Source organism: Pseudomonas sp. W22_MBD1_FP4, assembly GCF_052113765.1.
GTDB lineage: Bacteria > Pseudomonadota > Gammaproteobacteria > Pseudomonadales > Pseudomonadaceae > Aquipseudomonas > Aquipseudomonas sivasensis.
The window spans coordinates 1-115,343 of record NZ_JBGQOI010000019.1; the positions used below are offsets into that span (position 1 = coordinate 1).

Below are 115,343 nucleotides of genomic sequence, written 5' to 3' on the forward strand. Positions count from 1 at the left end.
ACCCGGCAGGACGCCGGGTTAGCCGCGCTGGGCCATGGATGGCCCATCGCGGCGGCCCACGGATTCAAGCCGGAGTGCGGGCACACCGAGCCTAGGCGAGGTGCCGAGTGTTGGGGCGAGAGCCTTTTGCTTACTTTTGGGCTCTTCCAAAAGTGAGTCGCCGTAAGGGCGAAACCATAAGCGGCCCTTACCCAAATAACGGATATGTACTCACCCCACCACCCCCAAAAAAACCCAAAAAATGAAGCTTTCATGACAAAAGTTCGGTAGCCAACCCTTGCCCCCGTCTCTCCTGTGTAACGCGCTCAAGAACACCACGAAGGTGTTCTTAAAGCCGCCAGCAGGACGCCAGGAGTGGGGCAATGGGATCTATGGAACGTTATTCAAAAGTCGGCATGCAGGAGCTCGACCAGCGCCTGTCAAAGATCGTCGAAGCCGCGCGCAAGAAGCCGGTGTCGGTCTATCGCTATGGCGCACCCTGGGTATGGATCGTCTCCCAGGACGATTGGCAGGGCGCCGTGAAGGAAGTCTCCAGCTACATCCCCGCAGGCCATTCCCTGGTGCTACTGCGCCCGCAGATCGACGACGTCCTCGACCAGCACCGCGACTGGCTGGTGGCCGAGCCCTCGATGTTGATCGCACCGCAGACCGTGCTGCAGATCCTGCTGCTGCAACTGCTGTACTCGGTGCCCAGCGAACAGCAACTGCACGAACAGCTCAACTACAACCTGCTGTTCCGCTGGTTCGTCGGCCTGGACCTGAACCAGAAGGTCTGGAGCATTCACGTACTCACCCGCGATATCGCCACGCTGCTCAACAACCCTCGGGCGGTACAGCTCATCCAGAAAATCATCGGTGACGTGTTTTGTGGCGCCTTGCTGCACATGCCGGAGTTCTCGCTGAACTTCGCCTTGCTGCACACCTGGCTGGCACGCCACGGCAACACCTCGATCGCCAGCAATTGAGCCGGCCGAACGCCGTGCCAGTGGCGGCGGCGAACACTCATAGAACGTCAGGGGGCGGTGTGGAGCATCTGTTCAAATCAACGCTGGTGCTGTGCTGCTTGGCGCTGGGGGCCATGGCCCAACCCGCGCTGGCGGAGGACGCAGCGCCGGCACGCAAAGTGGACGTCAACGAGTACTTCGTGCGTGGCAATACCGTGCTTGATGCGGCCACCATCGAGGAGGCGGTGTACCCGTTCCTGGGCCCGCAAAAGACCCTCGACGATATCGAAGGCGCCCGGGACGCCTTGCAGAAGATCTACCAGGCGCGCGGTTACCAGTCGGTGTTCGTCGAGTTGCCGGAGCAGAAGGTCGATGACGGCATCGTCTATCTGCAAGTCAGCGAAACCAAGGTCGGCCGGGTACGTGTGGTCGGCGCCAAGCATTACTCGCCGGTGGAAATCCGCGAGCAAGTGCCGGGCCTGGAGGAGGGCGCGGTGCCGGATTTTTCCACGGTGCAAACCCAGTTGGCCGGGCTCAATCGCAGCGCCGGGCGCCAGGTTACGCCGCTGGTGCGCGAAGGCCAGCGCCCCGGCACCATGGATGTGGATTTGCAGGTGGAAGACCAGAACCCCTGGCACGCCAGTATCGGCCTGAACAACGATTACAGCGCCGACACCGAGAAGCTGCGTTCGGTCGCGACACTGGGTTACGACAACCTGTGGCAACTGGGCCACAGCATCTCCCTGACCTACTTCACCGCCCCCCAGGACACCGACAACGCCAAGGTCTGGTCGGGCTCCTACAGCGCGCCGCTGGATGAGCGCTGGACTTTGCAGTTCTCCGGTTACCAGTCCGACAGCAACATCGCCACCATCGGCGGCAGCAACGTACTCGGTAAGGGCCACTCCTATGGGGTGTCGGCGATTTACAACCTGCCGGCCGCCGGCAATTGGGCCAATTCCTTCTCGTTCGGTATCGACTTCAAAGACTTCGACGAGCAGATGAGATTCGGTTCCAGCAGCGATCAGGTGCCGCTCAAGTACGCGCCGTTCACCCTCGGCTACAACGGCTATCGCTACACCGAACAGTCCCAGTTGGGGTTGGGCCTGAACCTGGTGGTCGGCACCCGTGCGTTCTTTGGTTACGGCAGCGACGCCGAAGAGTTCGATTACAAACGCTACAAGGCCAGCGCCAGTTTTGCCGTGCTCAAGGGCGACCTGAATTACAGCTACACCTTCGCCAACGATTGGCAGTCGGCGTCCAAGGCCGGCTTCCAATTGGCCTCGGGGCCGCTGGTGTCCAACGAGCAGTATTCCGCTGGCGGCGCCACTTCGGTGCGCGGCTACCTGGCGGCGGAACGCACCGGCGACGAAGGCTTGCTGCTGTCCCAGGAGCTGCGCACGCCGTCCCTGGCCAAGTTCCTCGGCAGTTATGTGCAGGAGTGGCGCTTTTATGCGTTCGCCGAAGGCGCGCGCCTGCGTCTGCACGACCCGCTGCCCGAGCAAGAAGACGAATACAGCCTGGCCAGTGTCGGCCTGGGCACCCGCGCCAGTTTGAGCAAATGGTTGTCCGGCAGTCTGGATTGGGGCTACCCGCTGCTCGATGGACCGAACACCCAGAAACAGGATTCGCGACTGCACTTCAGTGTGCAGGCGACGTTCTGACTTTTTCTTCCGGAGACTTCACCCATGCAACGCCTATTTCTGAGCCTGATGATCTGCCTGGGCTTCGCGCTCCCGGCCACCGCCCACGCCTGGTGGCAGGACGATTGGCACTACCGCAAACAGATTTCGGTAGACACCACCGCCCAAGGCGCCGCGATCAATCAGGCCTTGGGCCGTACCGCTCTGCTGGTGCGCTTGCACACCGGCAATTTCACCTTTGACGGGGTCAAGGACGACGGCGCCGACCTGCGCTTTGTGAGTGCCGATGACAAGACCGTGCTCAATCACCAGATCGAGAGCTTTGATCCGTTGATGGGCATGGCACTGATTTGGGTCGACGTGCCCAAGGTCGAAGGCGGCCAGCGCCAGGACATCTGGATGTACTACGGCAACCAGAAGGCCCCGGCCACCGCTAACGGCCAGCTGACGTTTGACCCGAATTACACCGCGCTCTATCACTTTGACGGCGCCAATGCCACGCCGCCACGGGACACCACGGCCTATGCCAACACGGCGCTGAACGCCACCGGCGCGAGCATCGACGGCGTAATCGGCCGCGCCTTGCAGTTTGGCGGCCAGCCGCTGTTGCTGCCGGCCAGCCCGTCGCTGCAACACGCCGCCGGTGGGGCGTTCACCGTCAGCGCCTGGTTGCGTCTGGACCAGGCCAGTGGCGAACAAATCGTCCTGGCCCGTCGCGACGGTGCCCACAGCCTGTTGCTGGGCTTGAATCAAGGCATGCCGTTTGTGGAAATCGACGGCCAGCGCGCTGTCTCGACCCAGCCGTTGAACCCCGGCCAATGGCAGCACTTGGCGTTCACCGCCGAGGGTGAAAAAGTCGCGCTGTATGTGAATGGTCGCGAAACCGCCACGCTTGCCGTCGCATTGCCGGCCTTCAATTCCCAATTCGCCATCGGTGCCGACCTGCCGGAAGCGGGCAGTACGCACTTGCCGTTCGCTGGTGCGATGGATGAGCTGCGCTTGTCCAAAGTGGCGCGCCCGGCCGCGCTGTTGCTGGCTGATGCCAGTGCCCAGGGCGCCGAGTCGAAACTGGTGGCTTACGGGGTGGATGAAGAACAGTCGGGCATGGGCTTCGGCAGCCTGGGCTTTTTGCTCAACGCCGTGCCGGTGGATGCCTGGGTCATCATCCTGGTGCTGGTGGCGATGATGTTCCAATCGTGGGTGATCATGCTGCGCAAGAACCGTCAGGTCAGCCGTGTGAGCAGTGCCAACGAGGTGTTCCGCGAGCACTTCGCGCAGATCGGCACCCGTCTGGAAATGTACGCCGACGACGCGCAACTGGGTGAGCGGCTGACCCATTCCTCGCTGTGGCGCCTGTACCTGGTGGCGGTCAAGGAGATCCGCACGCGCCGTGCCCAGGGCGCCGACACCTCATCGGTGTCTGCGGCCACCATCGAAGCCATCCGCTGTTCCATGGACGGCGTGCGCACCCGTGAGAACCAGGCCCTCAGTTCCAAACTCTCGACCTTGTCCAACGCCATTGCCGGCGGCCCGTACATCGGCCTGCTCGGTACGGTGCTGGGGATCATGGTGGTGTTCCTCGGCACGGCCATGGCCGGTGACGTCAACATCAACGCCATCGCCCCCGGTATGGCGGCCGCCTTGCTGGCCACGGCCATGGGCCTGTTCGTCGCGATCCCCGCGCTGTTTGGCTACAACCGCCTGATCACGCGCAACAAGGAAGTCAGCGCCGACATGCGGGTGTTCGTCGACGAGTTCATCACCCGCCTGGCGGAGATGCACGGCGAGAGCCAGCACAGTGAAGCCGCGCACCGTCGCGAACATCACGCATCGGTTCCGGCCTGAGGAGAATCGCCATGGCTTCCGTAAATACCTCCCACGACGATGACGATGATGCCGCTGTCGACAGCATCAACATCACGCCGCTGGTGGACGTGCTGATGGTGGTGTTGGTGATGTTCATCCTCACCGCCACCGCCCAGGTGTCGGGTATCCAGATTCACCTGCCCAAGGCCAGCGCTTCGGTGTCGTTGTCGGAGGCAAAGACCAAGGCCATTTCCGTCAATGACGGCGGCCAGGTGTTCCTCGACGCTTACCCGGTGACCCTCGGCGAGCTGGAAGAGCGCCTGCGCATCGAGAAAGCACTGAACCCGGATTTCCCGGTGATCGTGCGCGGCGACGCCATGGTGCAGTACCAGAAAGTGATCGAAGTGCTCGACCTGCTGCGCCGATTGGAGCTGTCCCAGGTCGGGTTGGTCACCGGCAAACCGAGCCAGGGCTGAGTCATGACTGCACAGATCCCGATCACGCCGTTGCCGGTCAAGAAAACGCCGAAGCTGCGCCCGCTGAAGTGGGGCGCCGGCCTGCTGCTGGCGGCCGTGGCGGCCTGGTTTTTATGGCAGTGGGCCAATGACATGAGTGGCGTACGTCGCGAAGCGCCGAAGGTGCCGACGATTATTCCGTTGCCGCCACCGCCGCCGCCACCGCCTGAAAAGCCCAAGGAACCAGAGCCGCAAGTGGAAGAAAAAATCCCTGAGCCAGTCCCTACTCCAGAACCGGAAGAGGTCAAGCCGGCCGAGGAAGCGCCGCCTTCACCGGCCGATGACCTGGCCAACCCGATGCAGATCGATGGCGACGCCCAGTCAGGCAACGACGGTTTCAACATCGGCGCGGGCAAGGGCGGCGGCATGGCGGGTTCCGGTGGTGGTGGACTCGGTGCCGGCACTTATAAGCAGTACTTGGCCGGGGTGTTTCAACGCCTGCTGCGCGAAGACCCGGAGTTACGCAAGAAGGCTTACACGGTGCAAGCGGACTTGTGGCTTGACGCCGAAGGCGCGGTCACCCGTGCGCAGTTGGCCAAGTCCAGCGGCGATGCCGACACCGATGCCCAGGTCCTCGCCGCCTTGCGTGCGCCCCATGCCACGCAACGGGTGCCGGCCTCGGTGACGATGCCGGTACGCCTGTCCCTCAAGGGTCGGCGTCCAGATTGATCGAATGCTTTTTCAATGGTTTTTTACAGGAGTTGCGTACACATGATTTCCCCCGTGAATCGACTGACCCTGGCGGTTGGCATGGTCATCGCGACCCTGGTCGGCCAAGCGGCGGCTGCTCCGGTTGCCCCTTCGGAAAACGTCACCATCAACCTGATCCGCCTGCTGGTGCAGCAGGGCGTGCTGACCCAGGACACCGCCAACGGCCTGATCGCCCAGGCCGAAAAAGAAGCCTTGCAGGCGCGCCAGGCCAATGCGGCGCCGGTGGTTGCCAGCGGCCCGGCCGCAGCGCCTGGGGATGTGCGGGTGCAGTATGTGCCGCAAGCGGTGCGTGATCAGATCCGTGACCAGGTGAAGGCTGAAGTCATGGCCACCGCCAAGCAGGAAAACTGGGCCCAACCCAACACCTTTCCGGATTGGATCTCACGGGTGAGCTTTGATGGCGATATCCGTTTACGCGACGAATCTCGGTATTTTTCGGGCAAGAACGACGACACCATCACCGACTACGCCAAGCTCAACGATTCGGGCCCGTATGACGTCAATCCTGGCACCAATACGCGTTTCCCGCCGTTGCTCAATACCCGCGAGGACCGTGAGAACCTGTTCCGCCTGCGCGCCCGCCTGGGCATGAAAGCGGTGATTTCGCCGGAATGGACCGCCGGCATTCGCCTGGGTACCGGTTCGGACAATAACCCGGTGTCCACCACCCAGACCCTGGGCGGTGGTTTCGGCAAGAAAGACATCTGGCTCGACCAGGGTTACCTGAGCTGGAAAGCCTCCGACGCGGTGACGCTGACCGGCGGGCGTATCGGCAACCCGTTCTATTCCACTGACATGATGTATTCCAACGACCTCAATTTCGACGGCGTGGCGGCGATTTTCAATCACAGCCTCAACAGCGAGTGGGGCCTGTTCGGCACCCTTGGTGCGTTCCCGGTCGAGTACACCTCCGACACCGCCAGCAGCAACGGCGTCGACAAGCAGGACAGCGAGACCAAATGGCTGTTTGGCGGGCAGATCGGCGCGGACTGGAAGATCAGCCGCAGCAACAAACTCAAGCTGGCCGCCGCGTACTACCAATTCCAGGACATCGAAGGCGAACGTTCCAGCCCGTGCTCACCGTGGGCAGGCCAACCCGGTTGCGACACTGATGGCTCGCGGGTGGCGTTTATGCAAAAGGGCAACAGCGTGTTCAACCTGCGCAACATTACGCCTAACCCGGCCACACCCGGCCTCACGCCGGAGCCGCAATACGTCGGCCTGGCGTCCAAGTTCAATGTGCTGGACCTCAACGCGGTCTGGGACAGCGAGTTGCCCAGCGACTTGAAGCTGCGCAGCCAGGGCAACTTCATTCACAACCTGGCCTACGACAAGGGCGAAATGCTCAAGCGCAGCGAAGGCCAGATCGTCAACAACCTCAACAGCGACGGCCAGTTTGAAAGTGGCGGCAATGCCTTGATGGTCTCGTTCACCCTCGGCAGCGCGCTGGAGATGCGCAAGCGTGGCGATTGGAACGTGCTGGCCGGCTACAAATACATCCAACCCGACGCCTTGCCCGACGGCTTCAATGACTCCTCGTTCCACCTGGGCGGCACCAATGCCAAGGGCTATTTCATTGGCGCCAACTACGGCATCGAAAAGAACATCTACGCCAGCGCACGTTGGTTGAGCGCGTCCGAAGTCTACGGCCAGCCGTTTGAAGTGGATGTGATGCAACTGGAACTCAATACGCGCTTTTGATGCGCAGGGAGATGCCACATGAACACGCGAATCTGCGGGCTGTTGTTGCTGTTCGTCGCCAGCGGCGCTTGCGCCGAAGGCATGGAGGAACGTCTGCGTACTCAACTGCGCAGCACTACCCAGCAATTGCAGGCGTTGCAAAGCGAGCAGGCCCAGGCCAGTGCCGCGCGCATCGCCGCCGAAACCCAGGCCAAGCAGGCCCAGGCCCAGATCAAGCAGTTGACGGCTGAGCTGGAAAAGACCCGTGGCCTGGCCGAGCAACTGGCCGGCCAGCAACAAAGCCTGCACAGCCAGGCGCAAGCCCAGGTGAATGCGAGCAACGAGCAGATTGGCAAGTTCAAGAAGGCCTATGACGAGTTGCTGGTGCTGGCCAAGGGCAAGGAAACCGAGCGTGCGCGGTTGCAAGCGCAATTGAGCGAACGTGACACACAAGTGCAGCAATGTTCAGTCAAGAATCAACAAATGTACGGCGTGGCCCAGCAGTTGCTCGCGGCCTACGAAAAAATCGATGTGGCTGAGGTGATGAGTATTCGCCAGCCGTTCGCCAGCAGCACGCGGGTCAAGTTCGAGGAACTGGCCCAGGGTTTTGGCGACGATTTGTACAAGAGCCGTTTTGATGCGCCCCAGGCGGGCGTCACCCACTGATCGACAAGGAAGAACAGACCATGAGCGAATTGATCACCAGCGTTAGCGTCCAGAGCCTCACCGAGCTGTTGCAGGAAGCCGGCTACCGGGTCAACCAATCCGAACAGAACGGCATCGTGCAGTTGCTCAGCGCCAGCCAGGGCATCGGCTTTGCCGTGCGCTTCGGCAACCCGGCGGCCGAGCAGGGCAGCTATGTGGACTTCACCTACAGCTGCGCGCTGCGGGTCCAGGGCGAATTGCCCGAAGGCTTGGCCCAGGTGTGGAATGCCTCGCGCCGTTTTGCGCGGTTGTCGGTGCAGGGTGAATTCCTGTTGATGGAAATGGACGTGGTGGTGGCCGGCGTTGGCGCCACGCACCTGCGCAGTCAGTTGGAATTGTGGGACCGTCTGTTGCAGGAATTCATTGTCTACCTGCGTGAATACAGCCAGCACGCGGCGCAATTGCAGGCCGCTGCGGTTGGGGAAGAGGCGCCTGTCCTGTGAAAAAGCCGACACTGATGGTCGGCGCGGGCGCGTTGGCCCTGCTGGTGGTGGCAGTGGCGTTGAGCCTGCGACCGGGCAGCGACCCGGTGGCGGCGCAACAACCGGCGCCGGTGATCAGCCCTGCGTCAACCGGGCCGGCGGTTGCGCGCCTGGGCAACCAGCAGATCGATCTGCCGGAACTGAAAAACGTGCTCGCCAGCCTGCCGGCTGAATCCCGCGAACAATTGCGTGGCAACCGTGGCGCCCTGGAAACCTGGATCCGCTCGCGTCTGGCGCAAAAAGCCGTGCTGGAACAGGCCGACGCCCAAGGCTGGCGCCAGCGCCCGGAGGTGGAGCAACAGACCCGCGCCGCCACCGAGCAGATCGTGTTTCGTGACTACATGTTGTCGGTCAGTAAAGTCCCGGCCGATTACCCCAGCGCCGCTGAATTGCAACAGGCCTACGACAGCGGCAAGGCGCAATGGGTGACGCCGCCGTTGTACCGGGTGAGCCAGATTTTCCTCGCCGTGAATGACCCGCAAACCCTCGATACCGTGCGGCGCCAGGCCCAGGAGTTGAGCCGCAAGGCCCAGGCCGCGCCGGCCGATTTTGCGGCCTTGGCCACGCAGTTTTCCCAGGACCCGGACAGCGCCGCGCGCGGAGGTGATTCGGGGATGCAGCCGTTGCAGCAACTGGTGCCGCAAGTACGCGAGGCGGTGTCGCGACTCAAGGTCGGCGCGGTGTCGGACGTGGTGCAGAGCCCGGCGGGGTTCCATGTACTGAAGTTGATCGGCCAACAACCGGCGCGCACCGCCAGCCTCGATGAGCTGCGTGAACGCCTGACCCAGGCCCTGCGTGCCCAGCGTCAAGAGCAGATCGCCAAGGCTTACCTTGAAGGCATGCTCAACACCGCGACCTTGAGCATCGACGGCGCTGAGCTGAACAAAGTATTGGAGTAATACCCGTCCACCCGCATTGGATGCCCAGACCAACAAGACAGGGAGTCTCAAATGGCATTACTGGAACCGTCCGGCCCTCAGGGCACCGCCGTCTATCCCGCGGCGGCCGAGCCGCGCAGCCATTGGCTGGCCCTGGCCCATGAGATTGACCCGGAGGTGGCGCGCTACTTTCTGGTGAGCGCGCGCTGCGGCTGCTTTATGCAGGCGGCGCGCAGCCTGAACATCAAGGCGACGCTGCTGCGCAAGCGCCTGGCGCAACTGGAAGAGCACTTGCGCCACGTGTTGTTCAGTTACCAGGGCAATGGGCTGGTGCTCAGTCGGGACGGCCAGCAATTGCAGGCGCAACTGATCGCTCTGGCCCATGAACGACGCCTGCCGGTGGTGGAACAGCCGCTGATCCGCGTGGCGGTGGCCGAACCGATCCTGCATGACATCCTCGGCCGCGATTTGATCGCCTTACTGCGGCGCAACGCCAGCGTGCGCCTGGAGATCATCTCCATCGACAGCCAACTGTCCCTGCAAGCGGTGGACGTGGATGTGGTGGTGTGGCTGTCGGACAGCGACAGCCCGATGCCCGGCCCGGGCTTTGTCACCGAACCGCCAAGGGCCCTGGCGCGCCTGCAGTACTTGCCGCACATTGCCAAGCGCTACTCGCGGCTGACCACGCGCCCGGACAGCGTGGAAGACCTCGCTGACTACATGCTGGTGCAATGGCAACCCGATGCGCAGGTCGAGGCCTTGCAGCCATGGAACCACGTGGTGGAGCAGCGCCTGGCCGCCGTGGTGCAGGTGCATGCGTATTCGCTGATGCTGGAGATGATCCGCTGCGGCGCCTGCATCGGGTTGCTGCCGCACTACATGAGCAGCTTCGACCGAGGTCTGGTGGCCTTGCCGGGGTTGTTGGCCGAGAGCATGCAGCGTCAGGTGTGGCTGGCGGTGAATGCACAGGTGCAGGATGCGCAGGCAGTGCGGATGATTGTGGAGTTGATCGTCAGCACCTTCGAAGGCCGCCGCGAGTGGTTTGATTGACTGCACATGTTCAATGAGATGGCCCGTAGCAGAGGAATTGCGGGGCTGGTTTCACCGTTGCAGCACACCACGAAAGGTTGCGCTCAGGGCGCGCAACGTTTCCCTGGAGCGTGCGTCACTGATACGGCTGTAAAGCACCACTTCACTGACGGGCAACGCCGGCAACCCATATTGCTCGCTCACCTCCACCGCGCCAGCGGGTGCCACGCGGTGGGCGAGGGCGGCGACGCCGAGGCCGGCGCTGACTGCGGCACCCACGGCCATCACACCGCCGCCGACGAATACTTCGGTCCAGTCGATGCACGCCGCATCCAGTGCGCGTGTGGCCAAGTGGCGAACGCCGCAGGGCGCGGCCATGGTCGCCATGCGCAGTGGCGTGCCGGCGCTGTGCTGCCAGGTGGGCGCGGCGAACCAGCCGAAGCGTTCCACCACCAAGACTTCGCCGTCCTGGCGGTCGCCCTCGTTGCGCACGATGACCGCGTCCAGCTCGTTGCGATCGAAGGCCGCGACCAGGTCGCGGGAGGAGGCGATGCGCACTTCGAGGATCACCAAAGGGTCATAGGCGGCCAGGCGGCTGAGCCAGGCCGGCAAGTCCGGGCCGGCGACATGGTCGCTGATGCCGATCACCAGGCGACGCGGTGCGTGGGTGCCCATGTCGCCCAGCGCGCGTTCATGGGCGTTGAGCAGCGCACGCGCGGCCACGATGAACTGCTCGCCCTGGGGCGACAGCCGCACATGCCGTGGCGTGCGCTCAAGCAGACGATAGCCGAGGCGCTCTTCAAGGCGCTTGAGCTTAAGGCTGATCGCGGCCTGGGAAGTGTCGAGGGCCTCGGCGGCACGGGTGAAACTGCCGAAATCGGCCACCAGTACGAAGGCGTGCACGGTGTCGATGTCCAGAGGTTTGAGCGCGTCAGTCATATCAAATCCTTATCGCACCTATATTCGGTCATATCTTGTTGAAATCATCGCGGATGCGCAAGCTGATACCTCATCTTGCCTGGGAGCTTCCTGATGTTCGCCAAACAGTATTCACACCGCTTACCCGCCGATTACGACATGAACGTGATTCGCCGACGTGCCACGCAGTTGGGGCCGTTGTGGGATCACGCTGAAGGGTTGCTGTTCAAGGCGTTTATCGCCCAGGAGACTGGCGGCAATGTGTATTCCTCGGTGTACCTGTGGGCCGACCCGTTGCAGGCCGCTGACTTTTTGCTGGGGGAGCGTTTCCAGAAAGTGCTCGACAGCTTCGGTCGTCCGCATATCGAGAGTTGGCTGCCGCTGGATGTACAACGTGGCCCGGCGCAGAACGCGCTGAGTCTGTATCGGGAGGAACGGCCGCTGGCGCCTGGCGTGGACCGCGCGGGCATCTTGGCCGATGAGAAACGACGGAATCAGCAGTTGGCGGATAGCAACGACACGTTCGCGGTGTTCCTCGCGCTGGACGTACAAGCGTGGCGCTTGGTGCGGTTTACGCTGTCGGCCAAAACGTTGGATGCCGAGCACCCAGGCACGGGCTACCAGGTGCTCTATCTGGCACAAGGCGTTGCGCCCCAGTGATAACTGCGCCAGTCTTGGTGGCCTTAATCCTTGTCGTTGAAACAATCCGTGATCCAGGCCACCCGTTTGACACTCATCTGCCATGCCGCCACGCCTCTGCAAAAGCGCGGGCGTTTTCCGGACGACGAGGCGGTGGCGATGGATTGGCATGGCGCGGCGCTGTCCCTCGCCGGGCGTTATAAGAAACCCCGGCGTTTGTTGTGCGGGCCGGAAGTGCGTACACGGCAGACAGCCGGCTTGTTCGGCGATGACGCAGGAATCGAAGACGCCCTGCGTGACGCGGATTTCGGCCAGTGGAAAGGCCAGGCCATCAGCCAACTGAATGGCGATCAGTTAAACACCTGGCTCACTGACAGCACGTGCGCACCCCATGGCGGCGAGTCGGTGGATGACGTTTGCACACGTGTCGCGCAGTGGATGAAATCCCTCGAAACCCAACCCGGCCATGTGGTCGCCATTACGCACCCCTTTGTGATCCGCGCCGCACTGCTGTACGTCATGCAGTTCCCGCTGTCGATGTTCTACCTCATCGACGTCGAAGCGTTGTCGGCCACTGAACTTCGCTTCAACAAGGTCTGGCGCTTGCGCCTGGAAACTCACGCCCAGGCGCGTGAACATGGCAAAATCCACGCCCCGCAATGAGAGCAACCCATGAAACGCATCCTGATCATCGGCATTGGCGCCGGCAACCCTGACTACATCACGATGCAGGCCGTGAAGGCGCTCAACCGCACCGACGTGTTTTTCTTGATGGACAAGGGCCAGAGCAAAGACAAGTTGATCGACCTGCGCCGCGAGATCTGCGAAACCTACATCACCGAGCCTGGCTACCGCTTCGTCGAGGCCGATTGCCCCGAGCGTGTGCGCGGCGATATCGACTACACCACCGCTGTGCAGGACCTCAACCGTGACAAGCAGGCCACCTTCGAGCGCATGATCAATGAGGAAATGGCCGACGGCGAAGTCGGCGCATTCCTGGCCTGGGGCGACCCGGCGCTGTACGACAGCACCATTCGCATCTTGCAGGCGATCCTGGCCACTGGCCGGTGCACGTTCGAGTTTGAAGTGATCCCCGGCATCACCAGTGTGCAGGCCTTGGCGGCCCAGCATAAGGTGGCGCTCAACCGCATCGGAAAGTCCGTCGAAATCACCACGGGACGCCGGCTGGCGGCAGGGCAGGCCAGCGATGCCGACACCCTGGTGGTCATGCTCGACGCGGAAGATTCATACCGCACGGTGGCGGATCAAGGCCTCGATATTTACTGGGGCGCCTACCTGGGCACGCCTGATGAAATCCTCATCAGCGGCAAAGTCAGCGAAGTGGCTGAAGAGATTGAGCGGGTGCGCAAGGCGGCGCGCCTTGAGAATGGCTGGATCATGGACACCTATTTATTGCGTAAACCCTGAGGTCATTTCCCATGCTCAAACTGTTTGCCTTGGCGCTGACCCTGATGGCTGGCGTTGCTCACGCCGATTCCGAGTTGCACACCGATTTGCCGCTGGCGTACCTGGAGCAGACCCAGAGCGATGCGCGCAACGAGCCGCTGGTGATTTTCCTGCACGGGTTCGGCAGTAATGAGGAGGACCTGTTCGGGATCAAGGACGCGCAGCCGTCCACCTGGACCTACCTATCGGCCCGCGCGCCCATGCCGGTGGAGCCCAATGGCTTCCGCTGGTTTACCAAGACGCCGGGGGACGGCGATTACGATGGGGTGACGGCCGATTTGCAGAGCAGCGCTGCGCTGATCAGGGACTTTGTCGGCAAAGCCACCGTCAAGTATCACACCCAGCCTGACCGGGTGTTTTTGGTAGGTTTCAGCCAGGGCGCGATCATGACGTATGAGGTGGCTTTACGTGACCCGCAGTTGGTGCGCGGCATCGCGGCACTGAGTGGCAGCCTGCTGCCGGTGCTCAAGGCTGAGCTCAAGCCGGACGAACGTCTGGGCAAACTGGCGATCTTTATCGGTCATGGCACCCTGGACCAGGCGCTGCCGTATGCGTCGGCGACCCGAGCGAATGAGGTGTTGACGGGCTTGGGGTTGAAGCCGGAGTTTCATGGGTATCCGGGGATGAACCACACCATCAGTGAGGCGGAAGTGCAGGACTTGAAGGTTTGGCTGGAAAAAAGCCTGAGGTAAACGCGGTAAATAAATGTGGGAGCGGGCTTGTCGAATCGTCGCACCGCTGCGATAGCGGGGTGTCAGTCAATAGAGATATCGACGGGTCCACCGTTATCGCAGGCAAGCCAGCTCCCACATTGGTTTTGTGTTGCTTGGGAGATCGGGTTATTTACCGCCGGTAATCTGCTTCACCAACGCTGCATGCCCCTTGGCATCATCCGCCCGTGAAATCGCCTGGATCACCAGCAAGTGATTTCCCGAGCCGCCGAGGAAAGTGGATTGCAGCGTCTTGCCACCACCCTGGGTCGCGGTGCTGTCCACCTGGCGCAGGCCCAGGCCCTTGAAGTTCAGCTTTTTCTCGCTTTGCTTCTTGAAGTCAGGCAGCGCTGCGCTCTGGTCCTTGACGAAGCCGGCCACAGCGCCATCGAGGAACTGCGCGTCGTTATCCCCAATGGTTGCCCCGTCTTTACGTACGGTTTCGGCGACGATCACCACACTTTTCGTGGTTTGGTTGGCGTACATCGTGCCTTGGGTATCGGCGGTGCCATCATCCGCCTTGCCAGCCGGCAAGGTGTCGGCAGCGTAGGCCTTGGGCAGGTTGAAGGTGAACTTGCCGCCCAGGGTGGAGATGGTTTGCATGGTTGGCTTGGAGGCGGCGAAGACACTGCCGGCAGTAAGCGCGAGGACCAGCAGGGCGGCGGTCTTGGTGAAAGTGGCCATGAAGCGCTCCAGGGATGAACGAAATTGCGCCGTATTCTGTCAGAAAATTCGCAAGATCGTTCATCGCTAGCCTCACACCTTGTCGGACTCTTCCTCAAGTCTGTCCATCTCAAACAGTCGCGCCAGTTCGGTGCGGGCTTCCTGGGCGGTCTGCATCACTTTGGCTGCGTCGTCGTACACCGCGTGCTGGGCAGCGAGTACTTGCAGGTCGTGGTTCTTGAACCGGTTGATGCGCGCATCAGCTTGGGCTTGGGTCAACCCCAGGCCTACCAGGGTGCGGCGGCTCATTTCCAGGCTGGAGTAGAACGTCTCGCGAACGGGCGAGGCGTCCAGGTCCACCAGGCGGTGCACATGCTGGCGGTTACGTGCGCGGGCGATGATTTTCATGTGCGGGTAGAGGGTGCGCACCAGCTCGGCGGTCTTGATGTTGATCTCCGGGTCATCCATGGCGATCACAAAGAACTCGGCCTGGTCGACCTTGGCCGCGTGCAGGATCTCGGGGCGCTGCGGGTCGCCGTAGAACACCGGCATGCCGCCGAAACTGCGGGTCAGTTCGATGGTTTCCACCGAGGTGTCGAGGGCGATGAACGAGATGTTCTGGGCGCGCAGGATCCGCGCCACAATCTGGCCCATACGGCCCATGCCGGCGATGACCACACGCGGCGCATCGCTTTCGATGGCGCGGTACTCCTCGGGCACTTCCACCGGCTTGACCTTGGGCTTGAACAGCTTCGGGCACACCAGCAACAGCAGCGGCGTTACGGCCATGGACAGGGTGATGGTCAGCACCAGGATGTCGTAGAGATGGGGTTCGAACAGGCCTTGGTCGCGGCCGATCTTGAACACCACGAAGGCGAATTCACCGCCAGCGGCCAGTACCACGCCCAGGCGCAGGGCGCTTTCGCGATTGAGGTCGCCCACCATCCGGCCCACGGCGTACAGCAGCGGTAGCTTGAGACCGATCAACAGCAGGGTCAGGCCGATCACTACCAGGGGCGAGCTGAGCAACAGGCTGAGGTTGGCGCCCATGCCCACGCTGATAAAGAACAGTCCCAGCAACAGGCCCTTGAACGGTTCGATCTGGGATTCCAGTTCGTGGCGGTATTCCGAATCCGCTAGCAGCAGGCCGGCGAGGAAGGCGCCGAGGGCCATGGACACGCCCACCAGTTCCATCAGCCAGGCTGTGCCGATCACTACCAGCAGCGCGGTGGCAGTGGACACTTCGCGCAGGCCAGTCTTGGCGACGATGCGAAACACCGGCCGCAGCAGGTAGCGCCCGCCAATGATCACCACTGCGATGCTGCCGAGGATCTGCAGGACGTGTTGCACGCCCTGGGCTTCGGTGGTCGGGTGGTCGCTGCCGGCCAGCAGCGGCACCATGGCGATCAGCGGGATCGCCGCGATGTCCTGGAACAGCAGGATGGCAAACGCCAGCCGGCCGTGGGGCTGGTTGAGCTCCTTGCGCTCGGCCAGGCTTTGCAGGCCAAACGCGGTGGACGACAGCGCCAGGCCCAGGCCCAGCACGATGGCGCTGTTCCAGGCCTGGCCAAATACCCAGAGCGCCACTGCGGCCATGACCAGCCCGGTCAACAGCACCTGGGCCAGGCCGACACCAAACACCGCCTTGCGCATCACCCACAGTCGCTTGGGCGACAGTTCCAGGCCAATGATGAACAGCAGCAACACCACTCCCAGCTCCGAAAACTGCGCCACGCTTTGCGGGTTGCCTATCAGGCCGAGCACCGATGGACCAATGATCACACCAGCAAACAGATAGCCCAACACCGCGCCCAATTGCAGGCGCTTGGCCAGGGGCACGGTCAGCACGGCCGCGAGCAGGAACACCACGGCTGCTTGTAACAGGTTGCCTTCATGGGGCATTGCGAACTCCAGGATCTTCAAAACCAGTCATCAGGCGTGTATTAGAGCGCTTTTTACATTTTGAAAATTGTGTTTTTGCTGCGTATCAGGCCGATGTGTCGCGGTTTTTAACGGGCAATGCGCTTCTTGCTGAGGTTTCGCAAGGATAGCCCGGCAGGCGCGAGTGTCGATGGCCGGCGGCACAAGCCCACCGCCAACCCGACGATGATGATTGCAATCGAAATCAGGTTCGGCGTGGAAACGTGCTCACCGATGATCAACATCGAACTGCTGATCCCGAACACGGGAATCAGCAAAGACAGCGGCGCCACTGTGGACACGGGGTACAGTTTGAGCAGCGAGTTCCAGCCCCAGTAGGCAAAGTGCGTGGCCAGGTACACCTGGAACAGGATGGACAGTATCGCTGCCAGGTCGAGGCTGGCGTTCAAGCCTTCGAACGGGCTACTGCCGTGCATCCACCAGGCCATGAGGAACAGTGGAATCGGCGGAAACAGGCTGGCCCATACCATGAACGAGAAGATCTCCTTGACCCCGGACTTCTTGATGATGACGTTGCCCACGCTCCAGGCCAGCGCACTCAATACGATCAACATCACCCCAAGGACGGCGTGGTTGCCTTCCTGAGTGGAAATGATGCCCGCCAAGCCGCTGAGCGCCAGCAAGGCGCCGACGATCTGCGCCTTGCGGATGTTCTCCTTGAATAGTAAAAAACCCCAGCCCATGGTGAAGAACACGCTGAGTTGAATGATCAATGAAGCAATACCAGGGCTCACACCGATCTGGATCCCGTAGTTGATTACGCCCCACATGCCCAGCCCGAAGATAAAACCGTAGACGGCTACGTAGCTGAACTTGACGGCGGGGCGCTTGATGAAGAACACCAGGGGCAGGGCTGCCAAGGCAAAGCGGATGCCGGTAAGCACAAAGGGATCGACCGAGCGCAGGCCTAATTGGGTGATGGGGAAATTCACTCCCCACACCAGGGTGACAAGCACGGCTAGCGCCAAGTGTTTTTTCAGCATGGAATGTTCCCTAGGTCATGACGCTTCTTTAAGGGCGTTGATGTTAGGGGCAGTTCGATTGGCCCGCTTGCTATGTCAGGTCAACTTTTGACAAGATCGGGCCATGATTCCAGCCTTTGATTTTTCCAGCCCTGACGCCGTGGTGACGCTACGCGAATACCCCAATGGCACTGTTTTCGAGCGGCACACGCATGCGCGTGGGCAGTTCGCCTATGCCTCCACCGGTGCGTTGAAAATGTTCACCGACCTCGGCAATTGGGTGGTGCCGCCGCAGCGGGCGATTTGGGTGCCCGGTGGTGTGCCCCATGAAATGCAGATGCGCGGGGAGGTGGTGATGCTCAATACCTACCTGAACGCCGATGCTGTCCTGCGCGCGGGGTTGCAAGCGCGCTGTCAGGTGTTTGAAGTGTCGCCCTTGCTCAGGCATTTGCTGGAGGCGGCGCTGGCTATCGATCCCTCGATGCCACTCAATGTGAGGCATCGCTGCGTGCTGACGCTGCTGATTGATGAGATCGGCGCCATGCCTGAGGTGCCCCTCAGCGCGCCATTGCCTGGCGAACCACGGCTGGCGCGGGCCTGTCAGCGTTTCCTGGAGGCGCCCACGCAAAAAATCACCCTCGACGAGATGGCTGAGTGGTCGAACATGAGTCGACGCACGTTCACCCGCCATTTCCAGGAAAGCACGGGGATGACGTTTGTGTCCTGGCGCCAGCAGGTGTGCCTGCTGGAAGCCACTGCACGCCTAAGCCATGGCGCTTCCATCACCGAGGTGGCGCTCGGGTTGGGTTTCAGCAGCTCCAGTGCGTTCACGTCGGTGTTCCGGCGCAACCTGGGGGATTCTCCGGCGCGCTACCTGGCTAACTCAAAGGCTGGCGCGCAGTTCTGAGGCCTTTGCTGCTGCCACGTCGGTCAGGATTCACCTCCCTTGGGCCTTGCCTTTGTTACTATCGCCCACCCTTGTCACAAGGAGTCACCGCCCAATGCAACACCAGTGGGATGAAATGCACCGCACCCGCAAGCCCACATTCCTACTGTGTGGCGAGCCTCAGGGGGACGTGCTCAATCTCTATGTTCACGGTTATTCGGCGTTTTTCAACCGGCAACAGCTGGGCAATTTCAAGGCGCAGTTGGCGGGCATCGAAGGCTCCACCAACCTGATGCTGTTCTGGCCCGCGGGGCACTTCCTGGAAAACCTGTTTGCGCCTTTCAAGGACGTGATCGGCGCGATGCTCGGCGGCGGCAGTGTCGGCGCAGCGACCGTCGGTGTGGGCAAGGCGATTGCCTATTTCCTCGACCACTACAAAAGCGTCGAGGCGCGGGTGGACGAAGTGGCCAAGAGTTTGCTGCCGGAGCTGGCGGGTTACCTGCACGGTGAGTCGCTGAACGTGCGGCGTATCAACCTGATCGGCCATTCCCTGGGCGCGCGGATTCTGGTCAAGAGCCTCCTGGCCAGCCCTGAAACCGCGCGGGAACTGCCATTGGACAATCTACTGCTGATGGGCGGGGCGATCTGTACGTCGAGCCCGTGGGATGAGGTGTCGGCGCCACTCAAGGGCCGGCTGATCAACTGCCACTCCAGCAAGGATTGGGCGTTGGCCATTAAGCCGGACACCGAGCGCTGCATTGGTCGTTATGCAATTGAGGTGACGCCGGCACTCAAGGCCAAGATCACCAATGTGCACTTGGCTACCTTCGATCACGCCGCCTATTGGCCGCAATTGCAGACGGTGGTGCAGTACACCGACCTGTTGCACGAGCGACGCGGCATGATCCGCTCCGACCAGCGCAGCAGCGAGGTGCGCTTTGCCGAGGAGGATGTGGAACTGTTCCCAGCCTTGGTGCAGGCGCGGCCGGAGGAGTTGAAATTCCTCGCCGAACTGATGGCGCAAAAGCGCAGTGCATCGATTGATGCCAAGGTGCGCGAGCCGCTCAAACTAGCCATCGAGTTACAGCGCATGGGCGGCGATAGCTTTATGAATCTGGCTCGTGGGCATGGCGTAAGTTATCGCCAGATCGCCGAAGACGTGGCGCAGCGCCTGGGGATCAAGTTTGACGAGTCGCTTGAAACGGTTGCGCTGGCAGAGATCGAAACCCAGGTCGCGCAAAAGCTGATCGAGCAGTACAAGGACAAGCTCAGTAATACCGACCGGCAGGCCTTCGACGCGGAGCTCAAGGCGGCCGCGCAAAAAGAGCAGGGCCTGTTCAAGCGTTTCGACGTTGGGCGCTCGGCCACCACGGCTTTGAGCGGCACGGCGCTGGCGGGGCTGACCGGGTTTATCCTGCGTCGTGGGGCGGCCTCAGCGATTCCGGTGGTGGGGCAGGCACTGGCGGCCGCGATGCTGCTGGTGAGTGGTGTTCGGGCGTTTTCCGGTCCGGCGTATTCGATTACGACGCTGGCGGTGTTGGTGATCGGTGTGATTCGCCAGCGCATGGAGCGTGAGGCGCTGAACCAGGAGATGGACCTCGTGGTGCAGGTGGTGGAAGCGTTTGACCTGCCACGGGACACGGTGATGCGCACGGTCGCGTCCGACTGATAAGCTGCGCGCTGTCGAGTGTGTTTGCCTGGGATACCGCGTGAAATTCAGCCTGCCTAAAATTGCTACCGCCCCGTTCTGCCCGCCGGAAGTGGCGGGCTCTGTCGCCGTTGATCCCAAGGCGTCGTTCTTCAAACGTGCCCTCATGTTTGCCGGCCCTGGCCTGCTGATCTCCATTGGCTACATGGACCCGGGCAACTGGGCTACGGCCATCGAGGCCGGTTCGCGCTACGGCTACAGCCTGCTGTTTGTGGTGCTGCTGGCCAGCCTGGCGGGGATGGCGGTGCAGTGCCTGTGCTCGCGACTGGGCATCGCCACCGGCAAAGACCTGGCGCAACTATGCCGCGAGCGCTACAGCAAGCGCTCCGCCCGCACCCAATGGGCGTTGGCGGAAATCTCCATCATTGCCACCGACCTGGCCGAAGTGCTCGGCTGCGCCTTGGCGTTTCACCTCCTGCTGGGCGTTTCCCTGACGACCGGTATTGTGATCACGGCCTTTGACACGCTGCTGATCCTTGCCCTGCAAAACCGAGGCTTTCGCCGCTTGGAAGCGATCATGCTGGCGTTGGTGGCGACCATCGGGGTGTGTTTCTTTATCGAGCTGGTGTTGATCAAACCGTATTGGCCGGACGTCTTCAGCGGCTTCACGCCGTCACTGTCGGCCATCAGCGATGCCGCGCCGCTGTACCTAGCCATCGGCATTCTGGGCGCTACGGTGATGCCCCATAATCTCTACCTGCACAGCTCAATCGTGCAGACCCGCCTGATCGGTAAAGACCTGGCCAGCAAACAGGACGCGGTCAAGCTGGCGCGCATCGATACCATCGGCTCCCTGGCTCTGGCCCTGCTGGTTAATGCCGCCATCCTGGTACTCGCCGCCGCCGCATTCCACAAGACCGGCCACACCGACGTGGTGGAAATCCAGGATGCTTACCACCTGCTCGATCCGTTGGTGGGTGGCGCCTTTGCCAGCATCCTGTTCGGCGTCGCCTTGCTGGCGTCCGGGCAAAGCTCGACGTTTACCGGCACCATCGCCGGACAAGTGATCATGGAAGGCTACCTGAACCTGCGCATTCCCTGCTGGCAGCGGCGCCTGATTACCCGGGGGCTGGCGCTGATCCCGGCGTTTCTCGGGGTGTGGCTGATGGGTGACGATGCCATCGGCAAATTGCTGATCCTGAGCCAGGTGGTGCTGAGCCTGCAGCTGCCGTTTGCGCTGTATCCGCTGATTCGCATGACTGGCGACAAGCAACTGATGGGACCGTTTGTGAATAGCCTGCCCACCAGGGTGTTGGTGTGGTTTCTATTTGTGGTGATCAGTGGGGCGAATGCATGGTTGATTGGGCAATGGGTGTTTTGAGTCAGCGATCCCAATAAGGCACCGCCCCAAAACACTCCACAAAGTAATCAATCACGGTCCTCACCTTCAGCGACAAGCGCCGGCTCCCTGGCCACAACGCCGCAATTTGCTGCGGCTCCAGCGTGGTCGCCACTTCGTACTCCGTCAGCACCGCGTGCAACGTGCCGGCGCGCAAGCTTTCGCCGATCAACCAGGATGGAAACACCACCAGCCCCAGGCCTTGTTCGGCGGCGTGGGTGAGGGTGTCGGCGTGGTTGCCAGTGATCGGGCCTTTGACGCTGTAGGGCGTCCAGTCGCCCTGGTCGCGGCGGAAAAACCAGCGTTGTTGGCCGGTGATGCCCTTGTACGCCAGGCATTGGTGGTTGATCAGTTCATCGGGGTGCGAGGGCGTGCCGTGCTTCGCCAGGTAAGCAGGGCTGGCGGCGATGCGAAAGCGCTGGGGCGCGAAGATACGTGCCTGCATGCCGGAGTCGTTGAGCACGCCGATGCGAAATAGCAGGTCGGTGCCATCTTGCAGAGGGTCGACGTAGGTGTCGGTTTGCTGGATATCCAGTTGCAGCTTGGGGTAGCGGCGGCACAACTCGCCCAGCCAGGGTGAGAGGTGACGCTGGCCGAACACCATCGGCGCATTGATACGCACCAGGCCGCTGGGCTCGCTTTCCTGTTCCTGCAGGGCCTGGCCGGCGGCTTCCAGTTGTTCGAGCATCAGGCGCGCGTGCCGCCCTAGCAGGCGCCCAGCCTCGGTGGGGCTGACGGCGCGGGTGTGTCGATACAACAATTGTTGCCCCAGGGCCTGCTCCATTAACTGGATCTGCCGCGAGATCGAGGAGGGCGCCAGGCTTTCGCGGCGCGCCACTTCGGAGAAGCTGCCGTGGTCCAGCACTGCGACGAACAGGCGCAGCGCCTTGAAACTCAACTCGTTCAAACCCTGCATCATGGCTCCAGGCTGTGCGTTTTGCGCAAAGGTGTTGTTGGCATGCTCCCATTTATCGCACAGGACGGCCACTGGATAATGCGCGCCATTAATCCATTTGTTGATGCGCAGGTGATGTATGCAGGCCAGTTCTATCGAGGGTGTGGCGAACGCCACGCCGAAAAAAAACCTTCTGCGGTTGCTGTTGTTGCCGCTGGTGATCCTCGCCGGTATGGGCTTGTCGGTGGAGGCCGGTTTGCTCGGCCCATTGGGCGTGCAGGTGGGGCACCTGTGGGCGACGTTGAGCATCTTTGGTGTGGGCTCGGCGATTCTGTATTTGCTGCTGCTGTTCAGCGGTCCGCAAAAAGGCCCGGCGCTCACGGACTTGCCGCGCTGGCAGCTGATCGGCGGTTTTCTGGGGCCGATGTACGTGGTGGTACTGACCCTGGCCACGCCGCACATCGGTATTGCGATGACCATGATCGCGATTCTGTCAGGACAGGTGAGCAAGAGCGTTCTGATCGACCATTTCGGCTGGTTCGGCACGACGCGCAAGCGAGTCAATGGAGAGCGCTGGATCGCGCTGGCGTTGATTGTGGTGGCACTTGTTCTGATCGCACGAGGGTAAGACGATGAATCTGATTCTGTTGTTGGTACTGGTCATCGCGGCCGGTGCGGTATTGAGTGTGCAGGCGGCGATCAACGGTCGCCTGGGCCAGACAGTGGGTGTGTTGCGCAGCAGTTTGCTGACTTTTGCCGTAGGTGCGCTCACCACCGCGCTGTTGATTTTCTTCTTTGAACCGGCACAGGCGTTGAGCCTCTTGGACGTGCCTAAATGGCAGCTGACCGGCGCGCTGTTCGGCGTGGTGTACATGATGGTGATGGTCGGTGCGGTGCCGGTGGTCGGCACGGCGGTGGCCACGGTGGCGGTGATCACCGGGCAGTTGGGCATGGGCATGCTGATCGATAACTTCGGCTGGCTGGGCAACCCTGCCATCGAATTGTCGGGCGGTCGCATGCTGGCGATGGTGTGCCTGGCGCTGGCGCTGGTGTTCATGTATCGCAGCAATACGCGCACCGACTGATGGTTTGAACGATCTGCGTGAGCCGGCAGTCATTGCTTAAGGTGCCGGCGCTCGCCGTACCGAGACGACCATGATGAAGGAGTCTGACCATGCCAGATCAAACCTGTGCCTGCCCACACTGCAAATGTGTATTGGGTGTCGAAGCGGTGATGAAAGACGGTAAGGGCTATTGCTGCCAGGGCTGTGCCGAACACCATGCCCATGGTGAACCCTGTGCTGCGGCTACGGGCTGCGAGTGTGCCAAGTCGGCCGACGGTTGAATGCGGTGGGAGCGGTCAAAACCGTTCCCACATTTGATCTATTTGTTAGCTGCTATTGGGTTTCCAACTCCAGCCGGAGGCTATGGTCCGACAGGCGCTGCCGACCTCTGACCACCCCGCTGGTCCGCCGTCCCTCCAGGGCAAACACCACCGTTTTCGCTGCATGCAGATCATCCGGGAGCGGCTGAAACACCTTCAGTACGAGTCTGTCGGGTTTGCGCTGCACGCTCACTTGGCATTCCACATGCCTGGCCAGTGGGCCAAACAGGGTGTCCTGGGTGTAATCAATCCGAGCCTTGCCATTTACCTGGCCATATACATTCACGGGTATCTCTCCTTGATCAAGCCTGGGCGCGCGCGTCCGAGCGGCGCCATTGCACGTTGGTGATGCCGAATTTCTCGGCCTGAACCTGGCTGGTCTTCTTGACCTGCTCCCGGGCGAAACGGCCAATACGACCGACGCCGGCATCGCAGCTTGCCCAATGCCAAGCTTCGGCGGCATCGAGTTTTTCCAGGCGGATAATGAATGACTTGGCCTCGCCATGGAGGGTGTAATCGATCACAAACAGTTTTGCGTTATTCATCGGCCCATCAACCCTGGTGGTGTAAGCAAGTGATCGCCACGAGCGCCAAAAATTCACTCGGATTGTCGGGCGGTGGTCATTACCATGGTGGCTCATCCTAGACTGACGTACGTCCCATGGCCCTGGCCGCGCCACCTGACCTCAGTGATCACGCTGTCCCCGTGCAACCTCTGGCGCGTACTTACCCGCGTGGGTGGTATGTGGAACCCCACAGGCACGAGTGGGGCCAATTGCTTTACGCCATGAGCGGCGTGATGTGGGTCGAGACCCCACGCGAAGCCCTGGTGGTGCCGCCCCAGCGCGCGGTATGGCTGCCGCCGGGTGTCGAGCACGGGATTCGCGTAGTGTCGGATTTGCAGATGCGCAATATCTACCTGCGTCCTGCCTTGGCGGCGACGCTGGACAGCCAGGTGCAGGTGATTGAGGTCGGTGGGTTGCTGCGCGAGTTGATCGTCACGCTGGTGGAGGAGGGCGATAGCGGCGACGGTGCGTATTACGACGCGGTGGTCGGCCTGGCCCTGCTGGAGTTGCAGCGGGCGCGTCGCTCCCGGATCCGCATCGCCATGCCGGTTGAAGCCGACCGTCGACTGATCAGCGCGTGCCAGGCGGTCATGGCTGCGCCTTCCCTGGTGATCCCCTTCGAGCAGCATGCCGAGGTGGCCGGTGCCAGCGTGCGTACCCTGGCGCGGCTGTTCCAGAACCACCTGGGCATGGGGTTCGCCGAATGGCGCCGGCAAGTGCAACTCGCCACGGCGGTGGCGGAGTTGATCCAGGGCCAGTCGGTCAGCGGGATTGCGCGGTCCCTGGGTTATTCGCCGAGCAGCTTCAGCGACATGTTCCGCCGCGAACTCGGTGTGGCCCCTTCGCACTACACCGGCTGAGGTTTGGCCGAAATCCTGAAGCAGTTGGCCGATGCCAGCGGGAGGGGCTCCCTACACTGAGCCCACCAACCCACACGGCGCTGCCCCCATGAATTACTTGATTTCCCTCGCCATTGGCCTGTTTGTCGGCGTGATTTATGGTGCGCTGGATTTTCGCTCACCCGCGCCGCCGGCCATCGCGCTTGTCGGCCTGATGGGCATGTTGATCGGCGAAAAACTGTGGCCCATGGGGCGACAGTTGGTCAGTGCCTGGTTGTCCTGAAGTCTTTTTCTTTTCGATGGATGTACTGCCCATGAAAGCCCTGCAATTTTCCGCCACTGGCGATCTCAATGCCCTCAGCTTTATCGACGTTCCCACACCGGTGCCGGGCGCTGATGAAGTGTTGGTAAAAATCCAGGCTGCGGGCCTCAACCCCAGCGATGTAAAGAACGTGCTCGGTCGCTTCCCTTACACCACGCTGCCACGCATTCCTGGTCGCGATTTTGCTGGCGTGGTGGTTGAAGGCCCGCAGGCATTGGTGGGCCGGGAAGTCTGGGGCACCGGCCGCGATCTTGGTTTTTTTGCCGATGGCTCCCACGCTCAATACCTCACGGTGTCTGCCAAGGGCGTGGCCCATAAGCCTACGCATTTGAGCTTTGCCCAGGCGGCGAGCCTGGGTGTGCCGTACACCACCGCCTGGGATGCGCTGGAGCGCAGCGGTGTGGGCAAAGGCACGCGGTTGATGGTGATCGGCGCCAACGGTGCCGTGGGGAGTGCGGCGTTGGCCCTGGCGAAAATCCGTGGCGCCCGGGTGCTGGCGGCGGTGCGCAGGGTTGAGCAGGTCGAGGTTTTGCAAGCGCAAGGTTTCGAGGCGATTAGCCTCGCTAAACCGCAGGACTTGGGTTCGCAAGTGAATGCCGTGTTCGCAGGCGGCGCCGACGTAATCTTCGACACCACTGGTTTCTGGCTGCCTGCCGCCGTGGCGGGTCTGGCGGCTTTTGGCCGTATCGCGATCATTGCTGCGCCCGTGGACGGTCATGTGCAATTGCCGGCTCTGGCGCTGTACCGCAAGGGAGGTTCGGTGGTGGGGATCAATTCATTGCTCTACAGCTGCGAGCAGTGCGCGGTGATGCTGGAGCAGTTCGGGCGCTTTTTTGATGAGGGCCTGCTGCCGCTGCCGGTCGGCCTGCGCGAAGTGGCGCTGGCCGAAGGGACGCAGTGCTACGAAGACGTGAACCAGGGTAGTGCAGACAAAATCATCTTTCTGCCCTGATACGGTCCCGTAGGCGCCGGCTTACCGGCGATTGGCCCTAAGCACGCCATCGCCGGCACAGGGATCGTCACGCGTCGGGAACACCTTTTTCCCAGGCTGACCAGTTGTTGAGGATTGCCTGCACCAGCGGATTGCCCGTGCGGTACAGGTTTTCCAGCGCCGGCACGAACCCGCCCTGGTCCGCATAGTTGAGCAGGTTATCCACCTCGCTGTAGCCAGGGTAAGGCCGGTCGAAGTCGGAACCTGCTCGCACAACGGCCAGGCGCTGAATATCCACCAAACCCTCGCGACTGGCGCGCAGCAGGGCCTCATAGGTGGAGTTATCTTCCTGCTGGGTGGTGCAGTATTCGCCTTTGTTATCCGTGAGCAGTTTGGTCCAGACCTCGGCGCGTTCGCTCAGGCGCGTGCCGGAGAACCACGTGTTGCCCGCCAGGGTGTCGCAGCGGGTGACTTGCGGCGGCTGGTTGGCCGGGGCGGCGGGGTAGTGCTTGCGCCAGGCCGTCGACTCTTTGCTTTCCGTCAGCTCGACTTTCTGCGACAGGGCAAACGCCTTGGCTTGCAGCTTGGGGTTGAGCTCAAACACTTCGGTCTTGTAGTCCAGCGGCGGTTTTTCGTTGGGGCCTTTGGTGTTGATGCCGATGTAGCCGGTCGGCCAGTCCTTGGGCGCATCGCGCGAATCCAGTTCCCACTGCGTACCAAACTCCACCAGGTAATGCGCCCAGGCAGCGGTGCCGATGGTGCCGTGCTTGGGGCTGATGCCGGCGATCCCGGCAATCAGAAAGTAGCTCTGGCGCAGGTCGAACTTGGGCGACAACGCCAGGGCCAGGGTGGAGGCGGCAGCGTTGGTCTGGCCCATGCCGGTGACGAGCAGGCAAACGTCCTGGGTGTTGCAGCGGATCACCGGGTATTCGGCGGACAGGCCCGGCACGCGCACTTCTTGCTTGAGTTGCAGGCGGTCGATCCAGGTTTGTGCCTCGGGCGCGAACATGGTGATCAGCATCACTTTGGGTTTGATCGGTGCCGGGGTATCTGCCAGCACCAGGTGCGGCAACAGGGCCATGCCGATGGCCATCGATAGACGGGTAAACGTGTTCATCTCATGCTCCTTGATCAGAATTGGTAGCCGACACCGGCGTAGTAGCCCCAGCCATCGGAGCGGGCGCGGAAGTTGCCTTCGCCGAAATTCAACTCGCTGCCATCTTCCCAGTTGCCGCCGTTATGGAAGTAGCGCCCGACCAGGGTGAAGCGCAGGTGGGTGAACGAGTACAGCAGCACGTTGGTCGCCACCATGGAATTGGCGGTGCGCGCCGGGTTGTCCTTGTGCAGGTTGGAGCCGAAATCGTAGTTGGTGAAGCCGATGTAGGTCAGCGAAGCGCCGTTGTCGAACTTGCCGATGGGCACGATGTACTTCATCTGGGCGCGATAGCCGTCCCAGGAATACTCATTGCTGGCACCGTAGTTTTCCCACTGGTAGCGCCCATAGAAGTTAGCCGACAGGTTGACCCGCGAGTGGGTGTCGATGTCGGTGCCCAGGCCGCTGTACAGGGTGTTGGCGCGGTTTTCCTTGTTGCTGCCGTGGTCGTAGATCCAGTCGAACGCCACGTACCATTCCTTGAACGGCCCGATGGCCAGGCTGCGACCGGCCAGGTAGTCGATGGAGATGCGCGGCTCATGCTCCATGAACACCGGCGAGCCGTGGTCCCATGCGCCTTTGTCGTTGCTGTTGCCAATGCCGAGGATCTTCGGCACGTCGATGTAGCCATACAGCTCGAAGGGCCCTTTGCGGCCGAAGTACTCGTATTCCAGGTAAATGTCATCGGACGGCTTGGGGCCGAAGCTGATGTCTTTGCTGCCGATCAGCGTCAGGTCCTGGTTGAACCATTGCGACAGGTAAGGGCCTTTATTCGATTGTGTGGCTTCAGGGCTGAGGGTTTCGCCCTGTGCTGAGTCATTGGCAGGTGTTTCCTGCGCCAAAATGGGTGTGCTGAGTACTCCCGTAACGGCGGCCAGTAGCAAGGAAACACCAAAGCAGGCGCGAGGCCTTGAGGTGAGGTGCATTGAAAGTCCCTATTCGTACGCGGTTTGAACCCGATTGCTCAGGTAAGGGGGAACTTGGTGGTCAAGTTCGTACCGCAAACGTTTGCACAGGCTGTACCAACTTTGCCCAATGGCTTGAATGGCCTAGGAAAAAGACAAATTAGTCGACCTTTTGATCAGAAATGACTGGGTGTCATTTTTTCAATGGGATTGAACAGATGCATCGCGGTGTCGCGGCGATATTCGCTCGGCGTCTGGTTCATCTCGATGCGAAAGTGCCGGTTGAAATTGGACAGGTTGGCGTAGCCCACTTCAAAGCAGATATCCGCCACCGACCGTTCACTGTGCAGCAACAACCGGCACGCGCGCTGCACGCGAAATTTGCGCATCAGGTCGATAAAACCGTGGCCGGTGTTGCGTTTGAAGAACCGCGAGAATCCCGGTTCGCTCATCTCCAGTTGCTGTGCGATGACCGACAGGCGCACGTCGCCAGTGAGTTCGCGCATCAGGTAGTCGAAGGCCTTGTTGATGCGTTCAGCGCTGCGGGCATCCAGCGTGGGCGCGTAGCAGGGGCTGGCCAGTGCCTTGACTTGGATGGGCGGCGCGTTTTTCAAGGTGTCGAGCAATTGCAGGAACAGGATCAGCCGTTGCAGGCCATGGGCACTACCGATGGCTTCCAGCAGGTGCGCAGCCTTTGCGGCGCTGTCACCGGTGAACTCCAGGCCGCGCCGGGCCTGTTCGAACAGCGGCTGCAAATCCCCGAGTTCCGGCAAGGTATTGCGCAGGGCGAGCAGGGCGGCGCCATCGAATTGCAGCACCACATCGCGCCCGCTCAAGTGTTCGCCGGGGGCCAGTTCGCCTATCCAGTCGTGGGGCAGGTCCGGGCCGATCAATGCGACATGGCCGGCGCTGAATGCACCGATATAGTCGCCCGCAACCAGCTTGCCGGTGCCTTGGCGGATCAGGTGGATTTCAAATTCGGGATGGTGGTTCCAGCGCGCCAGATCATAGGGGTAATCGTGTTCGAACCAACGAAAGCAGTGGTCGGGTTCGGGCAAGATCACTTCGAGTTCGGCGGGGCGGTGCTCGAACAGTTCGGCGCGGCTGACGGGCATGGTGCTGCCTCTTGTGCGTTGGATTACACCAAAATACGCGGGTTTGCACGGGGCAGGCTACCCCCGCTTTCGCCCGGCACTGATACTTTTTTGATCCTGGATGTGCGGTTAAAAAAGTATCAGCCGCGCATTCGCCAGGCGTTTGTGAGGGCTTGGCCAAGCTGCTGTAATCGGTGCTCAACAACAAAAACAACAGGTGGAAACCGCCATGTTAACGCTTCCCAAAGCACTGTTACTGCTGTCCGGCCTGGCTATGGCTATACCCGGCCATGCGGCCGACACCGTGACCATCGCCACGGTCAACAACAGCGACATGATCCGCATGCAGCGCCTGTCCAAGGTGTTCGAAGAGCAGCACCCGGGTATCAAACTCAACTGGGTAGTGCTTGAAGAAAACGTTCTGCGCCAACGTCTCACCACCGATATCGCCACCCAGGGCGGGCAGTTCGATGTGCTGACCATCGGCACCTACGAAACCCCGTTGTGGGGCGCCAAACAATGGCTGGAACCGTTGACCGAGCTGCCGGCCGATTACGACGCCGACGATATCTTCCCCTCAGTGCGCCAGGGCCTGTCGGTCAATAACACTCTCTACGCCTTGCCGTTCTACGGCGAAAGCACCGTCACCTACTACCGCACTGACCTGTTCAAGAGCGCCGGCCTGAGCATGCCCGCGCATCCCACCTGGACCCAACTCGGCGAGTTCGCCGCCAAACTCACCGCCAAGGACAAGGGTCAGTACGGCATGTGCCTGCGGGGCAAGGCCGGCTGGGGGGAGAACATCGCGCTGTTGAGTACCATGGCCAACGCCTTTGGTGCGCGCTGGTTCGACGAACAATGGAAGCCCGAGCTGACCAGCCCCGAATGGACCGCCGCCGCCAACTTCTACGTCAATACCCTCAAGCAATACGGCCCGCCAGGCGTGTCGAGCAACGGGTTCAACGAGACCTTGGCGCTGTTCAACAGTGGTAAGTGCGCGATCTGGGTCGACGCCAGCGTCGCCGGTTCCTTCACCACCGATACCAGCCAGAGCAAGGTTGCCGACAGCGTCGGTTTCGCCGCCGCGCCTACTGAGGTGACCGACAAAGGTTCATCCTGGCTCTACGCCTGGTCCCTGGCGATCCCGGCCACTTCCAAGCACAAGGACGCCGCCAAGGCCTTTATCACCTGGGCCACTTCCAAGGACTACATCCAACTGGTCGCCGATAAAGAGGGCATCACCAACGTACCGCCGGGCACGCGCCAATCCACTTACAACGAGGCTTACCTCAAGGCCGCGCCGTTTGCCCAGGTGACGCTGGAGATGATGAAACACGCCGACCCCGCCCATCCTTCAGCCAAACCGGTGCCGTACGTGGGCATCCAATACGTGACCATCCCCGAGTTCCAGGCCATCGGCACCTCGGTCGGCAAGCTGTTTTCAGCGGCGCTTACCGGCGGCATGACGGTTGATCAGGCCTTGTTGCAGGCGCAGTCCACCACCGAGCGCGAAATGAAACGCGCCGGCTATCCCAAGTAACCTTGACGGACAACACCCATGAAACGACTGGAAGGTAAAAGCGCGCTGATCACTGGATCGGCGCGCGGGATTGGCCGCGCGTTTGCCCTGGCCTACATCAATGAAGGCGCGACGGTTGCCATTGCCGACATCAACCTGCAACGCGCCCAGCAAACTGCCGCCGAGCTGGGCCCTCAGGCCTACGCGGTCGCGATGGATGTCACTGACCAAGCCTCCATCGATGGCGCGATTGCCGCCGTGGTTGCCCATGTCGGGAAGCTGGATATCCTGGTCAACAACGCAGCGCTGTTCGACCTGGCGCCCATCGTCGACATCACCCGCGACAGCTTCGAGCGGCTGTTCGCGATCAATGTCGCCGGCACGCTGTTCACCTTGCAGGCCGCGGCCCGGCAAATGATCCGCCAGGGCCACGGCGGCAAAATCATCAACATGGCCAGCCAGGCCGGGCGGCGCGGTGAGGCATTGGTGGCGGTGTACTGCGCGACCAAGGCAGCGGTGATCAGCCTTACGCAATCGGCGGGGCTGAACCTGATCAAGCAAGGGATCAACGTCAACGCCATTGCACCCGGTGTGGTCGACGGTGAGCATTGGGATGGGGTGGATGCGCTGTTCGCCAAGCATGAAGGGCTGGCGCCTGGCGAGAAGAAACGGCGGGTGGGGGCAGAGGTGCCGTTTGGGCGGATGGGTACGGCTGAAGACCTCACCGGAATGGCAATCTTCCTGGCGTCGAAGGAGGCTGATTATGTGGTGGCCCAGACCTACAACGTCGACGGCGGCAATTGGATGAGCTAAAGCCATACCCCAATCAAAACTGGGGGAGGGGGCTTGCTCCCGATAGCGGAGGATCAGTCACTTTATTTGCGGACTGTCACACTGCTATCGGGAGCAAGCCCCCTCCCACATTTGAACCTCATCGCGCTTGAAAAGGGTGCTTAGTCGGCAAAACTGCGATCAAAGAAGTAAACCGCCCCAGGCTTCAAGTTTTCCACCGTCGCCTGGGGCCTGCCGCCCTCGCCATGCTTCTTGCGCCCCGTCTCGCGCAAATATCCCGCCTCCGTCAGCTTCAACAAGCGCTGGCGAATACTGGTCTTGAGCACCGGCCGCTCCAGCACCAGGGAAAAGATCGTGGTTGCCTCCGGCGCGCTGAACTCATTGCCCAGGAACATCAGCGGCAAGCTGCTGTACAGCGACTTGGAGAACAACCGCTCCTGCACGGCCGCGACGATGCTGTTGTGATCGAACGGCAACTTGATGCTGCCGTCCGCCACCGCCCTCAACCCAAACCAGCCTTGATGCTCCCCCAGCTGCACCTCATCCGCGACGATCGCCAAGTAGTACGTTGATGACGACCAGCAACGCGGGTCGCGAAACGCATCGCCCACCGTGCCGACTTGCTCGCTCCAGGCCAGCTCCAGACCGACCTTGTCGCTGGTTCGCAAGCGTTCCACCGCATCCTGGAGGCTCAGATCTTGCACGTCGCCATTCACCACCACGCCCGGCAACGCCCAATGCCCGGCGAAGGGCTCGGCGTCGCGCTTGTTCAGCAACAGTTTCAGTTCCCCGGTTGCGCGGCAGTAAAAAAGCACGCAGAGGTCGACGGTGTGGAGGTAGGCGCTAAGTGGCATATGAAATCCTTCTGAACGGCGAAGAGGGCTCAGTCTAACGGATCGAAAAGATATGTCATGTGCTTGAAGGCGAATAGATAAATAAATGTTTCTTGCAATGAAAGTACATGACGTGTACTTTTGTTTCCAGGCCACAGGAGAACAGCCATGACCCTTGCGAAAACTGCCCTTGCTTCTTTCGATGTCGATCCTCAGAAGAGCTTCACGCCGCTGTGCCCCAACGAATTGCCTGTGGCCGGTGGTGACCAGATCGGTGCCGAACTCAACTACATGGCCAGCCTCGCCGGCTATCGCGTCGGCAGCAAGGACGCCCACACCCCGCAAGCACCCTGGGTGGTCGCGCAGCCCAGCGAGATGCTGAAACCCACCGGCCTGACTCACGCCGACCTCACATGGGTCAGCCACTGCGTACCGGGCACTGAAGGTTTCACGTTGCTCGACGAACTGCCCACGCCCTATGACTACGACTACTTCATCTGGAAAGGCGTCGAGCCCGACCTGCACCCCTACGGTGCTTGCTACCACGACCTGCACGACAAGCTGTCCACCGGAGTCATCGAGTACCTCAAGGCTCAAGGTGTCACCCGTGTGATCGTTGGCGGCCTGGCCCTGGACTACTGCGTCAAAACCACCGCACTGCAATTGCTCAAGGCCGGCCTGGAAGTCGTGCTGCACCTGCCGGCGTGCCGCGGTATCAGCGAGGAGGGCGGGGTACAGGCTATCAATGAGTTGCTCAAGGCTGGTGCCGGCATCAGCCGCACCCGCGAAGAACTGGCCGCGATGGCCACGCGTTAAGGAGATTTACCATGGAAAGTGCCTACGACTACGACGCCCCGGTCATCCAGGGCCTGCTCGACACCGACTACTACACCTTCACCATGATGCAGGCGGTGTTGCACCAGTACCCCAACGTCGATGTGGAATACAACTTCATCGTCCGCTCCAAGGAAAAACTCGGCCACTTGATCCCGCAGTTGCGCGCTGAGTTGGACAAACTCGCCAGCCTGCAGGTGCGTGAAGGCGAGCTGCGCTTTCTGTTCAACCCACGCTTTCGCGAGTACCTCACCCCGGACTACGAGCGCTTCCTGGGCCTGTTCCGCTTCAACCTGCGTTATATCCACGTCAGCGAAGTCGATGGCCAATTGAACATCCGCGTGGTCGGCCCGATGCTGCACTGCATCATGTTCGAACAGCCGGTGCTCGCGTTGATCAGCGAACTGCGCAACCGCGACAAATACCCGGATGTGACCCTGGAAGACGTCACCCGCAAGCTGTACCAGAAGTTCGACTGGCTGGAGAAAAACCTCAGCCGCGACGAGTTGGCCGACCTGCGCGTCTCCGACTTCTCGACCCGTCGGCGTCTGTCCTTCAAGGCCCAGCGCGAAGTGGTGGACATCATGCGCCGCGACTTCCCCGGCCAGTTCGTTGGCACCAGCAACGCGCACCTGGCGTATGAATTCGACTTGCCGCTGATCGGCACCATGGCCCACCAATGGCTGATGGTGCACCAGCAATTGGGGCGCTTGCGCGAAAGCCAGAACGCCGCCCTGGAGAACTGGGTGCATGAATACCGTGGCCGTCTCGGCATCGCCTTGACCGACTGCATCAGCACCGACTTTTTCCTCAAGGACTTCGACCTGTACTTCGCCAAGCTCTACGACGGCCTGCGCCAGGACTCCGGTGACCCCATCGCCTGGGCCGACAAGGTGCTGGCTCGCTACAAACAACTGGGCATCGACCCGATGACCAAGGACCTGATGTTTTCCGACGGCCTGAACTTCGAAAAATGCCTGCCGATCCTGCGGCACATTCGTGGCAAGGCCAAGTTCGGTTTCGGCATGGGCACCAGCCTGGCTTGCGATGTGGACGGCGTCGAACCGCTGAGCATCGTTATGAAGCTGGTACGGGTGCACGGCGAACCGGTGGTGAAGTTCTCCGATGACCCGGTGAAGAACGTCTGCGAAGACCCCTCGTTTTTGCAGTACGCAGCGAAGGTATTCAATGTCGGCAACGTGGAGGTGTGACATGCAAGACCGTATCGCGCAGGAACTGAATATCAACCGGCAACTGGTGAAGGGCGGTGAGGCCAGGGAAATCCAACGGCGCATCGATTTCATCAAGACCACGTTGCGCCAGTCTGGCTGCAAAGCCCTGGTGCTGGGCATCAGCGGTGGCGTGGACTCCCTGACCGCCGGCCGCCTGTGCCAGTTGGCGGTTGAGCAACTGCGGGCTGAGGATTACGCCGCGCGCTTTATCGCCATGCGCCTGCCCTACAAGACCCAGGCCGATGAGCGCGACGCCCAGGCCTCGCTGGATTTCATCACTCCGGACCACATCGACACCCTGAACATCGCCGCCAGCGTCGACGGCCTGATGGCCAGCCTCACCGCCACCGACGCCAGCGCCGCACAAGTGGACTTCATCAAAGGCAACGTCAAGGCCCGCACCCGCATGATCGCGCAGTATGCCGTGGCCAACTTGCACAATGGCCTGGTGGTCGGCACCGACCATGGCGCCGAAGCTCTGATGGGGTTTTTCACCAAGTTCGGTGACGGCGCCTGCGACCTGGCGCCATTGTCCGGCCTGACCAAAACCCAGGTGCGCCTGTTGGCTAGTGCCCTTGGGGCACCGACGAACCTGGTGCACAAACACCCCACAGCCGACCTCGAAGAACTGGCGCCGGGCAAGCTGGATGAACAGGCTTATGGCTGCACGTACGAAGAGATCGATGCGTACCTGATGGGCGAGCCGGTGAGTGAGCGGGTGCGGGACATCGTTGAATCGGCCTATCTCAAGACCGCACACAAGCGTGCGCTGCCGGTTGCGCCATAGCCTTTGTCGTGAGCGGGGCGAGCTTGCTCACGACAAAAAAACAGTTGCCCATTCAGGTTGCCCACTGTTCGACGCCATGCCTCGATAAACCGCAGGAACATTGGATCCACATGCGGTATAAACCTCGGACGCTTTAGTTCTTCGAGGCCCCGTTTCTCATGCAAAGCCCTTCGCAACGCCCGCTGTGGCAGGTCTATCTGATCTTTCTGGCACCGATGGTGCTGTCCAACTTCCTGCAGAGTTTTTCCGGCACGCTCAACGGCATTTATGTCGGGCAGATGCTCGGCACTCAGGCCCTGGCGGCGGTGTCGGGGATGTTTCCCATCGTGTTTTTCTTTATCGCACTGGTGATCGGCCTGGGGGCGGGTGCGTCGGTGTTGATCGGGCAGGCCTGGGGTGCCCAGGAAACCGCGATGGTCAAGTCGATTACCGGCGCGACGCTGACCCTTGGCGCGCTGGTGGGCTTGATCGCGGCGGTGTTGGGCCGTCTGTTTGCGCGCCCGGCGTTGCAGGCATTGGGCACGCCGGTTGACGTGCTCGACGACGCAGTCGGCTATGCCCAGATGATGATGCTGATCATGCCGCTGTTACTGGTGTTCATCCTTTATACCCAGTTGCTGCGGGGCGTCAGCGATACGATTTCGCCCTTGCTCGCGTTGATGGTCTCTACCCTGGTCGGCCTGTTGCTGACCCCTGCACTGATTCGCGGCTGGATCGGCCTGCCGCCCTTGGGCATCCAGAGCGCGGTGTACGCGGGCCTGGTGGGAAATGCCTCGGCGATGCTGTTTCTGGTCCTGCGCCTGCGCCATAAAAACCACGTGATGGCGCCGGATCGCGAACTGCTCGCGGCCTTGCGCCTGGACCGCGTCATCCTCGGTAAAGTCCTGCGTATCGGCCTGCCCACCGGCTTGCAGATGGTGGTGCTGTCGCTCTCGGAGCTGGTCATCCTGGCGTTGGTCAATAGCCATGGTTCCCAGGCCACGGCGGCCTATGGGGCGGTGACGCAGATCGTCAACTACGTGCAGTTTCCGGCCCTGTCGATTGCCATCACTGCCTCGATCCTCGGCGCCCAGGCGATTGGCGCCGGGCGCTTGGAACGCATCGGGCCGATTCTGCGTACCGGGTTGCTGATCAACACCTGTCTCACCGGTGGCCTGATCGTGCTGGGCTACTTGTTATCCCACTGGTTGCTCGGGCTGTTCATCACCGATGACGCCGCACGCGTGAATGCCGAGCACCTGCTGCACATCATGTTGTGGAGCATCCTCGTGTTCGGCTTCCAGGCCGTGATCGGCGGGATCATGCGTGCCAGCGGCGTGGTGCTGATGCCGGTGGCGATCTCGATCTTCTGCGTGCTGTGCGTGGAGTTGCCGATGGCGTACCTGCTGAATGCGCACTTCGGCCTGGAAGGCGTTTGGATGGCGTTTCCGGTGACGTACCTGGCGATGCTGGGGTTGCAGACCGCGTATTACCGGTTGGTGTGGCGGCATAAACAGATCAAGCGGTTGGTGTGATAAAAGGATGCGCAATTTAAGGACAGAAGGCGTTTAAGTCATGGCAAACCCCTACGCCGAGTTATTCCAAGTCCCTGGCGCCCGGGCTTTTGTATTGGCCGGCATGCTGGCGCGTATGCCGGTGTCCATGACCGGTATCGGCATTATCACCATGCTTTCCCAGGTGCATGGCGGCTACGGCCTGGCAGGCTCGGTGGCGGCGGTATTCGCGTTGGCTACGGCGATTTGCGCGCCACAGGTATCACGGCTGGTGGACCGCTACAGCCAAGGCCGGGTGCTGCCGATTGCCGCGTTGATCGGTGGCGGGGCGCTGCTGATGCTGTTGCTGTGCACGCGGTTGCAGGCGCCGACCTGGACGCTTTTCCTGTCCGCCGCCTTGGCCGGTTGCATGCCGAACATGTCGGCGATGGTGCGGGCCCGTTGGACCGAGTTGTACCGAGGCCAGCCCAAGCTGCAAACCGCTTTTGCCCTGGAGTCGGTGCTGGATGAGGTGTGCTTTATCGTCGGCCCGCCGATTTCGGTGGGCTTGAGTGTGGTGCTATTCCCCGAAGCCGGGCCGCTGGTGGCCGCGTTGTTGCTGGCGGTGGGCGTCACCACGTTCGTCCTGCAACGAGCGACCGAACCCCCGGTGCATGAGCACCACGATCACCATGCCGGCTGGCTGATCGCGTCACCGTCGGTATTGATCCTGATGATCCTCTTGCTGGCCATGGGGGTGATCGTGGGTGTGGTGGATGTGGTCAGCGTGGCGTTTGCCCAACACCAGGGTCAGCCGGCGGCGGCGAGTATTGTGCTGTCGGTGTACGCCATCGGTTCATGCCTGGCGGGACTCGCCTTTGGCACTTTCAAGCTCAAGGCGCCGCTGCCGCGCCAGTTTCTGTTCTGCGGCGTGGCCACGGCGTTGACCACCTTGCCGTTGCTGCTGGTCACCAACATTCCAGGCCTGGCGGTGGCGATCTTTATCTCCGGCCTGTTCTTTGCCCCGACCCTGATCGTGTCTATGGCGCTGGTGGAGCGGATCGTCCCCGCCAGCCGCCTGACCGAAGGCATGACGTGGCTGATCACCGGCCTCAGCATCGGCGTGGCCATTGGTGCCGCCAGTTCCGGTTGGATGATCGACCACTTTGGCGCCGCCAGCGGGTTCTGGGTGGCGTTGGCGGCGGGCGCGGTGGTGTTGGGCTCAGCGGTGTTGGGGTATCGGCGGTTGGGTTGATCAACCCGTCGCTGGGCATGCCTCTGTGCTGTGATGTTGCAGGAATGCGTTCAGCGCCTTGATGAACAGGATCTTGCCGAACAGGCAGTTGTCTTCAAGGCTGGCCTCTATGGAGCCGTTGCAGGCTTTTCGTTTGAGTTGGTTGTTCACGTAATCAGTTCTCCTGAACGCAATGGTTCGATGATTCGGCGCCGAATGCAGTGCTTCAGTGCATTGCCGGGGCCGGGCCTGTGCAACGTGATCATTCTCGCTTTTGCACGGGTTTCCCGGGATTGACGTAACCCTTGATGACCCCTCGCTCCAACCCCTCTACCCGCCGCTAATTTTTCCCTCTCCGGTTCGTTTTATAGGGACGACGTGCCTTTGTGCTTCCTGCCTATTGCTCCGGACTCCAACAAATGAATGCTGAAGACTCCTTGAAACTTGCTCGCCGGTTTATCGGGTTGCCCCTGGAAAAACGCCAGCTGTTCCTGCAAGCACTGCAGAAAGAAGGGGTGGATTTCTCCCGGTTTCCGATTCCAGCCGGGGTGGAGGTGGAGGACCGTCAGGCACTGTCTTACGCACAGCAGCGCATGTGGTTCCTGTGGCAATTGGACCCGGCCAGCGGCGCTTACAACCTGCCGGGGGCGGTGAGACTCAAGGGAGCGCTGAGCTTAAGCGCGATGGAACAGGCATTCGCCAGCCTGGTGGCGCGTCACGAGACCCTGCGTACGGTGTTCCAGCGCCAGGCCGATGAGCGCCTGTTGCAAGTCGCCGTACAACCCTCATTGGCCATTGGACAACTCGACCTGACTGACCTGGCCCCGGCGGAACGCGAGCAGGCAGTGAATGACGCAGCCACCCGCCAGTCGCTGCTGCCATTCGACCTGGAGCACGGCCCGCTGCTGCGTGTGCAATTGCTCAAGCTTGGCGCCCAGGAGCATGTCCTGCTGCTGACCCTGCACCACATCGTCTCCGACGGTTGGTCGATGAACGTGCTGATCGACGAGTTCATCCGCTTTTACGACGCCCATGAGCGCAACGAGGCACCGCAATTGCCGGCGCTGCCGATCCAATACAGCGACTACGCCCTGTGGCAACGCCGCTGGTTGGAAGCGGGGGAGCAGGCCCGTCAATTGGAGTACTGGCAGGCGCGCCTGGGCGATGAGCACCCGGTGCTGGAACTGCCGACGGACCGTCCGCGTCCGGCCATGCCCAGCTATCAGGGCACCCGCCATAACTTCGCGATTGAGCCGGCAGTGGCGGCGCAACTGCGCGCCTGTGCGCAAAAGCACAACGTCACGCTGTTCATGCTGTTGCTCGGTGCCTTTAATGTGCTGCTGCACCGCTACACCGGCCAGGGCGATATCCGCGTCGGTGTGCCGATTGCCAACCGTAACCGCAGTGAAGTCGAAGGGCTGATCGGGTTTTTTGTCAACACCCAGGTGTTGCGTACCGAGCTGACCGGGCAAACCCGTGTTGCTGAGTTGCTGCAAGGCATCAAAGAGCACGCCCTCGGCGCCCAGGCCCATCAGGAACTGCCGTTCGAGCGTCTGGTGGAAGCCCTGAAAGTCGAGCGCAGCCTCAGCCATACGCCGCTGTTCCAAGTGATGTACAACCACCAGCCGGTGGTGGCCGATATTGCATCGGTCAGTACCGCCTCCGGCCTGGAGCTGGCGTTGGTGGAGTGGCAAGGCCGTACCACCCAGTTCGACCTGACCCTCGACACGTATGAAAAATCCGGCACCCTGCACGCCGCGCTGACGTACGCCAACGACCTGTTTGACGCGCCGTCCATCGCGCGTATGGCCAGGCACTGGATCAGCCTGTTGCAGGCCATGGTTGCCGATGGCGAGCAGCGCGTCGGCGAGTTGCCGATGCTGGCTACCCAGGAGAAGCAGGTGCTAGTTGAGGCCTGGAATCAAACCGCAGAGGCATATCCGACTGAGCGTGGCATTCATCAACTGATCGAAGACCAGGTCCAGGCCACACCCCACGCTCCGGCACTGGTGTTTGGTGCCCAAACGCTGACCTACGCCCAGCTCGATGCCCGTGCCAACCAGTTGGCTCACGCCTTACGCGAACAGGGCGTCGGTCCCGATGCATTGGTGGGGATCTGCGTCGAGCGCTCCGTGGAAATGGTCGTTGGCCTGCTGGCCATTCTCAAGGCCGGCGGCGCTTACGTCCCGCTTGACCCTGAATACCCCCAGGAACGCCTGGCCTACATGATCGAAGACAGCGGCATCCAACTGCTGCTCAGCCAGCACAGCCTGGTACCGTCGCTGCCCACCGAGGGCATCCAGGTGATCACCTTGGACCAGGCGCCTGGCTGGCTTGACGAATACAGCAGCGCATCGCCCGCCGTAGCCATCCACGGGCTGAACCTGGCCTATGTGATCTACACCTCCGGTTCCACCGGCAAGCCCAAGGGTGCCGGTAACAGCCACCGCGCGCTGGTCAACCGTTTGTGCTGGATGCAGCAAGCCTACGGCCTGGACGCCAGCGATGCGGTACTGCAAAAAACTCCGTTCAGCTTTGACGTGTCGGTGTGGGAATTCTTCTGGCCGCTGATGACCGGCGCGCGCCTGGTAGTCGCGGCCCCTGGCGAACACCGCGAGCCGGCGCGTCTGATCGAGACCATCGGCCAGCACTGCATCACCACCTTGCACTTCGTACCGTCCATGCTCCAGGCGTTCGTCCATGAGCCGGGCGTACAGGGCTGCACCAGCCTCAAGCGCATCGTGTGCAGCGGCGAAGCCTTGCCACTGGATGCGCAACTGCAAGTCTTCGCCAAGCTGCCCCAGGCAGGATTGTTCAACCTCTATGGCCCGACCGAAGCGGCCATCGACGTGACCCACTGGACCTGCGTCGACGAAGGCCGTGACGCCGTGCCCATTGGCCGCCCCATTGCCAACCTTGGCACCTACGTGCTCGACGCGCAGCTCAACCCAGTGCCCGCCGGCGTGTCCGGCGAGCTGTACCTGGGCGGCACCGGCCTGGCCCGCAGTTACCACCGTCGTCCGGCGCTGACCGCCGAGCGTTTCGTGCCCAGCCCTTTCGGTGACGGTGCGCGTCTGTACCGTACGGGCGACCGCGTGCGCCAGCGTGAGGATGGCGTGATCGACTACCTTGGTCGCCTCGACCATCAGGTCAAGCTGCGCGGCCTGCGCATCGAGTTGGGAGAAATCGAGACGCGCCTGATGCAACACCCAGGCGTGCGTGAGGCGGTGGTGCTGGTGCAGGGCGGCAAGCAATTGGTGGCCTACCTGGTGCTGGAAGGTGAAGCGCCGACCGACCTCAAGGCCTGGCTGCTCAGCAGCCTGCCGGAATACATGGTGCCCACCCACATGGTGCACCTGGCCAAGCTGCCGGTGACCGCCAACGGCAAGCTCGACCGTAAAGCGCTGCCGCTGCCGGATGCCGCGCCGCAACAAGCCTACATCGCCCCGCAAAACCCACTGCAACAAGCCCTGGCAGCGATTTGGAGCGACGTACTCGGCGTCGAGCAGGTCGGCCTGGAAGACAACTTTTTCGAGTTGGGTGGAGATTCGATCATCTCCATCCAAGTGGTCAGCCGTGCGCGCCAGGCGGGGATTCGCCTCAGCCCGCGCGACCTGTTCCAGTACCAGAGCGTGCGCAGTCTGGCCCTCGTCGCCACCTTTGAGCAGGCCAGCGTTATCGACCAAGGCCCGGTCAGCGGCGAGGTGCTGCTGACGCCGGTACAGCACAGCTTTTTCGCCCAGGCCATCCCGGCACGTCACCACTGGAACCAATCCTTGTTGCTGACCCTGCGCGAGGCCCTGGACCCGGTGCGCCTGGAAGCGGCGCTGACGCAGTTGATTAACCACCACGACGCCCTGCGCCTGCGTTTTGTGCAGCGTCCCGACGGCTGGCAGCAAACCCACGCTGCGCCCGTCGACGAGCCTGCGCTGTGGCACTCCCATGCCGCCGACGATACGCAATTGGCCGCGCTATGCGACGAAGCCCAGCGCAGCCTCGACCTGACGCAAGGCCCGCTGCTGCGCGCCGCCCTCGTCTCCATGGACGATGGCACCCAGCGCTTGCTGTTGGTGGTGCATCACCTGGTGGTGGATGGGGTTTCATGGCGCATCCTGCTGGAAGACCTGCAACAGGCTTACCGCCAGGCATCCTTGCCGGCCAAGACCAGTGCCTACCAAACCTGGGCGAACCAACTGCACACCCACGCGCAAACCCTCAGCGAACAACTGCCTTACTGGCAGGCGCAGTCCGTCGACGCCGAGCTGCCGTGCGACAACCCCCACGGCGGGCTGCAAAACCGCTTGGGCTGTAAGCTTGAAACCCGCCTCAACGCCGAGCAAACCCGCCAGTTGCTGCAAGACGCGCCAGCGGCTTATCGCACTCAGGTCAACGACCTGTTGCTGACGGCGTTGGCGCGGGTAGTCAGCCGGTGGAGCGGGCAGGCTGCGGCGCTGATCCAACTGGAAGGCCACGGTCGCGAAGATCTGTTCGACGCCGTCGACCTCACCCGCACTGTTGGCTGGTTTACCAGCCTGTTCCCTGTACGTGTGCAGGCGGACGGCGAGCTGTCGACCGCGATCAAGTCGGTCAAGGAGCAACTGCGTGCCGTGCCCGACAAGGGGCTGGGCTACGGCCTACTGCGCTACCTGGCGGCGCCTCAGGTGCGTGAAGCCCTTGCGGAGCTGGCCGCGCCGCGTATCACGTTCAACTACCTCGGCCAGTTCGATCGCCAGTTCGATGAGTCCGCATTGTTCGTGCCCGCCACACAAGGCAGCGGCCAGGCCCAAGACCCCGAAGCGCCATTGGCCAACTGGCTGACGGTGGAAGGGCAGGTGTATGGCGGCGAACTGGCGCTGCAATGGGGGTTCAGCCGCGAGATGTTCCAGGCGTCGACCATCCAGCGCCTGGCGGATGATTACACCGCCGAACTCAACACCTTGATCCAGCACTGCTGCGATACGCCCGTCGGGCAGGTGACGCCGTCGGACTTTGCGCTGGCAACCCTGACCCAACAGCAATTGGATGATTTGCCCGTGGACGGCCCGGCCATCGCCGATATCTACCCGCTGTCGCCCATGCAGCAAGGCATGCTGTTCCACACCCTGTACGAGCCTGAAGCCCAGGCCTATATCAACCAGCTGCGCCTGGACATTGAAGGCCTCGATCTGCTGAGCTTTGGTCGTGCCTGGCAGGCGGCGCTGGATCGGCATGACATTTTGCGCAGCAGCTTCCACTGGCTCGGCCTGGACAGCGCCCATCAAGTGATCCAGCGCCAGGGCGATTTGCAGCTGCACGTGATCGAAGACCCGCATGCTGACCTCGACGCCTTTGCCGACGCCGAGCGTCAGCGCGGTTTTGAGTTGAACGCGGCGCCCCTGTTTCGCCTGATGTTGGTGCGCGGTGCCGGTACGGGCTGGCACATGATTTTCACCAGCCATCACATCCTCATGGATGGCTGGAGCAATGCCCAGTTGCTCGGCGAAGTCATTGCCGACTACGCAGGCCACGTTTTGCCCGCACCGTTGGGGCAGTTCCGCGATTACTTGGGTTGGCTGCAGCAGCAAGCCTCGGGCGAAGTGTTCTGGCGCGAGGCCCTGGCACCGTTGCAAGCCCCAACCCTGCTGGCTGAAGCACTGCGCGTGCCGGTCGAAGGGGCGGGCATGGCCGATCATCACACCACTCTGGACAGCCAGTTCACCCGCGCGCTCGGCGATTGCGCGCGCCAGCACAAAGTCACCCTCAACACCCTGATGCAAGGCGCCTGGAGCCTCTTGCTGCAACGCTACACCGGCCAGGATTGCGTGGCTTTCGGTGCCACTGTTGCCGGGCGTTCGGCGCCGTTGCCAGGTATCGAGCAGCAACTGGGCCTGTTTATCAACACGTTGCCAATCATCAGCGCGGCCTCGCCGGCCCAGTCCGCCGCCACCTGGCTCGCGGAGCTGCAAGCGCTGAACCTCAGCCTGCGCGACCATGAACACGTACCGCTTTACGACATCCAGGGCTGGGCCGGTCAACAAGGTGCCGCACTGTTCGACACCTTGCTGGTGTTTGAAAACTTCCCGGTAGCCGAAGCGCTCAAGCAAGGCGCGCCAGCGGGCCTGACCTTCGGCAAGATGCACAACCATGAGCGCACCCACTACCCGTTGACCCTGGGCATCGAGCTGGGGACCGGCTTGCGCCTGGAGTTCAGCTACGACCGGGCGCGGTTCACCGAACAACACGTCGCGCAATTGAGCGCCAACTTGCAGCACCTGCTGGCGCAATGGGTGGCGGATATCCACGCGCCACTCGGCACCCTGCAACTGCTGGACAGCAGCACGCAAGCCTCGCTGCTCGCCATCAGCCAATCCCCTGGTACTGCGCCGCGGCCAATGCGTGTGCATGAGCGCATCGCCACCCAAGCCCAGGCCACCCCTGATGCGTTGGCGGTTCAGGCAGGCAGTGAACGCCTGAGTTACGCCCAGCTCAATCAGCGGGCTAACCGTCTGGCTCACCGCCTGCTGGAACACGGCGTGGGCCCGGGCCAACGGGTAGGTCTGGTTTCCCGGCGTGGCCCGCAGTTGATCGTCAGCCTGCTGGCCGTCCTCAAAAGTGGCGCGGCCTACGTACCGCTGGACCCCAACTACCCAGCCGAGCGCCTGAGCTACATGTTGGCAGACAGCCGTCTGAACCTGTTGCTCAGCGAGACCGGCTTGCTGGCTGATCTGCCATTGCCCCACGGGCTCAAACGTGTGGAGTTCAGCGCGCAGGGTGAAGAGCTGGCGAGCTACCCGTTGACCAATCCACCGAACCACGCCGCTGCCGCCGACCTCGCTTATGTGATCTACACCTCTGGCTCCACCGGCCAACCCAAGGGTGTGGCCATCGACCATGCTGCACTCGACCAGTTCTGCGACACAGCGGCCGATTACAGTGCGCTGACGCCTGCCGACCGCGTGCTGCAATTTGCGACGTTCAGCTTCGACGGGTTTGTCGAGCAATGCTACCCGCCGCTGTGCATCGGCGCGGCGCTGATCATGCGCGGCGATGAGCTGTGGGACGCCGGGTTGCTGGCGCAGCAAATCGTCGAGCAGGGCGTGACCCTGGCCGACTTGCCCGCGGCCTATTGGTACTTGCTGGCCAAGGAGTGCGCCGTCGATGGCCGCACCCTGGGCAACTTGCGCCAAGTGCATGTCGGCGGCGAAGCCATGGCCGTGGAGGGCGTACGTGCCTGGTACGAGGCTGGGTTGGGCAACGTTCGTCTGGTGAACACCTATGGCCCGACCGAAGCCACCGTGGTCTCCAGCGTGCATGACTGCCAGCTTGCAGATGCCAATGACGCCTTCGGCATGCCCATCGGGCGGGCGATCGACGGGCGCGCGCTGTACGTGCTGGACAGCGGGTTTGAATTGCTGCCGACCTGCGGCGTCGGCGAGCTGTGCATCGGTGCGGCGGCGGGCTTGGCCCAGGGCTACTTCGATCGCCCGGCGCTGACCGCCGAACGCTTCTTGCCGGACCCGTTCTCCGGCGTGCCGGGATCGCGGCTCTACCGCAGCGGCGACTTGGCTCGCTACAACGACAACGCGGCCCTGGAGTACGTGGGCCGCATTGACCATCAAGTGAAAATCCGTGGGTTCCGGATCGAGATGGGTGAAATCGAAGCCTGTCTGCAAGGCATGCCTCAGGTGCGCGAGGCGGCGGTGATTGCGCTGGACGGGCCGACCGGCGCGCAGTTGGTCGCCTATGTCGTGCCCCAGTCGGATGCCCTGGAGGCGCACGCCTTGACGGCGGCGTTGCGTCAGTCGTTGCCGGACTACATGGTGCCGAGTTTCCTGATGCTGATCGACGTGTTGCCCCTGAGCCCCAACGGCAAACTGGACCGTAAAGCCTTGCCAAAGCCGGATGTCAGCCAACGGCAAAAACACTATGTGGCACCCCGAACGGCCCTGGACATTCAGGTCGCCGAGGTTTGGCAAAACGTGCTGGGGCTGGAACAGGTCGGGCTGGACGATCACTTCTTTGAGTTGGGTGGGCATTCGCTACTGGCCACCCAAGTGGTCGCACGCTTGAAGACGCTGTTGGCCTGCGACCTGACCCTGCGTGACCTGTTTGGCGCGCCGCGACTGGCAGACTTTATCGCGGCGATCTCCACCCGCACCGGGCAGGACACGTCGCCGGCGCGCAGCCCGTTAGTGGCCCACGGCGAAAAAACCAGCGCGACACTGTCCCTGGTGCAACGCCGGCTATGGGTAGTGGAGCAGCTGTCGCAGGCCAGTGGCGCCTATGGCATGCCGCTGGCCGTGCGCTTGCGCGGCGAGTTGTCGGTGCCGCTGCTGGTCAGCAGCCTGGCACAGGTGGTTGCCCGCCACGAAACCCTGCGCACGGCCTACATCACCGACGAGGAGGGTGATCCGCTGGCCGTCATCGCCGCGCACGTGGAGGTCGACTTGCCGTTACTGGACCTGTCGTCCCTGGATCCCGCTGAACAGCAGCGCCGGGTCGCGGTCGCCGTTGAGGCGAACACCCGCCAATCCATCAGCCTGCTGCACGCGCCTTTGTTACGTGGACAGGTGCTCAAGCTGGGCCCCACCGAACATGTGTTGCTGTATTCGATGCACCACATCATCTCCGATGGCTGGTCGATGGCGGTGCTGGTCAATGAACTGGTGGGCTTCTATGGCCGGGCGAAGGCGGGTGTCGTTGAGCCGTTGCCGCCGCTGCCGATCCAGTATTCCGATTACGCCCTCTGGCAACAGCAACTGCAACGCACCGGCGTGCTGGCCGCGCAGGCGCGTTACTGGGAACAGGCACTGGCCGGTCACAGCGGCGTGTTGCAACTGCCCACCGACCAGCCGCGTCCCCAGGCGCCTACCCATGAAGGTCGCGACCTCGGTTTCACGCTGCCCGTGGCCTTGCATGAAGGGCTCAAGGCGGTGTCGGCGCGTGCCGGTGTGACGCTTTACAGCACGATGCTGGCCGCGTTCCAAATCCTGCTGCATCGCCTCAGCGGCAGCGATGACGTGCTGGTTGGTGCCGACGTTGCCGGGCGCCAGCAGCCTGAGCTGGAAGGTCTGATCGGTTTCTTCGTGAACATTCTGCCGCTGCGCTCGACCTTCGCGGCGCAGCAACCGTTCAGCGCTTTCCTGGCCACCACCCAAGGCACCGCGCTGGACGCTTTTGATCATCAGGACCTGCCCTTCGACATGATTGTGGAGGCCTCGCCGCGCCCGCGCCAACGGGGTTTCAACCCACTGGTGCAGGTGTTGTTCGTGATGAACAACCTGCCGGTGCAGGGTGGCCAGATGGACGGGATCGAGGTTGAGGTACTGCCCACTCGTGGCGGTTACTCCAAGTTCGATATGGCCCTGTTCATCGATGAGGATGCAGGCGGCCTGCACGGTACCTGGCAGTACGCCAGCGACCTGTTTGAACAACAACGCATAGAGTCATTCGTCAACGCCTGGACGGGAATTCTTGAACAGATTGTGTGTGATCCGAACATTCAATTAGGGGATATCACCATGCCTACCAACACCTTGGAACAAACCACGACGCCCGTACCGCCAGCCATCAAGGCCGACAAGCTGGGCAAGTTCCTGAAAAAATCCCAGAGCCGCACCGACAGGCCTGCCGGTGCGTTGATGCGTGAATCGCTGCTGGTACCCGGACAGGATTTTCCATTGCTGATGGAACCCACTGATCCGGGCCTGGACCTGGTGGCCTGGATCAAGGACAACCGCGCCCTGGTGGAAGAAAAACTGGCCCGCCATGCGGGGATTCTGTTCCGTGGATTTGCCCTGCGCGATATTCATGACTTCGAAGCGTTCGCTGAAGCTGTACAGCCGGGCCTCTATGGCCAATATGGCGACTTGCCGAAAAAAGAGGGCGGTAAGAACACCTACCGGTCCACGCCGTACCCCGAAAAGAAAATGATCCTGTTCCATAACGAAAGCTCCCATCAGGACCGCTGGCCGCGCAAGCAGCTGTTCTTCTGCGAACAGCCATCCCCAATCGGCGGCGCCACACCGGTGGTGGACTGCCGGCAGATGTACCTCAAGTTGCCGGCGGCGATCCGCGAGCGCTTCGAGGACAAGGGGTTGCTGTACGTGCGCACCTTTGCCGACAAGCTCGACGTTTCCTGGCAGCACTTCTTCAAGACCGACGTGCGCGCCGACGTCGAGGCGCGTTGCCGGGCTGCGGGCATCGCGTGGACCTGGCTGGACAACGATGAACTGCAAATCCGCACCCCGTGCCCGGCGATCATCCGGCACCCGGTGACGGGGGAAAAAACCTTCTTCAACCAGGTTCAGTTGCACCACATCTTCTGCCTGGACCCGGATGTGCGCGAAGACTTGCTGGCTCTGTTCGGTGAGCAGCGTATGCCTCGGCACGTGTACTACGGCGATGGCTCGCCGATTGAAGACGAAGTCATGGCCTTGGTGGGCGAGCTGTACGAAGCCTGCGCGGTGCGGTTCGATTGGCACAAGGGCGATGTCATCCTGCTGGACAACATGCTGGCTGCCCACGCACGTGATCCCTTCGAAGGACCGCGCAAGATCGTTGTGGCAATGGGCGAAATGATTGAACGCAGCGCGCTGCACCTAGCGCATAGCGAGACCGAAAAGGAAGAGGCCGGAGCATGAGTACTGCACAACAGGGAACCGTGGACGCGGGACTGGCGTTGCTGGTCGAGCAGCAACAGCATCTGGACGCACGGCAACAAGGGGCGAGCTGGGGGGATCTGACCCACTGCCTGAAACTGGATATTCGTGGCGAGCTGGACCCGGTGCGCCTGCAACACGCGTTGGATAGCCTGGCGGTGCGCCACGAAGCATTGAGTGCACAATTTGCGCCCGTCAGTGGTTATCACGGATTGCGCCAGCGGGTCGCGCCGGCTGAAGCGGTGAGCTTGACCCAGTGGCTCGACGTGGCGTCGCCCCAACAGGTGATTGCACGCCAACAGCAGTGGTTGCAGCAGCAACAGCCGCTAATCGGTGCGTTGTTGCAGCGCCTGGAAACGGACCACTGGCAACTGTTGATCGGCGTTTCGCGTTACGCCGCCGACGCCGGGACCTTGGCCCTGATCCAGCAGGAGTTGTTGGCCGCTTATGGGCAGCAAGGGTTTGAAGACGACGAGCCGGGGCAGTTTTCCCAGTACCTGGAATGGCGCAGCGAGGTGATCTTCGACGAAGACGCAGACACCGCCAAGGCTTACTGGCAGCAGTATCTGCAAGGGCACGAGGGGCTGGTCAGCGGGCCAGACTTGCCCTATCGCCTGACGTGCGCAGAAGTCCTGCCGGCAGAACGCTTGAGCGTGCCACTGGATCAAACGCTGTTGACTCGCCTGCGCACGGTGGGGCTGCCGCTGGACGTGCTGATGCACGCCGCCTGGTGGGTACTGCTGGCGCGCATCAGTGGTCGGGAGTCATTCCTGGCGGGATGGCGGCATGATGCGCGCCTGGACTATGATTTTTTCAGCCGCAGCCTGGGCCTGTTCGAGAAAACCCTGCCGTTGGCGATTCGCATTGATCCGGCCAGCACCTTCCGTGAGCTGGTGACCACCTTGGCCGCGCAGTTGGATCAGCACCGCACCTGGCAGGAATACTGGACACCGTTGTCATTCCCACAACAGGCCGCGCCTGCGGTCGGTTTTGGCAATCGGTGGGTTTCGGAACCGCGTGAGGTCGCTGGGATGGTTTGGGTGGGCAGCGACCTGCCGGCCCGTCTGCCTGAATTCGAGTTGGCCCTTCAGCTGGAAATCGCAGCGTCTGGCGAACCTCAAGGTTTATCACTGGACTTCAATCCCGCACGCTATACGGCGCCCGCCGTCGAGACGCTGTTGGGCCAGCTCCGCGAGTTGCTCCACAGCATCGCTGACAAACCGGATGAAACCCTTGCACGCCTGAACCTGTTGGGTGCCGACGAAAAGAGCCGGTTGCTCGCACTGAACCCGCCGGCGCAAATCATGCAAACGCCGCAGTTGTTGCCGCAACGTATCGCTGCGTGGGCTGATCAGACGCCGGATGCCGTGGCGTTGGTCGCTGCGGGCCAGGCCCTTAGCTACGCAGAACTGGACGCCCGTACTGCGCGCTTGAGTGCCGAATTACTGCGCCAGGGTGTGGGCGCTGGGTCGATCGTGGGCCTGGCGCTGCCGCGCTCGGCGGAACTGGTCGTCGCCATTCTTGCCACCTGGCGTGCGGGCGCAGCCTATCTGCCGCTGGACCCGCAATGGCCAGTGGCGCGCCAGGCTGAAATCGCACGGCACGCCGCCGCGAGCTTGATCCTGGTGACTCACGCGCCAGGCCAGGACGACCCGCTGACCGCGTTCAAACTGCTCAATCCGGGCGCATCAACCCAGGATGCCACGGTGGCCCCGGCGGTGTCCGTGCAGGCCCGTGACGTCGCCTATGTGCTGTTCACCTCCGGCTCCACCGGCCAGCCCAAAGGCGTGGTGATCGAGCATGGCGCGTTACTCAACTACACCGCGAGCAGCAGCCAGCAACTGGGCCTGTCCGCCTGCCGCCACGTTGCCTTTAGTTCCACGGTAGCGGCGGACCTGGGCAACACCGCCTTGTTCGGCGCGCTCTACAACGGCGCGACCTTGCATATAGCTGACGATGCGACCCTGCAAGATCCCCAGGGCTTCGCCGGGTTCCTGCGGGAAAACAGCATCGATTGCCTGAAAATCGTGCCTTCGCACCTGGCCGCCTTGCTTGAGGCTGATACCGCCGTATTGCCTGACACGCTGGTGCTGGGCGGTGAAGCCATCGGCGCGAGCCTGGTGCAGCGCATTCGCCAGCTGCGGCCCGACTGTCGCGTGTTCAACCATTACGGCCCCACCGAAGCGACAGTGGGTGTGATGGTGCATCCGTTACTGCCTGCGGAAGACGTGTCCCATGGCGTGCCGCTGACCCACGTGCTTCCCGGAAACCAAGTCTTCGTACTGGGCGCCGACGCGCAATTGCTGGCAACGGGTGAACTCGGTGAGTTGTTCATCGGTGGCCACCAGCTGTGCCGAGGCTACTTGCAGGGCGAGGCGGATGCAGACGCGTTTATCCATAGCCCGCTGGTGGACGGCGCGCGCCTTTACCGCACGGGAGACCTGGCCCGTTATCGGGTGGAGGGGGGCGTGCAGCTGTATGGCCGTCGCGATCATCAGGTCAAGGTGCGTGGTTTCCGCATTGAGCTGGCCGAGATAGAGGCGCAGTTGTTGCGTTTGCCCGAGGTCAGTGAGGCCGTGGTGGTGCTGGTGCAAGAGGAGCCGCAAGCGTTTGTGGTAATGCGTGCGGCGACGGCAGAGGACGTAGGGCCTCAATTGAAAAACCAACTGGCCCAGCATCTCCCGGCGGCCATGGTGCCTCGCCAGATTGTGAGCCTTGAACGCATGCCGCGCCTGCCAAACGGCAAGGTTGACCGCAAGACGCTGCAGCACGCTCAACCTGTGGTTTCCCAGGCGGTGTACGTCGCGCCACGGGATGCGCTTGAAACCCTGTTGTCCACGCGCATGGCCCAATTGGTCGGGTTGGAACGGCTGAGCATCGAGGAGGACTTTTTCGCCGCAGGCGGGCATTCCTTGTTGGTGATCAAGCTGGTGGCAGGCATCCGCAAACTGCTGCAATGCGAGATTCATCCCGGTGTGGTGTTTGATCACCCAAGCGTGGCGGCATTGGCGCGGGAGCTGCGTGAGCGTGAAACTGTCGCTGGGCAGTTGGAGAGAATCGCCCAGGCACGTTTGCGCATGGATGCAATGACACCTGAAGAGAAAGCGGCGCTTATGGAAAAGGCCAGGCAGTTGCAGGCGAGCAAGGAGCAGGGGTAGGGATGTAAAACGGGGCTGGCAATCAGCCCCGTTGTTTAATGGCGGGAACGGTCAAGTGTTGCTTAGCGCTGTTCCCCCAACCAACTCAACACGCCTTCATAAATGCCTGCAACCGCGCTGGTAATGCCGTTCATGCGCAGGAAGTCATGGGTCAGCCCCGACTGCACGTGCAGGCTGACCGCTGTGCCGCTCGCGGCCAGCATCTGGGCGTACGCCTGCCCTTCGTCATACAGCGGATCGTACTGGGCCAGGCTGATATAGGCCGGTGCCAGCGCAGTCAGCCCTTCGGCCAGCAACGGCGATACTCGCCAGTCCAGGCGCTGTTGGGCGTTCGGGCAATAGTGTTGGTAGAACCATTCCAGCGTGGCCGTTTCCAGCAGGTAATCCTCGGCATAGTGGCGATGGGAATCACGCTGCCGCGAGGTATCAGTGACCGGGTAAAACAGCAACTGGGCCCAGGGTTTGAACGCCAGTTGCTGCGGCGCCTTCACTGCGGTGATCGCCAGGACGGTCGCCAGCGTTGCCCCCACACTGTCACCCGCCAGGGTAATCCGGCGGTTGTCCAGTTGCAGGTTGCCGGCCTGTTCGGCCAGCCAATTGGCGGCGTCGAGGCTGTCATTCACTGCGGTCGGGAAGCTTGCCTGTGGCGCCAGACGGTAGCTGGGCGCGAACACCGCGTACTGACCGCTGGCCGCGAGCCTGCGGCAGATGGAGTCGTGGGAGTCCAGGCTGCCCACCACATAACCGCCGCCGTGGAAGTACGCAATCACCGGCAATTGCGCGGTGCCCGGTGCCCGGTAAAGACGGGCGGGCAGTGCATGGCCATCGCGGGCGGTGACCGTCAGGTGGGTGACCACCACCGACCCCGGCGGGCTGGGGTCGAGAATGGCCGAAGTCTGTTCGAACTCCCGCCGTGCCTGTTCAACACTCAGTGCGTGCATGGGGTGGCTTTTACCGGTCAGGCGACCCATCTGCGCCAATTCCAGAAAACCTTCGAGATCAGGGTCCAGGGGCATTGCATGTTCCTTGTGAAATAGGCTGAAGCGCCGCCCCTGACCATCAGGGGCGGCGACGTTTCAACTGGCTACGGGTTGCAGCGCCAGGTGCTGCAACAGACCCTGAAGCAGGGTCGGGTGGTTAAGCATGTCGTAGTGGCCGGCGGCGATCTGTTCATTGCTCCGGGCGCTGGCCAGGTTCGATGCCGGCTGGTCGGCAAGCGCCTTGGCCCACCAGCAATGGGCTTGCGCCCGGGTGGGCGGCAAGCCGTCCAGTCCCGTGGACAACGCCTTGAGTTTCATCGCTACCTGGAACGTGTGAGCCAGCTCCTCGGTGCTGATTGCGGCATACACCGAACGCGCGGCAGCGCCTGCCTGGACCTGTGCGATCAGTTGCTCCAGCACCGCGCTGTCCGTCGTCGCCCTGACGTCGAAGGCTGGCAAGTCCTCGGCCGCGAGGCCGAACAGTACCGCGAGGAACCCGCGCAAGTCCTCGCTCCAGTCGTCGCTCAAGACGTCTTCGCCAGTGGGCACAAAACTGTCCACTAGGCCGAGAAACTCCACACGTTGGCCCTGGCTTTCCAGCTCCTGGGCCACCAGCACCGCGAGGGTGCCGCCCAGCGACCAGCCCACCAGGTGGTACGGGCCGCTGGCTTGCTGCTGGCGGATGTACTGGCTGTAATCGATGGCCATGGACGCCAGGGAATCATCGTTCCACTGACGGTCCAGCAGCATGCGGCATTGCAGGCCGTAGACGCTGCGCTGTCCATCCAAGCGACGGGCCAGGGGCTCGTAGTCGAACACCGTGCCAAAACCGGCATGCAGGCAGAACAACGGCGAGCTGTGCGTCGTTTCACTGTTGAGCAGCAGCAGCGGATTAAGGCTGGCATCGTCCTCGGCAAACCCGGACAGCTCAGCGATGGTGGGTTTGCCGATCATGTCCCGCAGTTTCAGTTCGATGCCGATATCCGGCTGGCTGCGCACCTTCGACAGCACCTTGAGAATGCGCAGCGAGTCGCCGCCCAATTCAAAGAAGTTGTCGGTGACGCCTACGCTCTCCAACTCCAGCACCTCCTGCCAGATCGCTGCCAGTTGTGCCTCCAACGCATTGCGCGGTGCAACGAAGGCGCGGCCTTTGAAGTCCGGGTCAGGCAGGGCCAGGCGGTCCAACTTGCCGTTGGGGTTGAGCGGGAAGGCCGGAAGCGCGAGGATTTGCGCCGGCACCATGTAGTCGGGCAATTCCACCTGCAAAGCTGCACGCAGGCGTTCGCCCAGCCCGGCCGAAGCGTCGGCCACCACGTAACCGATCAGTTGCTTGCCGCCGGCCGTATCGCGGGCGACCACCACGGCGTCTTGCACGTCGGGGATCTCGCGCAGGCGTGACTCAATTTCTCCCAGTTCGATACGGAAACCGCGGATTTTCACCTGGTTGTCCAGGCGGCCAAGGTAGTCGATCACGCCGTCGGGGCGTTGGCGCACCAGATCCCCGGTGCGATACAGGCGTGTGCCGTCGGCAGCGAACGGGTCAACCACAAACCGTTCGGCGCTCAGGCCGGGCCGCTGGTGATACCCACGGGCAACGCCTTCGCCGCCGATGTACAACTCGCCCGCCACGCCATCGGGCACGGGGTTGAGGTGTTCGTCCAGCACATACAGGGTACGTTCACCGACGCGGGTGCCGATCGGCGCGTATACCGCGTTGCAGCGTTCGTTGGCACTCACTTTCCACAGCAGCGGGGTAACCACGGTTTCGGTGGGGCCGTATCCGTTGGTCAGGTACTGCGGCTTGAGCACGCGTTTGACCAGCTCGAAGTTGGCCTCGGCCACCGCGTCACCGCCGAAGCAGTAGATGCGCACGGGCGGTGGTGCATCGGTTTGGCTGGCGCCGTACTCGGCCAGCTGTTGCAGATACGCCGGAGGGAAGCAGGCGATGCTGATGCTGTGGGCGTGCAGCGCTTGCCAGGTTTCTTCCGGTGTCCACAGCTGGTTACCCCGCACCACCAGGCACCCGCCGCTTTGCAGTGTCGACAGCCAACGCTCCTGGGCACCGTCGAAGGCGAACGACATGAACAGCAATTCGCGGGTGCCGCTGTCCATCTCGTAACGCTCGGCAATCGCTTGGCAATGCATGCGAATTTGCCCATGGGTCACGGCGACGCCCTTGGGCTTGCCAGTGGAGCCCGAGGTGTAAATCAGATAAGCCAAGTTATCGTCGTGCACCTGCGGCGCAGGGCACGTCGCCGGCCAGTCCGACAGCGGCAGGCGATCCAGGTCGATAAGCGTCGCCTCGCCCAGGCCGTCGAAGCGCGACCGCAGCGAGTGCTGGCTGATCAGTACGCTCATGGCAGAGTCTTCGACGATCCACTGCACGCGGTCCTGCGGGTAGTCAATGTCCAGCGGCACGTAGGCGGCGCCGGTTTTCATGACGCCATAGAACGCGACAATGACGTCCACCGAACGCTCCAGAGCGACGCCAACGAACATCTCCGGCCCGATGCCCTGGGCCATGAGGCAGTGGGCCAGGCGGTTGGCCCGGGCATCCAGTTCGCCGTAGCTCAACTCGATCCCGTCGCACACCACCGCCACTGCGTCAGGGCGCTCCAGTGCGTGTTGACGGATCACCTGTGCCAGGTGGGCGCGTGGTGCCATGGTTGGGCTCAGCACGTTACGTTGCAGCAACAGTTGCTGTTCGGTGCCTGCCAGCATAGTGAGGCTGCCGACGTTGGCCTGGGCGTTGTTCAGCAGTTCCAGCAGCAGGGTTTCAAAGCTGCGCAGGATTTGTGCGGTGGCGGCCTCGGTAAAGCGGTTGCGCAGGTACAGGAACTCGATCTTCAGGGTGTCGCCGAGGTTGATCGCCAGGTCCATGGCAAAGTTGGTCACATCGCGGCTGCTGACGTCGCCGAAGCTCAGGCGTTCTTGCCCGGCTTCCTGCAGGCGTTCGTCCACCGGGTAGTTTTCAAACACCAGAATGCTGTCAAACAGCGGCTGGCCACCTTGGCCCGACCAGCGTTGTACGTCCGCCAGGGACGCGTGCTCGTGGTCGCGCACTTCCAGGTTATAGGCCTGCAACGCTTGCAGCCATTGGGCGACGGGCATGTGCGGTTGCGGGGTCTGGATAATGGGCAAGGTGTTGATAAACAGCCCGAGCATGTCCTCCGAGCCTGGCAGGCTGGCCGGACGACCCGCGACCGTCGCGCCGAAGCACACGGTGTCCTGGCCGGTATAGCGCTGCAACAGCAGTAACCACGTGGCCTGGATCAGCGTGTTCGGGGTGACGCGCAGACGTTGGGCTTGCTCACGCAAGTGTGCGGTTTGCAGCGCATCCCAATTCAGATACAGCGCCGCGTGGCCTTCCAATTCCATGGCCGGTTTGGGCGACAGGCTGTTGGCGAGGGACGAGGTGCCGTTCAAGTCCTGGAGCTTGGTTTTCCAGAACTGCTCCAGTACCGCCTGGGATTGATCTTGCAGCCAGCGGATGTAATCGCGGTAATGCCCGCGTTTGGCCGGTGCGGCCTGGCCGTTGTAGATCGCGAAGACTTCACCCAACAGCCGCGAGTTGGACCAGCCGTCCATGAGGATGTGGTGGCTGGTCCAGATCAGGTAGTGCGTTTGCGGGTCGAGCTGCACCAGGGTCAGGCGTGTGAGCGGCGCACGCAGAAGTTCGAAGCCACGGGCGCAATCCTGGCTCGCGAGCACCTCCAGGTCTTGGGCGTTGACGTCCCGTTGCTGCCAGTCGAGTACGTCGACAGGCATCGTCGCCGCGCGATAGACCACTTGCAGCGGTTCGGCCAGTTGGTTGTCGGCCCAGAACCCGGTACGCAGGATTTCATGGCGCTCAATCACGGCGTTCCAGGCTGCGGTGAACCGCGCAACGTCCAGGCCGGTGACCGAGACGGCCATCTGGTTCACGTACAGAGCGCTTTCCGGTGCTTCCAGTGTGTGGAACAGCATGCCCTGTTGCATCGCCGACAACGGGTAGACGTCTTCGACTTGTGGCAACGGCACCGGCAGGCGATCCAGTTGTGCCTGGCTGATCCGCGCCAGCGGGAAGTCGGACGGCGTGACCCCCACGTTGGCGGTGTCGCAGCAATGCTCGATCAGGGCCAGCAGCTCGCGCTTGAGGTCATCGGCCAGGTGCGCAATGGTCGCTTCGTCGAACATCTCCCGGCTGAATTGCCAGCCTAGGGTCAGTTCATCACCGTATACCTGGCCATTGAGGCTCAGCCAATTGCTCAGTGGCGCATTCAGCGCCTGCTCACGGCCGCTGCCTTCGGCGGCAGGGGCCAGCAACGAGCCCTGACTGGCATCGAAACTGCCGTCGAACTGGCCAAGGTAGTTGAACGTGATGCGTGGTGCCTGCAAGGCGCCGAGGCTGGCCCGTGCCTGCGGCGTGCCTAGGTAGCGTAGGGCGCCATAGCCAAGGCCTTTGTCGGGGATTGCCCGCAACTGTTCCTTGATCTGCTTGATGGAGTCGCCAAGGTTGGCGGCCGGCACGAGCTTGACCGGGAACAGGCTGGTGAACCAACCCACCGTGCGGGTCAGGTCGATGTCATCGAACAGGTCTTCGCGGCCATGACCTTCCAGCTCGATCAGGCAGTGCGGGGCGCCGGTCCAGCGGCTGATGACACGTGCCAGGGCCGTCAGCAGCAAGTCGTTGATCTGCGTTCGATAGGCCTTGGGCGCCTGCTGCAGCAATTGTTTTGTCTGCCGGGCGTCGAGGTGGGTATGCAGCGTGTGGCTGTGGCGATTATCCAGGCTGCCATGGGGACGTTCGCATGGCAGGTCGGGCGTGTTGGTGTCGAGTTGCGCCAGCCAGTAGTTCAGTTCGTCCTGGGACGTCTGGTTTTGCGCGCGGCGTTGCAGGCGCTCGGCCCAGGCCTTGACCGAACTGGTGCGGGCCGGCAACTGCACCGGCTGCTGGTCGCTGACCTGTTGATAGGCGTTTTGCAGGTCTTCAAAAAGAATCCGCCAGGACACGCCATCCACTGCCAGGTGGTGGATCACCAACAACAAGCGTTGGGTACCGTCAGCCAAGTGGATCAACAAGGCGCGGATCAGCGGGCCGTGTTGCAGGTCGAGGCTGCCTTGGGCTTGATCGCACAGGTCCGACAATTGCTCGGCGGTGGCGTCAATCTGTTGCAACTGCCAGTCGACCATTGGCCGGTACTGGGCGCTCCAGCCGCCGGGGTGTTGCTCAAAGCTCAAACGCAGGGCGTCGTGGTGCTCAATCACCGCGTGCAACGCCTGTTGCAGTGCCTCGGCCACCAGCGGTTGCGCAGGTTGGAGCAGTACTGACTGGTTCCAGTGATGGCGCTCAGGGATCGCCGTTTCAAAAAACACCTGGTGAATCGGCAGCAACGTGAGCGGGCCGGTGGCTGGGCCTTGATCGATCACCTGGGCACTTGCGCCGATACGGGCCACGCTGGCCAGGCCTTGCACGGTCTGGTGTTGGAACAGTTCCTTGGGTGTAAAGGCGATGCCTTGCTGGCGGGCGCGGCTGACCACCTGGATGGAGATGATGGAGTCACCGCCCAGTTCGAAGAAATTGTCGTTCAGGCCGACGCGTTCCAATTTCAGTACGTCTTGCCAGATGGCGGCAATCTGCTGTTCCAGTGGGCTGTGCGGCGCCACGTAGGCTTTTTGCAACAGGTTTGCATCAGGTTTCGGCAGAGCCTTGCGGTCCAGTTTGCCGTTGGGGCTCAGGGGCAGTTGGTCGAGGAAGATCAACTGGGCCGGCACCATGTAGTCGGGCAAGTGTTCGCTCAGGCGGTGTTTGATGTCGCTGCGCAGGTCAGCGGCGTCACGGGCTTGAGCGGGCACGGCGTAGGCGACTAACTGCCCGTCAGCCGCAATCACCACCGCTTCACGCACGCAGTCCAATTCCATCAGGCGGGTTTCGATTTCCCCCAACTCAATGCGCAGGCCACGGATTTTTACCTGGTGGTCGATACGGCCACGGTATTCGATCACGCCGTCAGGACGGTAGCTGGCCAGGTCGCCGGTGCGGTACAGGCGTTGGCCATCACCGAACGGGCTGGTCATGAAGCGTTCGGCGGTGAGGGCAGGGCGGCGGTGGTAACCGCGCGCCAGGCCTTCGCCGCCCAGGTACAACTCGCCGATGACACCGGCCGGCACCGGTTGCAGCTCGGCATCGAGGATGTAGGTGGTGAGGTTGGCGATCGGCTGGCCAATCGGCACGCTGGCCTTGCCTTCTTCGCGGCAGGTCCAATGGGTTACGTCGATGGCGGCTTCGGTGGGGCCGTAGAGGTTGAACAACCCGGCGTTCGGCAGCTTGGCGAACACCTGTTGTTGGGCGTCCACCGGCAAGGCTTCGCCGCTGCAGATGATGCGTGTCAGGCCGGTGCACTGGGCGACCTGTTCGTCCAGCAGGAACACCTGCAGCATCGACGGCACGAAGTGCAGGGTCGTGACCTGGTAACGCTGAATCAGGCTGATCAGGATGGCCGGGTCGCGATGATCGCCAGGCCCGGCAACAGCCAAACGGGCGCCGGTCATCAGCGGCCAGAAGAACTCCCACACCGACACGTCGAAGCTGAACGGGGTCTTTTGCAGCACCGTGTCGTCGGCGGTCAACCCATAGGCCTGTTGCATCCAGCACAGCCGGTTGGTCAGGGCCGAATGCCGGTTGCCGGCGCCTTTGGGCTTGCCGGTGGAACCTGAGGTGTAGATGACGTAGGCCAGGTTTTCACCGTCAACGGCGACCTCCGGGTTGGTGTCGGCATAAGCGCTGACGTCCAGTTGATCGAGGGTCAGCACCGGCAGCGCAGCCGGAATCGGCAGCTGCGTGAGCAGGTGCTGCTGGGTCAACAGCAGGCCAATGCCGCTGTCTTCGATCATGTAGCTGAGGCGGTCCTGCGGGTATTCCGGGTCCAGCGGCACATAGGCGGCGCCGGCCTTGAGCACGGCGAGCAGGCCGATGACCATCTCCAGGCTACGCTCGGTGGCGATACCGACCAGTGCATCGGGGCCGACGCCCAGTTCCATCAGCTTGTGGGCGAGCTGGTTGGCGCGCTGGTTGAGCTGGTGATAGCTCAGCTGTTGATCGCCGAACACCAGCGCCGTGGCATTGGGTGTGGCCGCCACTTGGGCTTCGATCAGTTGCTGGACGCTGTGGTGCAGCGGGTAGCGGGTGGCGGTGGCGTTCCACGCGCTGACAATGTGCTGCTGCTCGGCGTGGTCGAGCATCGCCAAATCTGCAACTCGCTGTTGTGGGTCGGCAATCAGGCTGTGCAGCAGCTGTTGCCAATGCCGCCCAAGGCGCTCGATGGTGGTGGCGTTGAACAGGTCGGTGGCGTAGGTCAGGGTCGCGCTCAAGCCTTCGGCCGATTCGCTGGTGCTGAGGGTCAGGTCAAATTGCGAGGTGCTGCCTTCCCAGTCCAATCCCTCGACCTGCAACGCCGAAGGCAGTGACGGACGTTCGGTGGCGCTGGGTTTGTCGGCACTCTGGTGGTTGAACATCACTTGGAAGAGCGGGTTGTGGCTGAGGCTGCGTTCCGGTTGCAAGGCCTCCACCAATTGTTCGAATGGCAGGTCCTGATGCGCCTGGGCATCCAATGCATGTTGCTTGACCTGTTGCAGCAGAGCCTCGACCCGCAGGTGCGAGCTGAACTCGGCTTTCATGACTTGGGTGTTCACGAAGAAGCCAATCAGCCCCTCGGTTTCGAGCCGGTTGCGGTTAGCAATCGGCACACCGACGCGGATATCGTTTTGGCCGCTGTAGCGGTGCAACAGAGTCTGGAAAGACGCCAGCAACAGCATGAACGGCGTCACGCCAACGCGATGGGCAAAGGCGTGCACGGCATCGCCCAGGCCGGGCGCCAGGGTGATTGACAGGTGGGCACCTCGGTAGCTTTGTTCCGCCGGGCGCGGGCGATCCGTCGGCAACTCCAATACGCTGTGTTCACCGGCCAACTGGCCGGTCCAGTACGCCAGTTGACGTTCGCGCTCGCCGGCTTGCATCCATTGCCGTTGCCAGGCGGCATAGTCGGCGTACTGGATGGGCAACGGTGCCAGTGCGTGAGGCTGTCCAGATTGGGCGGCGCCGTACAGGCTGATCAGTTCCTCCACCATCAACTGCACCGACCAGCCATCGGAAACGATGTGGTGCTGGGTCAGTACCAGTACATGTTCATCGTCCGCCAGACGCAGCAGCCTGACCCGCAGCAGCGGGCCGTTTTGCAGGTCGAACAGTTGCCGGGTTTCGTGCTCCACAAAGGCCTTGATCGTGGCGTCGTCCGGCGTGCCGTTCAGCGTCTCGACCACCAACGCCAGCGGTGCCTGGTCGGCGATGATTTGGCGGGGGTGTTCGTTGTCCACCACGAAGGTGGTGCGCAGTGCTTCGTGACGCGCGATCAGTTGATTGAACGCGTGCTCCAGCGCCGCGACATCCAGCGTGCCCTTGAGGCGCAGGGCGGCCGGCAGGTGGTACGCGGCGCTGTGCGGGTCCAATTGCCAGAGGAACCACTGGCGCTCCTGTGCGTAGGACAGGGGCAGCGATTGAGTGCGTTCGACGGGCACCAATGGCAGCTCATGCTGCCGCGCGCGACCGTCCAGGCCGGCGACGAAATCCCCGAGCACGCTGCGTTCGAACAGGCTGCGCAGGGCCACATCCAGCCCCAGGGCCTGACGCACCCTGGAGATGATCTGGGTTGCCAGCAACGAATGGCCGCCCAGTGCGAAGAAGTCATCCGTGAGGCCCACCTGCTCAAGGTTGAGCACGCTTTGCCAGATTCCGGCGACCTGGATTTCCAGGGCCGTTCGCGGCGCCACATAGTGGTTTTGCTGTTGGCTGGCATCCGGCTTGGGCAGCGCTTTACGGTCCAGCTTGCCGTTCGGGCTCAGGGGCAATACATCAAGGAACATCAGGAAGCCCGGGACCATGTAGTCCGGCAGCACGGCTGCCAGCGCGGCTTTGATCGACTGACGCAGCTCTGCGTGCGGCACGGCCGTGGCTTGAGGCACCACATAACCCACCAACTGCAAACCGCTGGCGGCCGGTTGGGCGAGGACGATGGCGTCTCGCACCACGTCGTGCTCCAGCAGTCGGGCTTCGATTTCGCCCAACTCGATACGGAACCCGCGAATCTTCACCTGATGGTCGATCCGGCCGACGTACTCGATCACCCCGTCGGGGGTGTAGCGCGCAAGGTCGCCGGTGCGGTACAAGCGGCCGCCACTTTGGCTGAACGGGTCGGGCATGAAGCGCTCGGCCGTCAGGTCCGGGCGATTGAAATAACCCCGCGCCAGCAACTCGCCGCCGATCACCAGTTCGCCCACCACGCCAATCGGCGCCGGGGCACCGCTGTCGTCCAGCAGGTAAATGCTGCGTCCGGCCAGGACCTTGCCGATGGGCATGGTCAAAGGCGTAGGGCGTGCGCCGGTTACATAGTCGGTGCAATCAAGGGCCGTGACCGTCACCGTGGCTTCAGTCGGGCCGTAGGTGTTGAGTAATTTGACGTGGCCAAGGCCGGCCTGGCTCCACGCGGCGAGGCCTTCTGGCGGCATGGCTTCACCACCGGCGTGCACTTGCTTGAGGCGCCCGTAATCCCGTGTGCCAGCCGCGGCAAAGTCCTTGGCCAGCAGGTTCCAGTAGGCCGTGGTGAGGTCGACCACGCTGATCTGGTGCTTGATCAGGGCGTGGTAGAAGGTCTCGGTGTCCCAGATTTCGGTGCCGCGCAGCACCACCGACGCGCCGCAGATCAGGGCCGGGTACAGCTGCTCGACGAAACCGTCGAAGTTGAAGGTGGAAAACTGCAGGATGCGGTCGCCGCCATTGAGATTGAAGAACCCCAACGACACGTAGGCATGGCGAGTCAGCGAGGACTGGTTGATGCCCACGCCTTTTGGCCGGCCAGTGGAGCCGGAGGTGAACATCACATAGGCAAGGTTATCGGCATGGGCACGATTGACCAGGTTGCTGTCGTCCAGATCGACCCAGGCTTGGTTCTGGTCCAGGCACAGGTGCGCCACATCGGCAGGAATCTTCAGGCGTTCGCGCAAGTGGCTCTGGGTCAGCATCAGTTGCGTGCCGCTGTCTTCGATCATGCACAGCAACCGATCCTGCGGGTATTCAGGGTCCAGGGGCACGTAGGCGCCACCGGCCTTGAGCACCGCCAGCAAGCCGATGATCATGTCCAGGCCGCGCTCCACGGCAATCCCCACCAGCACGTCGGGCCCGACGCCCAGGCTCACCAGATGGCGAGCCAGGCGATTGGCCTGGGCGTTGAGTTCGGCGTAACTCAACTGGCGGTCTTCGAAGAGCAAGGCCGGGGCTGATGGTTGCTTCGCCACCTGGGCTTCAAACAGCTGATGAACCCGTTGTTCACTTGGGTAATCGAGGGTGGCACTGCTCCAGTCATGGAGCATCAGGTGCCGCTCTTCATGCCCAAGCATGTCCATTTCACCCAGGCGTTGCTGCGGGTTACGGACGATGGCCTGCAACAGGTTTTGCCAATGCCCGGCCAGGCGCTGGACGGTTGAGGCTTCAAACAGGTCGATCGCATAGGTGAGGGTGGCCAGCAGATCGTCGGCGGACTCGGTGGTGTCCAGCGAGAGGTCAAACTGGGTGCTGGGTAGCGTGCCTTCCAAGACTTCAAGGCTCAGGCCGGGCAGGCTGACGCTGTTTTGCGGCTGCACGCTGGCATGGTTGTACATCACCTGGAACAGCGGGCTGTGGCTGAGGCTGCGCTCCGGTTGCAGGGCTTCCACCAGTTGCTCGAAGGGCAGGTCCTGATGAGCCTGGGCTTGCAAGGCGTGGTGTTTGACCTGTTGCAGCACGTCGACAAACCGCGCCTGGCCGTTGAGCTCTGCGCGCAGCACCTGGGTGTTGACGAAAAACCCGATCAGCCCTTCGGTTTCCACGCGGTTGCGGTTGGCAATCGGCACACCGACACGGATGTCGGTTTGCCCGCTGTAGCGGTGCAACAGGGTTTGGAACGAGGCCAGCAACAGCATGAACAACGTCACGCCTTGCTGCTGGGCCAATTGCTTGAGCGACTGATTCAGCTCGTGGCCCAGCGCCAGTTCCAATTGGGCGCCGCGGTAGCTTTGCTCCGACGGCCGGGTGTGGTCGGCGGGCAGTTCCAATACCGTCTGCTCGCCACCCAACTGTTCGGTCCAGTAGGCCAGTTGGCGCTCGCGCTCTCCGGCCTCCATCCACTGGCGCTGCCACACGCCATAGTCGGCGTATTGGACGGGCAGGTCAGGCAGGCTGACGGGTTGCTGCTGGCTGAAACCGGCGTACAGGGCAATCAGCTCCTGGATCATCACGTTGATCGACCAGCCATCGGAGACAATATGGTGCTGGGTGAGGATCAGGACGTGATCGTCATCCGCCAGTTTCAGCAGTTTGACCCGCAGCAGCGGGCCATGCTGCAAGTCGAACAGCTGCTGGATTTCGTGTTCAACACACGCCTGGATCGCCTGCTCGTCTGCGCCCAGCCGTGACTCGACGGTGATCGCCAGCGGAGCGTGGGCGGCGATCCGTTGCACGGTACGCTCGCCGTCCTGGGTGAACGAGGTGCGCAGGCTTTCATGGCGCTCGATCAGGTGGTCAAAGCTGCGCTGCAGTGCCTGGGTGTCCAGATGGCCGCGCAGGCGCAGGGCCGCCGGTATGTGATACGCGGTGCTTTGAGGGTCCAGTTGCCAGAGGAACCACTGGCGTTCCTGGGCGTAAGACAGGCGCAGCGGCTGGTCGCGCGCGACCCGGACCAAGGGCGGCTCGTGGCGGACCGGTTCCTGCGCCAAGGTGGCGACGAACGCCTGCAAGGTGCTGCATTCGAACAGGCTGCGCAGGGGCACATCGGTGTTCAGGGCATGACGCACACGGGAGACGACCTGGGTAGCCAACAGTGAATGTCCGCCCAGCTCAAAGAAGTCATCGTGCAGGCCGACGGCTTCACGCTTGAGCACGTCTTGCCAGATGGCGGCGATCTGCTGTTCCAGTGGGCTCTGCGGCGCCACGTAGGCTTTTTGCAACAGGTTTGCATCAGGTTTCGGCAGGGCCTTGCGGTCCAGTTTGCCGTTGGGGCTCAGGGGCAGTTGGTCGAGGAAGATCAACTGGGCCGGCACCATGTAGTCGGGCAAGTGTTCGCTCAGACGGTGTTTGATGTCGCTGCGCAGGTCAGCGGCGTCACGGGCTTGAGCGGGCACAGCGTAGGCGACTAACTGCCCGTCAGCCGCGATCACCACCGCTTCGCGCACGCAGTCCAATTCCATCAGGCGGGTTTCGATTTCCCCCAGCTCAATGCGCAGGCCACGGATTTTTACCTGGTGGTCGATACGGCCACGGTATTCGATCACGCCGTCAGGACGGTAGCTGGCCAGGTCGCCGGTGCGGTACAGGCGTTGGCCATCACCGAACGGGCTGGTCATGAAGCGTTCGGCGGTGAGGGCAGGGCGGCGGTGGTAACCGCGCGCCAGGCCTTCGCCGCCCAGGTACAACTCGCCGATGACACCGGCGGGCACCGGTTGCAGCTCGGCATCGAGGATGTAGGTGGTGAGGTTGGCGATCGGCTGGCCAATCGGCACGCTGGCCTTGCCTTCCTCGCGGCAGGTCCAGTGGGTTACGTCGATGGCGGCTTCGGTGGGGCCGTAGAGGTTGAACAACCCGGCGTTCGGCAGTTTGGCGAACACCTGTTGTTGGGCATCCACCGGCAGGGCTTCGCCGCTGCAGATGATGCGTGTCAGGCGGGTGCACTGGGCGACCTGTTCGTCCAGCAGGAACACCTGCAGCATCGACGGCACGAAGTGCAGGGTTGTCACCAGGTAACGCTGAATCAGGCTGATCAGGATGGCCGGATCGCGATGATCGCCAGGCCCGGCAACGGCCAAACGGGCGCCGGTCATCAGCGGCCAGAAGAATTCCCACACCGACACGTCGAAGCTGAAAGGGGTCTTTTGCAGCACCGTGTCGTCGGAGGTCAACCCATAGGCCTGTTGCATCCAGCACAGCCGGTTGGTCAGGGCCGAATGCCGGTTGCCGGCGCCCTTGGGCTTGCCGGTGGAACCTGAGGTGTAGATGACGTAGGCCAGGTTTTCACCGTCAACGGCGACTTCTGGGTTGGTGTCGGCATAAGCGCTGACGTCCAGTTGATCGAGGGCCAGCACCGGCAGCGCAGCCGGAATCGGCAACTGCGTGAGCAGGTGCTGCTGGGTCAACAGCAGGCCAATGCCGCTGTCCTCGATCATGTAGCTGAGGCGGTCCTGCGGGTATTCCGGGTCCAGCGGCACATAGGCGCCGCCGGCCTTGAGCACGGCGAGCAGGCCGATGACCATCTCCAGGCTACGCTCGGTGGCGATACCCACCAGTGCATCGGGGCCGACGCCCAGTTCCATCAGCTTGTGGGCGAGCTGGTTGGCGCGCTGGTTGAGCTGGCGATAGCTTAGCTGTTGATCGCCGAACACCAGCGCCGTGGCATTGGGTGTGGCCGCCACTTGGGCTTCGATCAGTTGCTGGACGCTGTGGTGCAGCGGGTAGCGGGTGGCGGTGGCGTTCCACGCGATGACAATGTGCTGCTGCTCGGCGTGGTCGAGCATCGGCAGTTCGGCCAGTCGCCGCTGCGGCCCGTCAACGAGGCTTTGCAGCAAGCGCAGCCAGTGCTGTCCCAGGCGTTCAATCGTCGCCGCGCCGAACAGAGCCGTGCTGTACTCGATGCTCGCCGTGATCTGTTGTGGCGTGTAGTCCACGTCCATCGACAGGTCGAACTTGGCCTCATGTTGCGCCACCGGCAGGAACGCCAGGCTCAGCTCACCCAGCGTCAGAGCGGCCGGTTGATCCTGGCTCACCCGCCAGTTGAACAGGGTCTGGAACAACGGGTTGGCCTGAGTGCTGCGTTGCGGCTGCAAGCGCTCGATGATCAGTTCAATCGGGTAGTCGGCATGTTCCATCGCCGCCCGCGATTGCTGGCGCAGCGCTTGGAGAAACTCGCCTGTGGTCAGGTCGTCGGTGAGTTGCGTGCGATAGATCTGGCTGCTGACGAAGAACCCCACCAGGTCCTGGGTCTCGCTCTGATTACGGCTGGCATTCGGCACGCCAACGGTGAAATCCTGCTGGCCGCTGTAGCGACTGAGCAGCAGTTGCCAGGTGCCCAGCAGCACGATAAACGGCGTCAGGTCCTGTTGCTGGCAGAAGCTGTGCAACTGTTGGCTCAGGGCTGTGGGCACTGACAGTTGAAGATTGCCGGCACGGTGTTGTTGTTCGGCATTGCGGGGGAACTCGGTAGGCAGGTCCAGCGTGGGAATCTCCCGTCCCAGGTAACCCGCCCAATAGTCGGCGGCCCGCTGTTGTTCGGGTGTGTTCGGGTACTCCTCGCGCTGCCAGCGGGCGTAGTCCGCGTACTGGATCGCAGGTCGCGCCAGCGGCGTGGTATCGCCCTGGCCAGCGCGTTGGTAAGCCTGGATCAGGTCGTGCATCAGGATCGGGTTGGACCAGGCGTCCGAGACGATGTGGTGCATGTTCAACAGCAGGATATGCTCGTCGCGCTCAAGGGTGATCAGGGTGGCGCGAATCAGCGGGGCTTGCCCCAGGTCAAACGGTGCACCGGCCTCGGCGGCCAGGCGCTCAGTCACGGCGGTGCTACGGGCGTGCGGTGCCAGGCCTGAGAGGTCCTCTTCGCGCACGTGGATGCGGGCTTGCGGGTCAAGCACTTGCCGGGGTTCATCATCGACGGTCTGGAACGCGGTTTTCAGCACGTCGTGCCGGTCGATGATCTGCTGCAAGGCCGCGGCGAGCGCCGATGTATCCAGCGGCCCGCGCAGGTGCAGCGCGTTGGGAAGGTTGTAGGCGCTGCTGTCGGGCGAGAGTTGTTGCAGGAACCACAGGCGTTGTTGGGCGAAGGACAGGGGAGTGGGGCCGCGATGGGTGGAAGCCTTGATGGAATGCTCTGAACCGACGTCGTCGGCCATCAACAAAGCCAGCAAGTCGTCGTCGGGGAGTTGATTCAGTGGGTTCATGTTTGGTCTCGTCGCCATCGGCTGCGTAAATATGCGTTGTCAGAAAGACGAAGCGTGGCCGACGAGATTTAGGTGTGACGTGGGACTTGGCAGGCAGCGGCGAGCGGCAGGGCGCTCGCCGGAGGGGGAGGTCAGGCGAAGGCTTTTTCGGTAATGACGCGCCCGGCTTCCATGCGCACCAGTTGGTCGGCGATATCGAAGTAACGATCATCGTGGGAGATCACGATGATGGTCTTGCCCAGGCGCTTGAGGTCCGGCAGCAGCTCTGTGTAGAACACGCGGCGGAAGGTCGGGTCCTGGTCGGCGGCCCACTCGTCGAAGACCAGCACTGGACGCTCGTCGAGCCAGGCGTTGATCAGCGCCAGGCGCTTGCGCTGCCCGGTGGAGAGGTCGGTGGTGGTGAAAGCGCCATCGCGGATGCTGACCTTGTGCGCGATTTCCATGCGCTCCAGGTATTGGTTGGCGTCGTCCGGCAGGGCTTTATCGCTTTGCACCAGTTCGTCGAACAGGTAGTAGTCGGCAAAAATCGTGGTGAACATCTGCCGGTAATCATCCAGGCCATGGGCGTCCACCGTTGTGCCGTTGAGGCGGATCTCACCTTGCTGCGGGGTGTACAGGCCTAGCAGCAGTTTGATCAGGGTGGTCTTGCCGCAGCCGTTTTCGCCGACGATAAACAGGATTTCCCCAGGCTCGATGGTCAGGTTCACCGGGCCCAGCTTGAAGGGCGCGCTGCCTTCCACGGGCGGAAACGCGTATTGCACGTCGCGCAATTCCAGATGCTTCATGGTCGGCGTGCGGCTCTCATCGGCGTCAAGCAGCAAGTGCGGTTCCGGCGACGAGAAGCGTTCGGACAGGTCGGCAATGCGTCGAAAGGCGATCTGCGCGCGGCTGATGATCGGCAGGTTGGCGATCAGGTTTTCCAGCGGGCCTTTCATATAGAGCAGCACCAGTACAAAGCCGCTCATCATGGCCGGGTTGTTGCTGGGCCAGAACGATTGCAGGGTCAGTGCCAGGCCGATGACCACAAAGAACAGCATCGAACCCAGGCTCTTGGCGATCACGAAAATATTGATCGAGCGCACGTGGGTGTCGCAGATGTGGTCGGCGGTGGCCTGGATGTTGCGGGTCAGCATCGCGTGACGGCGCTTGCGATGGATCCGCAGTTCCTTGGCGCCTTCGGCGATGGCCGAGTAATGCTTTTGCAGGTTGTCTTCAGCTTCCCGCGCGGCGTAGAAGCCCTTGATGCCTTTGCTTTGCGCGATGAACTGGATCGCCGAGCCGATGCCGATGGCCAGCAGGGTCATGATGAAGATCGGCAGCGAGAGGCTCGCCAGGTAGCCCAGGCAGCCGAGGATAACGGTGATGGAAATGGCCAGCGGAGCGAAGGCGAAGGCGAAGTCGCTGATGGTGTCGACGTCGTGGGTCAGTACCGGAATAAGGCGGTGGCTGCGGTAGCGTTCGATCTGTTCGATTGGCGCTGACAGCACCTTGGCGCCGAGGTCCTTGCGCAGCCTGGCGATGACTTTTTGGCCGACGAAGTTGCTGCCGATGTCGGCGGCAATGCTGCTGAGCAGGGCGAGTAGGCACAGCCCGGCAAAGGCCAGGACCACTGCGGTGGTGAGGCCGGACTCGCTGTGCAGGCCCTGGTTAACCGTGGCAAGCAGAGCCGTGACGCTCACCCCTCCAAGGATGCCGAACAGAATCGACAGAATGACGGTGTAGCGATAGGGCTTGAGCAGGCTCAAGAGTTCGCTGAGGGCGCTACGCGGTTTTGCAGTCATGAAACTACCTCGGTCGCGACGTGGCTACGTGCTAAGGGCGAGTGGAGGCCCGGCGATCCATTTGATCGCTCGCGGGCTTTTGTAGAAGACGTTTCGACTACGGCGCGATTTAGCCTCATTGCGTTGAGCGCGGGCCCTAAATTTATCCGCCAGCCCCACGTTATAGATTGGATGCGGCCATGTTTCATGGCCGGCACCCGTAGGCCGGTGCGCCGATCCCTTCCCATGGACGCTTTCATTTCTATGAGCAGGCGTGCTCGGCCCTCAATGTCCCTGGCGGTTGAGGGTTGAGCGCGTTTAGAGGGGTGGTAAAAAAAAGCAGGTAAATGAGTCTGGTTTTCATTACCTGAACCGTCTTATTAACCAGAGGCGCTCAAAGACGCCACTAATTTCTGCCAAACACACGCCTCATTGTTCAAGGATTGCTGTCGATGCCTTATCTCCTTTGGTTGTCTACGCCCAAGCATTACGCGCTGAAGAAATTGCCGCAGACCGTGCGTCTGATGATGTTGGGCGCCGCGCTGGCTGTGCCGGCTGCCGCCACATTGATGCCGAGCGTCGCACTTGCCCAGAGCGAAGCCGGCAAGGTTGCCTTCGCGATTCCGGCCGGTAAATTATCGGATGCGCTGATGGCATTCGGCTCGGCGGCCGGTGTCTCGATTTCCTACGATCCAGCGATCGCCAGCCAGCGCTCCACTCCAGGGTTGAAAGGGCAGTTTGGCGTGGATGAAGGCCTGTCTCGACTGTTGTCGGGCAGTGGCTTGCAGGCCAGTCGCGAAGCCAGCGGCAGCTATATCGTGATGGCGCCATCCAGCGGTTCGGCGCTGAACCTAGGCGCGACCACGATCAGTGCCGAGGGTCTTGGGGAGACGACTGAAAACACCGGTTCGTACACCACGGGAGCAACCAGCACCGCCACCAAGCTTCCCTTGTCCTTGCGCGAAACGCCGCAGTCGGTGAGCGTGATTACCCGTCAACTGATGGACGACCAGCATCTTTCGACGCTTAACGAAGTGATGGCGTTCACGCCGGGTATCAGCATCAACCACCGCGACAGTGAGCGTTATTCTTTCTATTCCCGTGGCTTCTCAATACAGAACTTTCAGTACGATGGCATTCCGTCGCAAGTGGCCAACGAGTCACAGCAGTACACCGGCCCACTGTCGGACATGGCTATCTATGACCGCGTTGAAGTTGTGCGCGGCGCGACCGGCCTGATGAGTGGTGCAGGCACTCCATCCGCCACCGTCAACCTGGTGCGCAAGCGTCCTACCAGCGACTTCCAGGCATACGTTTCCGGAGAGGCGGGGGCGTGGGACCGCTACCGCTCCGAAGTTGACGTCTCGGGTCCGCTGACAGAAACCGGCAATGTGCGTGGACGTTTCGTCGCGGCTTATCAGAAGCAAAATTCGTTCATTGATTGGTACAAGCAAGAAAAGCGTGTGATGTACGGCGCCCTGGACATCGACTTGAGTGATGACACCACGTTACGCACCAGCCTCGATTACCAGAACAACAACGCCGATGGCACGACTTATGGGCATATCCCGTTGTTCTACAACACCGGCAAACAGACTAATTTCTCCCGTTCGTTCAACCCTGCCAGCCGTTGGGCATTCCAGGACAACACCAGCTATAACTTCAGCACCATGCTGGATCACAAGCTGGCTAACGACTGGAGTTGGAAAACTGCTTACAGCCACCAATACAGCTATCGCAAAGGGGAGGGGGCTTCTGCCAGTAATGGCGCGCCAGACCCAGTGACAGGCGTCGGCGCAAATGCCTATATCAGTCGTCTGGACAGCTACCAGACTCAAGACACCCTGGATACCTTTGCCACCGGCCCGTTCACTTTGGGTGGGCGTCAGCATGAGTTGGTAGTGGGTGCCAGCACTTCGCGCACGCACCTGAACTTTCCGGACTACGTCAGCACTGGAGCCGATGGCGACTTCGCGGCGGTGGACAATATTTTCGCCTGGGATGGCCGTCAGTTCGCTCGACCGAAGTTCGTCGAAAATGGCGGAACGGTTACGAGCCTTCAGCAAAGCGGGGTTTACACTGCGGTGCGTCTGAAGCCATTCGATCCGTTAACCGTAATTCTTGGTACTCGTGTCAGCTGGTGGGATCAGGAAGACCGCGTCACGAGCATTTCGAATCAGAGCAAAGCCACTGACAAAACTCGTAAAACCGGAGTTGTCACTCCCTATGCGGGGATTGTCTACGAGTTGAACGACACCTATTCGGCGTATGCCAGCTACACCAACATCTTCTTGCCGCAGACGTTCTACAAGACGGTTGACGACAAGTCCCTGGAGCCGCTGCAGGGTGACAACTACGAGATTGGCTTGAAAGGCGAATTCTTCAACGGTGCGTTGAACGCCAGTATCGCGTTGTTTGATGTAGAGCAGAAGAACAGCCCTGAGGAGGTCTTCAATCCCAACTCCAACAAAACAGCCTATAAGGCTATCAGCGGCACCAGCACTCGTGGTGTCGAGACCGAGATTTCGGGCGAGTTGACCAAGGGTTGGAACATATTCGGTGGCTACACCTATCGTGAGTCTCACGACAAGAATGGTGAGCGTGTCCAGACCAACCAGCCTTCCAACCTCCTCAAGCTCGGCACTACCTACCGCTTGCAGGGCGACCTGGAACGTCTGACCATTGGCGGCAACGTTACCTGGCAGAGCAAGATGTACGCCGAGGGGCAAGTCCCTCAATACACCGGCCCTACCTACAAGGCAACGCAGGATCCGTTTGCAGTAGTGGGGCTGTTGGCGAACTACAAAGTGGATGAGCACCTGACTGTTGGTCTGAATGTGAACAATCTGTTCGATAAGAAGTATTACGACGGTATTGGTACATTCACTTCGGGCTCCTACGGCGAACCTCGCAACGCAATGATCAACGCCAAGTACGCGTTCTGATCCACCGGGAGCCGGCACGTGTGCCGGCGCCCTCCAGACATAAAAAAACCGCCTGGCTCATGCCAGGCGGTTTTTTTTGCCGGTTTCAGTGTGCGTAATCAGAGATCACGCATAACCCTGAAGCCGATCCAGTCGCCCCGCGTCTGAGGGTAGATAGTGTTGCGGTTGCCCGAGCGCGAAAATACCGGTGCTTCACCCCAGTCATTGCCGCGAATCTGATAGGACTCGCAGTTAGGTTCTACCCAGGCACTGCCGTCGGCAGGGGCGCCGATGTAGTTGGTATGTTCGCAGTCGGCGACGCGCTCGTAGACGTTGCCGTGCATGTCGTACATGCCGAACGCGTTCGGCGGGTAGCTGCCCACTGGCGACGAGTAGCTGTAGCCGTCCGCAGGCCCGTAGGTGTTGGCGTGTTCGGCGATGCTGTAGCCCTTGCCTTCATCGAAGGGGAACGGGAAAGGCCCGGTGGAACCGGCACGGGCGGCGTATTCGCGCTGGGCTTCGCTGACCATTTGGTAGTGTTGGCCGGTCTTTTTCGACAGCCAGGCGACGTAGGCCTTGATGTCGTCCATGTCCATGCACACCGCCGGCTGACGTGGGCCTTGTGGGTAGCGCGGCTTGCTGGCGATGCATTCGCGGCCGGGGCGGGTGTCACCATTGGCGATCTTCACGCCGGTCTGGCGCACATAGCTGTCCCATTCACCGGCAGTGATGTGGAAGCGGCTCATGGCGAACGGTTTGGCGAAGGTCACGTCATGCATCGGGCCTTCATCCGGCTCGCGACCGACCTCATCCTCAGGCGTCCCCATGGTGAAGGTGCCGGCGGGCAGCACGACCATTTCCGGGCAGTCCTTACAGTCCTTGAACACTTTGCCCGGCTGTGGCGCGGCGGCCTGGGCCACGCCTGGCAGCAGGGCGCTGCACAGGGCGGTGAGCGCCAGAGTGGTCAAGGGTTTGAGTCGGAATGGAATCATGTGGGCATCTCGTTCAAAGGGAAAAGTGAGCGTCACACCCGCTGGCGCAGCAGTGTCATGAACCGCTGGATTTCGTCGGCGTTATTGAGCAGGCCAGGCGAGGTGCGAATCACGGGGCCGACATCACGGTCCACCGAATCGATCACCACACGGTGTTTCATCATGTGGGCCACCACTGCTTCACTGTCCTGGCCGTTGATTCGGAAGAAGGTGAAACCGGCGGACAGCGCGGGGTTGCGCGGGGTGACCAGCTCGACCTGTGGCTGCGCCAGCAATTGGTCTTTCAGCTCGGTATTCAGTCCATGGATGCGTGTCTGCACCTGGGCTTTGCCCAACTGCAAGTGCAGCTTGAAGGCTTCATCTGCGGCCCAGCGATGCTCGAAGGCGTGGTAGCCGCCAGGCGTCATGCTGGTGGCGAAGTCCTTGTCCTCGGAGAAGGTCGGCACCATCGGTGTGACGTATTTGTTCTCGGGGTCGCGGGCGCACACCAGACCGGTGCCGCGCGGGCCGAACATCCATTTATGGGTGCCGGCGATGAAGAAGTCGCAGTGCATGTCGGGGAAATCGAGGTTTTCCACGCCGAAGCCGTGCACGCCATCCACCACGTAGAGGATGCGGTCTTGCTCATCGCGGTTGCGGTTGTGCTCGTCCACCAGCTTGCCGATCTCGCCGATGGGCAGCTTCACGCCGCTGCCGGACTGCACCCAGGTCATGCCCAACACACGGGTGTTGGGGCGGATGTTGCGCTGGATATTGCCGAGTACTTCATCGACAGAGACTTGGTTGGCGTTGTCGAACAGTGCGATCCGGCGTACCTGTGTGGCTTGCTTGAGCACACGAAAGTCCAGCACGTTCTGGGTGGCGTAGTGCTCGTGAACCGTGGTCAGGATTTCCTGGTCGGGCCGTACCTTGATCCCGCCATAGATCATCGCCAGCCCTTCGGAGGTGCTGCCGGTCAGGGCGATCTGCGGGGGAGAGGCCTTCAGGTAGCGGCCGGCCCATTCGCGCACCTGGCCTTCACGCTTCCAGGTTTCCTGCAAGTCCCAGTCCATGGCCAGCCCTGGGTTGCGGTCGATCTGTGCGCGGTAACGCTCAATGGCTTCGCGTACCGGTTTGGGGTGCGAGGTCACCAGGAAGTTGGAGAAGTGCAGGTAGTCCGGGTCTTGGTTGAACAGTCGCTTGAACCCGGTCCATGGGTCTTGTGTTACGGCTGCTTGCGCCTGAGGCAGGATGGCAGCGCCCAGCGGCAGGCTGGCGGCAAGTACCCCTGCCTGCTTGAGAAACGTACGGCGGTCGGTCATGGACTGGCTTCTAGAGGGTTAACGGTTGGCCAATGGTTTGGCGGCTTTTTGCACTTGGTCCCAGACCCGTAGGAAGTTGCCTCCCCACAGCTTGGCGATGTCGGCTTCGGAGTAGCCGCGCTGGATCAGCTCGGCGGTGACGTTGCGGATTTCGCCGACGTTGTTCCAACCGTCGATGCCACCACCGTCGTTGAAATCCGAAGACAGGCCGACGTGGTCGATGCCGATCTTGCGCACGGTGTAGTCGATCGCGTTGCCCAGGTCTTTGAGGGTGGCCTTGGGTTCCTCATCGAGGATGCCGTACAGCGCGCTGGCGTACTCGCCGAACCGCTGCTCGGGCCAGGCAGCGATGATGGGATCGCCTGGCATCAGGGCCATGGCCAGGTTCGGCAGGGGCGGCAGGTCAAAACGGGCGCGCAGCGTGTTGAGCTTGTCCTGGGTTGGCTGGCTCAGCGGGCGCAGGTAGGCCGAGAAGGCCACGATCTGCACCACGCCGCCACTGTGCTTGATCAGCTGTAATTCCTTGTCGCTGAGGTTGCGCGGGATATCCACCGCCGCACGCGGCGCCGAGTGGGACGCCACCATTGGTGTGCGGCTCAGCTGCGCCACCTGTTCCAGGGCCTTGGTCGACATCTGCGACACATCGATGATCACGCCCAGGTCATTGAGTCGGTGCACGGCTTGTTTGCCGATGTCGGACAGCCCGTCGAGCGCATCCACCGAATCATTGAAGAATGGCAGCGGGCGCGATGAGTCCGACCAGGCGTTATTGCCCACATAGCTGAAGCCGAACATGCGCATGCCGCGCGCGGCCCACAGGTCCAACTGGTTCAGATCGTTGCCCAGCGGGTAGGCGTTGAGCATGCTCATAAAGATCGCGAACTTGCCCTCGCCATGCAGGCGCCGGAAGTCGTCCGGGGTGTAGGCGATGGCGACCTGGTTGGGGAAGTCGCGCACCATGGCGCTGATGATCTTGTAGCGCACTTCCTGTTCATGGCGTGCCGCTTCGACAAACCCTTCGGTGGGCTTGTGCGGTGCGTTCGGGCCGTTCCAGATTTCCGGCCAGCCGAAGATGGTCAGGGCGGCGCCGGACAAGCGGCCCCGACTGGCCTTGACCAGGTCAAATTGATCGCTGCCGTCCTTGTCCGCTTCTTTGCCTGCGGTGCCGAAATCCACCGGCACAGTGATATGGCTGTCGAACGACAACAACCGATCCTGCATCTCGTTGGCCTGCTTGATCACCTCCAGCGAGTAGCCGGCGTTGCCCCTGAACCAGTGATCCCAGACCAGCAAACCAGCGCCGACGGCCAGGGCCAGCGGCAGGCCGATATACAACGCCTTTTTCGAACGTGATTTTGTCATTGCCATCTCAGTCAGTTGAGGCCTTTGCTATCTGGGAAGAACGAGCGATGAGCGGGGAAATTTAGGCGGGCGAGACGGCGGCGGTAAATTTCCCCTGCCAGCAAACGTTCTAGCTCTGATCAAGCCGTTTCCTAAGGTAAACAATGACCATCTCTCGACGTGGGTTCATCGCAGGCCTCGCGCTCACCGGCGCCGCTGTGCCGGCAGCTTTCTATGCCCATCGCGAGTGGACGCGTGAAGAATTCCCCATCACCCCCGGCGAAGCCACGGTCGATCTGGCCGACACCGCCGGCCAGCAACTGGCCAATACCTTGCGTGGCGTCTGGAGCCTGCGACTGGAAGGCCGCGACGCTGGCCTCAAGGGCCTGCCGCTGCAAGGCTTGGAACTGCTGCTCGACATCGCCCCCCGTGGCCGAGGCCTGCGCGGCTACCTGGACACCGCCGCCAACCTGCGTGCCGAAGGTGAACCGCGTTACCGGGTATTGGGCGATTTGCTGACGGGCGAGGGCGCGTTGCTCTACTGGCGCTTGATCGACCGCGACTCGGCCGATGGCAGGCCCGCCTATGAATTCAAGATGACCCTCGATGAAGTCTGGGCCGACTTCGGCAACGCCGGCAGCGGCACCCTCAGCGGGCAGATCCTCGACCTGGATCGCCCCCTGGCCCTGACCGAACGCGACAACCGCTTTATCGCCCACAAACAGCTGTTTCCCGAAGCCCGCGAGCGCATCGGTCACAACCCGACCTTGCTCGCCTGGCTGATCGCCCCCGAACACCGCCTGTTCCACCAGCTGTGGCACGCCACTCGCGACCAATGGCACAAACTCTCCGAAGAAAAACGCGATGCCCTGCGCGGCATCGGCTGGCAGCCCGGCCCACGGGGCCAGGAGCGCGACGCCCGTGGCAAGCGCAAAGATCGCAACGGCTCGGGCATCGACTTCTTCTTTATGCATCGACACATGCTCGGCACTGCACGCGCCATGCAGGACTTACCCTCGTGGCCGGCTTTCCCCGAACCGCAACCGGCGCTGGAGCGTGATCGCCTGGGCTTTGTGCGCTACTTCGACAACCACGATGGCTTCGCCTTGCCTCCCACCTGGTTGGCCCCCGACGACAGCGAATACACCCAGTGGGTCAGCGACATCAAGTCGCAAGAGACGTACCACAGCAACTTCCAGGTCTGGGAGTCCCAATACCGCGACCCGCGTTACCTGGCCAAATACACCTTGGGCCAACTGGGTTCCGAGATGGAACTGGGCCTGCACGACTGGCTGCACATGCGCTGGGCCTCGGTGCCCCGCGATCCCTCCAACGGCGCGCCAGTGCCCTTTGCCCGCGACCCGGCAGACTTTGCCGCGCGGTGGTACGCCGCCGAAAACGACTTCCTGGGCGACCCGTTTTCCTCCCACGTAAACCCGGTGTTCTGGCACTTCCACGGCTGGATCGACGACCGCATCGAAGACTGGTTCCGCGCCCATGAACGCTTCAATCCAGGCGAAGTCAGCCGGTTGGAAGTCAACGGCGTAGCCTGGTTCGCCCCGGGCCGCTGGGTCGAAGTCGGCGACCCGTGGCTCGGCCCGGACACCCACGGCTGCAGTACCACGCCGGGGTTGCAAATGGGCAAGTCGATGGAAATGGACCCGGAGACCATGAAGCTCGCGTTGCGTATTACCTTTGGTGCTGACGACGATGCGCTCACAGGGTTGTTCAAGCGCGTGCCGAAGCGGCCGTGGTATGCGCGGCATTTGAAGGTGAAGGCGCGGGAAGCGTGACCGCTTGTCGATGAAACTACGATTTTTACGATGTAAAACGGTAGCTGCGGGGTATTAATCTGCGGTTTTCGTTTTCAGGTAAGCGCAAAAGCCTGATGGCTAAGCGTCCTGCGTTACCTCTCTGACAAATTGGTTTATCCATTCCTCTCTTTTTTCCGATGTGCTTGTAGGTTTGAAGATTTCGAGTGGGAGAAAAAACCATACGTTTCTTTTTTTATTCTTTTTTCCTGCTCGGTACCTGATCTTTTCCCATGTTTTTAGGAAAAATCTGACGGACTTTTTAACGCTGCGTGACAGATGTAGGAATACCCTTCGCAATCCTGAGATTTTTGTAACCTTTCTGCTTTTCCTTTACCAATTCAGCCTCGGCAAGCTGCGTGCTCTTTCCATATGAGTACCAGTGAGGGTGAAAAGGATGTCAGCCGTTTTACGACCCGCGTTACTTGGCGTGGCGCTGCTCTGCGGTCCACTTCTTGCCGCGGCGCAAACCTTACCGGGCGACAGAGAGCTGGCCCGGGAAAGACAACAGCAAGTGCTGGAAGAGCAGCGTCGACGTCTGGACGAACTGCAAAACCTTCCTGGAAAAGCCGCAGTACGCACCGCACCTGCTCTGGTTGAAGACGGCCAGTGCGTGACCCTCACGCGCATCACCGTTGAAGGTGCCACCTTGCTCTCCGAGGCAAAGCGCGAGGCCTTGCTTGCTCCCTGGTCGGGGCGCTGCCTTGGCGTTCCTCAGCTAAACGAGGTGCTCAAAAGCCTCACTGACCATTACCTGCGCCGTGGCTACGTCACCACCCGGGCGTACCTGCCGCAGCAAGACCTGAAAAACGGCGAGCTTAAAATCATCGTGGTGGAAGGGCGCCTCGAAGGCCTCGACAGCTCATCACTGGCCAGTCCCGCCGAGTCAGCCATGACCTTTCCTGGCAGCGTCGGTGACGTGCTGGATCTACGCGAGCTGGAGCAATGGGTCGATCAGCTGGGACGCTTGCCCTCGCGCCAGCCGCAGCTTGAGTTGATGCCGGGCCAAGCGGTGGGCGGTAGCCGTGTCGCACTCAAGGGCGAACGCTTCAAGCCCTGGCGCGTCTCGGCTAACCGCAACAACCACGGAGACGAAAGCACCGGCCGCCAGCAGGCCGGTCTTGGCCTTGAATGGGACAGCCCTTTGGGGCTGGCGGACCAACTGAGTCTGCGCGCCAACCGTGACACGGTCAGCGACCATTGGCGACATTCCGAAAGCCAAAGCCTGTTCTACAGCTTGCCGTATGGCTGGTGGACCTTCAATTTCAGCCACAGCCAAAGCTATTACCGCACCCGAAATGACGCGTCCGGCTTTGCCTTCGCGTTGTCCGGCGACACCTCTACCCAGCAACTTCGCGCCGAACGCGTGCTACACCGCGACAACCTCGGCAAGACCGCGCTCAACATCGGCCTGAGCCACCTACGTACACGTAACTACCTGGAAGACGCGTTGTTGCGCACGTCCAGCCATCGCATCACTGAGCGCCAGTTGGGGTTCAACCATGGGCGTCGCATCGGCAATGCGTTTTTCAACCTTGATGCCGGTTGGCAGCAAGGCATCGGCGCGTTGGACGCCCAGCGCGACCTCTCCACACGCTCCGGCGCCCCCACCTCCCGCTATCAGAAATACAGCCTGACCCTCAGTTACCTGCAGTCCTTTCGCTGGCTGGACCAGCACTGGAGCGTCGACAGCCTGGCCACCGGCCAACGTGCCGAAGACGAACTCTATGGACCACAACGCCTCAGCGTCGGCGGCTTTGGCGCGGTGCGCGGGTTCAGCGAACAGAATCTCTCGGGCAACAGCGGCGGCTACTGGCGCAGCCAACTGCGCTGGCGCCACGCCGTGGGTTGGGACGCCTTGCGCCCGTGGGTGCACGAAGTGGGCGTCGGCTTCGGCTACGACGTTGGGGTTATTCGCCGTGGGCCGCACAACCCCGACGTGGCCGGGCGCCTCACTGGCAATGCCTGGGAACTCAGCGCGCGCGGCCGGCACCTTGCCGCATCGCTGGTATTCGCCCGTGCTCTGGAGCGCCCGGCCGTGATCGAGCACCGCGAGCACCCGATGTACGCCCGAATCGACCTGTTCTTCTAACAACAAGGAACCTTGCCTATGGACGCGCGCAGCCCCTTTAACCAGTGCCTGGCCCTGAGCCTCGCAGGTATTTTGTTTCTCAACCCGATCGTCTCGGCTGCCGCGCAACTGAGCGTCGACCCCGCCAGCCCCGGCACCAGCATCGATCAAGCGCCCAATGGCGTGCCGGTGGTCAATATCGCCGGTCCCAACGGCAGCGGCTTGTCCCATAACCTGTTCACCGACTACAACGTCGGCAGCAACGGGTTGATCCTAAACAACGCCACGAATGCCACGCAAAACACCCAGCTCGGTGGGGTGATCCTCGGCAACCCCGGCTTGCAGGGGCAGGCAGCCAGCGTGATTCTCAATGAAGTCACCGGTGGCAATCGCAGCCACCTGGGGGGCTACACCGAAGTGGCCGGACAGGCTGCGCGCGTGATTGTCGCCAACCCCCATGGCATCACCTGCAATGGCTGCGGTTTTATCAATACGCCACGGGCGACGCTGACCACTGGCAAACCAGTATTGGACGGCGGGCGTCTGGATCACTTTCGCGTGGACGGCGGTGATATCGCCCTGGAAGGCGCCGGACTCAATGCGCGCAATGTCGGTCAATTCGATCTGATCACTCGCACCGCCAAACTCAATGCGCAGTTGCACGCCGACCAGCTCAACATTATTACCGGCCGCAATGATGTCAGCGCCGACAGCCTGCAGACTCGTGCCCATGCCGATGATGGCCGCGAAAAGCCGCAACTGGCCATCGACGCCAGCGCCCTTGGCGGCATGTATGCCGGGGCGATTCGTCTGATTGGCACGGAACAAGGCGTGGGCGTAAGGCTGGCCGGGGATATGGCGAGTACCGCCGGGGACATAGTCATCAATGCCAACGGTGGCCTGAGCCTGGCCCACACCACCAGCGTCGGCGCGTTGAACGCCACGGCCGCGTCAATTGAGTTGCAAGGCCCAACCTTTGCAGCGGGAGATGTGGACCTGCAGGCGCAGGGCGATCTGGTGGTTCAGCACACCCTCGCCAGTGCAGGCAATGTGCACTTGCAAGCGGCAACCGTGAGCAATCAGGGCAAGGTGGTCAGTGGGATTCAGGAGGACCAGCGTATTGCCGGCAAGCAACTCAGGATCACCGCCGAACGCCTGGACAATCAAGGTGAGCTCAACGCAAGCGGCCATTTGGACATCAAGACCGCTGTTGTCGACAACAGCGGCAACATCGCTGCAGACAGCGCGAAGATCGAAGCCCGCCAACAAATAAACAACAGCGGGCAGATCGTCACCGCCCGCGAACTGAGCCTATCGGCTCAACAGGTCAACAACCAGAGCGGCACGCTCCATACCGAAGGCCACCTGAATCTCATTGCCGATGCTGTCAGCAACAGCGGCAAGACCGTCGCGGCAGGCAACATTACCCTCGCCGCAAACACCTTCGACAACAGCGGCGAACTGCTCAGCGATGGTGACCTGCAACTTACCCTTGACGCAGATCTGCACAACAGTGGCCTGATCGCCGTGAAGGGCGATGCCTCTCTCAGCGCCCGCAACCTCATCCAGAACCACGGCCAGATCCTCAGCGGCAACGACATCCAACTGCGCGTACGTGATGTGCTGCACAACCTCGGTGTGCTGAGTGCGGCCCGTCACCTGCAGCTCAACGCAACCCAACTGAATAACGACGGCAGCCTGGGCAGTCAAGGCAACCTGCTGATCAGCGCCAACGTGGCCAATACCGGACTGCTGTTCAGCGGCGGTGACTTGCACATACGCGGCGAGCATTTCAGCAACCTCGAAGGCGACGTCTACAGCGTTGGCGATTTCAGTTTCGCCGCCGCCGACGGCGGCCAGGCGACAAGCTTTCGCAACCTGTCCGGCACCGTGGAAAGCGAAGGCAACCTGCACATCAAGACGCGTGAATTCGAGAACGCCCGCACGGTGCTTGCCCTTGAGCGCGAACTGGTCGGCGGCAGCATTCAGTGGGTTTGTGGCCAGCACTGTGACGGCGATGACAGCTTCAAGCGCGGCACCATCTACATCACCGAAACCTGGCGCGAAACCGCCGCTCCCGGCTCCACCAAGGCTGCCCGCCTGGTGGCCGGTCAACAGTTGTATATCGACGCCGACACGTTGGAAAACCGCTACAGCCTGATGGCCGCCAACGGCGACATGCACCTCAGCGCGCGTCGCTTGCTCAACCAGGGCGCCGCCTCACAAACCGGCCTGTCCAGCACGATCATCGGCACCCCTGGGCGCATCGACAAAGCCCTGTGGGACCAGATGGAGTTTCACGATCTGCCGGCCTTCAACAGCGCGCCTTTTGATCCGTTGCGCTTTGCCGAACTCAAGGCCCGTTCCGAAGGCCCCGGCTTCAGCAACCCCGGCACCCTCACTACCTGGCGTGAAGACGGCCGCGAAGTGTACGCCGCCACCCTTCAAGCGGGCGGCAGCCTCAACCTGAACGCCACGCAATACCTGCAAAATGGCACCCTGCGCGAAAACACCCTGGCGCAGCTGATTGGCGAGGTCGGCCACAACCCCAATGACCTTGAACTGAGCCCCGATCGCCTCAGCGATGACCTGACCCGTCCGCCTGAGTTTCACTTGCCCAGCGGCGAGTACGGCCTGTTTATCCCGAGCAAGGATCCCGGCAGCCCGTACCTCATCGAGACCAACCCGCTGTTCACCCACCTGGGCAATTTCCTCAGTTCCCAGTACCTGCTCGATAAGATCGGCTACAACACCGACGAGGCGTGGCGCCGCCTCGGCGACGGCTACTACGAAAGTCGCCTGATCCGTGACGCCGTGCTGGCCAAGACCGGGCAACGCTTTCTCGATGGTCAGAACAGCGATGAAGCGCAGTTTCGTCACCTGATGGACAACGGCCTCAGCGCGCGCGACAGCTTGCAACTGAGCGTCGGCGTCGGCCTCACCGCGCAACAAGTCGCCGCGCTGACCCACGACATCGTATGGATGGAAAAACACCAGGTACAAGGCGAAGACGTGCTGGTACCGGTGTTGTACCTGGCGACGGTTAACCACCAGAACCTGCGTGGCGCCAGCCTGGTACAGGGCCAGGACATCAACCTGGTCAGCGGCGGCGATATCGTCAGTGTCGGCACGCTCAGGGCCACCCAGGACCTGACCGCCATGGCTGATGGCAGCCTGCTCAACGGTGGCTCGATGACTGCAGGCGAACGCCTCAGCCTGCTGGCCACCGACAGCATCCGCAACGCTATGGCCGGCGAAATCCGCGCCAGCCATGTGGACCTCACCAGCCTCACCGGCGACATCGTCAATGAGCGAACCGCCCACGCCCAATACCAGGGTGACGGCACGCTCATCACCCATCTCGATCACGCAAGCCAGATCAGCGCGGGCCAGCAACTGGCTCTCGATGCCGGGCGCGACATTAACAACCGAGGCGCCATCAGCAGCGGCGGCGACGCGAGCCTGACCGCCGCCCGCGATATCAACCTCATCGCTGTCACCGACACCCAGCAAGTGCGCACCACGCAAAACGGCGGGCACCTTGTCACCCAACACAGCCGTACCGAACACCTTGGCGCCAACGTCAACGCCGCCGGCAACCTGAGCCTGCAAGCCGGCGGCGACATCACGCTGTTGGCGAGCCAGGCCAATGCCGGCAAAGACCTCAGCGTGGCCGCCGGCGGAAACATCAACCTACTTGCCGCCGCCAACGAAACCGACCACGAGGTACACAGCAAACGCAACGGTGCCAAGACCCACGAACAAACCACCCAAGTGCGCCAAGTCGGCAGCCAACTCAACGCGGCCGGCAACCTCACGGCAACGGCCGGGCAAGACATCCTGCTGCATGCCAGCCAAGTCACCAGCGGCAAGGATGCTTACCTGATCGCGGGCGGACAACTGGAGTTATTGAGCGCCAATGACAGCGACTACAGCCTGTACGACTACAAGAAAAAGGGCAGTTTTGGCGCGATCAAAACCCAGCGCGATGAAGTCACCGACGTACGCGCTGTCGGCAGCCAGATCAGCACCGGCGGCAGCCTCAACCTCGTCAGTGGCGGCGACCAGTTGTACCAGGGCGCGCGGCTGGAGAGTGGTGCGGATATCACCATTAGCAGCGGTGGTGCAGTGACCTTTGAGGCGGTGAAGGATTTGCGCCAGGAGAGTCACGAGAAGAGCAAGAGTGATCTGGCGTGGATCAGCATGAAGGGGGAGGGGCGTACGGACGAGACGCTGCGTCAGAGCGAAATCCTCGCCCAAGGTCAACTGGCAATCAAAGCAGTGGAAGGCCTGCGGATCGATATCAAGGAAGTCAACCAGTCAACCATCGGCCAAACCATCGATGCGATGGTGCAGGCTGATCCGACGCTTGCGTGGATCAAGGCAGCGCAACAGCGCGGGGATGTTGATTGGCGGCAGGTCAAGGAGTTGCACGACTCTTACAAGTACAGCCATTCCATGCTTGGGCAGGGAGCCATGCTGGCGATCATTATTTTGGTCTCCGCGCTCACTGCAGGTGCCGCGAGTGGCGCCGTTGGCGCGGTCGCAGGGGCAGGTGCCGGATCTGGCTCCGCAATGGCGGCGGCAGGCTCCGCCGCGATGGTGCAGGCGGGGACTGCTGTTGGTACAGCGACGGCGGGCTGGGCGAACGTCATGGCCACCGCAGCACTGACCTCTGCCGCCAGCGGCAGTGCTATCAGTTTTATCAACAATGGCGGCAACCTTGGCGCCACCTTGAAAGATGTTACGTCAAGCGCCGCTTTGAAAGGCTACGCCACCAACGCTCTGACCGCTGGATTCACTGCCGGCGTAATTGACCCCGCATTCGGTGTGACAGGCGATAAGGTCAACGGCATTACCCAAGGCTTGGATCTTGCCTCGGCTTCCGATATTGCCAAGTTTGCAGCGTACTCAGGAGCACAAGGGGCTACCCAGGCAGGCCTCAGTACCTTGCTGCAAGGTGGTGGCCTGAAAGAAAACCTTAATCAGGCCCTTGTTTCGCAACTCCAGAGTACCTTGCAGGCCATCGCTTTTAACGCAGTGGGGGACTTCTCTCAAAGTCAAAACTGGCCCGAGTCCGGCCCTGAAAAAGTAGCGCTCCATGCTTTGGTCGGTGGTTTGGTCAGCGAGGCCGGTGGCGGCAGTTTTGCTACAGGGGCGCTGGCAGCAGGTGCAAATGAAGCGTTGGTCACCAGTCTTGCGCACGCGGTGGAAGGTAACCCGGCGCTCTTGTTGGCAGCTTCGCAACTGGTAGGTATCGCGGCGGCTGGCGCTACGGAAGGCGATGTACAGAAAGGCGCCGAAATCGCCAAGAACGCCACGGCTTACAACTACCTCAATCACCACGAAGTGGATGACCTGGTAAAGGACTTGAAAGGGTGCAGAGGAGCAGAAAATCCTGCTGCCTGTCGAGCAGACCTGACGCTCAAGTACGAAGGCATCAGCGACCAGAAGTCCGGGATGGACCTGATGCACTGCACCGATGTCGCCAGTTGCGACGCTCAACGGTCATTAATTGCCGTGGGAAATGCGGCACTTGATAAATACGAAAGCAGCGGCGCACTCAACTGGGAAGAGCGGCTAATCGTCCGAGGGTTTCTGGATAGCAATCAGGATGACATGCGATTGGCCGTGCAGAAGACCTTGCAGGGAACGCATGCCGAGATAGCTGGTATGCTTCCGGGGGTGGGGCTTGTTGTTGGGAAGGGCGGGACGAGTACGGTTGGGTCTGTTGGTGCAAAAGCAACATCGATTGAGTTTTTGCCGAAAGCTACGCGGAATAGTGCAGGACAGATAGAGGCTAACATTACTCAGGGCAGCGCCATAAAGACCCTTGAGTCTAATGGTTATAAAAAGACAATTTCTCAGGATGGCTCAGTTACTGTGTTAACTAATGGAGAGAAGACCTATCGATTCTATCCATCTTCAACGTCCACAGGGCAACCTTCCGCGTCGTTGACTATAGAAGGGGTGAAAAAACCAACTGCGAAAATCAGGTTTTCAGGAGAGTAGTCATGGCTGTTTTGAAAGTTGAAGATAAAGATTTGAGTTCTTTTCTTGATAGGCTGTCAGGTGTCATAAATCTTAATAAAGACTTGCCGATGAATGTTTTTGTTGGTGGTGGATTTCTGTTTTGGTTTTTTGAGAGACCATTGCTCTGCTTTTTTGAAATTTTTTCGGGATTGGTATCGAATAGCGTTTCCAGCTTTAAGTCAGATGTATTTATAAAGTTTTCAGGAAGTGAGCGATTAGGTAACTCTTGTTTTTCCTTCGGTGGAAGCGATTTAGAGAAAGATGTTCGTTGGTTGAGTAAAAAGTTTGAAAGTTTTTTTGATGGAACGGTTGGTTATCCAATAGTTCTATGCGATAGCGCGTGCAAATGGGTTGCCTTTGAAAGCGCATATGAGGAATTTGGCGTTGTTGCTGTGAAAAAATCAGAGCTTCAAGAGGGTTTTTACGAGTATTTAAACTCAAATTTGATCTCGATGGATGAGTTGGCTGAGCTGGCATCCGGTTGCACCGCGGAAGGTATAATCGCAAAGGCTCTGATTTCTTCCTATTCTAGCTAGTCGGTGCAAAAGTAAATGCTGATTTCCCGGAGGGGATGAGTTTTAATCCTAATATCAAGAGCCACCTGACGGGCTGAAGTCAGGGAAAATCTCTCCAGATGACTTGCCTCCTATCCGGGTATTTGAGAAGGACGGAGCGGTTTGCAGTTTGGATAATAGACGATTGCTTGCAGCGTCTGAGGCGGGCGTTCTAATCAAAGTTGTTCCCGCTACGCCAGCGGAGGTTGCCAGGGAGGGATGGAAAATGACTACGCCCAATAATGGTTCGATTATCTGTGTTCGAGGCGTTTGTAAGTGAGGGTCGTATGAGTTTTGAACGAGTTAGAGATATACAGACAAAAGAAGATCTTGCGGATTTTGTTGGAGAGTTCAGAGAGGGGTTGGTGCTTAATCCCGATGACTGGGAAAATCCGGACTTAGAGAGGTTTCTAGCTGCAATGGAAGCCTGGATTCGGTCAATAGATATGTACGCAAAAAACTCTGGCGATAGTGATGTTACTAGCCCAAGCTGGAGTGCTTTTGCAAAGATATTGTGTGCGTCGAAAGTTTATGAGTAGTTGTTCTGCATAGCCTTAACTCAACACCGGCCTCGTGCCGGTGTTTTTGCACCCTATCTGCACCCTGATTGCGCTCTTTTTGCATCCTGTTTGCATCCTTTCTGCAGTCAAGTTGCATCCCTTTTGCACCCTCCCTGACGACCTACGGTCTAGCTGTCCTGTTGGTGCAAAAGGAATGAGTCGCCCCGCATCCTCCAGACACCTCGCAAACACCTCGCCGGATAACGGCAGAAATTTACGGAACCAACCCCCGTCCCCCTTGTCCCCGCTTCCCATGTCACCCCCCACCCCCCAAATCCCTTAATTTCCTACCCCTACCGGAAGCCTCTCCAGGCCCCCGGCTGCGCCCGCTTTTTAACGTTGGGCGCACAGCGCATCCGATTCAAACGGCAGCTGAAAACGGACTTTCTCCTCCACCGTGACTTACCAGGCAGGTTACCCCCATGCAGTTCAGCGAATTATTGGCAGCGATTTCCACCCATGCGATCCGTCTGCAACTGGAAGAGGGCGATCTGATCATCCTCGGTGACGATGAGGCGTTGGATGACCGGCTGTGGGATCAGTTGATCGCTCACAAGCCCCGACTGCTGGCGCTGGTGGCTGAGCATGGCGGTGATTGGCTGAGCCCGGCTTACCGCATCACGCCTGAGATGTTGCCGTTGGTGAGCCTTGAGCAGACGGCCATCGACCGTATTGTCGCGGCCATCCCCGGTGGTGTGGCGAATGTGCAGGATATCTACCCGTTGGCACCGTTGCAGGAGGGCATGCTGTATCACCACCTCTCGGCCGGGCAAGGCGATCCTTACGTGCTGCATGCGCAGTTTGTGTTCGACAGCCGCGCGCGCCTGCACGCTTTTGCCGAGGCGCTGCAATGGGTGATCGACCGTCACGATATTTTGCGCACGTCCATGGTCTGGGAGCGCTTGGACGAGCCGCTGCAAGTGGTGTGGCGCAAGGCGACGCTGGCGTGTGAGGACGCGCATTTCAGCGGTGGCGATGCCCTGGCTCAACTGATCGCCCGCTACGACGCCCGGACTTACCGGATGGACTTGGGTCAGGCGCCGCTGCTGCGCCTGGTGTTTGCCGACGACCCAGGCAATCAGCGGGTAGCGGCGATGTTGCTGTTCCACCACACCATTCTCGACCACACCGCGCTGGATGTGGTGCGCCACGAGATCCAGTTGTACCTGGCCGGCCAGCAAGCCCAGGCCGCTGAGCCGGTGGCGTTTCGCAGCTATATCGCCCAGGTGCGCCATGGCGTCAGCGAGCAGGCCCATGAAGGGTTTTTCCGCGAGATGCTGGGGGACATTGATGAGCCGACCCTGCCGTTTGGCTTGCAGGATGTGCAGGGCGATGGCCAGGGGATCGACGAGGCGCGCATGCCTGTCGACGCTGATCTGAGCCGCCGCCTGCGCAGCCTCGCGCGGCCCTTGGGCGTCAGCGTGGCAAGCATGATGCACGTGGCGCTGGCCCGGGTATTGGGCGTGGTCTCGGGCCGTGAAGCCGTGGTGTTCGGTACCGTGATGCTCGGCCGCATGGGGGCGGGCGAGGGCGGTGAGCGGGCGTTGGGGATGTTTATCAATACCCTGCCGTTGCGGGTGGATGTGGGCGAGCAGAGCGTGCGCGCCGGGGTCAAGGCCACCCATGAGCGGCTCACCACATTGCTCAATCACGAGCATGCATCCCTCGCGCTGGCCCAGCGTTGCAGCGGGGTCGCCGCGCCGACGCCGCTGTTCAGTGCGATGCTCAACTATCGCCACAGTGCCGCGACGGATATGGCCGAGGTGATCGAGGTGGCCGAGGGCATCCAGGTGCTGGGTGCCGAGGAGCGCACTAACTATCCGCTGACGGTGAATGTGGATGACCTGGGCGAAGGCTTCGCGCTGACAGTGATGGTGGACGCCTCCATTGGCGCAACCCGTGTGGCGAGCTACCTGCACACAGCGCTCCACAGCCTGGCCGACGCCCTTGAGCAGCGACCGGAGATGCCGCTGAGCGGCCTGAACATCCTGCCTGAGACCGAGCGTCATCACCTGCTGCACCATCTCAATCACACCCCCCGCGCTTACGCCGACACCGCCCTGATCCACCAGCACGTCGAAGCCCACGCCGCGGCCCATCCCGACGCCATCGCGCTGCGTTTCGAGCAGCAACGCCTCAGCTATCGTCAACTCAACGAACGCGCTAACCAGGTTGCCCATCGCCTGCTGGCCCAGGGCGTGCGCCCCGATGACCGCGTGGCGATCTGCGTGGAGCGCGGCCCGGAAATGATCATCGGGCTGCTGGGCATCCTCAAGGCCGGCGCGGGGTATGTGCCGATCGACCCGGCGTATCCGCTGGAACGCATCGCCTACACCCTGCACGACAGCCAACCGCTGGCGGTGCTGGTGCAGGCCAACACCCGTCACTTGGTGGGCGAACTGGCGCAGATCGACCTCAATGGCCTGCGCGGTGAATCCCTGATCAACCCGCACGTTGCGGTCAGCCCGCAGCACCTGGCCTATGTGATCTACACCTCCGGCTCCACCGGCCAGCCCAAGGGCGTGATGATCGAACACCGCCAGGTGGCGCGACTGTTCAGCGCCACTGAGCAGTGGTTCGGCTTCGACCACACCGATGTGTGGGCACTGTTTCATTCCTTTGCGTTCGACTTCTCCGTGTGGGAAATCTGGGGCGCGTTGATGCACGGCGGCCAGTTGCTGATCGTGCCGCAATTGGTCAGCCGCTCGCCGGACGAGTGCTACACGCTGTTGTGCGAAGCGGGCGTGAGCATCCTCAACCAAACGCCAAGCGCCTTCCGCCAGTTGATTGCGGCCCAGGGCAACAGCCCCCAGGCCCACTCGCTGCGCCAGGTGATTTTCGGCGGCGAAGCCCTGGAGCCGGGCATGCTCAAGCCGTGGTACGCCCGGGCGATCAATGCCGGCACCCAACTGGTGAACATGTACGGCATCACCGAAACCACGGTGCACGTGACTTATCGAGCGCTGCACGCGGCGGATGCGCAGTTGGTGGGCGTGAGTCCGATTGGCGTGCGCATTCCCGACCTGCAACTGTATGTGCTGGACGCACAGCGCGAGCCGCTGCCATTGGGCGTGGTCGGCGAGTTGTACGTCGGTGGTGCCGGTGTGGCGCGGGGGTATCTGAACCGCGCCGAATTAACCGCCGAGCGCTTCCTGACGAACCCAACCACCGGCCAGCGCCTCTACAAAACCGGCGACCTCGGCCGCCTGTTGGCCGATGGCAGCGTGGAATACCTGGGACGTAACGACGACCAGGTAAAAATCCGTGGTTTCCGTATCGAGTTGGGCGAAATCCAGGCGCGCCTCGCCACCGCTCAAGGTGTGCGCGACGCCGTAGTCATCGCCCGTGAAGACACGCCCGGAGATCAGCGCCTGGTGGCCTATGTGATCGCCGAAGGCGACATCAACGTCGCGATGCTGCGTGATCATTTGCGGCTGAGCCTGGCTGACCATATGGTGCCCAGCGCCTTCGTGTTGCTGGACACCTTCCCGCTGACCCCCAACGGCAAGCTCGACCGCAAGGCCTTGCCCGCGCCGGATGCCGACGCGTTGGCCCGACGTGATTACGAGGCGCCACGCGGCCCCGTTGAAGTAGCCATCGCGACCCTCTGGCAAGACCTGCTCAAACTTGAACGCATTGGGCGCGACGACAACTTCTTCGAACTGGGCGGTCATTCCCTGCTGGCGGTCAAGCTGATTGAGCGTATGCGCCAGGTCGACCTCAGCGCCGATGTGCGCGTGTTGTTCGGCCAACCCACTCTGGCCGCACTCGCCGCGGCGGTGGGCGGGCAACGGGAAGTGCGGGTGCCGGTCAACCAGATCCACGCAGACAGCCCCGTCATCACCCCGGACATGCTGCCGCTGATCGAACTCGAACAGGCCTCCATCGACCACATCCTGCAACAGGTGCCCGGCGGCATCGGCAATGTGCAGGACATCTACGGCCTCGCGCCGTTGCAGGCCGGCATCCTGTATCACCACCTGGCAACCACCGACGGAGATCCCTACGTGTTGCAGGTGCAGTTGGGTTTCAACGATCAAGCGGCGTTGGACGCGTTTATCCAGGCGCTGCACAGCGTGATCGAACGCAATGACATCCTGCGCACCGCGATCCTCTGGGAAGGCCTGGACGAACCGGTGCAAGTGGTCTGCCGCCAGGCGCCGTTGGCCGTTGAGCGGGTCGAAACCCCAGGCGTGGATGCCCTGGCCCACCTGCAACAGCGTTTCGACCCACGCCACTACCGCCTCGATCTGTCCCGCGCCTCGTTGATGCGCCTGGCCTACGCCGAAGCGCCGGGCGGCTTCGTCGGCATCCTGCTGCTGCACCATATCCTGCTCGACCACACCGCCCTGCACGTGCTGGTGCAGGAGATGAGCGCCAGCCTGTCCGGGCGCAGCGCGCAACTGCCTGACGCGGTGCAGTACCGCACCTACGTGGCCCAGGCGCGGCTGGGGGTGAGCCAGGCCCAGCATGAAGCGTTCTTCAGCGAGATGCTGGGTGATATCGACGAGCCGACCCTGGCCTTCGGCTTGCAGGATGTGCACGGCGACGGCAGCGGCATTGTCGAGGCGCACCTGCCGCTGGAACCGGCCCTGAGCCTGGGCCTGCGCGAACAGGCGCGGCAATTGGGCGTGAGCACCGCGAGCCTGGTGCACCTGGCCTGGGCGCATGTGCTGGGGCAAGTCTCCGGTCAGCAGGACGTGGTGTTCGGCACCGTGCTGTTGGGCCGTATGCAGGGCGGCGAGGGTGCCGACCGCGCCCTGGGGATGTTTATCAACACCTTGCCGCTGCGGGTCAGCGTCGGCGCAGTCGGCGTACAAGCCGCCGTGCGCGCCACCCACGCGCGCCTGGCGCAGTTGCTCGGGCATGAGCACGCGTCGCTGTCCCTGGCCCAGCGTTGCAGCGGGGTGCCGGGTTCATTGCCGTTGTTCAGCACGCTGCTCAACTACCGCCACAGCGCGCCGGATGAAGCGCCGGGAGACAGCCCGTTTGCGGCGTCCGGCATCCAGATTTTGAGCTCCGAGGAGCGCAGCAACTACCCGCTGGTGCTCAACGTCGATGACCTGGGCACAGGCTTCGCGCTGACCGTGCAAGGCGTAGCCACGCTGGACGTGCAGCGAGTCGGCGACTACATGCTTACCGCCTTGCGCCATCTGGTGACCGCGTTGCAACAGGCGCCGACCACGCCAGTGCAAGGCGTATCGATTGTGCCGCCTGCCGAGCGCAACCAACTGCTGGTGGAATTCAACGCCACTGCCCGCGATTACCCATCGCAACTGACCGTGCACCAACTGTTCGAAGCCCAGGCCCTGGCGCGTCCCGAAGCCGTGGCGGCGGTGCAAGGCCAGTTATCCTTGAGCTATCGCGATCTCAATCGCCGCGCCAACCGTCTGGCCCATCACCTGATCAACCAGGGCGTGCAACCGGGGGAAAGCGTGGCGATTGCGTTGCCGCGCTCCCTCGATCTGCTGATCTGCCAACTGGCGATCCTCAAGTGTGGCGCCGTGTACGTGCCCCTGGACGTGAATGCGCCGCTGGAACGCCAGGCGTTTATCGTGCAGGACAGTGGCGCGAAGCGGGTGCTCAACTCCCTGGCCGAGCTGAATCTGGACGCGCTGTCCCCGCGCAACCTCGACTTGGTACTTTCCTCCCACAGCGTGGCGTACATCCTCTACACCTCCGGTTCCACGGGTGCGCCCAAGGGCGTGCAGGTACCACACCGCGCGATCTCGCGCCTGGTGCTCAATAACGGCTACGCCGAGTTCAACCCTCAGGACCGCGTGGCCTTCGCTTCCAACCCGGCGTTCGACGCCAGCACCCTCGACGTATGGGCGCCGCTGCTCAATGGCGGCTGCGTGGTGGTGGTCGAACAGGCAGTGCTGTTGTCCCAGGCCGCGTTTGCTGCGCTGTTGCAGGAGCAATCCGTCAGCGTGTTGTGGATGACCGCCGGGTTGTTCCACCAGTACGCCGATGCGCTGTTGCCAGTGTTCCCGCAGTTGCGTTATCTGATCGTCGGCGGCGATGTGCTCGACCCGCACGTGATCGGCCGCGTGCTCAAGCACGGCAAGCCCCGGCACTTGCTCAATGGCTATGGGCCGACGGAGGCCACTACGTTCTCCACCACCCATGAAATCACCCACCTGGGCGAGGGCAGTATTCCGATTGGCCGGCCGATGGCGAATGCCCAGGCCTATGTGCTGGACGTGCGCCAGCAACTGTTGCCATTGGGCGCGGTCGGCGAGCTGTATATCGGTGGCGCGGGCGTGGCCAAGGGGTACTTGAACCAGCCGCAGCTGACCGCCGAAAAATTTATCCCGAACCCGTTTGGCGAGGGCGTGCTGTACCGCACTGGCGATTTGGCGTGCTGGCAGGCCGACGGCACGTTGCTGTACCAGGGACGCAACGACCTGCAAGTGAAGATTCGCGGGTTCCGCATCGAGCCGGGTGAAATCGAAGCCTGCCTGGGAGCCTTCGCTGGCGTGAACGACGCAGTGGTGCTGGTGCGCGAAGACGAACCCGGCGACAAGCGTCTGGTGGCGTACTACACCGCCGCCGCGCCGCTGCCAATCGAAGCGCTGCGCGCCCACCTGCAAGGCCAGTTGCCGGATTACATGGTGCCGTCGGCCTATGTCTGGCTGGCGCTGATGCCGCTTACCGCCAACGGCAAGCTGGACCGCAAAGGCCTGCCGGTGCCGGATGCAGCCGCGCTGCTCAGCCGTGGTTATGAAGCGCCGGAAGGCGAGGTGGAAAGCCTGCTGGCGCAGATCTGGCAGGACCTGCTCAAGCTCGACCGTGTGGGCCGGCATGACCATTTCTTTGAGCTGGGCGGGCACTCGCTGCTGGCGGTCAGCCTGATCGAACGCATGCGTCAGGCGGGCCTGAGCGCGGATGTGCGGGTGCTGTTCAACCAGCCGAGCCTGGCGGCGCTGGCGGCGGCGGTGGGCAGTGGTCGGGAGGTTGTGGTGCCGGCCAATGGCATTCCCTCGGGCTGCACCCGCATCACGCCAGCGATGCTGACCCTGGTGCAACTCGACCAAAGCGCCATCGACCGCATCATCGCCAATGTCCCCGGCGGCGCGGCAAACGTGCAGGACATCTACCCGCTGGCGCCCTTGCAGGAAGGCATCCTGTACCACCACATCAGCGCCGAGCAGGGCGACCCGTATCTGCTGCAATCACGCATGGCCTTCGACAGCCTTGAGCGGTTGCACGGTTTTATGGGCGCGTTGCAACGGGTCGCCGCCCGTCACGACATCTTGCGTACCGGCGTGGTCTGGGAAGGCCTGGACAGCCCGGTGCAGGTGGTCTGGCGTGAGGCGCAGTTGGTGGTGCAGGAGGTGAACCTTGATCCCGCCGAGGGCGACATCCTCGAACAGCTGCACGCCCGTTTCGATGCGCGGCATTACCGCCTGGATATCACCCAGGCGCCGCTGTTGCGCATGGTTTACGCCCAGGATCCAGTGAACGGGCATGTGGCAGCTATCCTGCTGTTCCACCACTTGGCGCTGGACCACACCGCCATGGACGTGGTCGGCCAGGAGATGGGCGCGTTCCTGTTCAACCACGGCCAGGACTTGCCGGCGGCCGCGCCATTTCGCAACTACGTGGCCCAAGCGCGCCTGGGTGTGAGCGTCGACGAGCATGAGCGGTTTTTCCGCGAAATGCTTGCCGACATCAATGAGCCCACCTTGCCCTTCGGCGTGCAGGACGTGCAGGGCGACGGCCGTGATATCGAAGAGGCCGAACAGGCCCTGACCATGGCGCTGGCCCAACGCGTACGTGAACAGGCGCGGCGCCTGGGCGTGAGCGCGGCAAGCCTGATGCACTTGGCTTGGGCCCAGGTGCTGGGGCTGGTCTGTGGGCGTGACGACGTGGTGTTCGGCACCGTATTGATGGGCCGTATGCAGGCCGGCGACGGTGCGGATCGGGCCTTGGGGATGTTCATCAACACCTTGCCGCTGCGGGTGGACACCGCAGTCAGCGCGGTCGCCGCCGTCAAGGCCACCCATGCACGGTTGAGCGCGTTGCTCGGCCATGAACACGCGTCCCTAGCCCTGGCTCAGCGTTGCAGCGGGGTGGCGGCCTCCACGCCACTGTTCAGCGCGTTGCTCAACTACCGTCACAGCCATCCCGGCGCCATGGCCCGCGACGGCCAAGGTATTTGGGAAGGCGTGCAGTTGCTGGGCGGTGAAGAGCGCAGCAACTACCCGCTGACCCTGAGCGTCGACGATCTGGGCGAAGGCTTCGGCCTGACCGTGCTGGCCTTGCCCCGCATCGGCGCCCAGCGCCTGTGCGAGTACATGGCCAATGCCGTTGAACACTTGGTCGATAGCCTGGAAAACACCGCGCAAACCCCGCTCAATCAGTTGCCTATTCTCCCCGCCAGCGAACGCGAAACCCTGCTGCGCGAGTTCAACGCCACGGCTGAGGATTTCCCGAGCGGCCACACCGTGCAGGGTGCCTTTGAAATTCAGGCCGACCGTCAACCTCATGCCATAGCCGTGGTGCAGGACGGCGAGTCGCTGACGTATCAGCAGCTCAACCACCGTGCCAACCAGTTGGCCCATCACCTGATCGCACAGGGTGTGCAGCCGGACGACCGCGTCGCCCTGTGCTGCCGTCGTGGGCCGCAGATGCTGGTGGGGTTGCTGGGGATTCTCAAGGCCGGCGCCGGTTATGTGCCGATTGACCCGGCGTATCCCGCCGAGCGCATTGCTTACTTATTGCAGGACAGCGCACCGGTAGCGGTGCTGGCCGAAGCGAGCACCCGCGACTTGCTGGGCGCGGTCACCAGCATCGACGTGCACGCAACCTGGCACCACCCCGTCAGCAATCCGCAACTCGCCGCCCTGACACCGGCCCACCTGGCCTATGTGATCTACACCTCGGGCTCCACCGGCCAGCCCAAGGGCGTGATGGTGGAACACCGCACCGTGGAAAACCTGGTGCATTGGCACTGTGAAGCCTTTGGCCTGCACGCCGTCAGCCACACCAGCAGCGTGGCCGGCTTTGGCTTTGATGCGATGGCCTGGGAGGTATGGCCAGCGCTGTGCGTGGGCGCCACCCTGCACCTGCCACCGGAGGATGTGGGCAACGAAAACATCGACGAACTGCTCGCCTGGTGGCTGGCGCAGCCCTTGGACGTGAGCTTCCTGCCCACGCCGGTGGCCGAATACGCGTTCAGCCAGGACTTGCAGCACCCCACCTTGCGCATCCTGCTGATCGGCGGCGACCGCCTGCGCCAGTTCAGCCAGGAGCGACGCTTTGCGGTGATCAACAACTACGGCCCCACCGAAGCCACCGTGGTCGCCACCTCGGGCCGCGTGCGTGCCGGGCAGGCGCTGCATATCGGCCGACCTATCGCCAATGCCAGCGTCTACGTGCTGGACGCGCAGTTGCGTCCGGTGCCGGTGGGGGTGGCCGGAGAACTCTATGTGGGCGGCAGCGGCGTGGCGCGGGGTTACCTCAATCGCCCGGACTTGAGCGCTGAACGCTTTCTGCAAGACCCGTTCAATGACGGGCGCATGTACCGCACCGGCGACCTGGTGCGCTGGTTGCCCGATGGCAATATCGAGTACCTGGGACGCAACGATGACCAGGTAAAAATCCGTGGCGTGCGCGTTGAACTGGGCGAAATCGAAAGCCGCCTGGCGGCACTGCAAGGCGTCGGCGACGCGGTGGTGCTGGTGCGCGAAGGCCGCTTGATCGCCTGGTTCACCGAGCAACAGCCGCTGCTGATTGAAAGCCTGCGCGAGCAACTGCAGGCGCAGTTACCGGAGGCTTTGGTGCCGGTGGCTTACGTCAAACTCGACGCGCTGCCCCTGACCGCTAACGGAAAACTCGACCGCGGTGCCTTGCCGGCACCGGATCAGGCCGCGTTGCTGACCCGTGACTACGAAGCGCCTCAGGGTGAAGTGGAAACCACCCTGGCCGCGATCTGGGCTGAGGTGTTGCAGGTTGAGCAGGTGGGTCGCCATGACCATTTCTTTGAGCTGGGCGGCCATTCGTTGCTGGCGGTCAGCCTGATCGAACGCATGCGCCAGGTCGGCCTCAGCGCCGATGTGCGCGTGCTGTTCAGCCAGCCGACCCTGGCCGCGCTGGCGGCAGCGGTGGGCAGTGGGCGCGAAGTGCAGGTGCCCGCCAACCGCATCCCGGTCGACTGCCAGCGCCTGACCCCGGACCTGTTGTCGCTGGTGGAACTCGACCAATCCACCCTTGATCAAGTGGTTGCCCAGGTGCCCGGTGGCGCTGCCAATGTGCAGGACATCTACCCGTTGGCGCCGTTGCAGGAAGGCATTCTCTACCACTACCTCACCGCCGAGCAGGGCGACCCGTATCTGCTGCAATCGCACCTGGCGTTCGACAGTATCGAGCGCCTGCACGCCTTCGCCCAGGCGCTGCAACAGGTGATCGACCGCCACGACATCCTGCGTACCGGCGTGGTGTGGGAAGGGCTGGTGCAACCGCTGCAAGTGGTGTGGCGCAAGGCCCGGTTGCCTCTTGAACAGCTGCAGCTTGAAGGCGATGTACTGGCCGGCCTGCATCAACGTTTTGATGCACGCCGCTACCGCCTGGACATCAGCCAAGCGCCGTTGATTCGCCTGGCCTACGCCGACGATCCGGCCAACCAGCGTGTGGTTGTGGTGCTGCTCTATCACCATATCGCCCTCGACCACACCGCCTTTGACGTGGTGCTGCGGGAAATGCAGGGTTATCTGTTGGGCCATCCGGTGCCGACCGCTGCACCGATGCCGTACCGCAACTACGTGGCCCAGGCGCGCTTGGGGGTGAGTGAGCAGGAGCACGAAACGTTCTTCCGCACCCTGCTCGGCGATGTCGACGAGCCAACCCTGCCATTCGGCCTGCAAAACGTGCGCGGCGACGGTAACGCCATCGAAGAGTACCGCCTGCACCTGGACAGCGACCTCAACCGCCGCCTGCGTGCCCGGGCCCGTTTGCTGGGTGTGAGCACCGCAAGCCTGTTCCACCTGGCCTGGGGCCAAGTGCTGGCGGCCACGTCCGGGCGCCAGAGTGTGGTGTTCGGCACTGTGTTGGTGGGGCGTCTGCAAGGCGGTGAAGGGGCCGACCGTGCGCTGGGCGTGTTCATCAATACGTTGCCGCTGCGCCTGGATATCGACGGTCAGGGCGCGCGCTCCGCCGTACGCGCCACGCATGCGCGGCTCACCGCTTTGCTCGGTCATGAGCACGCTTCCCTGGCCCTGGCCCAGCGTTGCAGCGGCGTGGCTGCACCTGCGCCGTTGTTCAGCTCAATGCTCAACTATCGCCATCGCGGCGGCGCCACCCGTTCCCAGGAGGCGCAACACGCCTGGGAAGGTATGCAGACCCTGGTCAACGACGGGCGCACCAACTACCCGCTGACCTTGAACGTGGATGACCTGGGTGATGGCTACGACGTGACTGCGTTGGCCCAGGTCGATGCGCAACGTGTCTGCGGGTACCTGCAAGTGGCCCTGTCCGGGCTGGTCGAGGCCCTGGAGCAGGCACCGAACCAGGCGCTCAATCGCCTGCCGATTCTGAGTTCCGAGGAGCGACACACACTGCTGGTGACGTTCAACGCCACGGAGGTGAACTACAACCTCGACCAGACCCTGCACGGGATGTTCGAAGCCCAAGTTCAGCGCACGCCGCACGCCATCGCGGTGAAGGCGGGCGAGCAGCAGCTTACCTACCAACAACTCAACGAGCGTGCCAATCGCCTGGCCCATCATCTGCGCGCGCTGGGTGTACAGCCGGATGCCCGGGTGGGGATTTGCCTGGAGCGCGGCCTGGACATGGTCGTCGGCCTGTTCGCCATCCTCAAGGCCGGTGGCGGTTATGTGCCGCTGGACCCGGCGTACCCGCTGGAGCGTATCGCCTACATGCTGCACGACAGCGCGCCGGTCGTGGTGCTGGCCCAGAACGCCACCGTAGGCTTGCTGGGCGACGTGCCGCTGCTCAATCTGGACCTGGACACCTGGCAGCATCAGCCGCTGAGCAACCCCGAGGTACCGGGCCTGACCGCCCGGCATCAGGCCTACGTGATCTACACCTCAGGCTCCACTGGCCAGCCCAAAGGCGTGATCAACGAACACGCCGGGGTGGTCAACCGGCTGCTGTGGATGCAGGACGCTTATGGCCTCAAGGCCGATGACGCGGTGTTGCAGAAAACCCCGTTCAGTTTCGACGTGTCGGTATGGGAATTCTTCTGGCCGCTGTTCACCGGCGCACGCTTGGTGATGGCGCGCCCCGGCGGGCATAAAGACCCGGCGTACCTGTGCGAAGTGATCCAGGCGGAGCACATCACCACGCTGCACTTTGTGCCGTCGATGCTTGATGTGTTCCTGGCCCATGGCGATGTGAGCCAGGCGGCTGGGCTGGTGCGGGTGATGTGCAGCGGCGAAGCGCTGCCGGGCAGCCTGGTGCGGCGTTTCAAGGCGCAGTTGCCGGGGATCGGCCTGTACAACCTGTACGGCCCGACTGAAGCGGCGGTGGACGTGACCGCCTGGAACTGCGCACGCCCCGACGTGCTGGACAACACCCCCATCGGCAAGCCCATCGCCAATACGCGCATGTACGTGCTGGATGCGCAGTTGCAGCCGGTGCCGCTGGGTGTGGTCGGCGAGCTGTTTATCGGCGGTGTGCAAGTGGCGCGGGGTTACCTGAACCGCCCTGAGCTGACTGCCGAGCGCTTCCTCGACGACCCGTTCCACGCGGGTCGGATGTACCGCACCGGCGACCTTGGCCGCTACTTGCCCGACGGCACTATCGAATACCTGGGCCGCAATGACGACCAGGTCAAGATCCGTGGCCTGCGTATCGAACTGGGGGAAATCCAGGCGCGTCTGCTTGAGCACTCCCTGGTCAGCGAAGCGGCGGTGGTCGCCCGTGAGGATCGCCTCGTCGCCTACTACACCGGTACGCCAACCGAGATCGAGGCACTGCGCGCTCACCTGCTGCAACACCTGCCGGACTTTATGGTGCCCGCGCTGTTCGTGCACCTCGACGCGCTGCCCTTGAGCCCCAACGGCAAACTCGACCGCAAGGCTTTGCCAGCGCCCGGCCTGCACGCCTTGAACGTGCGTGAGTACGAAGCGCCGGAAGGCGACACCGAAATCCTGCTGGCGCAGCTGTGGGCCGAGTTGCTCAACGTGGAGCGGGTCGGGCGCCAGGATAATTTCTTTGAACTGGGCGGGCACTCGCTGCTTGCCGTGAGCTTGATCGGGCGCTTGCGCCAGGAAGGCATGGAAGCTGACGTCCGGGCGCTGTTCGAACAGCCGACCCTGGCCGGCTACGCCGCAATGACCGAACGAATGGAGATCGTCCTGTGAGCCTCTTAGAGCTGCTGGCAACCCTGAAAACCAAGGACATCCAACTGGCGCTCAAGGGCGAGCAGTTGTCGGTGCAAGGCAACAAGCAAGCGTTGAGTGACCCGGCGATCCTTGCCGCCTTGCGCGAGCACAAACCGGCGCTGATCGAGCTGATTAAGGCCGGCGAGTATTCCGCCACCAAGGCCGGTGAAGTCGACGTGCCGGCCAATGGCATCCCGGCCGGCGCCCAGCACATCACACCGGACATGCTGACGTTGTCCAGCCTCAGCCAGGACGAGATCGACCGCATCGTCGCCACCGTCGACGGCGGCGTGGCGAATATCCAGGACATCTACCCGCTGGCACCGTTGCAGGAAGGCATCCTGTTCCACCATGTCAGCGCCGAGCAGGGCGACCCGTACGTCATGCAATCTCAGTTCGCGTTCGACAGCCTGGCGCGCTTCGAGGCGTTCGCCCAGGCGCTGCAAGCGGTGATGGATCGCCATGACATCCTGCGCACCGGCGTGGTCTGGGATGGCCTGCAACAGCCGTCGCAAGTGGTGTGGCGCACGGCGCGCCTGCCGGTGCAGGCCTTGCAACTCGACCCGGCGGATGGCGAGATCGCCGCCCAACTGCACGCCCTGTTCGATGCGCGCCACTATCGCCTCGACGTGACCCAGGCGCCGTTGCTGCGCTTGGTGCGTGCCGATGACCCGGCCAATGGGCGTATCGTCGCCACCTTGCTGTTCCACCACATGGCCCTGGACCATAGCGCCCTGGAAGTGGTGTGCCATGAAATGCAGGCGTGCCTGCTGGGGCAGGGCGCGGCGTTGGGCCAGGCGGTGCCGTTTCGCAACTATGTAGCCCAGGCACGGCTGGGCATCAGCGAGCAGGAACACGAAGGCTTCTTCCGCCAGATGCTTGGCGATATCAGCGAGCCGACCTTGCCGTTTGGCTTGCAGGATGTGCAGGGCGATGCGCGGGGCATCAGCGAGCTCAGCCTGCCCTTGGCGGCGCTATTGAGCCAGCGCTTGCGCACCCAGGCGCGGCAGTTGGGGGTAAGCGCGGCAAGCCTGTTTCACCTGGGCTGGGCGCAGGTGTTGGGAGCATTGGCCGGCAAGCAACAGGTGGTGTTCGGCACGGTGTTGATGGGCCGTATGCAAGGCAGTCATGACACGGACCGCGCCTTGGGCATCTTCATCAACACCTTGCCGTTTCGCGTGGACGTGGACGGCCAGGACGTGCGCGCCGGGGTCAAGGCCACCCATGGTCGGCTCACCACACTGCTGCGCCACGAGCATGCGGCACTGGCCCTGGCCCAGCGCTGCAGTGGGGTGATCGCGCCGACGCCGTTGTTCAGCGCGCTGCTCAACTATCGCCACAGCGCGCCCGCCGCCAGCGCCGAAGCCGTCTCGGCGTGGCAAGGCATCGCCGCCCTCAGTGCTGAAGAACGCACCAACTATCCACTGACCCTGAGCGTCGATGACCTGGGCGAAGGCTTTGGCCTGAGCCTGCTGGCCAGCACCCAGGTGGACCCGCAGCGGGTCTGCGCCTACCTGCAAACTGCCCTGGAAAACCTGGTGACGGCCCTGGAGCAGGCGCCGGACACCGCGCTCAATCAAGTGCCGGTGGTGCCCGCCGTCGAGCAGCGGTTGCTGTTGGAACAGTTCAACGCCACCCAGGCCGAGTTCCCCCAGGGCACCACCTTGCATGGGCGTATCGAAGCCCAGGCCGTTCTCACGCCACATGCCATCGCGGCGGTGCAGCTTGAACGCTCGCTGACCTACGCTGAGCTCAACGGGCAAGCCAACCTGCTGGCCCATCACTTGCTGGCGCTGGGCGTCAAACCCGATGACCGCGTGGCCATCGTCGCCCGTCGTGGACTGGACACCTTGGCCGGGTTGCTGGCGATCCTTAAAGCCGGCGCCTGCTACGTACCGGTGGACCCGTCCCACCCGGCCGAGCGCCTCGCCTACCTGCTTAGCGACAGCGCCCCGGTAGCGGTGCTGACTCAGCACGCGTTGCTCGAACGCCTGCCCGAGCTGGACGTGCCGGTGATCAACCTGGACCGCTACACCTGGCACCACCACGCGGCGAGCAACCCCAGCGTCGCCGTGACCCCGGCGAACCTCGCCTATGTGATCTACACCTCCGGCTCCACCGGCCTGCCCAAAGGCGTGATGGTGGAACACCACACCGTCACCAACCTGGTAGATTGGCATTGCCGCGCTTTCGACCTCTGCGCCGGGCGCCACACCGCCAGCGTCGCCGGGTTCGGCTTTGATGCCATGGCCTGGGAAGTGTGGCCGGCGCTGTGTGTCGGCGCGACCCTGCACTTGCCACCGGCCCACGACGGCCCCGAAGACATCGACGCGTTGCTGGCCTGGTGGTGCGCGCAGCCGCTGGATGTGTGCTTCCTGCCGACGCCGGTGGCCGAGTACGCCTTCAGCCAGCACATCGAGCACCCGACGCTGCGCACCTTGCTGGTCGGCGGCGATCGCCTGCGGCAGTTCGGGTGGGCGCAGCGGTTTGAGCTGATCAACAACTACGGCCCTACCGAAGCCACGGTGGTCGCCACCTCCGGCAAGGTCGAGGCCGGGCAGGCGTTGCATATCGGCAAACCCATCGCCAATGCCACGGTGTACGTGCTGGACGAGCAACAACGCCCGGTGCCGCTGGGCGTGGCGGGCGAGTTGTATGTGGGCGGCAAGGGCGTGGCGCGTGGCTACCTGAACCGTCCGCAACTGACCGCCGAACGCTTCCTGGACGACCCGTTCAGCGTCGGACGCATGTACCGCACCGGTGACCTGGTGCGCTGGTTGCCCGACGGCAACCTCGATTACCTGGGCCGCAATGACGATCAGGTGAAAATCCGTGGTGTGCGCATCGAACTGGGAGAAATCGAAACCCAACTCAACCAACTGCCGAGCTTGCAGGAAGTGGTGGTGCTGGTGCGTGACGAGCGGCTGGTGGCGTACTACACCGAAAACCCGCAACTTGACTCATTGGCGGTGGGCGATATCCGCGCCCATCTGGTGGCGCACCTGCCGGACTACATGGTCCCGGTCGCCTTCATGAAACTTGACGCGCTGCCCTTGACCGCCAACGGCAAGCTCGACCGCAAGGCCCTGCCAGCGCCGGATAGGGCCGCGGTGTTTACCCGCCAATACGCGACGCCCGAGGGCGAGATCGAAAGCAGCCTGGCGCAGATCTGGGCCGATGTCTTGCAGGTAGAACGCGTCGGCCGTTACGACCACTTCTTTGAACTGGGCGGGCACTCGCTGCTCGCCATGCGCATGGTGTCCCAGGTGCGCCAACGACTGGGCGTGGAGCTGTTGCTCAGCGACCTGTTTTCCAATGCCGAACTGGCCGCCGTTGCCGACGTGCTGGCCCAGGCCGGTCGCAGCACCTTGCCGGCGATCCTGCCGGCCAACCGCGATGAGCCGGTGCCGCTGTCGTTCGCCCAGCAGCGCTTGTGGTTCCTGGCGTTGATGGAAGGCGCCAACACGGCCTACAACATTCCCATCGGCTTGCGCTTGCGCGGGCAACTGCATGTGCAGGCCTTGCAACGGGCGCTGGCGCGGATCGTTGCGCGGCACGAAACCCTGCGCAGCCGCTTCGCCCAGCACGGTGACGACGCCCAGGTGCTGATCGTCGCGGCCGACGACGTGCTGCCGCTGCAAGTGCAGGACTTGCGCCGCCACCCGCAACCGCAACAGGCGCTGGATGCGTTGATCCACGGCGAAGCGTCGGCGCCGTTCGACCTCGAACGCGGCCCGCTGCTGCGCGGGCGCCTGGTGGTGATGGCCGACGAGCACCATGTGCTGTTGCTGACCCTGCACCATATCGTCTCCGATGGCTGGTCCATGGGCGTGCTCACCCGCGAACTGATGGCGCTGTACCAGGCCTTCAGCCATGGGCAGCCCGACCCGTTGCCGCCACTGCCGATCCAATACGGCGACTTTGCCGTGTGGCAACGCTTGTGGCTCAGCGGCGAAGTACTTCATCGCCAGAGCCGCTATTGGCAACAGGCCCTGGCTGGTGCGCCAGCGTTGCTCAGCCTGCCCACCGACCGCCCGCGCCCGGCGCAGCAGGACTACGCCGGCAGCAGCGTGGAGATCCGTCTGGACGAGCGCCTCACCGCCGGGCTCAAGGCCTTGAGCCAACGCCATGGCAGCACGCTGTACATGACGGTAATGACCGCCTGGGCGTCCTTGCTCGCGCGGCTCTCGGGGCAGGCAGATGTGGTGATCGGCTCGCCGGTGGCCAACCGTACGCGCACTGAAGTCGAAGGCCTCATCGGCCTGTTCGTCAACACCCTGGCGGTGCGCATCGACACCTCGGGCGCGCCCACTACCGAAGCGCTGCTGGCGCGGGTCAAGGCGCTGACCTTGGCGGCCCAGGCCCATCAGGACCTGCCCTTCGAACAAGTGGTGGAAATCACCCGGCCGGTACGCAGCCTGGCCCACAGCCCACTGTTCCAAACCCTGTTGGCCTGGCAGGACAGCAGCGCGCCGATCCTGGCCCTGGGCGACCTGGCCCTGGAAGGCATCGTGGAGAACAGCCACTTTGCCAAGTTCGACCTGTCGCTGAACCTCGGCGAAGTGCAGGGCACGATTATCGGCGCGCTGGAATACGCCGTGGCGCTGTTCGATGAAGCGACGATGCAGCGTTACGTCGGCTACTTCACCCGCGTGTTGCAGGCCATGGTCGATAACGATCAGGCGGTGTTGGAGCATGCGCCGCTGCTGGACGAGGGCGAGCGCCGGCACGTGCTGTTCGATTTCAACGCCACCCAGGTGGATTACAACCTCGACCAGACCTTGCACGGCATGTTTGAAGCCCAGGTGGCCCGCACGCCCCATGCGATTGCGCTCAAGGCTGGCGAACAGCAACTGACGTACGCCGAGCTCAACGCGCGGGCCAACCAACTCGCCCATCACTTGCTGGCGCTGGGTGTCCAGCCGGATTCGCGGGTGGCGATCTGCGTGGAGCGCGGCCTGGAGATGGTCATCGGCCTGTACGCGATCCTCAAGGCCGGCGCCGCTTATGTGCCGCTGGACCCGGCTTACCCGCTGGAGCGCATCGCCTACATGCTCAGCGACAGCGCACCCGCTGTTGTACTGATCCAGGGTGCTACTCGTGCGCTGGTGGGCGCGGTGCCGGTGGTCGATCTGGACCAACCGAGCTGGCACGCGCAATCCGTGGATAACCCCGCGGTGCAGGGCCTGAGCGCCTATGTGATCTACACCTCCGGCTCCACTGGCCAGCCCAAGGGCGTGATCAACGACCATGGCGGCGTGGTCAATCGCCTGCTGTGGATGCAGGACGAGTATGGGCTCACCGCCCAGGACCGGGTCTTGCAGAAAACCCCGTTCAGCTTTGATGTGTCGGTCTGGGAATTCTTCTGGCCGCTGTTCACCGGCGCCTGCCTGGTGATGGCCCGTCCTGGCGGGCATAAAGACCCGGCGTACCTGTGCGAGGTGATAGAGGCCGAACACATCACCACGTTGCACTTTGTGCCGTCGATGCTCGACGTGTTCCTGGCCCATGGCGACGTCAGCCAGGCGGCCGGGCTGGTGCGGGTGATGTGCAGCGGCGAAGCCTTGCCGGGCAGCCTGGTGCGCCGGTTCAAGGCGCAGTTGCCGGGGATCGGCTTGTACAACCTGTATGGCCCGACCGAAGCGGCCGTCGACGTGACGGCATGGAGCTGCGCGGGCCCGGTGACGCCGGACAACACGCCCATCGGTAAGCCCATTGCCAACACCCGCATGTACCTGCTGGACGCGCAGTTGCAGCCGGTGCCGCTGGGCGTGGTCGGCGAGCTGTTTATCGGCGGCGTGCAAGTGGCGCGGGGGTACCTGAACCGTGCGGAACTGACCGCCGAACGCTTTCTTCAAGATCCATTTGTCAGCGGTCGTATGTACCGCACCGGCGACGTCGGCCGCTACTTGCCCGATGGGAATATTGAGTACCTGGGCCGCAACGACGACCAGGTGAAAATCCGTGGCCTGCGTATCGAACTGGGCGAGATCCAGGCGCGCCTGACCGAGTGCCCAGCAGTCAACGAGGCCGCCGTGATCGCCCGCGAAGACCGTCTGGTGGCGTACTACACCGGTGCCTTCACCGACATCGACGTGCTGCGCAGTCAGTTGTTGCATCACCTGCCTGAATTCATGGTGCCGGCGATCTTCGTTCATCTCGACGCATTGCCCCTGAGTCCCAACGGCAAACTCGACCGCAAGGCGCTGCCCGCGCCGGGCCTGGATTCGGTGGTGGTGCGCGAATACGAAGCGCCCCAGGGCGACACGGAAATCGCCCTGGCCAGCCTGTGGGCCGAGTTGCTCAAGGTGGAACGTGTGGGCCGTCACGATAACTTCTTCGAACTGGGCGGGCATTCGTTGCTGGCGGTGAGCCTGATGGGGCGCATGCGCGGCCTTGGCTTGTCGGCGGACGTAAAAGTGCTGTTTGGTCAGCCAACCTTGTCGGCACTGGCGGCGGCGTTGGGCACTGGTCGTGAAGTGGCGGTGCCGGTCAATGGCATCGTTGACGGTTGCACCTCGATCACGCCGGGCATGTTGCCGCTGATCGCGCTGGAGCAAGTCGCCATCGACCGCCTCGTCGCCTGCATCCCCGGCGGTGCGGCGAATGTGCAGGATATCTACCCCCTGACGCCGTTGCAGGCCGGCATGCTCTATCACCACCGCGCCGTGCAGGAAGGCGATGCCTATGTGTTGCAGGCGCAGTTTGCCTTTGACAGCCGTCAACGTCTGGACGCCTTTGCCCTGGCGTTGCAGGCGGTGATCGAGCGCCACGACATCCTGCGTTCGTCGTTCCACTGGGACGGCCTGGAAGAACCGGTGCAGGTGGTCTGGCGCAAGGCGTCGCTGCGGGTTGAAACCGCGCCGCTGCCGCAACGCCTCGACCTGTCCCAAGCGCCGTTGATGCGCCTGGTGTGCAGCGAAGAAACCCCGCGTGTGGTCGCCACCTTGCTGTTCCATCACTTGGTCATGGACCACATCGCCCTGGAGATCCTGCAACACGAGATGCAGGCGTTTCTGTTGGGCACTCAACACCGCCTGGGAACGGCTGTGCCGTATCGCAACTACGTGGCGCAGATGCGCTTGGGCGCAGACGATCACGAAGGGTTTTTCCGCGAAATGCTCGGCCAGATCGACGAGCCCACGGAAGTGGCCAAGCTGGGCATCGATGAGCAGGCCCGTCTGACGATTGCTCCCGAATTAAGCCAGCGCCTGCGCACTCAGGCGCGCCAGTCCGGCGTCAGCGCCGCCAGCCTGATGCACTTGGGCTGGGCCCAGGTGCTGGGCAAGGTGTCCGGCCGTGAGCAGGTGGTGTTCGGCACCGTGATGCTTGGCCGCTTGTACGGCGGTGAAGGCGCCGAACGGGCCATGGGCGTGTTCATCAATACGTTGCCGTTGCGGGTCGACCTGGGTGAGCACTCGGTACGCCACGCCGCGCGCGCCACCCATGGGCGGCTGAGCCAACTGCTCAGCCATGAACACGCGCCGCTGGCATTGGCCCAGCGTTGCAGCGGCGTGCCGGTGACCACGCCGCTGTTCAGTGTGCTATTCAACTATCGGCACAGCGCGCCGCAGGCCGGTGCAGTCGCCGAGGCATGGCAAGGTATTGAGCTGCTCAAGGCCGAGGAACACAGCAACTACGGCCTGTCGATGAGCGTGGATGACCTGGGCGATGGCTTCACCTTGAACGCTTCGGGGCAGGGCGCCCGGCGCCTGTGTGAGTACCTGAATGTGGCCCTTGAGCAACTGGTGCAGGCGCTGGAACAGGGCAGCGATGTCGCCATCAGCCGCTTGCCGATCCTGCCCGCCGCCGAACAGCACCAACTGCGGCTAGCGTTCAATGCCAGCACCCGCGACTTCCCCCGTGAACACACCGTGCAGCGTCTGTTCGAAGCCCAGGCCCAGGCGCGTCCGGACGCATTGGCCGTGGTGCATGGCGAGCAGCGCCTGAGCTACGGCGAGCTCAATACCCGCGCCAATTGCCTGGCCCATTACCTGTTAGGACTGGGCGTAAAACCTGGCGACAACGTGGCGATCCTGCTGCCGCGTTCTGTCGCGCTGCTGGTCGGCCAACTGGCCGTGTTGAAGTGCGCGGCCGCCTATGTGCCGCTGGACATCAACGCGCCCGCCGAACGTCAGGCGTTCATGGTGCAGGACAGCGGTGCGCGCTGGTTGTTGACCTACAGCGACTCGGTGATCGAATACGCGGCGCAACGCCTGGACGTGGACACCCTGGCCCTCGATCCACAACCTAGCCATAACCCGGATTTGTCGCAGTCTTCGGACAGCGAGGCCTACATCATGTACACCTCCGGCTCCACCGGCGTTCCCAAGGGTGTGCTGGTGCCCCATCGGGGCATCACGCGGTTGGTACTCAACAACGGCTATGCCGATTTCAATGCCAGCGACCGCGTGGTCTTCGCCTCCAACCCGGCGTTCGACGCCAGCACCATGGATGTATGGGGGCCACTGCTTAATGGCGGGCAAGTGCAGGTGATCGATCACGCCACCTTGCTCGACCCTGTGGCATTCGGCATAGCGTTAAAGGGCGCGACGGTGTTGTTCGTCACCACGGCGCTGTTCAACCAGTACGTGCAACTGATTCCCGACGCGTTGGCGGGTTTGCGCATCCTGCTGTGCGGCGGCGAGCGTGCCGATCCAGCGGCGTTCCGCAGCCTGTTGGCCCAGGCGCCGACGTTGCGCCTGGTGCATTGCTACGGCCCAACGGAAACCACCACCTACGCCACCACCTATGAAGTGCGCGCACTTGCCGACGACGCCGACAGCGTGCCGGTGGGGCGACCGATCTCCAACACCCAGATTTATGTGCTGGATGCGCACTTGCAGCCAGTGCCCCAGGGCGTGACCGGTGAAATCTGCATCGGTGGTGACGGCGTGGCCAAGGGGTACTTGAACCGTCCTGAACTGACCGCTGAAAAGTTTGTGCAGGATCCGTTCAACCCAGGCGCCTTGATGTACCGCACTGGCGACCTCGGCCGCTGGACGGCGCAGGGCCTGCTCGAATGCATCGGGCGCAATGACGATCAGGTGAAAATCCGTGGTTTCCGTATTGAGCTGGGAGAGATCGAAGCGCGCTTGATGACCTGCGTGGGTATTCAGGACGCGGTCGTGTTGGCCCGTGAAGACGCGCCGGGGGATAAGCGCTTGGTGGCGTATTTCACCTGGGCTGCCGAACCGGTCGGCATCGACAACGTACGTGCCCATCTTCAAGGGCAATTGCCGGACTACATGCTGCCATCGGCCTATGTGCCGCTGGACCGCTTGCCGTTGACTGCCAATGGCAAGGTCGACCGCAAAGCCTTGCCGGTGCCGGCTGTGGACGCGCTGGTCAGTCGTGATTTCGAAGCACCGACCGACGCCCTGGAACAGACCTTGGCGCAATTATGGGGCGAGGTGCTGAAGCTGGAGCAGGTGGGCCGGAATGACAGCTTCTTTGAACTGGGCGGGCATTCGCTGTTGGCGATTCGCCTGGTCAACCTGATGGACGAAGCGGGACTGGCAGTGAGCCTGGCCGAGTTGTTCCAGCACGCCAGCGTGGCGTCGGTGGCGACCATGCTGCGCCAGCGCACCGCTGAGCCGGTGCGCGACAGCTCGGTGATTACGGTGCGCAGCAGCGGCTCGCAAGCGCCGTTGTTCCTGGTGCATGAGTTCAGCGGCATGGACGTGTATTTCCCGGCGCTGGGCCAGCATTTACCGGGTGATTACCCGATCTATGGCCTACCGGGTGTGGCGCTCGGCGAGGCGCACCTCAACACCCTGGAAGGCTTGGCGGCGCGCATGGTGGGCCTGATTCGCGGCTTGCAGCCCCATGGGCCGTATCGCATCGCCGGCTGGTCATTTGGCGGTGTGCTGGCCTATGAAGTGGCGATGCAGCTACTGGGGCTGGATGAACCCGTGGCGTTCCTTGGCTTGATCGACAGCTACGTGCCGCGCCTGACCGACCAGGGCAAGGCGCGTTGGAGCGGGCCAGACGCGCTTAAGCGGCATTTGCTGTTGCAGTGCCGCGCCTATTGGAACGCACAGGGAGGTGTGGATGAGCTGGCAAGGATTGAACAGTTGGACGCGCAGATTGGACAGTTGGACTTTGCAGGTGTGCTGCAACGCTGTCGCGATCAAGGTTTGCTATACGCGCAAATGGCGGCGGCTGAGGATGCGGACCTCTTGAGCTTTATCGAGCGCGAAGTCGGGCATGGGCATGCGCTGGCGCACTACAGCTTGTTTCCGCTGCCGGTGCCTGTGCACCTGTTCAGCGCTATAGAGCGGCCGACCGAGTTGTCGCGGAGCAGTGTGTCGCTGGGTTGGGATGACGCCCTGGCGCCTGGGCAGTTGCGTCAGGTTGAAGTGCCGGGTGATCACCAGAGCATGATGCAGGCGCCGCATATCCGAGCGTTGGGTGCGGCGATGACAGAGGCATTGGCAGGGTGTTCACCGGTGAGGGAAACGGCGCATCAACCGTTGCTGCGGATCCAGAGCGGACGGGCCGGGTATGCGCCGGTGTTCTGCGTGCCGGGGGCAGGGGACAGCGTCACCGGGTTTGTGGGCCTGAGCGAAGCGCTTGGACGGGACTGGCCGTTGTTTGGCTTGCAGCCGCGTGGGTTGGATGGCGAGGCGGTGCCCCACAGCCAGGTGGAAGCGGCAGCGCGCTGTTATCTGCACGCGCTGGAACATGAGTGCCCGCATGGGCCGGTGCATCTGGTCGGGCATTCGTTTGGCGGCTGGGTGGCACTGGAGATGGCGCTGCGGTTGCAGGCGGCTGGACGGGAAGTGGCGTCGTTGACGGTGATCGACAGCGAAGCGCCGGGTAGTGCAGGTCGGGCTTATACGACGACGGCGGCGTTGTTGAGGTTGATCGAGGCGATGCAGCTGGCGGCGGGGAAACCCTTGGGAATTGACCGTGAAACCTTCGCGGTTGGCGATGAAGTGGCGCAGCGCCAGAGCCTGCATGGGGGAATGGTTGGGGTGGGGTTGTTGCCGGCCCGTGCCAGTGTTGATGCGATGGCGGGACCGGCCCGGACTTATGCGGCGGCGTTGCGTACGGAGTATCGGCCGACTCAGCGATATCGCGGGGTGGTGCGGTTGGTGTTGGCGCAGGATCCGGCGTTGGATGCGGTGGGCAATCAGCGGGAGCAGGGGGGGATGATTGAGGGGTGGCGTAAGCAGGGCAGCTCTTTGGAGGTTTGGTATGGGGTGGGGAATCACTTCACATTGCTCAAAGCACCGAATGTTCACGGGCTGTCGCGGTGGTGGTTGGACACGGCGGTGATTGGGGAGGTGGTTTCGTGAAGAGGGTATACCGCTTTAAATGTGGGAGGGGGCTTGCCCTCTATAGCGATCTTTCGGTGCACATATCCATTCCCGCGGTAACGGCGACTTGTGGTTCCGCTCTTACAGCGGGTTACTTTTGGAAAGGCCGGAATGCCGGCCCAGCCAAAAGTAACCAAAAGGCCTTCGCCTCACCACTCGGCACCTCGCCTAGGCTCGGCGTGCCCTCACTCCGGCTTTGGAACGTGGGCCGCCGCTCCAAAACCTGCGTTCGGCCAGCGTGGTTTTACGGGGCGACCGCAGATCAAAATCAAGAGCGCGGCGGCCTTAGAGCCGACCGGTTTATTGAGTCGAACTGATTTCACAGGTGGGAGGGGGCTTGCCCCCGATAGCGATCTTTCGGTGTGCATTTCCACTCCTGCAGAAACGGATATGTACCCAATCAAAAAAAGCCCAACCCAATAGGCCGGGCCAAACCACTTTCTATGGTCATCTATGCAAAACTCTAAATTCCGCAAAATCGGCATATTCACCGTACTGGCCGTAGCCATCAGCCTAATCATCTACACCGTCCAGGCCCCGGCCGACGGACCGCTGTACCTCACCGCCACCGCCGAACGTGGCGACATCGAAAACGCCGTCCTGGCCACCGGTCTACTCGAAGGCATCAAACAAGTCGACGTCGGCGCCCAAGTCTCCGGCCAGTTAAAGTCACTCAAGGTCAAAGTGGGCGACAAGGTAAAAAAGGGCCAATGGCTCGCCGAAATCGACCCGTTGATCCTGCAAAACACCCTGCGCAAAGCCCAAGTGGATGAGGAAAACCTCCAGGCCCAGCGCAGGGCCACGGCGGCTCAGCTCAAGCAGGCCAAGTCGGTGTATGAACGCTACAAAGGTTTGCAGGATGACGAGTCGGTATCGCGCCAGGACTTTGAAGATGCCGAATCGACCTTCCAGGTGCAGCAGGCCAATCTGTTGGCCCTGGATGCGCAGATCAAAAGCGCACATATCCAGATCGACACCGCCAAGATCAACCTGGATTACACCCGCATCAATGCGCCCATCGACGGCGATGTGGTGGGCATCGTCACCCAGGAAGGCCAGACGGTGATCGCCAGCCAACTGGCGCCGGTGCTGCTCAAGTTGGCGGACCTGGACACCATGACGGTCAAGGCCCAGGTGTCGGAGGCGGATGTGATTCATATCAGCCCCGGCCAGCAGGTGTATTTCACCATCCTCGGTGAAGCCGACAAACGCTACTACGCCAAGCTGCGCGGCACCGAGCCGGCACCGCAGAACTTCCTTGAAACCCAGACCGCCGGCACGCCCAAGCAGAACACGGCGGTGTTTTACAACGCGTTGTTCGATGTGCCCAACCCCGACCATCGCCTGCGCATCGCCATGACCGCCCAGGTGCGTATCGTGCTCGACACCGCCCAGGCCGCGTTGATGGTGCCGGTGGCGGCGCTCGGGGCGCGCAATAAGGACGGCAGTTACGCGCTGCGGGTGCTGGATGCCAAGGGCAAGGCGGTGTCCCGTGATGTAAAAACCGGCATCAACAACAACGTCAAGGTGCAGATCCTGGAGGGCCTGGCCGAGGGCGATAAAGTGGTGATCGGTGATGCGTCGCCTGCTGTGGCGGGGAACTGACGGATGAGCCAGCCACTGTTGGAACTCAAGGGCATCACCCGCAGTTTCATGGCCGGCGAGCGTGAGTTCATTGCGCTCAAGGGTATCGACCTGACGATTCAGGCCGGGGAAATGATCGCGATTATCGGCGCGTCCGGTTCCGGTAAATCCACCTTAATGAATATCCTTGGCGGCCTGGATTACGCCACTGCCGGCAGTTACAAGATCAATGGCATCGAAACCCGCTCGTTGGGTGATGAACAACTGGCGGAACTGCGCCGCGATTATTTCGGGTTCATCTTCCAGCGCTACCACTTGCTGGCGCACCTCAGTGCTTTGCACAACGTGGAAATGCCGGCGATTTACGCGGGCACCCCACAGACTCAACGCCACAGTCGCGCACGGGAGTTGCTCGAACGCCTGGGGCTGGCCAGCCACACCACCCACCGTCCCAGCCAGTTGTCGGGCGGGCAGCAGCAACGGGTCAGTATTGCCCGAGCCTTGATGAATGGCGGTGAAGTGATCCTCGCCGACGAACCCACCGGCGCCCTTGACACCCACAGCGGCAAGGAGGTGATGCGTATCCTCGCCGAGCTGCACGCGGCCGGGCACACGGTGATTATCGTCACGCACGATCCCAAGGTGGCGGCGAATGCCCAGCGTATTGTCGAGGTCTGTGACGGCGAGATCATCAGTGACAAGGCCAACACCCGCAGTGGACTGGACGCGCCTGCCGAGGCGCCGATAGAGCCCCGGCGCAGCGGCGCACGGCGGTTGGTGGCGAGCCTTGGGTTGTTCAAGGAAGCGTTCAACATGGCCTGGGTCGCGCTGGTGTCCCATCGCATGCGCACCTTGCTGACCATGCTCGGCATTGTCATCGGCATCACCTCGGTGGTGTCGATCTCGGCCATCGGCGAAGGCGCCAAGCGCTATGTGCTCAAGGACATCCAGGCGATTGGCAGCAACACCATCGATATCTTTTCCGGCACCAGTTTCGGCGACAGCCGCGCCTCGGCCATCGAAACCCTGATGCCGTCGGATGTGGACGCGCTGAACCAGTTGTACTACGTGGACAGTGCCACGCCGGTGGTGGGCCGCAGCCTGTTGCTGCGCTACGGCAATATTGATCTGGATGCCCAAGTCAATGGCGTCAGCGACCGCTACTTCAAGGTCAAGGGGCTGAAGCTTGAAGCCGGTATTGCCTTCAGCGAAAGCGATGCACGGCGCCAGGCCCAGGTGGTGGTGATCGACCACAACACCCGGCACCGTCTGTTCGGGCCGAACGTGGACCCGTTGGGCCAGGTGATCCTGGTGGGCAACCTGCCGTGCACAGTGATTGGCGTGACGGCCGACAACAAAAACATGTTCGCCGCCAGCAAGGCGCTCAACGTGTGGGTGCCTTACGAAACAGCGGCGGGGCGTCTTTTAGGCCAGCGCCACTTGGACAGCATCACCGTGCGCATCAAGGACGGTCAGCCGAGCAAGGTGGTGGAAGACAACGTCAACAAGCTCATGCTGCAACGCCACGGCACCAAGGATTTTTTCACCAATAACC

The 115,343-nt window shown here is 62.3% G+C and carries 59 protein-coding genes and 1 pseudogene (1 of these 60 running past the window's edge); 42 read left to right on the forward strand and 18 right to left on the reverse strand.

Going from position 1 to position 115,343, the window contains the following annotated elements:
• The first annotated feature begins 371 nt into the window (after positions 1-371).
• Genes ACEN2T_RS22175 through ACEN2T_RS22220 form a run of 10 tightly spaced genes read left to right on the forward strand, consistent with a single transcriptional unit; the run spans position 372 to position 10,414 of the window.
• The gene (locus ACEN2T_RS22175; RefSeq protein ID WP_032885396.1) at positions 372-965 is read left to right on the forward strand and encodes a transposase; all 594 of its coding nucleotides are present in this window, start codon (positions 372-374) and stop codon (positions 963-965) included.
• A 59-nt stretch (positions 966-1,024) separates the two neighbouring features.
• Positions 1,025-2,608 carry a ShlB/FhaC/HecB family hemolysin secretion/activation protein gene (locus tag ACEN2T_RS22180; protein WP_095185993.1) on the forward strand — a complete coding sequence of 528 codons (1,584 nt, stop codon included), beginning with the start codon at positions 1,025-1,027 and terminating at the stop codon, positions 2,606-2,608.
• 24 nt (positions 2,609-2,632) lie between these two features.
• A complete protein-coding gene (locus ACEN2T_RS22185) occupies positions 2,633-4,432 on the forward strand; it encodes a DUF2341 domain-containing protein (protein ID WP_099601618.1) in 1,800 nt (599 codons plus the stop codon).
• Positions 4,433-4,443: 11 nt separating this feature from the next.
• Entirely contained in the window at positions 4,444-4,869 is a 426-nt protein-coding gene (locus ACEN2T_RS22190; protein WP_016980095.1) for an ExbD/TolR family protein, read from the forward strand.
• Positions 4,870-4,872: 3 nt separating this feature from the next.
• Positions 4,873-5,577: an energy transducer TonB family protein gene (locus tag ACEN2T_RS22195; protein ID WP_032885393.1), complete on the forward strand. Its 705-nt coding sequence runs from the start codon at positions 4,873-4,875 to the stop codon at positions 5,575-5,577.
• A gap of 42 nt (positions 5,578-5,619) precedes the next feature.
• Positions 5,620-7,320: a putative porin gene (locus tag ACEN2T_RS22200; RefSeq protein WP_032885392.1), complete on the forward strand. Its 1,701-nt coding sequence runs from the start codon at positions 5,620-5,622 to the stop codon at positions 7,318-7,320.
• A gap of 18 nt (positions 7,321-7,338) precedes the next feature.
• On the forward strand, positions 7,339-7,965 hold the full coding sequence (locus ACEN2T_RS22205; protein ID WP_442117548.1) for a DNA repair protein: 627 nt from the start codon (positions 7,339-7,341) through the stop codon (positions 7,963-7,965).
• 20 nt (positions 7,966-7,985) lie between these two features.
• Entirely contained in the window at positions 7,986-8,447 is a 462-nt protein-coding gene (locus ACEN2T_RS22210) for a YbjN domain-containing protein (protein ID WP_032885390.1), read from the forward strand.
• Complete coding sequence (locus ACEN2T_RS22215) at positions 8,444-9,385, forward strand: peptidylprolyl isomerase (protein ID WP_181644323.1); 942 nt, start codon at positions 8,444-8,446, stop codon at positions 9,383-9,385. Before ACEN2T_RS22210 ends, ACEN2T_RS22215 begins: the two co-directional genes overlap by 4 nt.
• A 51-nt stretch (positions 9,386-9,436) precedes the next feature.
• Positions 9,437-10,414: a LysR substrate-binding domain-containing protein gene (locus ACEN2T_RS22220; protein WP_442117549.1), complete on the forward strand. Its 978-nt coding sequence runs from the start codon at positions 9,437-9,439 to the stop codon at positions 10,412-10,414.
• A 51-nt stretch (positions 10,415-10,465) separates the two neighbouring features.
• Here the strand turns inward: ACEN2T_RS22220 and ACEN2T_RS22225 are convergent, their stop codons facing one another.
• Positions 10,466-11,332, reverse strand: a complete 867-nt coding sequence (locus tag ACEN2T_RS22225; RefSeq protein WP_032885387.1) for a LysR family transcriptional regulator — start codon at positions 11,330-11,332, stop codon at positions 10,466-10,468.
• 93 nt (positions 11,333-11,425) lie between these two features.
• Here ACEN2T_RS22225 and ACEN2T_RS22230 point away from each other — a divergent pair, with 93 nt between their 5' ends.
• From ACEN2T_RS22230 to ACEN2T_RS22245, 4 genes are read left to right on the forward strand one after another with little or no spacing between them, the layout of a single operon-like run.
• Positions 11,426-11,971 (forward strand): DUF4865 family protein, encoded by a 546-nt coding sequence (locus ACEN2T_RS22230; protein WP_032885386.1) that lies wholly within the window; start codon positions 11,426-11,428, stop codon positions 11,969-11,971.
• Between the two features lie 51 nt (positions 11,972-12,022).
• Positions 12,023-12,613 (forward strand): histidine phosphatase family protein, encoded by a 591-nt coding sequence (locus ACEN2T_RS22235; protein ID WP_032885417.1) that lies wholly within the window; start codon positions 12,023-12,025, stop codon positions 12,611-12,613.
• 9 nt (positions 12,614-12,622) lie between these two features.
• The gene (gene cobF / locus ACEN2T_RS22240; protein ID WP_032885385.1) at positions 12,623-13,378 is read left to right on the forward strand and encodes a precorrin-6A synthase (deacetylating); all 756 of its coding nucleotides are present in this window, start codon (positions 12,623-12,625) and stop codon (positions 13,376-13,378) included.
• A gap of 11 nt (positions 13,379-13,389) precedes the next feature.
• Complete coding sequence (locus tag ACEN2T_RS22245) at positions 13,390-14,109, forward strand: alpha/beta hydrolase (RefSeq protein ID WP_442117550.1); 720 nt, start codon at positions 13,390-13,392, stop codon at positions 14,107-14,109.
• 147 nt (positions 14,110-14,256) lie between these two features.
• Here ACEN2T_RS22245 and ACEN2T_RS22250 read toward each other — a convergent pair whose 3' ends face one another.
• The 3 genes from ACEN2T_RS22250 to ACEN2T_RS22260 all read right to left on the reverse strand — a co-directional run bounded on the left by ACEN2T_RS22250 (position 14,257) and on the right by ACEN2T_RS22260 (position 17,714).
• Positions 14,257-14,811: a hypothetical protein gene (locus ACEN2T_RS22250; protein ID WP_099601609.1), complete on the reverse strand. Its 555-nt coding sequence runs from the start codon at positions 14,809-14,811 to the stop codon at positions 14,257-14,259.
• Between the two features lie 72 nt (positions 14,812-14,883).
• Positions 14,884-16,692: a monovalent cation:proton antiporter-2 (CPA2) family protein gene (locus tag ACEN2T_RS22255; RefSeq protein WP_032885382.1), complete on the reverse strand. Its 1,809-nt coding sequence runs from the start codon at positions 16,690-16,692 to the stop codon at positions 14,884-14,886.
• Between the two features lie 107 nt (positions 16,693-16,799).
• Positions 16,800-17,714: an EamA family transporter gene (locus ACEN2T_RS22260; protein ID WP_442117551.1), complete on the reverse strand. Its 915-nt coding sequence runs from the start codon at positions 17,712-17,714 to the stop codon at positions 16,800-16,802.
• Between the two features lie 103 nt (positions 17,715-17,817).
• On the opposite strand from ACEN2T_RS22260, the gene ACEN2T_RS22265 reads away from it, so the two are divergent.
• The 3 genes from ACEN2T_RS22265 to ACEN2T_RS22275 all read left to right on the forward strand — a co-directional run bounded on the left by ACEN2T_RS22265 (position 17,818) and on the right by ACEN2T_RS22275 (position 21,608).
• Positions 17,818-18,600 (forward strand): AraC family transcriptional regulator, encoded by a 783-nt coding sequence (locus tag ACEN2T_RS22265; RefSeq protein ID WP_032885362.1) that lies wholly within the window; start codon positions 17,818-17,820, stop codon positions 18,598-18,600.
• A gap of 94 nt (positions 18,601-18,694) precedes the next feature.
• Positions 18,695-20,248, forward strand: coding sequence for a DUF726 domain-containing protein (locus ACEN2T_RS22270; protein WP_442117552.1), 1,554 nt, complete (start codon positions 18,695-18,697; stop codon positions 20,246-20,248).
• 40 nt (positions 20,249-20,288) lie between these two features.
• Positions 20,289-21,608 (forward strand): Nramp family divalent metal transporter, encoded by a 1,320-nt coding sequence (locus ACEN2T_RS22275; RefSeq protein ID WP_032885360.1) that lies wholly within the window; start codon positions 20,289-20,291, stop codon positions 21,606-21,608.
• Position 21,609: 1 nt separating this feature from the next.
• On the opposite strand, the gene ACEN2T_RS22280 is transcribed toward ACEN2T_RS22275, so the two are convergent.
• Complete coding sequence (locus tag ACEN2T_RS22280) at positions 21,610-22,542, reverse strand: LysR family transcriptional regulator (RefSeq protein WP_095186030.1); 933 nt, start codon at positions 22,540-22,542, stop codon at positions 21,610-21,612.
• A gap of 118 nt (positions 22,543-22,660) precedes the next feature.
• Here ACEN2T_RS22280 and ACEN2T_RS22285 point away from each other — a divergent pair, with 118 nt between their 5' ends.
• The 3 genes from ACEN2T_RS22285 (at position 22,661) to ACEN2T_RS22295 (ending at position 23,866) form a co-directional block, all read left to right on the forward strand.
• The gene (locus tag ACEN2T_RS22285) at positions 22,661-23,149 is read left to right on the forward strand and encodes a DMT family transporter (RefSeq protein ID WP_442117553.1); all 489 of its coding nucleotides are present in this window, start codon (positions 22,661-22,663) and stop codon (positions 23,147-23,149) included.
• A gap of 4 nt (positions 23,150-23,153) precedes the next feature.
• On the forward strand, positions 23,154-23,606 hold the full coding sequence (locus tag ACEN2T_RS22290; protein ID WP_032885358.1) for a DMT family transporter: 453 nt from the start codon (positions 23,154-23,156) through the stop codon (positions 23,604-23,606).
• A gap of 89 nt (positions 23,607-23,695) precedes the next feature.
• Complete coding sequence (locus tag ACEN2T_RS22295; RefSeq protein ID WP_081797628.1) at positions 23,696-23,866, forward strand: metallothionein; 171 nt, start codon at positions 23,696-23,698, stop codon at positions 23,864-23,866.
• 52 nt (positions 23,867-23,918) lie between these two features.
• On the opposite strand, the gene ACEN2T_RS22300 is transcribed toward ACEN2T_RS22295, so the two are convergent.
• Positions 23,919-24,191, reverse strand: coding sequence for a hypothetical protein (locus ACEN2T_RS22300; protein WP_442117554.1), 273 nt, complete (start codon positions 24,189-24,191; stop codon positions 23,919-23,921).
• 16 nt (positions 24,192-24,207) lie between these two features.
• Positions 24,208-24,450 carry a DUF6555 family protein gene (locus ACEN2T_RS22305; protein WP_032885356.1) on the reverse strand — a complete coding sequence of 81 codons (243 nt, stop codon included), beginning with the start codon at positions 24,448-24,450 and terminating at the stop codon, positions 24,208-24,210.
• A 116-nt stretch (positions 24,451-24,566) separates the two neighbouring features.
• On the opposite strand from ACEN2T_RS22305, the gene ACEN2T_RS22310 reads away from it, so the two are divergent.
• From ACEN2T_RS22310 to ACEN2T_RS22320, 3 genes are all read left to right on the forward strand, one after another.
• On the forward strand, positions 24,567-25,331 hold the full coding sequence (locus ACEN2T_RS22310) for an AraC family transcriptional regulator (protein ID WP_095185980.1): 765 nt from the start codon (positions 24,567-24,569) through the stop codon (positions 25,329-25,331).
• An 88-nt stretch (positions 25,332-25,419) separates the two neighbouring features.
• A complete protein-coding gene (locus ACEN2T_RS22315) occupies positions 25,420-25,593 on the forward strand; it encodes a DUF1427 family protein (RefSeq protein ID WP_081797626.1) in 174 nt (57 codons plus the stop codon).
• Between the two features lie 31 nt (positions 25,594-25,624).
• Positions 25,625-26,584: a quinone oxidoreductase family protein gene (locus ACEN2T_RS22320; protein ID WP_122681445.1), complete on the forward strand. Its 960-nt coding sequence runs from the start codon at positions 25,625-25,627 to the stop codon at positions 26,582-26,584.
• A gap of 67 nt (positions 26,585-26,651) precedes the next feature.
• Here ACEN2T_RS22320 and ACEN2T_RS22325 read toward each other — a convergent pair whose 3' ends face one another.
• From ACEN2T_RS22325 to ACEN2T_RS22335, 3 genes are all read right to left on the reverse strand, one after another.
• Positions 26,652-27,680: a purine-nucleoside phosphorylase gene (locus ACEN2T_RS22325; RefSeq protein WP_122681444.1), complete on the reverse strand. Its 1,029-nt coding sequence runs from the start codon at positions 27,678-27,680 to the stop codon at positions 26,652-26,654.
• Positions 27,681-27,694: 14 nt separating this feature from the next.
• Complete coding sequence (locus ACEN2T_RS22330) at positions 27,695-28,642, reverse strand: nucleoside-specific channel-forming protein Tsx (protein WP_032885352.1); 948 nt, start codon at positions 28,640-28,642, stop codon at positions 27,695-27,697.
• Positions 28,643-28,797: 155 nt separating this feature from the next.
• Positions 28,798-29,736 carry an AraC family transcriptional regulator gene (locus ACEN2T_RS22335; RefSeq protein WP_095185977.1) on the reverse strand — a complete coding sequence of 313 codons (939 nt, stop codon included), beginning with the start codon at positions 29,734-29,736 and terminating at the stop codon, positions 28,798-28,800.
• A gap of 253 nt (positions 29,737-29,989) precedes the next feature.
• Here ACEN2T_RS22335 and ACEN2T_RS22340 point away from each other — a divergent pair, with 253 nt between their 5' ends.
• Both ACEN2T_RS22340 and ACEN2T_RS22345 read left to right on the forward strand, forming a co-directional pair.
• Entirely contained in the window at positions 29,990-31,255 is a 1,266-nt protein-coding gene (locus ACEN2T_RS22340) for an ABC transporter substrate-binding protein (RefSeq protein WP_371854025.1), read from the forward strand.
• 18 nt (positions 31,256-31,273) lie between these two features.
• The gene (locus tag ACEN2T_RS22345) at positions 31,274-32,047 is read left to right on the forward strand and encodes an L-iditol 2-dehydrogenase (RefSeq protein ID WP_032885349.1); all 774 of its coding nucleotides are present in this window, start codon (positions 31,274-31,276) and stop codon (positions 32,045-32,047) included.
• A gap of 140 nt (positions 32,048-32,187) precedes the next feature.
• On the opposite strand, the gene ACEN2T_RS22350 is transcribed toward ACEN2T_RS22345, so the two are convergent.
• The gene (locus ACEN2T_RS22350) at positions 32,188-32,880 is read right to left on the reverse strand and encodes an NUDIX hydrolase (RefSeq protein ID WP_442117555.1); all 693 of its coding nucleotides are present in this window, start codon (positions 32,878-32,880) and stop codon (positions 32,188-32,190) included.
• A 147-nt stretch (positions 32,881-33,027) separates the two neighbouring features.
• Between ACEN2T_RS22350 and ACEN2T_RS22355 the strand changes: the two genes are divergently transcribed.
• From ACEN2T_RS22355 to ACEN2T_RS22375, 5 genes are all read left to right on the forward strand, one after another.
• Entirely contained in the window at positions 33,028-33,675 is a 648-nt protein-coding gene (locus ACEN2T_RS22355; RefSeq protein WP_442117556.1) for a nicotinamidase, read from the forward strand.
• An 11-nt stretch (positions 33,676-33,686) separates the two neighbouring features.
• The gene (gene pncB / locus ACEN2T_RS22360; protein WP_442117557.1) at positions 33,687-34,904 is read left to right on the forward strand and encodes a nicotinate phosphoribosyltransferase; all 1,218 of its coding nucleotides are present in this window, start codon (positions 33,687-33,689) and stop codon (positions 34,902-34,904) included.
• 1 nt (position 34,905) lies between these two features.
• On the forward strand, positions 34,906-35,712 hold the full coding sequence (nadE, locus tag ACEN2T_RS22365; RefSeq protein WP_442117558.1) for an ammonia-dependent NAD(+) synthetase: 807 nt from the start codon (positions 34,906-34,908) through the stop codon (positions 35,710-35,712).
• A gap of 158 nt (positions 35,713-35,870) precedes the next feature.
• Entirely contained in the window at positions 35,871-37,226 is a 1,356-nt protein-coding gene (locus ACEN2T_RS22370; protein WP_442117559.1) for an MATE family efflux transporter, read from the forward strand.
• Positions 37,227-37,266: 40 nt separating this feature from the next.
• Positions 37,267-38,439 carry an MFS transporter gene (locus ACEN2T_RS22375; RefSeq protein ID WP_442117560.1) on the forward strand — a complete coding sequence of 391 codons (1,173 nt, stop codon included), beginning with the start codon at positions 37,267-37,269 and terminating at the stop codon, positions 38,437-38,439.
• Between the two features lie 42 nt (positions 38,440-38,481).
• Here ACEN2T_RS22375 and ACEN2T_RS22380 read toward each other — a convergent pair.
• Positions 38,482-38,589: pseudogene (locus ACEN2T_RS22380) on the reverse strand (type II toxin-antitoxin system HicB family antitoxin); the annotation flags it as partial.
• 248 nt (positions 38,590-38,837) lie between these two features.
• On the opposite strand from ACEN2T_RS22380, the gene ACEN2T_RS22385 reads away from it, so the two are divergent.
• A complete protein-coding gene (locus tag ACEN2T_RS22385) occupies positions 38,838-49,040 on the forward strand; it encodes an amino acid adenylation domain-containing protein (protein WP_442117561.1) in 10,203 nt (3,400 codons plus the stop codon).
• Positions 49,037-52,216 carry a non-ribosomal peptide synthetase gene (locus ACEN2T_RS22390; protein WP_442117562.1) on the forward strand — a complete coding sequence of 1,060 codons (3,180 nt, stop codon included), beginning with the start codon at positions 49,037-49,039 and terminating at the stop codon, positions 52,214-52,216. Before ACEN2T_RS22385 ends, ACEN2T_RS22390 begins: the two co-directional genes overlap by 4 nt.
• Before the next feature lie 62 nt (positions 52,217-52,278).
• Here the strand turns inward: ACEN2T_RS22390 and ACEN2T_RS22395 are convergent, their stop codons facing one another.
• The 3 genes from ACEN2T_RS22395 to ACEN2T_RS22405 form a co-directional block, all read right to left on the reverse strand.
• On the reverse strand, positions 52,279-53,232 hold the full coding sequence (locus tag ACEN2T_RS22395; RefSeq protein WP_442117563.1) for an alpha/beta hydrolase: 954 nt from the start codon (positions 53,230-53,232) through the stop codon (positions 52,279-52,281).
• 60 nt (positions 53,233-53,292) lie between these two features.
• Entirely contained in the window at positions 53,293-68,184 is a 14,892-nt protein-coding gene (locus tag ACEN2T_RS22400) for a non-ribosomal peptide synthase/polyketide synthase (protein ID WP_442117564.1), read from the reverse strand.
• A 131-nt stretch (positions 68,185-68,315) separates the two neighbouring features.
• A complete protein-coding gene (locus ACEN2T_RS22405) occupies positions 68,316-69,965 on the reverse strand; it encodes a cyclic peptide export ABC transporter (RefSeq protein ID WP_032885338.1) in 1,650 nt (549 codons plus the stop codon).
• A 431-nt stretch (positions 69,966-70,396) separates the two neighbouring features.
• Here ACEN2T_RS22405 and ACEN2T_RS22410 point away from each other — a divergent pair, with 431 nt between their 5' ends.
• Positions 70,397-72,889, forward strand: a complete 2,493-nt coding sequence (locus tag ACEN2T_RS22410; RefSeq protein ID WP_339484234.1) for a TonB-dependent siderophore receptor — start codon at positions 70,397-70,399, stop codon at positions 72,887-72,889.
• A 98-nt stretch (positions 72,890-72,987) separates the two neighbouring features.
• Here ACEN2T_RS22410 and pvdO read toward each other — a convergent pair whose 3' ends face one another.
• The 3 genes from pvdO to pvdM are packed head-to-tail and all read right to left on the reverse strand — an operon-like array spanning position 72,988 to position 76,523.
• Positions 72,988-73,860: a dihydropyoverdine dehydrogenase gene (gene pvdO, locus ACEN2T_RS22415; protein ID WP_442117565.1), complete on the reverse strand. Its 873-nt coding sequence runs from the start codon at positions 73,858-73,860 to the stop codon at positions 72,988-72,990.
• A gap of 32 nt (positions 73,861-73,892) precedes the next feature.
• Entirely contained in the window at positions 73,893-75,161 is a 1,269-nt protein-coding gene (gene pvdN, locus ACEN2T_RS22420; RefSeq protein ID WP_122763626.1) for a pyoverdine-tailoring periplasmic protein PvdN, read from the reverse strand.
• Positions 75,162-75,179: 18 nt separating this feature from the next.
• Positions 75,180-76,523, reverse strand: a complete 1,344-nt coding sequence (pvdM, locus tag ACEN2T_RS22425) for a pyoverdine-tailoring dipeptidase-like protein PvdM (protein WP_032885334.1) — start codon at positions 76,521-76,523, stop codon at positions 75,180-75,182.
• A gap of 143 nt (positions 76,524-76,666) precedes the next feature.
• On the opposite strand from pvdM, the gene pvdP reads away from it, so the two are divergent.
• The 9 genes from pvdP to ACEN2T_RS22470 form a co-directional block, all read left to right on the forward strand.
• Positions 76,667-78,295 (forward strand): pyoverdine maturation tyrosinase PvdP, encoded by a 1,629-nt coding sequence (pvdP, locus tag ACEN2T_RS22430; RefSeq protein ID WP_442117566.1) that lies wholly within the window; start codon positions 76,667-76,669, stop codon positions 78,293-78,295.
• A gap of 415 nt (positions 78,296-78,710) precedes the next feature.
• A complete protein-coding gene (locus ACEN2T_RS22435; RefSeq protein WP_032885332.1) occupies positions 78,711-80,405 on the forward strand; it encodes a ShlB/FhaC/HecB family hemolysin secretion/activation protein in 1,695 nt (564 codons plus the stop codon).
• Positions 80,406-80,423: 18 nt separating this feature from the next.
• Complete coding sequence (locus tag ACEN2T_RS22440) at positions 80,424-86,396, forward strand: two-partner secretion domain-containing protein (protein ID WP_442117567.1); 5,973 nt, start codon at positions 80,424-80,426, stop codon at positions 86,394-86,396.
• 2 nt (positions 86,397-86,398) lie between these two features.
• Complete coding sequence (locus tag ACEN2T_RS22445) at positions 86,399-86,953, forward strand: hypothetical protein (protein ID WP_122755922.1); 555 nt, start codon at positions 86,399-86,401, stop codon at positions 86,951-86,953.
• Positions 86,954-87,258: 305 nt separating this feature from the next.
• Positions 87,259-87,510, forward strand: a complete 252-nt coding sequence (locus tag ACEN2T_RS22450; protein WP_442117568.1) for a DUF7660 family protein — start codon at positions 87,259-87,261, stop codon at positions 87,508-87,510.
• A gap of 443 nt (positions 87,511-87,953) precedes the next feature.
• The gene (locus tag ACEN2T_RS22455; protein WP_442117569.1) at positions 87,954-100,859 is read left to right on the forward strand and encodes an amino acid adenylation domain-containing protein; all 12,906 of its coding nucleotides are present in this window, start codon (positions 87,954-87,956) and stop codon (positions 100,857-100,859) included.
• Positions 100,856-112,183, forward strand: coding sequence for an amino acid adenylation domain-containing protein (locus ACEN2T_RS22460; protein ID WP_442117570.1), 11,328 nt, complete (start codon positions 100,856-100,858; stop codon positions 112,181-112,183). Before ACEN2T_RS22455 ends, ACEN2T_RS22460 begins: the two co-directional genes overlap by 4 nt.
• 474 nt (positions 112,184-112,657) lie before the next feature.
• Complete coding sequence (macA, locus tag ACEN2T_RS22465; protein ID WP_442117571.1) at positions 112,658-113,809, forward strand: macrolide transporter subunit MacA; 1,152 nt, start codon at positions 112,658-112,660, stop codon at positions 113,807-113,809.
• 3 nt (positions 113,810-113,812) lie between these two features.
• Positions 113,813-115,343 carry the 5' portion of a MacB family efflux pump subunit gene (locus tag ACEN2T_RS22470; RefSeq protein ID WP_032885760.1) on the forward strand. Its footprint extends 428 nt past the window's final position, so the window shows 1,531 of its 1,959 coding nt (coding positions 1-1,531); the start codon lies at positions 113,813-113,815; the stop codon falls past the right edge of the window.

Coding starts and splice junctions, on each gene's coding strand:
- ACEN2T_RS22175 (WP_032885396.1), top strand. CDS start 372: ATGGAACGTTATTCAAAAGTCGGCATGCAGGAGCTCGACCAGCGCCTG.
- ACEN2T_RS22185 (WP_099601618.1), top strand. CDS start 2,633: ATGCAACGCCTATTTCTGAGCCTGATGATCTGCCTGGGCTTCGCGCTC.
- ACEN2T_RS22190 (WP_016980095.1), top strand. CDS start 4,444: ATGGCTTCCGTAAATACCTCCCACGACGATGACGATGATGCCGCTGTC.
- ACEN2T_RS22195 (WP_032885393.1), top strand. CDS start 4,873: ATGACTGCACAGATCCCGATCACGCCGTTGCCGGTCAAGAAAACGCCG.
- ACEN2T_RS22200 (WP_032885392.1), top strand. CDS start 5,620: ATGATTTCCCCCGTGAATCGACTGACCCTGGCGGTTGGCATGGTCATC.
- ACEN2T_RS22205 (WP_442117548.1), top strand. CDS start 7,339: ATGAACACGCGAATCTGCGGGCTGTTGTTGCTGTTCGTCGCCAGCGGC.
- ACEN2T_RS22210 (WP_032885390.1), top strand. CDS start 7,986: ATGAGCGAATTGATCACCAGCGTTAGCGTCCAGAGCCTCACCGAGCTG.
- ACEN2T_RS22220 (WP_442117549.1), top strand. CDS start 9,437: ATGGCATTACTGGAACCGTCCGGCCCTCAGGGCACCGCCGTCTATCCC.
- ACEN2T_RS22225 (WP_032885387.1), bottom strand. CDS start 11,332: ATGACTGACGCGCTCAAACCTCTGGACATCGACACCGTGCACGCCTTC.
- ACEN2T_RS22230 (WP_032885386.1), top strand. CDS start 11,426: ATGTTCGCCAAACAGTATTCACACCGCTTACCCGCCGATTACGACATG.
- cobF (WP_032885385.1), top strand. CDS start 12,623: ATGAAACGCATCCTGATCATCGGCATTGGCGCCGGCAACCCTGACTAC.
- ACEN2T_RS22245 (WP_442117550.1), top strand. CDS start 13,390: ATGCTCAAACTGTTTGCCTTGGCGCTGACCCTGATGGCTGGCGTTGCT.
- ACEN2T_RS22250 (WP_099601609.1), bottom strand. CDS start 14,811: ATGGCCACTTTCACCAAGACCGCCGCCCTGCTGGTCCTCGCGCTTACT.
- ACEN2T_RS22255 (WP_032885382.1), bottom strand. CDS start 16,692: ATGCCCCATGAAGGCAACCTGTTACAAGCAGCCGTGGTGTTCCTGCTC.
- ACEN2T_RS22260 (WP_442117551.1), bottom strand. CDS start 17,714: ATGCTGAAAAAACACTTGGCGCTAGCCGTGCTTGTCACCCTGGTGTGG.
- ACEN2T_RS22265 (WP_032885362.1), top strand. CDS start 17,818: ATGATTCCAGCCTTTGATTTTTCCAGCCCTGACGCCGTGGTGACGCTA.
- ACEN2T_RS22270 (WP_442117552.1), top strand. CDS start 18,695: ATGCAACACCAGTGGGATGAAATGCACCGCACCCGCAAGCCCACATTC.
- ACEN2T_RS22280 (WP_095186030.1), bottom strand. CDS start 22,542: ATGCAGGGTTTGAACGAGTTGAGTTTCAAGGCGCTGCGCCTGTTCGTC.
- ACEN2T_RS22285 (WP_442117553.1), top strand. CDS start 22,661: ATGCAGGCCAGTTCTATCGAGGGTGTGGCGAACGCCACGCCGAAAAAA.
- ACEN2T_RS22290 (WP_032885358.1), top strand. CDS start 23,154: ATGAATCTGATTCTGTTGTTGGTACTGGTCATCGCGGCCGGTGCGGTA.
- ACEN2T_RS22295 (WP_081797628.1), top strand. CDS start 23,696: ATGCCAGATCAAACCTGTGCCTGCCCACACTGCAAATGTGTATTGGGT.
- ACEN2T_RS22305 (WP_032885356.1), bottom strand. CDS start 24,450: ATGAATAACGCAAAACTGTTTGTGATCGATTACACCCTCCATGGCGAG.
- ACEN2T_RS22310 (WP_095185980.1), top strand. CDS start 24,567: ATGGCCCTGGCCGCGCCACCTGACCTCAGTGATCACGCTGTCCCCGTG.
- ACEN2T_RS22315 (WP_081797626.1), top strand. CDS start 25,420: ATGAATTACTTGATTTCCCTCGCCATTGGCCTGTTTGTCGGCGTGATT.
- ACEN2T_RS22320 (WP_122681445.1), top strand. CDS start 25,625: ATGAAAGCCCTGCAATTTTCCGCCACTGGCGATCTCAATGCCCTCAGC.
- ACEN2T_RS22325 (WP_122681444.1), bottom strand. CDS start 27,680: ATGAACACGTTTACCCGTCTATCGATGGCCATCGGCATGGCCCTGTTG.
- ACEN2T_RS22330 (WP_032885352.1), bottom strand. CDS start 28,642: ATGCACCTCACCTCAAGGCCTCGCGCCTGCTTTGGTGTTTCCTTGCTA.
- ACEN2T_RS22335 (WP_095185977.1), bottom strand. CDS start 29,736: ATGCCCGTCAGCCGCGCCGAACTGTTCGAGCACCGCCCCGCCGAACTC.
- ACEN2T_RS22340 (WP_371854025.1), top strand. CDS start 29,990: ATGGCTATACCCGGCCATGCGGCCGACACCGTGACCATCGCCACGGTC.
- ACEN2T_RS22345 (WP_032885349.1), top strand. CDS start 31,274: ATGAAACGACTGGAAGGTAAAAGCGCGCTGATCACTGGATCGGCGCGC.
- ACEN2T_RS22350 (WP_442117555.1), bottom strand. CDS start 32,880: ATGCCACTTAGCGCCTACCTCCACACCGTCGACCTCTGCGTGCTTTTT.
- ACEN2T_RS22355 (WP_442117556.1), top strand. CDS start 33,028: ATGACCCTTGCGAAAACTGCCCTTGCTTCTTTCGATGTCGATCCTCAG.
- pncB (WP_442117557.1), top strand. CDS start 33,687: ATGGAAAGTGCCTACGACTACGACGCCCCGGTCATCCAGGGCCTGCTC.
- nadE (WP_442117558.1), top strand. CDS start 34,906: ATGCAAGACCGTATCGCGCAGGAACTGAATATCAACCGGCAACTGGTG.
- ACEN2T_RS22370 (WP_442117559.1), top strand. CDS start 35,871: ATGCAAAGCCCTTCGCAACGCCCGCTGTGGCAGGTCTATCTGATCTTT.
- ACEN2T_RS22375 (WP_442117560.1), top strand. CDS start 37,267: ATGGCAAACCCCTACGCCGAGTTATTCCAAGTCCCTGGCGCCCGGGCT.
- ACEN2T_RS22385 (WP_442117561.1), top strand. CDS start 38,838: ATGAATGCTGAAGACTCCTTGAAACTTGCTCGCCGGTTTATCGGGTTG.
- ACEN2T_RS22390 (WP_442117562.1), top strand. CDS start 49,037: ATGAGTACTGCACAACAGGGAACCGTGGACGCGGGACTGGCGTTGCTG.
- ACEN2T_RS22395 (WP_442117563.1), bottom strand. CDS start 53,232: ATGCCCCTGGACCCTGATCTCGAAGGTTTTCTGGAATTGGCGCAGATG.
- ACEN2T_RS22400 (WP_442117564.1), bottom strand. CDS start 68,184: ATGAACCCACTGAATCAACTCCCCGACGACGACTTGCTGGCTTTGTTG.
- ACEN2T_RS22405 (WP_032885338.1), bottom strand. CDS start 69,965: ATGACTGCAAAACCGCGTAGCGCCCTCAGCGAACTCTTGAGCCTGCTC.
- ACEN2T_RS22410 (WP_339484234.1), top strand. CDS start 70,397: ATGCCTTATCTCCTTTGGTTGTCTACGCCCAAGCATTACGCGCTGAAG.
- pvdO (WP_442117565.1), bottom strand. CDS start 73,860: ATGATTCCATTCCGACTCAAACCCTTGACCACTCTGGCGCTCACCGCC.
- pvdN (WP_122763626.1), bottom strand. CDS start 75,161: ATGACCGACCGCCGTACGTTTCTCAAGCAGGCAGGGGTACTTGCCGCC.
- pvdM (WP_032885334.1), bottom strand. CDS start 76,523: ATGACAAAATCACGTTCGAAAAAGGCGTTGTATATCGGCCTGCCGCTG.
- pvdP (WP_442117566.1), top strand. CDS start 76,667: ATGACCATCTCTCGACGTGGGTTCATCGCAGGCCTCGCGCTCACCGGC.
- ACEN2T_RS22435 (WP_032885332.1), top strand. CDS start 78,711: ATGTCAGCCGTTTTACGACCCGCGTTACTTGGCGTGGCGCTGCTCTGC.
- ACEN2T_RS22440 (WP_442117567.1), top strand. CDS start 80,424: ATGGACGCGCGCAGCCCCTTTAACCAGTGCCTGGCCCTGAGCCTCGCA.
- ACEN2T_RS22445 (WP_122755922.1), top strand. CDS start 86,399: ATGGCTGTTTTGAAAGTTGAAGATAAAGATTTGAGTTCTTTTCTTGAT.
- ACEN2T_RS22450 (WP_442117568.1), top strand. CDS start 87,259: ATGAGTTTTGAACGAGTTAGAGATATACAGACAAAAGAAGATCTTGCG.
- ACEN2T_RS22455 (WP_442117569.1), top strand. CDS start 87,954: ATGCAGTTCAGCGAATTATTGGCAGCGATTTCCACCCATGCGATCCGT.
- macA (WP_442117571.1), top strand. CDS start 112,658: ATGCAAAACTCTAAATTCCGCAAAATCGGCATATTCACCGTACTGGCC.